117 protein-coding genes and 2 pseudogenes (2 of these 119 cut by a window edge) are annotated in these 115343 nt (G+C 37.0%); 39 read left to right on the forward strand and 80 right to left on the reverse strand.

Annotated elements, in window-relative coordinates; genetic code table 11:
- Both ABFY81_RS01925 and ABFY81_RS01930 read right to left on the reverse strand, forming a co-directional pair.
- On the reverse strand, nucleotides 1-93 hold the 5' portion of the coding sequence (locus ABFY81_RS01925) for an alpha-ketoacid dehydrogenase subunit beta (protein ID WP_001133053.1). 927 nt of this gene lie to the left of the window's left edge; 93 of the gene's 1020 nt are visible here — the first part of the coding sequence; its start codon is at nucleotides 91-93; its stop codon lies beyond the left edge, outside the window.
- 13 nt (nucleotides 94-106) lie between these two features.
- On the reverse strand, nucleotides 107-1069 hold the full coding sequence (locus tag ABFY81_RS01930; protein ID WP_001177517.1) for a thiamine pyrophosphate-dependent dehydrogenase E1 component subunit alpha: 963 nt from the start codon (nucleotides 1067-1069) through the stop codon (nucleotides 107-109).
- A 364-nt stretch (nucleotides 1070-1433) separates the two neighbouring features.
- Between ABFY81_RS01930 and lipA the strand changes: the two genes are divergently transcribed.
- Nucleotides 1434-2420, forward strand: coding sequence for a lipoyl synthase (lipA, locus tag ABFY81_RS01935; RefSeq protein ID WP_347912918.1), 987 nt, complete (start codon nucleotides 1434-1436; stop codon nucleotides 2418-2420).
- A 156-nt stretch (nucleotides 2421-2576) separates the two neighbouring features.
- The gene (locus ABFY81_RS01940) at nucleotides 2577-3716 is read left to right on the forward strand and encodes a helix-turn-helix domain-containing protein (RefSeq protein ID WP_019459077.1); all 1140 of its coding nucleotides are present in this window, start codon (nucleotides 2577-2579) and stop codon (nucleotides 3714-3716) included.
- A gap of 48 nt (nucleotides 3717-3764) precedes the next feature.
- On the opposite strand, the gene ABFY81_RS01945 is transcribed toward ABFY81_RS01940, so the two are convergent.
- Nucleotides 3765-4517, reverse strand: a complete 753-nt coding sequence (locus tag ABFY81_RS01945) for an iron-containing redox enzyme family protein (protein ID WP_019459076.1) — start codon at nucleotides 4515-4517, stop codon at nucleotides 3765-3767.
- Nucleotides 4518-4838: 321 nt separating this feature from the next.
- Here ABFY81_RS01945 and ABFY81_RS01950 point away from each other — a divergent pair, with 321 nt between their 5' ends.
- Nucleotides 4839-6068 (forward strand): GGDEF domain-containing protein, encoded by a 1230-nt coding sequence (locus ABFY81_RS01950; protein ID WP_347912919.1) that lies wholly within the window; start codon nucleotides 4839-4841, stop codon nucleotides 6066-6068.
- A 99-nt stretch (nucleotides 6069-6167) separates the two neighbouring features.
- On the opposite strand, the gene aroC is transcribed toward ABFY81_RS01950, so the two are convergent.
- The 7 genes from aroC to ABFY81_RS01985 form a co-directional block, all read right to left on the reverse strand.
- Nucleotides 6168-7259: a chorismate synthase gene (gene aroC / locus ABFY81_RS01955; protein WP_004701801.1), complete on the reverse strand. Its 1092-nt coding sequence runs from the start codon at nucleotides 7257-7259 to the stop codon at nucleotides 6168-6170.
- A gap of 12 nt (nucleotides 7260-7271) precedes the next feature.
- A complete protein-coding gene (gene prmB / locus ABFY81_RS01960; protein WP_019459074.1) occupies nucleotides 7272-8276 on the reverse strand; it encodes a 50S ribosomal protein L3 N(5)-glutamine methyltransferase in 1005 nt (334 codons plus the stop codon).
- A gap of 238 nt (nucleotides 8277-8514) precedes the next feature.
- Nucleotides 8515-9720 carry a tryptophan synthase subunit beta gene (gene trpB, locus ABFY81_RS01965; protein ID WP_077163971.1) on the reverse strand — a complete coding sequence of 402 codons (1206 nt, stop codon included), beginning with the start codon at nucleotides 9718-9720 and terminating at the stop codon, nucleotides 8515-8517.
- A gap of 36 nt (nucleotides 9721-9756) precedes the next feature.
- Nucleotides 9757-10944 (reverse strand): VWA domain-containing protein, encoded by a 1188-nt coding sequence (locus tag ABFY81_RS01970; RefSeq protein ID WP_347912920.1) that lies wholly within the window; start codon nucleotides 10942-10944, stop codon nucleotides 9757-9759.
- A gap of 15 nt (nucleotides 10945-10959) precedes the next feature.
- Entirely contained in the window at nucleotides 10960-11811 is an 852-nt protein-coding gene (locus ABFY81_RS01975) for a MoxR family ATPase (protein ID WP_004701808.1), read from the reverse strand.
- 29 nt (nucleotides 11812-11840) lie between these two features.
- A complete protein-coding gene (locus tag ABFY81_RS01980; protein ID WP_019459071.1) occupies nucleotides 11841-12227 on the reverse strand; it encodes a hypothetical protein in 387 nt (128 codons plus the stop codon).
- Nucleotides 12220-12525 carry a YcgL domain-containing protein gene (locus tag ABFY81_RS01985; RefSeq protein WP_100191556.1) on the reverse strand — a complete coding sequence of 102 codons (306 nt, stop codon included), beginning with the start codon at nucleotides 12523-12525 and terminating at the stop codon, nucleotides 12220-12222. The genes ABFY81_RS01980 and ABFY81_RS01985 overlap by 8 nt, the downstream gene beginning before the upstream one ends.
- 435 nt (nucleotides 12526-12960) lie before the next feature.
- On the opposite strand from ABFY81_RS01985, the gene ABFY81_RS01990 reads away from it, so the two are divergent.
- A complete protein-coding gene (locus ABFY81_RS01990) occupies nucleotides 12961-13125 on the forward strand; it encodes a hypothetical protein (RefSeq protein ID WP_000086293.1) in 165 nt (54 codons plus the stop codon).
- A gap of 73 nt (nucleotides 13126-13198) precedes the next feature.
- On the opposite strand, the gene ABFY81_RS01995 is transcribed toward ABFY81_RS01990, so the two are convergent.
- The 7 genes and pseudogenes from ABFY81_RS01995 to ABFY81_RS02025 all read right to left on the reverse strand — a co-directional run bounded on the left by ABFY81_RS01995 (nucleotide 13199) and on the right by ABFY81_RS02025 (nucleotide 18651).
- Nucleotides 13199-13534, reverse strand: coding sequence for a hypothetical protein (locus ABFY81_RS01995; protein ID WP_100191576.1), 336 nt, complete (start codon nucleotides 13532-13534; stop codon nucleotides 13199-13201).
- A gap of 131 nt (nucleotides 13535-13665) precedes the next feature.
- Entirely contained in the window at nucleotides 13666-13932 is a 267-nt protein-coding gene (locus ABFY81_RS02000) for a hypothetical protein (RefSeq protein ID WP_004701816.1), read from the reverse strand.
- A 498-nt stretch (nucleotides 13933-14430) separates the two neighbouring features.
- Nucleotides 14431-15554, reverse strand: a pseudogene (locus ABFY81_RS02005) (HRDC domain-containing protein).
- A 303-nt stretch (nucleotides 15555-15857) separates the two neighbouring features.
- A complete protein-coding gene (recR, locus tag ABFY81_RS02010; RefSeq protein WP_004701819.1) occupies nucleotides 15858-16454 on the reverse strand; it encodes a recombination mediator RecR in 597 nt (198 codons plus the stop codon).
- Between the two features lie 9 nt (nucleotides 16455-16463).
- Nucleotides 16464-16793 carry a YbaB/EbfC family nucleoid-associated protein gene (locus tag ABFY81_RS02015; RefSeq protein ID WP_002113538.1) on the reverse strand — a complete coding sequence of 110 codons (330 nt, stop codon included), beginning with the start codon at nucleotides 16791-16793 and terminating at the stop codon, nucleotides 16464-16466.
- A gap of 257 nt (nucleotides 16794-17050) precedes the next feature.
- Nucleotides 17051-17287 carry a hypothetical protein gene (locus ABFY81_RS02020; RefSeq protein ID WP_004701821.1) on the reverse strand — a complete coding sequence of 79 codons (237 nt, stop codon included), beginning with the start codon at nucleotides 17285-17287 and terminating at the stop codon, nucleotides 17051-17053.
- Nucleotides 17288-17463: 176 nt separating this feature from the next.
- Nucleotides 17464-18651, reverse strand: a complete 1188-nt coding sequence (locus ABFY81_RS02025; RefSeq protein WP_347912921.1) for an O-succinylhomoserine sulfhydrylase — start codon at nucleotides 18649-18651, stop codon at nucleotides 17464-17466.
- A 133-nt stretch (nucleotides 18652-18784) separates the two neighbouring features.
- Between ABFY81_RS02025 and ABFY81_RS02030 the strand changes: the two genes are divergently transcribed.
- The gene (locus ABFY81_RS02030) at nucleotides 18785-19870 is read left to right on the forward strand and encodes an alpha/beta fold hydrolase (protein WP_200029083.1); all 1086 of its coding nucleotides are present in this window, start codon (nucleotides 18785-18787) and stop codon (nucleotides 19868-19870) included.
- Between the two features lie 117 nt (nucleotides 19871-19987).
- On the opposite strand, the gene ABFY81_RS02035 is transcribed toward ABFY81_RS02030, so the two are convergent.
- From ABFY81_RS02035 to ABFY81_RS02055, 5 genes and pseudogenes are all read right to left on the reverse strand, one after another.
- On the reverse strand, nucleotides 19988-20755 hold the full coding sequence (locus ABFY81_RS02035) for a class I SAM-dependent methyltransferase (protein WP_174742323.1): 768 nt from the start codon (nucleotides 20753-20755) through the stop codon (nucleotides 19988-19990).
- Between the two features lie 179 nt (nucleotides 20756-20934).
- Complete coding sequence (locus ABFY81_RS02040) at nucleotides 20935-21309, reverse strand: cell envelope integrity protein TolA (RefSeq protein ID WP_086496259.1); 375 nt, start codon at nucleotides 21307-21309, stop codon at nucleotides 20935-20937.
- Nucleotides 21310-21486: 177 nt separating this feature from the next.
- Nucleotides 21487-21711 carry a hypothetical protein gene (locus ABFY81_RS02045; protein WP_077165366.1) on the reverse strand — a complete coding sequence of 75 codons (225 nt, stop codon included), beginning with the start codon at nucleotides 21709-21711 and terminating at the stop codon, nucleotides 21487-21489.
- Nucleotides 21712-22212: 501 nt separating this feature from the next.
- Complete coding sequence (locus ABFY81_RS02050) at nucleotides 22213-22413, reverse strand: hypothetical protein (protein WP_019459061.1); 201 nt, start codon at nucleotides 22411-22413, stop codon at nucleotides 22213-22215.
- Nucleotides 22414-22541: 128 nt separating this feature from the next.
- Nucleotides 22542-22784 (reverse strand): annotated as a pseudogene (locus ABFY81_RS02055) (hypothetical protein).
- Between the two features lie 262 nt (nucleotides 22785-23046).
- Here ABFY81_RS02055 and ABFY81_RS02060 point away from each other — a divergent pair.
- The 3 genes from ABFY81_RS02060 to ABFY81_RS02070 all read left to right on the forward strand — a co-directional run bounded on the left by ABFY81_RS02060 (nucleotide 23047) and on the right by ABFY81_RS02070 (nucleotide 25064).
- A complete protein-coding gene (locus ABFY81_RS02060) occupies nucleotides 23047-23316 on the forward strand; it encodes a YARHG domain-containing protein (protein WP_004701840.1) in 270 nt (89 codons plus the stop codon).
- Nucleotides 23317-23334: 18 nt separating this feature from the next.
- Nucleotides 23335-23748, forward strand: coding sequence for an HIT family protein (locus ABFY81_RS02065; protein WP_000312749.1), 414 nt, complete (start codon nucleotides 23335-23337; stop codon nucleotides 23746-23748).
- 254 nt (nucleotides 23749-24002) lie between these two features.
- Nucleotides 24003-25064, forward strand: coding sequence for a porin (locus tag ABFY81_RS02070; RefSeq protein WP_347912922.1), 1062 nt, complete (start codon nucleotides 24003-24005; stop codon nucleotides 25062-25064).
- Nucleotides 25065-25171: 107 nt separating this feature from the next.
- Here ABFY81_RS02070 and ABFY81_RS02075 read toward each other — a convergent pair whose 3' ends face one another.
- Nucleotides 25172-25762 (reverse strand): YidB family protein, encoded by a 591-nt coding sequence (locus tag ABFY81_RS02075; RefSeq protein ID WP_347912923.1) that lies wholly within the window; start codon nucleotides 25760-25762, stop codon nucleotides 25172-25174.
- A gap of 99 nt (nucleotides 25763-25861) precedes the next feature.
- On the reverse strand, nucleotides 25862-26323 hold the full coding sequence (locus tag ABFY81_RS02080; RefSeq protein WP_019459058.1) for a DUF6231 family protein: 462 nt from the start codon (nucleotides 26321-26323) through the stop codon (nucleotides 25862-25864).
- Nucleotides 26324-26362: 39 nt separating this feature from the next.
- Between ABFY81_RS02080 and ABFY81_RS02085 the strand changes: the two genes are divergently transcribed.
- On the forward strand, nucleotides 26363-27232 hold the full coding sequence (locus ABFY81_RS02085) for a DUF2797 domain-containing protein (RefSeq protein ID WP_347912924.1): 870 nt from the start codon (nucleotides 26363-26365) through the stop codon (nucleotides 27230-27232).
- A 44-nt stretch (nucleotides 27233-27276) separates the two neighbouring features.
- Here the strand turns inward: ABFY81_RS02085 and ABFY81_RS02090 are convergent, their stop codons facing one another.
- The 4 genes from ABFY81_RS02090 to ABFY81_RS02105 are packed head-to-tail and all read right to left on the reverse strand — an operon-like array spanning nucleotide 27277 to nucleotide 32310.
- Nucleotides 27277-28395 carry an ABC transporter permease gene (locus ABFY81_RS02090; RefSeq protein ID WP_347912925.1) on the reverse strand — a complete coding sequence of 373 codons (1119 nt, stop codon included), beginning with the start codon at nucleotides 28393-28395 and terminating at the stop codon, nucleotides 27277-27279.
- 4 nt (nucleotides 28396-28399) lie between these two features.
- The gene (locus tag ABFY81_RS02095) at nucleotides 28400-29524 is read right to left on the reverse strand and encodes an ABC transporter permease (protein WP_347912926.1); all 1125 of its coding nucleotides are present in this window, start codon (nucleotides 29522-29524) and stop codon (nucleotides 28400-28402) included.
- Between the two features lie 10 nt (nucleotides 29525-29534).
- Entirely contained in the window at nucleotides 29535-31298 is a 1764-nt protein-coding gene (locus tag ABFY81_RS02100) for an ATP-binding cassette domain-containing protein (RefSeq protein ID WP_347912927.1), read from the reverse strand.
- Nucleotides 31291-32310, reverse strand: coding sequence for an HlyD family efflux transporter periplasmic adaptor subunit (locus ABFY81_RS02105; RefSeq protein WP_347912928.1), 1020 nt, complete (start codon nucleotides 32308-32310; stop codon nucleotides 31291-31293). Before ABFY81_RS02105 ends, ABFY81_RS02100 begins: the two co-directional genes overlap by 8 nt.
- A gap of 118 nt (nucleotides 32311-32428) precedes the next feature.
- On the opposite strand from ABFY81_RS02105, the gene ABFY81_RS02110 reads away from it, so the two are divergent.
- Nucleotides 32429-33076 carry a CerR family C-terminal domain-containing protein gene (locus ABFY81_RS02110; RefSeq protein WP_068934525.1) on the forward strand — a complete coding sequence of 216 codons (648 nt, stop codon included), beginning with the start codon at nucleotides 32429-32431 and terminating at the stop codon, nucleotides 33074-33076.
- Here the strand turns inward: ABFY81_RS02110 and lpxB are convergent.
- Nucleotides 33073-34248 (reverse strand): lipid-A-disaccharide synthase, encoded by a 1176-nt coding sequence (gene lpxB, locus ABFY81_RS02115; RefSeq protein ID WP_347912929.1) that lies wholly within the window; start codon nucleotides 34246-34248, stop codon nucleotides 33073-33075. The two genes, ABFY81_RS02110 and lpxB, sit on opposite strands and share 4 nt — an antisense overlap.
- A gap of 221 nt (nucleotides 34249-34469) precedes the next feature.
- On the opposite strand from lpxB, the gene ABFY81_RS02120 reads away from it, so the two are divergent.
- The 6 genes from ABFY81_RS02120 to ABFY81_RS02145 all read left to right on the forward strand — a co-directional run bounded on the left by ABFY81_RS02120 (nucleotide 34470) and on the right by ABFY81_RS02145 (nucleotide 41040).
- Nucleotides 34470-36605, forward strand: a complete 2136-nt coding sequence (locus tag ABFY81_RS02120) for a TonB-dependent siderophore receptor (protein ID WP_347913406.1) — start codon at nucleotides 34470-34472, stop codon at nucleotides 36603-36605.
- Nucleotides 36606-36666: 61 nt separating this feature from the next.
- Entirely contained in the window at nucleotides 36667-36966 is a 300-nt protein-coding gene (locus ABFY81_RS02125; RefSeq protein ID WP_347912930.1) for a hypothetical protein, read from the forward strand.
- The gene (locus ABFY81_RS02130; RefSeq protein WP_347912931.1) at nucleotides 36959-38515 is read left to right on the forward strand and encodes a PepSY-associated TM helix domain-containing protein; all 1557 of its coding nucleotides are present in this window, start codon (nucleotides 36959-36961) and stop codon (nucleotides 38513-38515) included. Before ABFY81_RS02125 ends, ABFY81_RS02130 begins: the two co-directional genes overlap by 8 nt.
- Nucleotides 38512-38793: a DUF1634 domain-containing protein gene (locus ABFY81_RS02135; RefSeq protein ID WP_347912932.1), complete on the forward strand. Its 282-nt coding sequence runs from the start codon at nucleotides 38512-38514 to the stop codon at nucleotides 38791-38793. Before ABFY81_RS02130 ends, ABFY81_RS02135 begins: the two co-directional genes overlap by 4 nt.
- 153 nt (nucleotides 38794-38946) lie before the next feature.
- On the forward strand, nucleotides 38947-39834 hold the full coding sequence (locus ABFY81_RS02140) for a sulfite exporter TauE/SafE family protein (RefSeq protein WP_004701873.1): 888 nt from the start codon (nucleotides 38947-38949) through the stop codon (nucleotides 39832-39834).
- Nucleotides 39835-39930: 96 nt separating this feature from the next.
- Nucleotides 39931-41040: a 3-deoxy-7-phosphoheptulonate synthase gene (locus tag ABFY81_RS02145; protein ID WP_346790626.1), complete on the forward strand. Its 1110-nt coding sequence runs from the start codon at nucleotides 39931-39933 to the stop codon at nucleotides 41038-41040.
- Between the two features lie 74 nt (nucleotides 41041-41114).
- On the opposite strand, the gene ABFY81_RS02150 is transcribed toward ABFY81_RS02145, so the two are convergent.
- From ABFY81_RS02150 to ybaK, 8 genes are all read right to left on the reverse strand, one after another.
- The gene (locus ABFY81_RS02150; RefSeq protein ID WP_347912933.1) at nucleotides 41115-41858 is read right to left on the reverse strand and encodes an adenosylcobinamide-GDP ribazoletransferase; all 744 of its coding nucleotides are present in this window, start codon (nucleotides 41856-41858) and stop codon (nucleotides 41115-41117) included.
- Nucleotides 41859-41964: 106 nt separating this feature from the next.
- Nucleotides 41965-43533 carry a histidine-type phosphatase gene (locus ABFY81_RS02155; RefSeq protein WP_347912934.1) on the reverse strand — a complete coding sequence of 523 codons (1569 nt, stop codon included), beginning with the start codon at nucleotides 43531-43533 and terminating at the stop codon, nucleotides 41965-41967.
- 124 nt (nucleotides 43534-43657) lie between these two features.
- Nucleotides 43658-44254 (reverse strand): histidine phosphatase family protein, encoded by a 597-nt coding sequence (locus ABFY81_RS02160; protein WP_347912935.1) that lies wholly within the window; start codon nucleotides 44252-44254, stop codon nucleotides 43658-43660.
- Nucleotides 44247-45302, reverse strand: coding sequence for a nicotinate-nucleotide--dimethylbenzimidazole phosphoribosyltransferase (cobT, locus tag ABFY81_RS02165; protein ID WP_347912936.1), 1056 nt, complete (start codon nucleotides 45300-45302; stop codon nucleotides 44247-44249). Before cobT ends, ABFY81_RS02160 begins: the two co-directional genes overlap by 8 nt.
- 1 nt (nucleotide 45303) lies before the next feature.
- A complete protein-coding gene (gene cobU, locus ABFY81_RS02170; protein WP_347912937.1) occupies nucleotides 45304-45822 on the reverse strand; it encodes a bifunctional adenosylcobinamide kinase/adenosylcobinamide-phosphate guanylyltransferase in 519 nt (172 codons plus the stop codon).
- Complete coding sequence (locus ABFY81_RS02175) at nucleotides 45810-46436, reverse strand: 2'-5' RNA ligase family protein (RefSeq protein ID WP_347913407.1); 627 nt, start codon at nucleotides 46434-46436, stop codon at nucleotides 45810-45812. Before ABFY81_RS02175 ends, cobU begins: the two co-directional genes overlap by 13 nt.
- Before the next feature lie 105 nt (nucleotides 46437-46541).
- Nucleotides 46542-48689 carry an HAD-IA family hydrolase gene (locus ABFY81_RS02180; RefSeq protein ID WP_347912938.1) on the reverse strand — a complete coding sequence of 716 codons (2148 nt, stop codon included), beginning with the start codon at nucleotides 48687-48689 and terminating at the stop codon, nucleotides 46542-46544.
- Between the two features lie 431 nt (nucleotides 48690-49120).
- Entirely contained in the window at nucleotides 49121-49585 is a 465-nt protein-coding gene (gene ybaK, locus ABFY81_RS02185) for a Cys-tRNA(Pro) deacylase (RefSeq protein WP_347912939.1), read from the reverse strand.
- 191 nt (nucleotides 49586-49776) lie between these two features.
- Between ybaK and ABFY81_RS02190 the strand changes: the two genes are divergently transcribed.
- From ABFY81_RS02190 to ABFY81_RS02205, 4 genes are all read left to right on the forward strand, one after another.
- A complete protein-coding gene (locus ABFY81_RS02190; protein ID WP_039251345.1) occupies nucleotides 49777-50079 on the forward strand; it encodes a hypothetical protein in 303 nt (100 codons plus the stop codon).
- A 234-nt stretch (nucleotides 50080-50313) separates the two neighbouring features.
- The gene (locus tag ABFY81_RS02195) at nucleotides 50314-51687 is read left to right on the forward strand and encodes an AarF/ABC1/UbiB kinase family protein (protein WP_077163992.1); all 1374 of its coding nucleotides are present in this window, start codon (nucleotides 50314-50316) and stop codon (nucleotides 51685-51687) included.
- A 229-nt stretch (nucleotides 51688-51916) separates the two neighbouring features.
- A complete protein-coding gene (locus ABFY81_RS02200; RefSeq protein ID WP_347913408.1) occupies nucleotides 51917-53200 on the forward strand; it encodes an acyl-CoA dehydrogenase family protein in 1284 nt (427 codons plus the stop codon).
- A 21-nt stretch (nucleotides 53201-53221) separates the two neighbouring features.
- Nucleotides 53222-54427, forward strand: a complete 1206-nt coding sequence (locus ABFY81_RS02205; protein WP_347912940.1) for an acyl-CoA dehydrogenase family protein — start codon at nucleotides 53222-53224, stop codon at nucleotides 54425-54427.
- A 115-nt stretch (nucleotides 54428-54542) separates the two neighbouring features.
- Here the strand turns inward: ABFY81_RS02205 and ABFY81_RS02210 are convergent, their stop codons facing one another.
- Nucleotides 54543-55766, reverse strand: coding sequence for an alkane 1-monooxygenase (locus tag ABFY81_RS02210; RefSeq protein WP_019459032.1), 1224 nt, complete (start codon nucleotides 55764-55766; stop codon nucleotides 54543-54545).
- A 171-nt stretch (nucleotides 55767-55937) separates the two neighbouring features.
- On the opposite strand from ABFY81_RS02210, the gene ABFY81_RS02215 reads away from it, so the two are divergent.
- Entirely contained in the window at nucleotides 55938-56903 is a 966-nt protein-coding gene (locus tag ABFY81_RS02215; RefSeq protein WP_191011381.1) for an AraC family transcriptional regulator, read from the forward strand.
- Between the two features lie 39 nt (nucleotides 56904-56942).
- On the opposite strand, the gene ABFY81_RS02220 is transcribed toward ABFY81_RS02215, so the two are convergent.
- The 3 genes from ABFY81_RS02220 to ABFY81_RS02230 all read right to left on the reverse strand — a co-directional run bounded on the left by ABFY81_RS02220 (nucleotide 56943) and on the right by ABFY81_RS02230 (nucleotide 59837).
- Complete coding sequence (locus tag ABFY81_RS02220) at nucleotides 56943-58808, reverse strand: SurA N-terminal domain-containing protein (RefSeq protein WP_347912941.1); 1866 nt, start codon at nucleotides 58806-58808, stop codon at nucleotides 56943-56945.
- Between the two features lie 131 nt (nucleotides 58809-58939).
- Nucleotides 58940-59212, reverse strand: coding sequence for an HU family DNA-binding protein (locus tag ABFY81_RS02225; RefSeq protein WP_001043034.1), 273 nt, complete (start codon nucleotides 59210-59212; stop codon nucleotides 58940-58942).
- Nucleotides 59213-59381: 169 nt separating this feature from the next.
- Nucleotides 59382-59837 (reverse strand): phasin family protein, encoded by a 456-nt coding sequence (locus ABFY81_RS02230; protein WP_004701909.1) that lies wholly within the window; start codon nucleotides 59835-59837, stop codon nucleotides 59382-59384.
- 210 nt (nucleotides 59838-60047) lie between these two features.
- On the opposite strand from ABFY81_RS02230, the gene ABFY81_RS02235 reads away from it, so the two are divergent.
- The 8 genes from ABFY81_RS02235 to fdx all read left to right on the forward strand — a co-directional run bounded on the left by ABFY81_RS02235 (nucleotide 60048) and on the right by fdx (nucleotide 66160).
- A complete protein-coding gene (locus ABFY81_RS02235; protein WP_004701910.1) occupies nucleotides 60048-60695 on the forward strand; it encodes a hypothetical protein in 648 nt (215 codons plus the stop codon).
- Nucleotides 60696-60806: 111 nt separating this feature from the next.
- Nucleotides 60807-61280, forward strand: a complete 474-nt coding sequence (locus ABFY81_RS02240; protein ID WP_004701912.1) for an Rrf2 family transcriptional regulator — start codon at nucleotides 60807-60809, stop codon at nucleotides 61278-61280.
- Between the two features lies 1 nt (nucleotide 61281).
- On the forward strand, nucleotides 61282-62499 hold the full coding sequence (locus tag ABFY81_RS02245; RefSeq protein ID WP_004701914.1) for an IscS subfamily cysteine desulfurase: 1218 nt from the start codon (nucleotides 61282-61284) through the stop codon (nucleotides 62497-62499).
- Nucleotides 62500-62565: 66 nt separating this feature from the next.
- A complete protein-coding gene (gene iscU / locus ABFY81_RS02250; RefSeq protein ID WP_002049835.1) occupies nucleotides 62566-62952 on the forward strand; it encodes a Fe-S cluster assembly scaffold IscU in 387 nt (128 codons plus the stop codon).
- A 30-nt stretch (nucleotides 62953-62982) separates the two neighbouring features.
- The gene (gene iscA, locus ABFY81_RS02255) at nucleotides 62983-63303 is read left to right on the forward strand and encodes an iron-sulfur cluster assembly protein IscA (RefSeq protein WP_004701917.1); all 321 of its coding nucleotides are present in this window, start codon (nucleotides 62983-62985) and stop codon (nucleotides 63301-63303) included.
- A gap of 83 nt (nucleotides 63304-63386) precedes the next feature.
- Nucleotides 63387-63905, forward strand: a complete 519-nt coding sequence (gene hscB, locus ABFY81_RS02260) for a Fe-S protein assembly co-chaperone HscB (RefSeq protein WP_004701919.1) — start codon at nucleotides 63387-63389, stop codon at nucleotides 63903-63905.
- Nucleotides 63906-63943: 38 nt separating this feature from the next.
- Nucleotides 63944-65803 carry a Fe-S protein assembly chaperone HscA gene (gene hscA / locus ABFY81_RS02265; protein ID WP_347912942.1) on the forward strand — a complete coding sequence of 620 codons (1860 nt, stop codon included), beginning with the start codon at nucleotides 63944-63946 and terminating at the stop codon, nucleotides 65801-65803.
- Nucleotides 65804-65821: 18 nt separating this feature from the next.
- Entirely contained in the window at nucleotides 65822-66160 is a 339-nt protein-coding gene (gene fdx, locus ABFY81_RS02270) for an ISC system 2Fe-2S type ferredoxin (protein WP_002049779.1), read from the forward strand.
- Between the two features lie 50 nt (nucleotides 66161-66210).
- On the opposite strand, the gene ABFY81_RS02275 is transcribed toward fdx, so the two are convergent.
- From ABFY81_RS02275 to ABFY81_RS02310, 8 genes are all read right to left on the reverse strand, one after another.
- The gene (locus ABFY81_RS02275; protein ID WP_019459027.1) at nucleotides 66211-67680 is read right to left on the reverse strand and encodes an adenylate/guanylate cyclase domain-containing protein; all 1470 of its coding nucleotides are present in this window, start codon (nucleotides 67678-67680) and stop codon (nucleotides 66211-66213) included.
- A 51-nt stretch (nucleotides 67681-67731) separates the two neighbouring features.
- Nucleotides 67732-68166 (reverse strand): HIT domain-containing protein, encoded by a 435-nt coding sequence (locus ABFY81_RS02280; protein ID WP_004701924.1) that lies wholly within the window; start codon nucleotides 68164-68166, stop codon nucleotides 67732-67734.
- Between the two features lie 199 nt (nucleotides 68167-68365).
- A complete protein-coding gene (gene mfd / locus ABFY81_RS02285) occupies nucleotides 68366-71827 on the reverse strand; it encodes a transcription-repair coupling factor (protein WP_347912943.1) in 3462 nt (1153 codons plus the stop codon).
- A 135-nt stretch (nucleotides 71828-71962) separates the two neighbouring features.
- A complete protein-coding gene (locus ABFY81_RS02290; RefSeq protein ID WP_216133687.1) occupies nucleotides 71963-72319 on the reverse strand; it encodes a hypothetical protein in 357 nt (118 codons plus the stop codon).
- Between the two features lie 84 nt (nucleotides 72320-72403).
- Nucleotides 72404-73336 (reverse strand): Dyp-type peroxidase, encoded by a 933-nt coding sequence (locus ABFY81_RS02295; RefSeq protein ID WP_086497280.1) that lies wholly within the window; start codon nucleotides 73334-73336, stop codon nucleotides 72404-72406.
- A 145-nt stretch (nucleotides 73337-73481) separates the two neighbouring features.
- Complete coding sequence (locus tag ABFY81_RS02300) at nucleotides 73482-74261, reverse strand: glutathione S-transferase N-terminal domain-containing protein (RefSeq protein ID WP_086497279.1); 780 nt, start codon at nucleotides 74259-74261, stop codon at nucleotides 73482-73484.
- A 24-nt stretch (nucleotides 74262-74285) separates the two neighbouring features.
- On the reverse strand, nucleotides 74286-74792 hold the full coding sequence (gene rraA / locus ABFY81_RS02305) for a ribonuclease E activity regulator RraA (RefSeq protein ID WP_347912944.1): 507 nt from the start codon (nucleotides 74790-74792) through the stop codon (nucleotides 74286-74288).
- A 12-nt stretch (nucleotides 74793-74804) separates the two neighbouring features.
- Entirely contained in the window at nucleotides 74805-75470 is a 666-nt protein-coding gene (locus tag ABFY81_RS02310) for an NAD(P)H-binding protein (RefSeq protein ID WP_347912945.1), read from the reverse strand.
- A gap of 212 nt (nucleotides 75471-75682) precedes the next feature.
- Between ABFY81_RS02310 and rpsT the strand changes: the two genes are divergently transcribed.
- The gene (gene rpsT, locus ABFY81_RS02315) at nucleotides 75683-75949 is read left to right on the forward strand and encodes a 30S ribosomal protein S20 (RefSeq protein WP_002117906.1); all 267 of its coding nucleotides are present in this window, start codon (nucleotides 75683-75685) and stop codon (nucleotides 75947-75949) included.
- A gap of 58 nt (nucleotides 75950-76007) precedes the next feature.
- On the opposite strand, the gene ABFY81_RS02320 is transcribed toward rpsT, so the two are convergent.
- Together ABFY81_RS02320 and ABFY81_RS02325 are read right to left on the reverse strand one after the other, a co-directional pair.
- Complete coding sequence (locus ABFY81_RS02320) at nucleotides 76008-76742, reverse strand: phosphoglycerate mutase family protein (RefSeq protein ID WP_049065819.1); 735 nt, start codon at nucleotides 76740-76742, stop codon at nucleotides 76008-76010.
- A 56-nt stretch (nucleotides 76743-76798) separates the two neighbouring features.
- Nucleotides 76799-77656: a 3'(2'),5'-bisphosphate nucleotidase CysQ gene (locus ABFY81_RS02325; protein WP_347912947.1), complete on the reverse strand. Its 858-nt coding sequence runs from the start codon at nucleotides 77654-77656 to the stop codon at nucleotides 76799-76801.
- Nucleotides 77657-77961: 305 nt separating this feature from the next.
- On the opposite strand from ABFY81_RS02325, the gene ABFY81_RS02330 reads away from it, so the two are divergent.
- Entirely contained in the window at nucleotides 77962-78330 is a 369-nt protein-coding gene (locus ABFY81_RS02330; protein ID WP_039251368.1) for a hypothetical protein, read from the forward strand.
- Between the two features lie 53 nt (nucleotides 78331-78383).
- Here the strand turns inward: ABFY81_RS02330 and ABFY81_RS02335 are convergent, their stop codons facing one another.
- From ABFY81_RS02335 to ABFY81_RS02365, 7 genes are all read right to left on the reverse strand, one after another.
- Entirely contained in the window at nucleotides 78384-79043 is a 660-nt protein-coding gene (locus tag ABFY81_RS02335; protein ID WP_240287065.1) for an SOS response-associated peptidase family protein, read from the reverse strand.
- 107 nt (nucleotides 79044-79150) lie between these two features.
- On the reverse strand, nucleotides 79151-80881 hold the full coding sequence (locus ABFY81_RS02340; protein WP_347912948.1) for an ABC transporter ATP-binding protein: 1731 nt from the start codon (nucleotides 80879-80881) through the stop codon (nucleotides 79151-79153).
- Nucleotides 80882-80893: 12 nt separating this feature from the next.
- Nucleotides 80894-82036 carry an ABC transporter permease gene (locus ABFY81_RS02345; RefSeq protein ID WP_347912949.1) on the reverse strand — a complete coding sequence of 381 codons (1143 nt, stop codon included), beginning with the start codon at nucleotides 82034-82036 and terminating at the stop codon, nucleotides 80894-80896.
- A gap of 7 nt (nucleotides 82037-82043) precedes the next feature.
- Entirely contained in the window at nucleotides 82044-82982 is a 939-nt protein-coding gene (locus tag ABFY81_RS02350; protein WP_004709076.1) for an ABC transporter permease, read from the reverse strand.
- 12 nt (nucleotides 82983-82994) lie between these two features.
- The gene (locus ABFY81_RS02355; RefSeq protein WP_347912950.1) at nucleotides 82995-85028 is read right to left on the reverse strand and encodes a M3 family metallopeptidase; all 2034 of its coding nucleotides are present in this window, start codon (nucleotides 85026-85028) and stop codon (nucleotides 82995-82997) included.
- Complete coding sequence (locus tag ABFY81_RS02360) at nucleotides 85029-86852, reverse strand: ABC transporter substrate-binding protein (RefSeq protein ID WP_347913409.1); 1824 nt, start codon at nucleotides 86850-86852, stop codon at nucleotides 85029-85031.
- Between the two features lie 15 nt (nucleotides 86853-86867).
- On the reverse strand, nucleotides 86868-88658 hold the full coding sequence (locus ABFY81_RS02365; RefSeq protein ID WP_347913410.1) for an ABC transporter substrate-binding protein: 1791 nt from the start codon (nucleotides 88656-88658) through the stop codon (nucleotides 86868-86870).
- Nucleotides 88659-88818: 160 nt separating this feature from the next.
- Here ABFY81_RS02365 and ABFY81_RS02370 point away from each other — a divergent pair, with 160 nt between their 5' ends.
- The 6 genes from ABFY81_RS02370 to ABFY81_RS02395 all read left to right on the forward strand — a co-directional run bounded on the left by ABFY81_RS02370 (nucleotide 88819) and on the right by ABFY81_RS02395 (nucleotide 94762).
- Nucleotides 88819-88914: a hypothetical protein gene (locus ABFY81_RS02370; RefSeq protein ID WP_191000176.1), complete on the forward strand. Its 96-nt coding sequence runs from the start codon at nucleotides 88819-88821 to the stop codon at nucleotides 88912-88914.
- Nucleotides 88915-89434: 520 nt separating this feature from the next.
- A complete protein-coding gene (locus ABFY81_RS02375) occupies nucleotides 89435-92149 on the forward strand; it encodes a TonB-dependent receptor (protein WP_347912951.1) in 2715 nt (904 codons plus the stop codon).
- A 109-nt stretch (nucleotides 92150-92258) separates the two neighbouring features.
- Nucleotides 92259-92969, forward strand: a complete 711-nt coding sequence (locus ABFY81_RS02380; protein WP_347912952.1) for a TonB family protein — start codon at nucleotides 92259-92261, stop codon at nucleotides 92967-92969.
- A gap of 40 nt (nucleotides 92970-93009) precedes the next feature.
- Entirely contained in the window at nucleotides 93010-93891 is an 882-nt protein-coding gene (locus ABFY81_RS02385; protein ID WP_191013127.1) for a MotA/TolQ/ExbB proton channel family protein, read from the forward strand.
- Between the two features lie 15 nt (nucleotides 93892-93906).
- Complete coding sequence (locus tag ABFY81_RS02390) at nucleotides 93907-94329, forward strand: biopolymer transporter ExbD (protein WP_004701951.1); 423 nt, start codon at nucleotides 93907-93909, stop codon at nucleotides 94327-94329.
- A gap of 19 nt (nucleotides 94330-94348) precedes the next feature.
- The gene (locus ABFY81_RS02395; RefSeq protein ID WP_347912953.1) at nucleotides 94349-94762 is read left to right on the forward strand and encodes a biopolymer transporter ExbD; all 414 of its coding nucleotides are present in this window, start codon (nucleotides 94349-94351) and stop codon (nucleotides 94760-94762) included.
- Nucleotides 94763-94817: 55 nt separating this feature from the next.
- On the opposite strand, the gene ABFY81_RS02400 is transcribed toward ABFY81_RS02395, so the two are convergent.
- From ABFY81_RS02400 to ABFY81_RS02415, 4 genes are all read right to left on the reverse strand, one after another.
- Complete coding sequence (locus ABFY81_RS02400) at nucleotides 94818-95276, reverse strand: GNAT family N-acetyltransferase (RefSeq protein WP_347913411.1); 459 nt, start codon at nucleotides 95274-95276, stop codon at nucleotides 94818-94820.
- 101 nt (nucleotides 95277-95377) lie between these two features.
- Nucleotides 95378-97543, reverse strand: a complete 2166-nt coding sequence (locus ABFY81_RS02405; RefSeq protein WP_347912954.1) for a malate synthase G — start codon at nucleotides 97541-97543, stop codon at nucleotides 95378-95380.
- A gap of 370 nt (nucleotides 97544-97913) precedes the next feature.
- Nucleotides 97914-99056, reverse strand: a complete 1143-nt coding sequence (gene zapE, locus ABFY81_RS02410) for a cell division protein ZapE (RefSeq protein WP_347912955.1) — start codon at nucleotides 99054-99056, stop codon at nucleotides 97914-97916.
- 83 nt (nucleotides 99057-99139) lie between these two features.
- On the reverse strand, nucleotides 99140-100159 hold the full coding sequence (locus tag ABFY81_RS02415) for a helix-turn-helix domain-containing protein (RefSeq protein ID WP_347912956.1): 1020 nt from the start codon (nucleotides 100157-100159) through the stop codon (nucleotides 99140-99142).
- Nucleotides 100160-100280: 121 nt separating this feature from the next.
- Between ABFY81_RS02415 and ABFY81_RS02420 the strand changes: the two genes are divergently transcribed.
- Both ABFY81_RS02420 and ABFY81_RS02425 read left to right on the forward strand, forming a co-directional pair.
- On the forward strand, nucleotides 100281-101828 hold the full coding sequence (locus tag ABFY81_RS02420) for an NAD(P)/FAD-dependent oxidoreductase (RefSeq protein WP_347912957.1): 1548 nt from the start codon (nucleotides 100281-100283) through the stop codon (nucleotides 101826-101828).
- Between the two features lie 46 nt (nucleotides 101829-101874).
- Nucleotides 101875-102786 (forward strand): lysine exporter LysO family protein, encoded by a 912-nt coding sequence (locus tag ABFY81_RS02425; RefSeq protein WP_039251393.1) that lies wholly within the window; start codon nucleotides 101875-101877, stop codon nucleotides 102784-102786.
- Here ABFY81_RS02425 and pyrF read toward each other — a convergent pair.
- The 18 genes from pyrF to ABFY81_RS02515 form a co-directional block, all read right to left on the reverse strand.
- Nucleotides 102783-103481, reverse strand: coding sequence for an orotidine-5'-phosphate decarboxylase (pyrF, locus tag ABFY81_RS02430; RefSeq protein ID WP_004701959.1), 699 nt, complete (start codon nucleotides 103479-103481; stop codon nucleotides 102783-102785). The genes ABFY81_RS02425 and pyrF overlap by 4 nt on opposite strands.
- 169 nt (nucleotides 103482-103650) lie before the next feature.
- Nucleotides 103651-104016: a lipopolysaccharide assembly protein LapA domain-containing protein gene (locus ABFY81_RS02435; protein WP_004701960.1), complete on the reverse strand. Its 366-nt coding sequence runs from the start codon at nucleotides 104014-104016 to the stop codon at nucleotides 103651-103653.
- Between the two features lie 23 nt (nucleotides 104017-104039).
- On the reverse strand, nucleotides 104040-104342 hold the full coding sequence (locus tag ABFY81_RS02440) for an integration host factor subunit beta (protein ID WP_004701961.1): 303 nt from the start codon (nucleotides 104340-104342) through the stop codon (nucleotides 104040-104042).
- 156 nt (nucleotides 104343-104498) lie between these two features.
- A complete protein-coding gene (gene rpsA / locus ABFY81_RS02445) occupies nucleotides 104499-106172 on the reverse strand; it encodes a 30S ribosomal protein S1 (protein ID WP_002050239.1) in 1674 nt (557 codons plus the stop codon).
- 104 nt (nucleotides 106173-106276) lie between these two features.
- Nucleotides 106277-106963, reverse strand: coding sequence for a (d)CMP kinase (gene cmk / locus ABFY81_RS02450; RefSeq protein ID WP_304590855.1), 687 nt, complete (start codon nucleotides 106961-106963; stop codon nucleotides 106277-106279).
- Between the two features lie 10 nt (nucleotides 106964-106973).
- Nucleotides 106974-107414 (reverse strand): SRPBCC family protein, encoded by a 441-nt coding sequence (locus tag ABFY81_RS02455; RefSeq protein ID WP_107973453.1) that lies wholly within the window; start codon nucleotides 107412-107414, stop codon nucleotides 106974-106976.
- A gap of 69 nt (nucleotides 107415-107483) precedes the next feature.
- On the reverse strand, nucleotides 107484-107987 hold the full coding sequence (gene tadA, locus ABFY81_RS02460; RefSeq protein WP_031944487.1) for a tRNA adenosine(34) deaminase TadA: 504 nt from the start codon (nucleotides 107985-107987) through the stop codon (nucleotides 107484-107486).
- Nucleotides 107988-107994: 7 nt separating this feature from the next.
- Nucleotides 107995-109119, reverse strand: coding sequence for an enoyl-CoA hydratase/isomerase family protein (locus ABFY81_RS02465; protein ID WP_019458997.1), 1125 nt, complete (start codon nucleotides 109117-109119; stop codon nucleotides 107995-107997).
- Nucleotides 109116-109829 (reverse strand): uracil-DNA glycosylase, encoded by a 714-nt coding sequence (gene ung, locus ABFY81_RS02470; RefSeq protein ID WP_004701973.1) that lies wholly within the window; start codon nucleotides 109827-109829, stop codon nucleotides 109116-109118. The genes ABFY81_RS02465 and ung overlap by 4 nt, the downstream gene beginning before the upstream one ends.
- Nucleotides 109830-109879: 50 nt before the next feature.
- Complete coding sequence (locus tag ABFY81_RS02475; protein WP_019458996.1) at nucleotides 109880-110476, reverse strand: 6-carboxytetrahydropterin synthase; 597 nt, start codon at nucleotides 110474-110476, stop codon at nucleotides 109880-109882.
- Between the two features lie 229 nt (nucleotides 110477-110705).
- Nucleotides 110706-111665 (reverse strand): type II secretion system minor pseudopilin GspK, encoded by a 960-nt coding sequence (gene gspK / locus ABFY81_RS02480; RefSeq protein WP_347912958.1) that lies wholly within the window; start codon nucleotides 111663-111665, stop codon nucleotides 110706-110708.
- Nucleotides 111665-112480, reverse strand: coding sequence for a type II secretion system minor pseudopilin GspJ (gene gspJ / locus ABFY81_RS02485; RefSeq protein WP_347912959.1), 816 nt, complete (start codon nucleotides 112478-112480; stop codon nucleotides 111665-111667). The genes gspK and gspJ overlap by 1 nt, the downstream gene beginning before the upstream one ends.
- A complete protein-coding gene (gene gspI, locus ABFY81_RS02490) occupies nucleotides 112480-112860 on the reverse strand; it encodes a type II secretion system minor pseudopilin GspI (protein ID WP_347912960.1) in 381 nt (126 codons plus the stop codon). The genes gspJ and gspI overlap by 1 nt, the downstream gene beginning before the upstream one ends.
- Nucleotides 112850-113401, reverse strand: a complete 552-nt coding sequence (locus tag ABFY81_RS02495) for a type II secretion system protein (protein WP_004701984.1) — start codon at nucleotides 113399-113401, stop codon at nucleotides 112850-112852. Before ABFY81_RS02495 ends, gspI begins: the two co-directional genes overlap by 11 nt.
- Before the next feature lie 9 nt (nucleotides 113402-113410).
- On the reverse strand, nucleotides 113411-114019 hold the full coding sequence (locus ABFY81_RS02500; protein WP_000375838.1) for a TetR/AcrR family transcriptional regulator: 609 nt from the start codon (nucleotides 114017-114019) through the stop codon (nucleotides 113411-113413).
- A gap of 37 nt (nucleotides 114020-114056) precedes the next feature.
- A complete protein-coding gene (locus tag ABFY81_RS02505) occupies nucleotides 114057-114830 on the reverse strand; it encodes a TatD family hydrolase (RefSeq protein ID WP_077168509.1) in 774 nt (257 codons plus the stop codon).
- 17 nt (nucleotides 114831-114847) lie between these two features.
- On the reverse strand, nucleotides 114848-115189 hold the full coding sequence (locus ABFY81_RS02510) for a PilZ domain-containing protein (protein WP_001183024.1): 342 nt from the start codon (nucleotides 115187-115189) through the stop codon (nucleotides 114848-114850).
- A 12-nt stretch (nucleotides 115190-115201) separates the two neighbouring features.
- Nucleotides 115202-115343, reverse strand: the final stretch of a protein-coding gene (locus ABFY81_RS02515; protein ID WP_347912961.1) for a DNA polymerase III subunit delta'. The gene runs 839 nt beyond the window's last position; only the last 142 of its 981 coding nucleotides appear in the window; its start codon lies beyond the right edge, outside the window; the stop codon is at nucleotides 115202-115204.

Genomic DNA, 115343 nt, shown 5'->3' on the forward strand with positions numbered 1-115343 from the left:
AACATCTTCACCAACAACAAATACGGTTGGATCACGGCGCATTTCTGATTCAATGGCTTCTTTAATTGCATTACGAAAACTTTTATTTGGCATCTTTACTATTCCTTTAGTAAGAGACATAGACGTCAGTAAGGAGTTGTTCTGGTTTTGGGTATGCCGCAGCACGGGCTTTAGCAACGGCATCATCAACATTTGCCTTTGAAGCTGCATCAATCTCGTCTAGTTTGGCTTCATCAATTTTGCCTTTGACTTTCTCACGGAAAATTTTCAAAGGATCTTTATTTTCTTTAATGAACTCGACTTCTTCTTTAGAACGAATCAAGCCAGGGTCACCTTCAAAGTGGCCATAAAAACGGTTTGTAATGGTTTCAATCACGCTCGGACCTTCACCACGGCGTGCACGTTCAATGGCAGTTTGAGCGGCTTCATAGACAGCAAAGAAGTCTGTACCGTCAACTTTAACTGCTGGTAAACCAAAGCCTGCTGCACGACCAGCAATATCTTTGCTTCCTACTGCGTAATCATGACCAGTACCTTCACCAAAACCGTTATTTTCAAAAACGAAAATTACTGGAAGTTTAAGAACAACAGCCATGTTCATCGCTTCAAAAGTAAGGCCTTGGTTTGAGCCACCGTCACCTGTAAAAGACAGTCCGACGCCACCAGTCTTTAACGTTTTCGCTGTCAAAGCTGCACCAATTGCTAAAGGAGGTCCACCACCCACAATCCCGTTGGCACCGAGCATACCTTTATCTAAATCGGCAATATGCATAGAACCGCCTTTTCCGCGGCACAGCCCGTCATCTTTACCAAAAATTTCCAGCATCATGGCGTGAATGTCACAGCCTTTTGCAATACAGTGTCCATGTCCACGATGTGTTGAAGTGATATAGTCTTTGTCGGTTAAGTTCTCACAAATCCCGACTGCTACAGCTTCTTCTCCGCTATATAAGTGAATAAAGCCTGGAATATCACCATTGGTATTTTCTTCATGAAGTCGATCTTCAAATTCACGAATATCACGCATGCGCTTATATGCTGCGAGTAATTGCTCTTCCGTTAATTGCATATCCTTTTCCTTTATTATCTTGATTATTAAAAATCAACCAAGTTTCAGCGAGTCTTATATATTTCGCTATAAATAATAAAGCTCAATTTAATTTAATATGCTATTAGACTAAAAAGTTTTAAATAAGTTTTTTAGCTATTATTTTTTATTTTTCACAAACTTAACCAGCAAAAATAAAATTAAAATATTTTAATAAATTTCATATGATTGCAAAACAAACCTTTAACCAACCTTTATTAATTTATAATATTTGCTGTGCACTATACGCATTAATAAATTCTTTATTTTTTTGTTTACATAAATAAGGTTTTTATTATAAACAGTCTAGTTGCAAATTTATTTAATATAAAATGGAATTTTATATATGGACTTAAAAAGGCAAATAGAAACAGGTATTAAATTAAGAGGAATAGATAAAGTTTCTCGTATTCCTATTAAAATTTTACCTACCGAAGAATTACCTAAAAAACCTGAATGGATTCGAGCAAAAATAACTGATTTCGAAGAAATTCAACGTATCAAAAATTTATTACGCCAACAAAAGCTACATAGTGTTTGTGAAGAAGCCGCATGTCCAAATCTACCTGAATGTTTTGGTGGTGGTACGGCAACATTTATGATTATGGGAGATATTTGTACAAGACGATGCCCTTTCTGCGATGTAGCTCATGGTCGTCCAATGCCTTTAGATGAAAATGAACCTAAGCATCTGGCAGAAACAGTCGCCAACCTAAACTTAAAATATGTCGTGATTACCTCTGTAGACCGCGATGATCTACACGATGGTGGTGCAGCACATTTTGTGAAGTGTATTGAAGAAATCAGAAACCGTTGTCCAGACACGCTGATTGAAATTTTAGTTCCAGACTTTCGTGGTCGTTTAGAAACTGCACTTTCGACATTAAGTTTATCGCCACCCGACGTGTTTAATCATAATATTGAGACAGTACCGCGTTTATATAGAGCGATGCGCCCTGGTTCGGACTATCAGCATTCGTTAAATTTATTAAAACGTTTTAAGAAATACTGTCCAGATATTAAAACCAAATGCGGTCTGATGGTTGGATTAGGAGAAATTGAGGCTGAGGTGCTTGCTCTACTCAATGATTTAAAAGATCACGATGTAGATTTAATCACTATTGGGCAATATCTACAGCCCTCAAAGTCACATGCCCCTATTCATCGTTTTGTCCATTTAAAAGAATTTGAAAGATACACTCAGCATGGAAAGCGTTTAGGCTTTAAAAATATTTGGAGTGCACCAATGGTACGTTCTAGCTATTTTGCCGATCGGCAATACTTTGGAGAACCTGTACCGAAGCCATTTTCAAGAGAAGATGTTTTGTCTTAGCGCAATCCGAAATAACAAAACTTATCCAATTGGCTAATGGTCAAACCCATTAAAACTATTTAAGGTAAATGAAATAAGAGGAAATTGTCACAATAAGAAAGTTAAACCTGTTGAGCGGCTAAGGATACGCCATTTCAACGATAAAGGAATTTCGATATGGATATGTCAAAACAACTATTATTGCCTTCTACAGATAACCTTCCGTCTTTCTTTAGAACGGAAACAACTTCTGAAACAGCCTATTCAGTGAAAAAGCCGTCACTCGATTTAGATGCGGCCCCTATATTTGATCTTGATCAGGAATGGCAACATTCCTTATTTGGTCGTTCAATCCAAGAGTGTCATAGAAATTTGATGCATATTGCTGAAGATGCGGATATGGCAATTGGCGTGACAGATCCTCACGGTACTTTACTCTGGACATGGAGTAGTACACCTATGCGTTCATCTGCTGAACAAGTCCACTTTGTTGAAGGTGGGCAATGGTCTACTCAAGCGGTTGGTCAAAATGCAATTGGTCTTGCACTCAATACACATTCAGCAAGCTGTGTTTATTCACATGAAAACCAGATGAACAGCGTTAGAGACTGGGTCTGTTATGCAGCTCCAATCACCGATGCAAACACAGGCCAGTTTTATGGCATTATGAACTTATCAACTAAGTATCAAAAGCATAATTCACTTGGAATTTTAGCAGTTGAACGCTGTGCAGATCTTGTAAAACAAGCCATTCAACTTCATCAAAAAAACATTTTATATATTAAGGCTCTAGGCACACCTAAAGTTCAATACAATCAACATGGCTTAACACTCACGCAGCGTCAAATCGAAATATTATGTATTCTTGCCTTGTGTCCAGAAGGTATAAACTTAGAAGAACTACACTACGCTTTATATGGCGACCGCCCAGTGAGTACAACCACATTAAAATCTGAACTCTCTCAACTTCGAAACTTAATTCCAGATGTTATCGAGTCACGGCCATATAGACTCAACTGTGAAATTCAATGTGACTTTCTTATGGCTGAGCAGGCGTTAAACTTAGGGTTTACTGCAACCACTTTAACACTCTACAGAGGTAGTTTTTTAGCCAAATCAGAAAGCCCATTCTTATGCGCTTGGAGAGATTGTTTTGATGCTCGATTGAGCCATGTAATTTATCAAATTGATGATATAGATCAACTATTACGGGTAGTCAGTCGTGTGCCTGATCGAGTTGATGCCGTTGAACGCTTACTTGAATTATTACCTGAAGATACACCTTATAGAGTAAAGCTTTTAAAATTGCTTGAATAAAATAAAAGGGAGAATATTGTATAAATATTCTCCCTTTTCAAGATCAGCTTAAGCAGAAGCTTTAAGCTGTATCCTATAGCAATCATCTAAAGCCAGCTCATAATAACGCAATCCTTCTTCAGCAGCATGAAATGCTTTTTGCTGCCAATCGGGGCGGTCATTCGACAAACGTTTAATTAACTCCATGGCTTCATAAGGATGTAAATCATCATAATGCGCATGGGCACGCAACCAAGCTAAAGAGCGCTTATCAATCGTAACTTCAGGGTGATCTGTATAAGCATGAATACCTTTATAGACTTGAATAGACCAGTCACCTGTCGCCCATTCAATTGCTAAGTTGGTGGCAGCTAAACATTCAGCTAAATTACCACGATGACTCATGTTCCATAGAAAATGGTTCACCGCATTCATTGCAGCCGGCGGTCTCACGCTATCAAGCTGTTCTATAGTTAATCCAAAACCTTTAGCCCAATCACGATACCACCGCAAATGGCGTTCTTCGACTTTAATATTTTGAATTAACCAGTCTCGTGCTTCCGTTACACCTGGTTCAGCAAAAGCAGTCGCTTTAGCTAATGCACCAGCCATATATGATGGAAAGTGCGCTACTAATGGATAGAAATTAAGTAATGCATAACGGAAACTCTCTAGGCTCAATCCCCCATTGGCCATTTCAGTAAAAAACGGATGTTTACTGACTCGCTCCTTAACTGGTAAAAGATCATCCCAAAATCGCTGAGACCATTCATTATGCGCTGTAATTTCTAAATTCATTCCATATTGATTTAAAGCAGTCATTGCTAATTTTCCTATTTATATGACAGCAATCATCTGTACTTCACGGCTATAAGTCTATCCGAAAATGATAAAGATACAATCTTTAATCGACCATTTGTCATTTTTTCTCAAAGGTTTGGGGTCTTTAGATAATTGTGACGCTAATCATTGAAATGTCGTGATTTTTATCACAATTAGAGAGTATAAAAATCATTACTTTTTTAAAAAATCTGTATTATTATTTTTAAATAATCCACACATTATATAACCAATACTTTTAGATGGAACTTTAATAAACCAAGTCTCATTTTATGCCAACTTCCAATATAGAGAGCATTAATTATGAAGTTGCAAGGTTCCAATATATTGGGACAGGAACAAATAGATTTATTAACCACACGCGGATTAAATTTCCTCAGGTTTCCAAAGCAACTTGAAACGATTTATCGTTTTCAATATCAAGAAGGTGCGGCCTATGAGTTTCGCTATAGAGCACCTATTATTTTAATATTATATTTATTTTTAAGCTTTGGTATATACCAAGTTTTACCGACTGAACAAGTTTTATCCTGGTTAAACTATTATTCTTGGGTGGGTATAATAGTTTTAATTGCATGGATTTTATCATTTATTAAAAAATTAAATCAGTGGTTTGATTATTATGTCGGAATTGGCTCTGCTTCCGCCGTTGCTATCACCTTTATTTTAATTAACGTTTTAGAAAATGGCCAAGATAATGTTCTTTTTCATGCAGCGATGATGTATGCAATTGTGATTATCTACGGTGCTGTAGGTATGCGCTTTTATACTGCCATTATTGCCGGATGGGTTGGTGGTTTTATTGGTATTTTAGTCAGTACTTATGTAAAAGGTGACATTGATTGGACCTTTTTAAACCGTACATATACGTTTAGTAGTTTCTTAGGGATGACCCTTGCTTACGCAACAGACCGTCAACACCGAGAAAACTATTTACAAAACTGTATGATTGAGCTCAACCGTATTGAACTTATGCAACAAGCGCAGCAGCTATCTTTGCTTTCACAACAAGATGCTTTAACTGGGCTTGCTAACCGACGTTATCTTGATGAAACACTAGATAATGAATGGCGACGTGCACTACGCCATGAGACATCACTTACTATTATGATGGTTGATATCGACTTCTTTAAGTCATATAACGACACCTTGGGCCATCTTAAGGGTGATCAGTGCTTAAGAGATATTGCTACTGCAATTTCATCTATTGCCGCTCGCAGTGGAGATTTGGTTGCTCGTTATGGTGGTGAAGAGTTTTTACTTCTTTTCCCTATGACAAACCCGCAACAGGCTCAAATTCAAGTTGAAAGATTAATGAATGCAATTAAAAAAATTGCAATTGTTCATCCATGTAGTAGCGTTTCACCATACGTAACCATTAGTGTGGGTGTGGCAACTACTGTTCCGCGTTTAAATGATTCAATTTCTGCCTTTGTTAGCCGCGCAGACCATGCACTCTATCAAGCAAAAACAAATGGTCGTAATCAATATCAAATTGCTGTAAATGAAGAACAAATTGTAGACTTAACTTAATTATCCATAATTCTATATAATTAAAAAAATTGCTATCAATAAATAAAAAGCCACATACTTTAAATTATGTGGCTTTTCTTAATTCAACCAGAGATATGACTAAGGTTCAATCGGAGCAAATGGAGGAACAACATCTGCATTTTGAGCACGATGGCGTAGGAAATGATCCATTAAAACAATAGCCAACATTGCTTCCGCAATTGGAGTTGCTCGAACGCCGACGCACGGATCATGACGGCCTTTAGTTAATACATCAGTATCTTCACGATTTAAATTAATCGTTTTCCCTGGAGTAGTAATACTTGCTGTTGGTTTTAGGGCAATCGCTACACGAATGGTTTGACCACTTGAAATACCACCCAAAATTCCACCAGCATGATTTGCTAAGAAGCCATGACTCGTCAATTCGTCACGTGTTTCATGACCAAACTGTCCAGCAACTGCAAAACCATCACCAATTTCCACACCTTTCACCGCATTAATACTCATCATTGCATGTGCAATGTCAGCATCTAAACGGTCAAAAACAGGTTCGCCCCAACCCACAGGAACTTTCTCAGCTAAAATTTCTAGTTTAGCGCCACAGCTTGTGCCTTGTTCACGTAAAGAAGTAACCAATGCTTCAAAGCGAGAAACAGCATCTACATCGCCACAGAAAAACGGATTATTTGGAACTTCATTCCAATCTAGTTTCTCGGTAACTTCATTACCAATTTGAGTGACGTGACCACGAATCAAGACACCAAATTTTTCTGCTAAATATTTCTTCGCAATAGCACCTGCTGCAACACGCATAGCAGTTTCACGAGCACTTGAACGACCGCCACCACGATAATCACGGAAACCATACTTTTGTGTATAGGTATAATCCGCATGACCCGGTCTAAAGGTTTGCGCAATATTTCCATAATCTTTCGATTTTTGGTCAGTATTACGAATGAGTAAACCAATTGGAGTACCTGTGGTTTTCCCTTCAAATACACCTGAAATAATTTCAACCTGATCAGGTTCTTTGCGTTGAGTTGCAAATTTCGATGTACCAGGCTTACGGCGGTCCAAATCTATTTGCAGATCTTCTTCAGTCAATGCAAGGCCCGGTGGCACGCCATCAACAATTGCCATTAAGCCAACACCATGTGATTCACCACATGTAGTTACACGAAAGAGTTGTCCAATAGTGTTCCCTGCCATACGTACAACTCCTTAAGATTGTTCTGCAAATAATTTTCTATAACGACGACATTGCTCAGCAGTCAAAGCAAAAATACCTGAACCGCCTTTTTGGAAAGTAAGCCAGTTGAAGTCAATTGTATTGAAGTTCTGACGCATTGCCCATTCAGAGTTACCCACTTCAATGACAATTAAACCATCTTCTGTCAAATAATCTGCTGCTTGAGCAAGCATTTTACGAACTAAGTCTAAACCATCTTGACCCGCTGCCAATGCAAGTTCAGGCTCATGTAAAAACTCTTCTGGTAGGTCAGCCATATCTTCGGCATCAACATATGGCGGGTTACTTACAATTAAATCGTACTGATTTTCAGCTGGAATCTTGGCGAATAAATCAGATTCAAGTAACGCAACTTGATATTGCTTATTGTGGTGTTCAACATTAATTGAGGCTACTTCTAAAGCTTCTTTAGAAATATCTGTTGCATCCACTTCAGCATCTGGATAAGCATAAGCTAAAGCCACAGCAATACAACCAGAACCTGTACACATGTCTAAAATACGTTGCGGAGTCTTAGGTTTGGTATTTTCTGGTAAGTTGTTGAGCGCTTCACGCATTTGACCATTTTCATCTAAGCAATATGGTGCAAAACGTTGCTCAATTAACTCTGCAATTGGTGAACGAGGAATAAGTACGCGTTCATCAACATAAAATGGCTTATTGAAGAAGTAAGCTAAATTTAATAAATAAGAAGTTGGAATACGGTCATTAATACGACGCTCCAGCAAGCTTAAGAATTCTGCTTTTTCACTTGGTAAAAGCTTAGCATCTAGAATTTCTGCATCTGCTGACCATTCAAGAGATAAGGTTTGTAAAACTAATGCAGAGCTTTCTGCAAAATAATCTTCAGTACCTTGTCCTAAATGTGCATCATGTTGACGTAATGCTGATACCCCAAAACGAATAAAGTCTCGAATTGTTGATAAATTTTCAGCAGCTTCCTGTAAATGTTCAGGGCTAATCGTCGGTCGCTCCACTTAGGCGTCTCCAAAGGCAAATTTTGCAAAGTGACTATTCTACTGAGTGAGACAAAGCAACGCAACGCTTTGCCTTATGAACCAGTGTTTTACATCTCAATCTAAAGAAATCACGGCTTTAAATTAGAATACTTTGTTTTAATTAAGAAATAATGAACTTTATAAGTAGCGCAATATGTAGTCTCTGAAACAAAAAAAGCGGCCTTTAAATACTGACCGCTTATGAACTCTAGTTGGCTTAAAGCTTAAGCTTTTCTGCAACATAATCGGAGTCTTTATCTCCACGTCCAGAAAGATTCACCACAATCATGGTTTCTTTCGGCAGCTTTGGTGCTTCACGAATTGCCCAAGCCACCGCATGTGAGCTTTCAAGCGCTGGAACAATTCCTTCTACACGAGAAAGTGTCATAAAAGCATCTAAACATTCTTCGTCGGTTGCAGTGCTATATTCAACACGACCTAAATCTTTTAAAAAACTGTGTTGTGGCCCAACACCCGGATAGTCTAGTCCTGAAGCAATAGAATGCACTGGTAAAGGTTCACCAGCCTCATTTTCAAGCACATAACACGCCATACCATGAATTTGGCTTGGTTTACCTAAAGTTAAGGTTGCCGAGTGCATATTGGTGTCTAACCCATGTCCAGCTGGTTCAACCCCAACGAGTTTTACATCCGAATCATTTAAAAATGCTGTAAACGCACCGATAGCATTTGAACCGCCACCAACACATGCCACCACATAATCTGGATTTTTACCAAAGCGATGGTGCGTTTGATCTTTAATTTCATTACCAATAATAGATTGAAAATCTCGAACCATTTTAGGAAATGGATGTGGTCCAACCACAGAACCAATGGCATAAATAAAGTTTTTAGGGTCTTTTAAATATTCTTCAAATGCGCTATCTACCGCATCTTTTAAGGTTGCTGTACCACGTGTAACTGCCACCAAATGTGCACCCAAAATTTTCATTTTGACAACATTTGGATGTTCTTTTTCAATATCAACTTGACCCATGTGAATTTCACACGGAATACCCACTAAAGCACACGCTGTTGCCAAAGCAACTCCATGTTGACCTGCTCCAGTTTCAGCAATGACTTTCTTTTTGCCCATATATTTAGCAAGTAAAGCTTCACCTAAGCAGTGATTAATTTTGTGGGCACCCGTATGATTTAAGTCTTCACGCTTTAAATAAATTTGTGCGCCGCCTAGCTGTTCTGAAAGACGTTTTGCATAAAATAAAGGACTAGGACGACCTACATAATTCGTAAAGAGGTCTGATAGTTCATTTTGAAATTCAGCTGTATGGCGAATTTCTTCATAAGCAACATTAATTTCATCCATTGCTTCTTTTAAATGTGGAGGAATAAATTGCCCTCCATACTCACCAAAAAATCCTTGTTCATTCGGTAAAGCAATACCATTAATTTGATGTTGCATATCATCCCTCTTTTTAAATTATTAAAGTTATCAAGTTTATCGAGAAAGGTAACGCGTTAAATCCTCAATGCCTTTTAGGGTCATTGGATACATATGGTTTTCAAAAATCTCTTTAATCCAACCAATTGTTTGTGTGTAATGCCAATACCCTTCTGTTTCAGGGTTTAACCATGCTGTTTTATCAAAATGCTGACGTAAGCGGCGTAACCAAATTTCACCTGCCTCATCATTCATATATTCAACCGAGCCACCTACCGATTTCAGCTCATACGGTGCCATACTGGCATCACCGACTACAATTACCCGATAGTCGCGTCCGTAAGTATGAAACAAATCCCATGTATTCATACGCGTAGCTGTTCTTCGATAGTTATCTTTCCAAACATAGTCATAGAGACAATTGTGGAAATAAAAGTATTCCAGTGTTTTGAATTCTGTTTTAGCTGCGCTGAATAACTTTTCACATTGGGCAATATGAGCATCCATTGAACCGCCCACATCAAACAACATCAATACTTTGATTCGATTACGGCGCTCTGGCACCATTTGAACATCTAAAATACCTTGCTTGGCTGTTTCCCGAATTGTTCCATCAACATCTAGCTCTTCAGCTGCACCTTGACGAGCAAATTTGCGTAAACGTCGTAACGCAATTTGCATCTGACGAGTTCCAAGGACTTGGTCGTCATCTAGGTTTTGGTATTTACGCTGTTCCCAGACTTTAACCGCCGAACGTTTACGCCCCGGCCCACCAATTCTGACGCCTTCTGGATGGTCACCAAAAGCGCCAAAAGGTGATGTTCCACCAGTGCCCACCATACGGTTACCACCTTGGTGTTTTTTATGCTGTTCGCGTAAGCGCTCTTCTAGCATTTTCATCAGTTCTTCTAAAGAACCTGCTTTTTGAAGCTCAGCTCTTTGCTCTGGTGTTAAATGCTTTTCGAAAAGTTCTAAATCGAACCAGTCTTTTGGTAGTTTATGGACTTGCTTGAGTAACTCATCGATATCAAAGGTTTCTATGCCATCAAAGTAATCTTTCATGGCACGGTCAAACTTATCAAAAAAGCGCTCATCTTTGACTAAAATGGTTTTAGCAAGCTGATAGAACTCTTCCTGATCGGCAAAAACTAAACCTTCACTTACTGCACGGTTTAAGTCAATGAGCTCACGTGTAGTAACTGGAACACCGTATTTACGTAAGGTGTAAAATAACCGCACAAACATGGGTTATTCCCTCCTTTAACGTCGTGACATGAAAGCCAAACGTTCAAGCAGTTGCACATCTTGCTCGTTTTTAATGAGTGCGCCATACAAAGGTGGAATCGCTTTTGATGTATCTCGATTACGTAATACATCTTCAGGCATATCATCTGCCATAAGCAGACTTAACCAATCGATTAATTCTGAAGTAGATGGTGGTTTCTTCAAATTAGGAATTTCACGGAGTTTGAAGAAAACTTGAAGTGCTTCATTTACTAAGGTTGCAGAGATACTTGGGAAATGTACCGAGATAATTTCACGCATAGTTGCTTCGTCTGGAAACTCAATGTAGTGGAAGAAGCAACGACGCAGGAACGCATCTGGTAATTCTTTTTCATTATTTGAAGTAATAATTACGATTGGACGTTGAGTAGCCGTAATCGTTTCGCCTGTTTCATAAACATAAAAAGACATCTTATCAAGTTCATGTAACAAATCATTTGGAAACTCGATGTCTGCTTTATCAATTTCATCAATTAAAAGCACACAACGCTCTTCACTGGTGAAAGCTTCCCACAGTTTACCGGGCTTAATATAGTTCTTAATATCGTAAACACGATCATCACCGAGTTGGCTATCACGCAAGCGGGACACAGCATCGTATTCATATAAGCCTTGCTGTGCTTTAGTCGTTGACTTGATGTGCCAAGTGATGAGTTTTAAACCTAGACTTTCTGCAACTTGCTCAGCAAGTAAAGTTTTACCTGTACCTGGCTCACCTTTAACCAATAAAGGCTTTTGCAAAGCACGAGCTGCTTTTACAGCAAGTTTAAGACTATCAGTCGCGATATATTGATCTGTACCGGTAAAATGTTGGGTATCAGCAGACATGTAGAGACCTTATTTTTCTATTTCAATGGTTAGATGGAACGCATGCTCTTGTTTGTTGAATATTTTGACCAACAATAGCCAATAACCAAACCTAGACCAACCACAAACAGAATTAAGGATAAATTTGACCAGATTAAAGGACTGTCTTTAGTTAACACACCAAACAGTAAACCAAAAATAGCTGGTGCTACAGATGCATTAGGCCCTTCCGAAACGGTTGGCGTCAATAAAATAGCAAACACAACTAACCAGCTTATTGCGCCAAAAGTAGTAGGTAAACGACGCATTAAACGCCACCAACACCACAAAGCAATAAGAGCGCCAACGCCATAAGCTGTTAAAGCAATGATTTCCTCAGGAATTGCATCGAGAGAAGAAAGTAATTGATTTAAAACTCCAGCTTGATCTTCACGCACCACGTAAGCCCTCTGGTTCAACTGCATTTGGGTTAATTAACCCTTCTGGCGGCATCTGAATAAAGAAACCTTTTGTTTGTAATGAGTCTAGAACATGTAAAACATTTACACGCGCTAATTTACGTGTTGGAGCCAATTCTAAATGCATGACAAACGTTGCACGACCAAATGCTTGTAAAACAGCTTCTGGAACTTTTTCAAACGGATCGGCTTGCTCCGTATCATCAGGATAGTTTGGACGAGCAATATAAATGTACATTTCATCTTTTTTGCTCGATCTATAAATATCACAGTGCATTTCAAATCAACTCTTGAACTAAGGACAGCATACATGAAAAAAAACAACAGACACACGCAGGTTTGTTTACGCATCAGTCGTTTTTTCTTTTCTTGCGAAATATTAACCCACAACAATCATTAAGGTCGACAAATAACTTTTAATTTTCTAAAGTTTTAAATTTTCTACCTTTAATAACCTATTAATTTTACATAAAAAATCCTTTGAACTACTTTTATAAAATGAAAAAATTACATTTTGAAAACAATCAAACTTTAATTTAACTGAAGTTAAACCAGTTTAATTTATTGAAAATTATAATTTTAATTTAAATTCTGCTTTAAATTAAACATTGGTAAGCTTTAACTTATGCATACAGGATAAGACATTATTTAACCGATTATAAATTCGGATGTGTTTCAATAACTATAGATCTATAAATAGGAGGTCTATGCTATGTCTCGTGGCGATAAATCATCTTATACAGCAAAGCAAAAGCGTCAGGCTAAACATATTGTTGAGAGTGAAGTAGATAGAGGTCATTCTCAAGAAGAAGCTGAACGTATTGCATGGTCTACCGTCAATAAACAAGATGGCGGTGGTAAGAAAAAATCACATTAAAATTACCACTAGATACTTCTTTGGTTAACTTGATGACTAAAGAAGTATCCTATTAATAAGCTAAACAAAGACTTTAAAAGACTCTTGAGCCTTGCATATAGTCATTACTCACCTGATTTAACGCACTCAAAATTAAGCTGTCATCTTGAGTAAGTAAGGCCTCATTTAAATGACTCATGTAATTCATTAATGTTTCTTTTGAAGCTTGCGCAAACTCGGTAGTGACTGCTTCATCTTCATATAAGATTACATAACTACGAGCAAATCCATAAATAAGATAAGTCGCTGATTTTTGGTTTAGATCTGGAGATTGTTTTAGATACTGCTCACACGCATTTTTTAAGTTTTTAAATGCATCCGTACCAGTAGATTGATTTTTGAAAGATGAAAGTATTGTTTGGAAGTTCATATCCATATTCCACTCAAAAAGTAAAGCTACAGAAGAAGTACAAGCCTGTCAAACAATATATTGATTTTTATAAATTTAGATTGTAAAAAATTATAAGAAACGCCCTAAAGTATGGGCGTCTGATAAAAAATTTAGAAACTAACTTCAATATTGACTGTTGTACCAGACTGTTCAATATTAGTTGAAACATTAAAACCTCGAGCTTTTAGCTCTTCTTCTACTTGGGTAATATGTTCAGGATGTAAGGCATCTATTGGAAATTGAAACACTGCTCGGCGTTTACCTTCTTTGGAAATTTCCTCAGTTCCAGATAAGATTTTTTCTAACAATATTGTTTGATCAATTTTTACATCTTTAGCATTTTTTCTTGCCTGTTCAGCATTAAAATTATTAGTCATGTTTATCTCTCTAGTTATTAGTAAGCTTTATTTATAGCATAAAAAATTAATTTCAATATTAACTTATTATTGATTTTAAAAACTTTTTAAGATTGCACAAATAAAATTAGAGGCCTCCTCTCCCCGAGAAGGCCTCTATATTTCTGCACCGAAACAAACTTATAGTTATATATTATTTATTTTGAAATTGTTTTTCTTGCTGCCAAGAATATACAGACCTGTATATATACGCAATTGAATTTTTCTCATGAATAAAGTTAATTTAATTCAGCATAGGTATATATAATTAAGATTAACTCATATTTATAGTAATTAAACTTTAAAAAAGTCCACTAATATAAAGCAAAGCTAAATAAAAAATTAAGTTCATAAAGCTGTGCTTATAAAAGAGTCTTATTTTAAAGTAATATTAACAAGTATTATTTGAATAAATATTAACCAAACAAACTATTTCTTAAATACAAAGAGTTTATTTGAACTAAAAACACCTTTATAAATTTAAAATAAGAGACTTGCCTTCTCTTCTGTAAATAGCTCAATAAGCGGTTTGGTGAGTAATTCGTAACGCCATCCCAACAAGTAATCAGGTAAATCTTGTTCGTCACCTTTAGAAAGCACATGCTGATGAATCGCATTTAACCATTTCTTACGAAGCAAAACTTCTTTTGGAATAGAGGTCTGCTCTATAGCATTAGCAATTAACGCATCCATTTTATCTAAAGTTTCTTTCGAAGTAATTTTAAAAGGTTTAGCAATTTTAGCTGGCCATTGCCCTTCTACTGGTAAGTCTTTTAAAAGATCCAGAATAATCTTGCCATATTCACGAACAACATTTGGACGAATATCTCTGACTTGAGATAATTGGAAATTATTACGCGGATTCTTTTCGACTAAATCAATCATTGTCGAGTTTCTAAGAACAAAACTACGTGGCTGGTTAGTTGCTTTAACTATATGTTCTCGCCATTCACTCAAATTCTGCAACTGCATTAATTGACGACGCGAATGTCGATAATTCCCTACATCTGTATAAAGCAATGAAGTTGGTGTTTCACTAATAATTTCTTTGGTGAGACTACTGCAATCTTCAACAACATAGTCGTAAAGCCCTTTTTGCTTAAGCTGCTCCTGAATATGGGTAGCCAATTGCATAAGATATAAAACATCATTTGCAGCGTAACATAGCTGTTGAGGAGATAAAGGTCTCGCCAACCAGTCTGAACGTGTTTGATCTTTTTCAATGTCAATGTCTAAACAAAGCTTTAAAGCACCTTGATAGCTGACTTGTAAACCATGTCCGAGAAAAGAAAGTCCAACTTGAGTATCAAAAACATTTAACAGGTTTTGTTCATCGGCATAGTGGTAAATTAAATCGATATCTTCACTACATGCGTGAAAAATATTTTTTTGAGCAACAAAGATTTTTTCCAAAACTCAGTTAAATCTAACGATACCCCATCCAACAAATATACGTTTTCGTTGACATTGACCTGACATACTCCAAGTTTAGGCCAAAGGGTGTCAACCTTAATAAATTCTGTATCAAGTCCATATATTGAACATTGATCCATTTGTTGAAGGACATCAACCAATTCGGTTTGCTGTTGGATAAACTGAAACATGCTTTCTCAAGTAAATGCAAAGAGTGCTTTAAACTCTGGTATATATAACATAGCAATAGAAAAATGCTACTGAATCTCGGATGAATAATCTATTTTTGAACAATTTCCCTAAAAAGAGATAATTTTTTGATCATTATTTTAAAGTTTTTCAATTTAACACCCTTATAAAATTTATTTTTCCACAACCGCTTCTTTTTAATTTATATATTCACTAAGTAATTTTTAAAAATATACTTTTGTCTTTTAAAACTATTTTTAATAATAGGATTGATTTTAAAAACTTTGAAATAAGCACCGAAGTACTTATTTCATACGCATGCGGTTATGAACAGCCTGACTTAATGTATGACTATCAACATATTCAAGTTCACCACCTTGTGGTACACCCTGAGCAATACGTGTCATATGAATAGGTAAATGTTTCGTGGCTTCGACCAAATAGTGTGCTGTCGCCTGACCTTCTACTGTAGCATTAGTTGCCAAAATAACTTCTTCAATAGTACCTTGGCTTAAGCGTTGAATTAGGTAAGGAATACCGATTTCCTCTGGCCCGATCCCATCTAAAGGAGAAAGATGACCACCTAATACATGGTATTTGCCACGGAAACTACCACTTTGCTCAATTGCCATCACATCTGCCGGAGACTCAACTACACAAAGCAGTTGATCTTCTCTTTCTGTTGAGGCGCAAATGTCACAAATTTCGTGCTCTGTTAAAGAGTGGCAAACACTACATTCATGAATATAACTTGATGCTTCATGTAGAGCATGCGCTAAAGCAAAGGCACCTTCACGATTTTTCATCAACAGATGTAAAGCCATACGTTGGGCCGACTTCGGTCCAACGCTAGGCAAAATACGTAAAGCTTGAACGAGTTGTTCAAATCTATCACTAAACACTGAATTTCCTTAGAACATGCCTGCTAAACCAGGAGGTAAACCCATACCTGAGTTAGCTTTTTGCATTTTCTCTTCAGAAATTACTTCTGCTTGACGCACAGCGTCATTAACCGCCGCAGCAATCAAATCTTCAATCATGTCTGGTTCATCTTGAAGTAATTCTGGATTAATTTCGATACGTTTTACGATATAACGACCAGTCATTGTTACTTTAACTAAACCGCCGCCAGCTTCAGCATGTACTTCAGTTTGAGCAAGCTCTTCTTTGGCCTTTTTTATATTTGATTCCATATCTTTTTGCATGCGCTGCGCTTGCTGCATGAGCATATTGATATTCATAAACCTAACTCCGTATCTCTATCAAATATGATTGATAGTCACATAACACTTCGGAACTTAAACTCTTTTATTACCCCTACCGATCATCAAGATCATTGAGGTCATTACGTTTAAATCAAAATTAATCCGCAATTCTGACACAATAAATTAATGTTTTCTATTGGTATCTATGAAACTATTTTCGTTAACTCATCCATTTAAAGTTTTCTATACAAAAGTTTTGAGACTTAGGAACCGGTTCTCTAATTTAACTGACGCTACTGTGAAGCTTGAAGATTTTTATTGTCAGGTTTGTATTCATTTAAAGGCATTTTTTGAAAAGAGGCATTTGCTTTTTCAATCGAATGATCGGCATCTTCAACTGATTTGTTCGCATCATTAATCAACAACACAGTTTCGCTGATTTGAGTTGGTTCATCTTTTTGGGCAAATACTCTATATCCAATTAAACCAATTGCCCCTATAGCGACTAAAAAAATTATAGGTTTAAGCATGGTTAAAACTCGCTTTGTTATTTTTATTAACTTTAGAACTTTTTTACGTTTCGATTTTAAAGTCATTTATAACAAAATGTAGTTTTTTTATTTCAATCGTTGATTAAAAGTAAAAATGAATTTAAAGAAAAGCCACACTAAAATAAGTATGGCTCAGTCTTAAATATCTAAATTATTTAGATTAAATCTAATCCGCGTGAGATATCACCAATAATATCGTTAATATCTTCTAAACCTACTGAAACACGGATTAAACCTTCTTGAATTCCCGCAGCTTGTTTTGCTTCAACAGAAAGTTTGCCGTGGGTTGTGGTCGCAGGGTGTGTGATTGTCGATTTAACATCACCCAAATTACCTGTAATAGAAATAAACTTGGTGTTATCAATCACTTTCCAAGCGCCTTCACGTTCACCTTTAACAACGAAAGAAACAATCCCACCAAAACCATTTTGCTGTTTTGCTGCAAGTTCATGTCCTTCGTGAGTTGGAAGGCCTGCGTAATAGACTTTCTCTACTTTTTCATGAGTAGACAACCATTCGGCAAGCTTTTGAGCACTTTCACAATGGGCTTTCATACGTAAACGTAAGGTTTCTAGACCTTTTAGGAATACCCATGCATTGAATGGACTCATAGATGGGCCCAAAGTACGGACAACACTAAAAACTTCTTCTAAAAGTTGATGTTTACCAACAACTGCGCCACCTAATGCACGCCCTTGTCCATCTAAATATTTAGTTGCCGAGTAAATGACAAGGTCTGCCCCAAATTTTAATGGTTGCTGTAAAACAGGTGTACAAAAACTATTATCAATCGCAAGCAATGCGCCATTTGCATGCGCAATATCTGCAAGTGCTTGAATATCAGCAATTTCAGCTAATGGATTTGATGGTGACTCAACAAATAAAAGTTTAGTTTCTGGACGTACTGCATTTTTCCATGCATCCAAGTCACGTAAATCAACAAATGTAATATCTACACCAAACTTGCCAATATATTTCTCAAATAGAGCGACAATTGAACCAAAAACAGCTCTTGAACATATGACATGATCACCCGCTTTTAGATAAGCCATAGCAATCGACAGAATTGCGCCCATACCAGAACTTGTCGCTACAGCACGTTCAGCGCCATCTAAAGCTGCTAAGCGTTTTTCGAACATCGATACAGTCGGATTGGTAAAACGAGAATAGATATTTCCTTGAACTTGACCAGAAAATTTTGCAGCCGCTTCAGCAGCATTTTCATATACAAAAGATGAAGTCAAAAAAATCGGTTCGCCATGCTCACCTTCAAAACTACGAGTATGTCCGGTACGAATGGCTAAAGTATCAAGTTGGTATTCTAAATCATCAGACTGGTTCATTAAATGTTCGCCTTTACTGGTCATGTACTAAAAACTATCATCATTTTGAGTGCCTAGGGTATTTAAGGTCAAGGTAAACCTGAAAATTATCGCTTAGACTTCAATCAATCTTTAGTATAGTTGGTAAAACAAGATGAAACGCTTAAAGTCCCTTGTCTCTGAACAAAGTCAAATCAAGCACCTCTCTACCCGACTATTCCACCCCAAAACACTGGTGTTGTCTCAAAGCACGCATTACGAAGTTATTGGTCAATTTAATGAAACTCGCATTCGTTACTATGCTGCTGCTCAAAAGCGCTTTAAAGAACCATTAGTATTTGTTGCACCTTTAGCGATTAATATGGCGATCTATGATTTATATCCTTATCGTTCTCTTATTAAACATTTCCAGAATGCAGGTTTCGACGTATACCTTGTCGATTGGGGACGTTTAGGATTTAAAGATAGACATCTAAACTTTTTATCATTTATTGAAGATTTTATTCCTAAAGCCATCGAGGTAATACGAACGCATTCAGGTAGCAATCAAATTTCACTACATGGATGGAGTATGGCAGGTATATTCGTTACTTTATATACAGCGCATAACCAACCTAATTATGTCAAAAACCTTATAGTGTTAGGCAGCCCTATCAATAGTTATGCATCTGGTTATATTGGGAAACTCTACAGAACCATAAATAATGCTATTAGTCATAATAAAAAACTTCAGCAACGTATTTATTCTGGTTTACCAAAGCGGTTGATTCATACTCCAGGTATTTTAAATTCTTTGGGTTTTAAAATTCTTGACCCTAAAGGCTGGTTCGACGGTCATATTCAATTACTCAAAAACCTTCATGACCTTCAATTTGTGCAAGAGCATGCCACATTAAGTAGTTTTTTAAACAATATGATTGATTATCCTGGTGGTATTAATCAGGACATGTTATTCAACGTATGGCTACAAAATCCGTTGAATCAAGGCTATATTCAATTAAAAGATAAAAAAATTGAATTAAAAAATATTGATTGTTCTCTTCTAGTCGGTGCAGGTCGTAGCGATCAATTGGTCACAGCAGATGCTGCTCAGCCATTAAGTCAATTAACCAGTAGCCAAGATGTGACATTTACCCTTATTCCTGGAGGTCATTTAGGACTGATGTCTAGCCAAGCAAGTGCACAAGAATTTTGGCCTAAACTGGCAGATTGGTTGACGGAACGTTCGACTAAAATTTAAAAACAACTACGAAAAAGCCCTGATATAAAGGGCTTTTTCATTTTTTATAAACCATAACTGTATATTTGATCAGTTTCGAAGATTGCTAATATTAGAAATCTTCAACATACAACCGAGTTAAAAAGATATCTTTTTAAATACAAAATACCCTACCTTACTTTCGAAACTCCCGTCTTTTTGAAGGTTGAAATATTTTCTGACGATATCTGATGCATTTTCTTGTAGATATTTAAGCGTTTTTATCTGATCTTCAGGTGTTTTCATACGCTGTACCCAACTATCAAAATCTAGCATGAGTGATTGTTTGTCTAAAGCAGTTAACTCAAAGCCAGCGTCCTCGATAAAGTAAACCCATTCTTTAATACTGTAATTTCTTACATGACTCGGGTCTCGAATCACTTCTATAGTTTGCAAAAAGGTATCTAATATGGGAAAACTTGAGCTAACAATATCAACAAAAATAACGGTACCATTAGGTTTTAAAACCCGGTTTATTTCTTTCATGGCCGTTGGTACATGTTGCCAGTGATGAGCAGAATATCGACTAATGACTACATCAAACTGTTCATCTGTAAAAGGCATATCTTCAGCTATACCTTGTTGTACAAAGATATTCTTTATTTTTCGGTCATTGGCAGCTTTTGAAACAGTATCGAGCATTTCATGAGATAAATCATAAGCAAAAACCAGATCAGCATGATGAGCAACGTTATAAGCCACATGACCACCACCACAACCTAAATCTAAAACAACCGCATTTGTGTATTTCTCAATTTCTTTAATAAATTTATCAAATTCAACCCCTTCAGAATGAGCGGTGCTATTCAAATAACTTAAAGATTTATTGTGGTACTGCTTTAAATTAATCTCATGTTGATTCAACATGGCTTATTCCTCTTTTTCGATAAACTAAACATAGAAGAAAAAACTGATAAAAAATAATGATTAGTTTTTAAATAATTAATAACCTAAAGTTATCAATAAATCGTAAAATTCACTATAAAAATAAGGAAACCACCTGCCGGTGGTTTCTTGAAGTAAAGAACAAGTTCATATTGAAAAATTTACTTAGATATAAATTTTATATTGAATTTTCTAGCTTGCTTACGAACCTCAGGATTAGTAGGTAAATTAAATGGACTTGAACGCCATATAGCTTTTTCAATACTTGATTTAAACTTTGGGTCTTCTTTATCAAGAAAAATAATTTGCTCAATTTGCCCTGTGTCAGTTAAAAAAACTTTAACACTAGCACTCATACCAGATGAAGATGATGGGACATCCCAAGTTCGAAAGATTTTTTTCTGATATTGTTGCTTATATTTTTCAGCTTCTAATATCGTTTTATCATCATTACTTTTTGGTGATGATAATGACTTAGTATTAATTGCGCACCCGCATAATAAAAATATAGAAGTAAAAATAATGATACTTTTCATTTATAAAACCAATTTTTTCAATGATTAAAATTTAACATTTTATCTTTTTAAAAACCACCAAACTGGTGGTTTTATACTTAGCAGCTTTTACTAAATAGAATGCTAGTAAATTTAATATTTCAGCTAATTGACCAGTTTATTTAGTTTAACTATTCAATTTCAAATTCTGTTCACTTATTAAAATGCTACCTCATAACGTGAATTGATATTTGAATGTTCAGGCATGTTAGCAATATCTTGCTCAGTAAAAATTCCATGCTCAGGTACTTTCGTTCCATTAAATGCGGTATTCACTGGAGTAACTGGTGACTTGCTAACATAATTTTCATCAGCTTTATGGGTGAGTGATGCACAACCATTCAGCGTCAGTACCACAGCAAAAGCGAATAACAATTTTTCCATACAGCCTACCCATTGTTGTAAAAAATAAAACAATCTATCAAATTAAACAAAAATTGTCATATATTTAAAACGATCAGATTTTAATCGTATTTTAACAAATCTTAATAAAATGCAAACCAATTTGCATAAAATGTTAAATTGTGTAAAATACCTAAATAATTTAACGATATGCTTTAACTTATGGCTTTTCTACTTTTTTTATTTTTATTATTTACATTCGTGCTTCTTTTAAATGCTCACTATAAATAAGTGGAGTATTTAGCTGTAAGCTATTATTTTGATGCATATTTTATTAGTTTAAAAACAAGAATATTTTCTTCTCATTCAGCCAACTTTTCAGTTTAAATTTATACAAAAAATAAAAAGCCCGCTTTGTAAGCAGGCTCTACCCTTTTGATTTTTTGCGCTGATCATTCAGGACTTTTGCTGTTTGTGACAGCGATCGGATATTACACTTATACTTAAATATTAAAAAGAATAATATTATTTAAATTGATGTTTTTACTCATCAAGTTCTATCGGATCACCATCTTCAGGGCGAATATGTCTTGTTCCGTCATCGGCAGGATCAACACTAGATCCATCCTTAGTGATCGAGTTATACATTTCATCCTCTTTTTTATCGTCTATAAATTCTTCATCTTCAAAATCAAGAGGCTCTTCATCATCTTCAAAGTTTAAAGGCTTTTCTTCATCTATCATGTGATTCATCCTTTTTAAGTTATGTCATCTCATGCTCAATTAAATACCGGATATATTCAACAGTGAACACACATCATTTATGTAACGAACACTTAAGAAATATTAAAAGATATAAAACTAAAAAGATGTTATTCGAAGTACTTTAAGAATTCCTCAATAACAGGCAAAGGGCCGAAACTTTGATGAGCCTTCGCTAACCTACCCATTCATGTTTTGACTTTATACAGAAAGCTTTCTTCGACCAAAGTCCCGCATTCGCTCCTGTACCCGTCTGTTTTAGCCATAAACTGCAATGACAGTAATAAATAGTTTTCATTTAAAGAAATATAGAAGTTTTCTTGATTACATAAACAAGAACCGATGTTACTCATATAGCGTATTTAATTCATCACTATGAAATTTTAATAATCGTTTTAAATATTTATTATGTATATATTTTTATTATTTAATCTAAAATAAAACATAACCAATTGATTTAATTTAAATTTTAAAAAAGATATTGATATGTAAAGCTTTTTTGTATTATAAGATAAAACATGATTTTAATAACACTTGAGTAATTAATAGTCATTGAAATATTGGGAATAAACCTTATATTGAGTACAGGTTCATACCTTAACTGAGGAAAAGCTCATGAATAAATTATTGGTTGCAGTATTCACTGGAATGGTATCTCTTGCCGGCTTCAGTGCTCAAGCTGCAACACCTGAGCAAGAATGTCAAAAATTGCAAGATGATTACAATTTGATTTATGCATCAAAAGGCTTTTGCTTTAAAGACCAAGATGCTAAAGAAAAATATGGTAATGAAAACTGTCATACGACTAAGCCAAAATTCTCTGATAAAGAGCAGCAACGTCTAGACGCAATTAAAGAACGTCAAAAAGAATTGAAGTGTAAATAGTACTTAAAGGAATAATTCATGGCATATGATGATCAAAATATCTTCGCAAAAATTTTACGTGGTGAACTTCCAGCGATAAAACTCTATGAAGATGATCAAGTTCTAGCTTTTATGGATATTATGCCCCAAGCCGATGGTCATGCATTAGTTATTCCAAAAACTCCTGCAGTAACTTTACTTGATTTACCCCCTGAGGCAGCAGCTTACACCATCCAGATTGTGCAAAAGATTGCGAAAGCAATGGAAACAGCACTAAACCTAGATGGTATTGTTCTCATGCAATTATCTGGGGCCGCTGCTGGACAAACTGTCCCTCACGTTCACTTTCACCTAATTCCAACAAATGTTCACCAGCTTGGTAAACATGCTGCGCAATTAGGAGATCAAGATAAAATCAAGGCCTTAGCCGAAAAAATTAAAGCAGCTCTTTGATTTAAAGAGTTAAAAGCGGAGCTTAGGCTCCGCTTTTTTTATTTAAAAAGTGTAATAAAATCAAAACAAAATAAAGTATTTCTAATTCTTATTTGTCATAAAACTGTCATTTCTTCTTCACTCCACTGTCACAAAGTTTACAGATACTTCTTAGCAAGTTGGTGAGCTTCTGTAACTTTTTGTACATAAGCCAACTACAAAATAAAAGTTAGCTAGGCATACGCCATTTAAAAATACCTTTTGGAGAAATCTCAATGAAGAAATTGCTTCTCGCTGCCGCAGTTGCAACTCTAAGCGTAAACGCGGTGCAAGCAGCGCCAACTTTGTACGGTAAACTCAATGTTACCATTGACCAAGTTGACAACAAAAATTTCGATGGTAAAAGTGACGTTACCGAAGTTAACTCTAACGCGTCTCGTATTGGGGTAAAAGGCGAAGAGAAATTGACTGATAACTTGTCAGCAGTTTATTTAGCTGAATGGCAAATTAATGCTGATGGTGATGGTACAGATCTTGGTCAACGTAACCGTTATATCGGTATCAAATCAAATAATGTTGGTACATTGAAAGTTGGTAAATTTGACTCTTACTTCAAAAATGCCGCTGGTAACTACCAAGACATCTATAACGACCACACTATTTTAGATATTACCAACACAATGTATGGTGAAGAACGTCTAAATAACGTTATTGGTTTTGAATCTGATCCTAAACTTCTTGCTGGTGTAACATTCAACGTAATGTTCCAACAAGGTGAAACGCCTGCTGATCCAACTCCAGGCGCATCTGGTAACGATGACAAACGTAATGGTTTTGGTGACTCAGTTTCAGGCTCTCTCGGCTACGAAAATAAAGATATTGGTTTAGCATTGGCTGCTGCTGCTAACTACAGCGTACAAGGTAAATACAATGCTTATGGCCTTAGCAATATTTTCTCTGATGCTTACCGCGTAACTGGTTCTTACGATTTTAGTAAACTTGGCGCAACTGGTCTTGTGTTGGGTGGTTTATGGCAACATGCTGAACCAACTGATGAGTTGACTAAATATAAAGGCTTACAAGAAGATGCATGGGTTGGTGCTATAACTTACAAAATTGGTGAAACACCTTTTGTTGTAAAAGGACAATACCAATCATCTAAAGCTTCTGTAGATGGTCAACAAGATCGTAAAATTGATCAATACGGCGTAGGCTTAGACTACAAAATCAATAAACAAGCACGTTTCTACGGTATTATTGCTCAACAAAAACGTGACTGGCTTGCTCAAGACGACAAACGTACTGTTGTAGGTGCTGGTATGGAATATAACTTCTAAGTTATTAACCATCCTTCATAAAGTAAAAGGGCGCAAGCCCTTTTATTTTATTGTACGTACTAAAAAAGCCGATATAAAAATGATCGGCTTTTTTTAAAGTATATCTCTTATTTTAAGAAACCACTTACCAGATTCATCACATTTTGAATGTCTTGATTTGCTTCTTGATGATCTGTACTGTCACCCTGAGGTGTTAAAGAGTCAATAACCTGAGGTAACACAGATGCGATCGCACCATAAACTTGTTCTTTTGGCGCTTGAGCCTGCTGGGCAACTTGCTCAATATCTGTTGGGTTAAATAGGCTTTGTAATTGCTGGGTAGGAACTTCACTATTACTTTGATTTGGGTCAACCCAACTTTGAACTTGGCTACCTAAGCCAGCGCCTTTTAACTTTTCTAAAGCAGCTTGTAATCCACCTTGTTGTTGAACCCAACCTAAAATTAAAGGTACAACCGCAATTAATAAACTTTGTACGCCACCACCTGTTTGAGGTACATTGTTGTTGCCTTTCACTTGTCCCAATACCGAACCTAATACACTACCTAAACCGCCTTGAGCACCAGAAGAAGTATTACCGCCCATTTGTCCCAATACAGAACCTAAAATTCCACCCAAACCACCTTGACCTGATGCTTGCTGGTTCCCACCTAAAGCTTGCTGAGCCAAAACTTCTACAATATTGCTTAAATTTGTCATGTGTATCTCTTATGCATGATTTATACATGAGCATACGCGGATTCTTATGAACACAGCAAAAGCCAAATTGTTAAATTTTGAAAGAGATTTGCTTGCCTTTTACCAGCGGAATTTATTCCAATTTTCCGGGTTTGCCCAAAACTTTGAGTTAAACCAGTCTGGAACATGTTTATAGGTCAAGATGTTAAATTGCCATAAAGCGAAATCACTATCATGTGAAGTTTTATCAATGAGTTGCGTAAAACCTAAAGAACGTAATAACTGTTCATCACTGCGTTTGCTTACTACAACAATTCGTTTTGCTAATAAATCTCTTAACTTTACTAATAATTGTGATTTTTGCACGTCGCCAATGTTTTGCATTTCATCTGTATCAAACAATACAAAACCCAAGTCATAACGCTGAGTAAAAGGCAGACTTAAAAGCTCAGTTACGGTAAAATAGTGCCATTGAATTGCGTTATTCTGGTCAATTTTCTGGCCAATACAAAGTGCAGTATGAATGGGCTGTTCGTTTGATAAATCGTCTAGCATAGAAGTGATGACATTTTGTTCAGCCATAACTGCAACCCTTAATTGAAAGATGTGAGTTTAAACTTTATGGAACTACAAGGCATTTGCCATAAAATGCATGCAGGCCTAAAAGATGCTAGTGTAACTGATCAACAGACAACCAAGGCAAATGTTGAATACAAATTTGTATTAGACCATTCAGAAATTGATCTTCCTTTTAATTTAGGACAAGAACTAGAAATCGAATGGACAGGTAATATCTATTGCACTTCATGTGGCACTAAAACACCGAAGTCTTATTCTCAAGGTCACTGCTTTAAATGTTTTAAAACAAAAGCTGAATGTGACCTTTGCATTATGAAACCTGAAACATGCCACTACCACTTAGGTACATGTCGTGAAGATGACTTTGCCCATAATGTGTGTTTCCAACCTCATATTGTATATTTGGCAAACTCAAGTGCTCTAAAAGTAGGTATTACTCGCGTTAGTCATATGCCTGGTCGTTGGTTAGATCAGGGTGCAACTCAAGCCTTACCTATTTTAAAGGTTGGATCACGCCGTTTATCTGGTCAGCTTGAAACCATGTTTGGTTCTTTAATTGCTGATAAAACTGACTGGCGTAAACTCCTTAAGGGTGAAGCTGAACCTTTAAATATGGTTGAACAACGTGATCAGTTAATCGAGGAGTTTGCACCTAAAATTCAAACGATTCGTGAAGAATTTAGTCAAAACCTTGAGTTTAACGAGACAGTTGAACTATTAGAAAATGAATTGCCACGTGAGTTTGTTTATCCAGTTGAACAATATCCTGAAAAAATTAAGTCTTTAAACCTAGATAAAACACCCAAAATTCGCGGTGTATTACAAGGCATTAAAGGCCAATATTTAATTTTTGATATTGGTGTTATCAATATCCGTAAATATACGGGTTACGAGCTGATCGTACGTGCATAAGTGAAATTTTAAAGCCCCTAAAATGGGGCTTTTTAACAATGTACCTAAGATAATCTGTTTCTAAATAGCCAAGCTGCCAAAGGTAAAGTGACCAGTCCAAGTATGATCATTGGAATAAAGTTGAATTTAACTTGTGCAAAGCTTGCACCTTCCAAATAAACTCGTTGTACCAAGTTAATTCCGAACCTTAAAGGATTCGCATAAGTTGCTATTTGTAGTGCTTCTGGCATGTTTTCTACTGGTGTAAGTAAGCCTGAAAGCAACATTAAAGGCATAATGAGTAAAAACGTAAACAACATAGCTTGTTGCATATTTAAAGATAATGCCGAAATTGATAAGCCCACACCAACTACAGCTACATTAAAACTCAATAAACCAAAATAAAGCAGCCCTATAGAGCCATTCATGGGAATTTTAAACCAGAACAAAATAATCAATAAAATAATGGTTGATTGCATCAGCCCTACAAAAATTGGCGGTAAGGCTTTACCAATCATAATTTGTAATGGTGTATACGGTGTCACTAATAACTGATCAAATGTACCTTGCTCACGTTCACGCGCGACCGATAAAGCGGATAAAAGTAATGTTTGCATCATACTTAAGGCCGCAATTAATGAAGGCATGAGGCTCCATCGCGACTCTTGATTTGGGTTGTACCATGTTCTTGTTTCAAGGCTAATCGGCAAAGCTGAGTTAAATTTTTGCTGATTAAACTGACCAACAATTTTATTTAGATATGAACCAGCTACAACCGCGGTTGATGAGTTCCTGCCATCAACAATCACTTGTATAGATGAACTTTGGTTGTTATTTAATTTGTCTTCAAAGTCGGATGGTATCGTAATTACAACCAGTGCCTGACGATCATCAATAACTTGTTTGATTTGATCGGTATATTCAAGTGTTGCAACACGCTTAAAAATACCAGAGCCATCTAATTTTGAGATTAGTTCATGAGAGATCTGCCCATTGCTCTGATCTAAAATTGCATAATCCACATGGTTAACATCATAAGTAGCAGCATAACCGAATAAAAGTGCCTGCATGAGGGCTGGTACAAATAGAATGACTCTATTTGCAGGGTCACTAAAAATGGTTAAGAATTCTTTTTTAACTAAAAAACTTAAATGTTTTAGCCAAGCGATTAGTTGCTGCCACATAACTTTATCTCAACCGTTTTTTCAGTGAAAAGTTCGCAGCACATATCAAAACAACGATATATCCCAACAGAAAACCGCACTCTTTGAACCATAACTTCCAATCATCACCTCCCATAAATAAGGTTTTAATTAAAATCATAAAATGCGTAGCTGGAAGCAACTGACTAATAATTTGCACAACCAAAGGCAAGTTGCGGGTATCAAAAACAAACCCAGAAAGCATCAGCGCGGGCATAAAACTTGCCAATAAGGCAATTTGACTCGCCTGAAACTGACTTTGAGCAAAGCCTGATATAGTTAAACCAAGTAATAAAGAAACAACTAAATAGAGAAATGAAGCAGACAAAATTGAGAATAATGAACCGCGCATAGGAACTTCAAAAATAAAATATGCAGCAACAAGACAGATTATGATATCAATCATGCCGACCACCACATAGGGAATGAGTTTTGCTAATACAATTTCAAATGGCCGTACAGGCGTAACAAATAAAGCTTCTAGAGTTCCCCGTTCTCTTTCACGGGCAATGAGCAGCCCTGTTAAAAATGCGCCAATTAAAGTTAAAATGAGCACCATTAAGCCAGGGACTAAAAACCACGTACTGTTACCAGATTCATTAAACCATATTCGTTGTTCAATATTAACGGCGCTTGACGTTGCTAATATTTGCCCACGGTCAACTTGTATAGACGGCGCGGTAGCTAAAGCACCTGCAACATAACCTTCTAATGCTGTTGCTATGGTGGTGGATGTACCATTTAATAATAGTTGAACCTTTGCATTACCTTGCTGTGCCTGAGTGGCGAAATCTGAAGGAAAATGCAAAATGGCATCAATTTCGCCATCTCGAATGGCCTGCTCTGCTTCAGGCAAATTATGAAACTCTTGACTGGTTAAATATCTTGAGCCATTTAAACCAGCTAATACCTGACTGATTTGTGGTGAGGACTGATCAACGACAACGCCGACTCGGGCCTGATTTAAGTCAAAAGAAAGTCCATAACCAAACAGTAGAATTAAAATAACAGGCAAAACCAGTCCAATCCCGAGGCTGCTTTTATCACGAATGAGCTGCTTAGTTTCTTTACGAACTAACGCTGTCAATCGATTCCAAAATCCTAAACTCATTGCAGACCTCCTAAACAGCGTGCCTTAAGGAACGTGCTTGTTCCACAATCGCTATAAAAGCCTCATTCATGTCAGTAATATGTTTATCTTTACTTGCTAAATTGCGTACTTGTTGGGGGGAACCTAAGGCTAATAACTTTCCGGCATCTTGTATGGCAATGCGGTCACAATATTCTGCCTCCTCCATAAAATGCGTGGTAATAATAATGGTAATCCCATGATTTGCCAGTTCACCAATGCTGTACCAAAATGATCGCCGTGCAAGCGGGTCAATTCCGCTCGTAGGTTCGTCTAAAAATAAAATTTCTGGTTCATGTAATAGTGCAGCAGCCATAGATAGTCGTTGTTTATACCCACCCGGTAAATCACCACTTTTATTATGAGGTTTTAAATCGTATTGCTGTAAGGCTTTATCAATTTGTTGATTTAGTTTTTTGCCAGATAACCCATAGGCGCCTCCAAAAAACTTCAAGTTTTCTAAGACAGTTAAATTGCTATACAGTGCAAATTTTTGAGAGACGTAACCTACTTTTGCTCTTGCCTCAGCACGAGCTGTCCGTAAGTTTTTACCAGCAACTTCCAAATACCCGCTACTTGCTGGTAATAATCCACACAACATTCGAAAAGTCGTAGTTTTACCCGCGCCATTTGGTCCAAGTAACCCAAATATTTCACCACGTTGTACAGTAAATGATGTATTGGCAACTGCAGTAAAATCTCCAAAAGTTCGGACTAAATCTTTAACAACAATGATAGGTTGCTCTGATTTTAAATTATTGTTTTGTTCTAATTGAAAAGCTTGCTCAGAAATAGGTATATGTTTTGGTTGCTTTTGAGTCTGCTGCAACAGCAGCATAAACGCATCTTCAAGTTCAGGTGGTCGTGTATTGGCTTTTAGCCCTTCAGGTAAAGTATCGGCTGATAGCTCTTTTTGACGACTAATAAAGTTGACTTGTTCACCCTTTGGAACAGCATCAATAATGTCAACAGAATTTCCAAGCAATTGAGCTTGTAAAGTCCGTGCCTTAATTTGCTCTGAAAGTTTTACTTGCCATGTTTGTCCATGCGCTATTTCTTTTAATTGCTCAGGTGAACCTTGCTTTAAAATTTTGCCCTCATACATGATATACACGTAGTCACACTTTTCTGCTTCATCCATATAAGCTGTACTTATAATAACGCTTAAGCTTTCCTCTTGAACAAGCTGTTCAATAATGATCCATAAATCTCGTCTTGATAAAGGGTCCACCCCAACACTAGGCTCATCAAGTAACAGTAACTCTGGGGAACGAACTAAAGTACATGCTAGCCCTAGTTTTTGTTTCATCCCGCCAGAAAGTTGGCCTGCTAGACGCTCAGTGAATTGAGCAAGATCCGTTATGTCCAATAACCGCTTAAACCTTTGCGCCCGTACATCCTTTGGAACGCCATGTAAGTCGGCATATAAATCTAAATTTTCCTGTACGCTTAAATCTTCATAGAGTCCAAAGCGTTGTGGCATATAACTAATGCGGTCTTGTACAGCTTGCGGATTTTTACTCACGTCAATTCCAAGTACATTTAATGAACCCGAAGTGGCTTTATATAGTCCTGCAATTAATCTTAATAAAGTTGTTTTCCCCGAACCATCTGGACCAACTAAAGCTGTAAGCTCTCCTTTGTTAATTTGCATATTCAAATCAACAATTGCACTAATATCGGCTGACTTTTTACTCTCAGCCTTAAAAGTCATGAATAAATTTTTAACTTGAACCACTACTTTTTCATCAGCCATGAGCTTTCTCACCTGAAGCAAGTAGTACTTTTACAGTCACAGGTTGGCCCATTTTTAATTGATCATTCGGATCATTTACATAGACCCTAACCTCATAAACCAGTGTTGTTCTAATCTCTTCGGTCTGTACTGTTTTAGGGGTGAACTCAGCCACTGAAGATATATAGCCAATTTTTCCATTGATAGGCTGATTTGGGTAAGAATCTCGAATGACCTGCGCCGTACCCCCCATATGAATGGAACTTAAATCTTTTTCATTTGCATATACACGAACCCATTTAGGGTCAGTCAAAGCCAATGTATAAACTGCCTTTTGCGCAGTGGTCATATCTCCAACTTCTTGTAGTCGTGCTCTCACCACTGCATTTACAGGAGACTTTAGTTCAGCTTGACTAAGGTTATAGTTGATTAGATCTAAATTAGCTTTGGTTGCGTCATATTGTGCTTTGGTTGCTTCCCGATCCTCTTGTCTAGCCCCTTTAATGATCAATTCTAAATTAGCTTGTCTTTCACGGACTGCTGCTTCAGCACTATGTTGATTGCTTTTGGCATAGTCGAGCTCTTGTTGGCTTATTGCCCGACCATCGGTACTGTTCACCAATATTTGCAACCTTTGCAAGTTTTTGCTGGCTTTATCTAAGTCAGCCTGTGTAGAAGCAAGTTGTGCTTTTGCTTGACTAATTTCTTCTGGCCGAGCTCCGACTTGTTGTTTAACAATTGCCTCTTGTTGAGCTTTAAGTTGTGCTTGAGCTTGCTTAGCCTGAATTTCTAAAGAATTGGTATTCAGGGTCGCCAGTACTTGACCTGCTTTAACTTTATCGCCTTCTTGAACTAAGAGTTTCTCTATACGGCCAGACTGTTCAAATGCGAGGGAAACTTGGCGAATATCCACGTTTCCATATAGAGTCAAATCATTATCTTTTTGATTCTTATTATTATATTTCCATACCCAGAAGCTGATGATAACCAGAGCTAAAATAACTAGGACTATGGCAATCACTTTTTTATTCATCTTATTATCCTTCTTATTAAATTCAAATTTTCTTAGTTTAAATTCAATTTAAATTTAAATTACTCCAATCTTTGAATAAAAGATATACTTTTATGGTGAATGAAAATTAGGTTTAAACATGTCCAGATCTAGACGAAGTGATGGTGACTTAACCAAGTCTAAAATTATTGAAGCAGCAGGACCACTAATTGCCCAATATGGTTTTGCAAAGACAGCGAACAAAATAATTGCTAGCGCTGCCAATGTCGATTTAGCTGCAATTAATTATCATTTTGATGGTCGAGATGGTTTATATCAAGCAGTTTTGGTGGAAGCGCATGCTCACTATCTTGATGAACAATACTTACTGGAACTTGTCGAGAGTACATGCTCTCCCGAAGAAAAATTAAGTTTACTACTTGAAACTTTATTGCATAAATTAACTGAAAAAGATATTTGGCATGGCAAAGTCTTTATTCGTGAACTCTTTTCACCTTCTGAGCATTTATTAAATTTTATTGAATTTGCAGGTATGAGAAAATTTTTTCTTATTCGTAAGCTCATTAGTCAAGTTGCAGGTTTAGATGAAAATGATCCAGCTGTTTTGCCTTGTATTTTAAGCGTGATGACACCTTGCATGATGCTCATTATCGCTGGACCAAATGCTCAAGCACCTGAGCCGCTTAAAAATATTGCTCAGATGCCATTGCATGATTTAGTTGAACATTTTAAAAAATTTTCATTGGCAGGATTAAAAGCAATTAGCCAATCAAATCTTAAAAATTAGCTATTTAAACATTGCAAAATGGCCTGTACCGGATCTTCTGTATTTCCAGAAATAAGCTGTTTATGCATAGTTAAATGTTGCATCACTTGAATTTGAGCTGTTTCAACATTCATCAGTTTTTCTATTTCAGCAGCTAAATTTTCCGGTGTTGCATCTGCCTGAATCAGCTCTTCAATGACTTTCTTACCCGCAATAATATTCGGTAAAGAATAATAAGGAATTTTCACCAAAAGCTTAGCAATTATATAGGTCAACCAATGCAACTTATAGAAAGTGACCATCGGTCTATGCATTAACATTGCTTCTAAAGTCGCCGTTCCAGAAGCTAACGCAATAATATCACTTGCATTCATGACCATACGGCCAATTTTAGATTCACTATCAGTATTTTCTAAAATATGAATAGAAGCCTTTAAATGAGGTGCTAGTTGTTGAACACCCTGCTCAATCTGTTGCTTACGGGCATCATTAATTGCCGGAATTAAAAACTGGATGTCTGGATATTTGGTATGCAAAATATTAGCAGCACCCAGCAACATAGGAAGAAGCCGCTCTACTTCACCTTTACGGCTACCTGGTAACAAAGCAATATGCTTTTGATTTTCATTAAGGCCTAATTGCTGTTTGGCAATTTGAATTGGATTTTCAAGTGGTAATTGTCTAGCTAATGGATGACCCACAAATGCCGCTGGAACTTCATATTGTTCATAAAAAACTTTTTCAAACGGAAATAAGCAAAGTACTAAATCGATACTTTGTTTAATGCCGTGAACACGTCCTTGGCGCCACGCCCAAACAGATGGACTGACATAATGAACTGTTTTTATTGGAAGATTCTTTTCTTTAATACTTTTTGAAAGTCTGAGGTTAAAATCAGGTGCATCAATACCAATAAAAATATCAACCGGATGCTGAGTCCATTGATTAATTAAACCATCTCGTACGGCGAACAATTTTTTTAAGTCTTTCAATACCTCAACAATCCCCATTACGGACAAAGTTTCCATTGGGTAATAACTGTTAAAACCTTCAGCAATCATTTGGGGTCCACCGATTCCCTCAAAGTCAGCATCAATTCCTTGCTCACGGAAATTACGCATAAGTTTGACACCTAGCGTATCTCCAGAAACTTCCCCAACTACAATGCCTATTTTAAGTTTTCGATTTGCCAAGTCGGTTTATCCAAGAATTTGAAATAATGCATTCTAGCATAGAGGTTTATTAATCTTGAACTTGCTAGATGCATACTCACAACAACAGATCACCACCTGCCCTAATCTAAAATTACACTCATTCACTATTTTTTAATCTAAATTAACAATGTTATTTGAATTGTAGCTTACATTTACAAACAATAGAATAAATGATAATTATTTACATTATCTTTACCATTATGACCTTCCCACCTCGACCATTTAAACTTTCTGTAATCGCTTGCGCGATTTGTTATGCAAATCTCACTTATGCTCAAGACACAGATGTACAATCTTTGCAGACGATTCAAGTTAAAGCATCCAATGCTGAGCAGTCTTCTGAACAAACAAAAGCATATAATGTTAAAAACTCGAGTAGTGCAACCAAGCTTAATATAGAAGCAAAAGAAACGCCTCAAACTATCAATGTCGTTACTCGTCAACAAATTGAGGACTTTGGCCTTACCAGCACCCGAGATGTTCTAAACAACACACCCGGAGTCACAGTTACCAATCAGGAAACCGAGCGAACTACTTATATGGCTCGTGGTTTCGAGATTTCAAATATATTGACTGACGGCGTAGGTTTTCCCCTCTCAGGTTATAACTACAACAACACCAATCCTGATACTTATTTTTATGATCGTGTAGAAGTCGTTAAAGGTGCTGACTCTTTAACGAATGCATTTGGTGACCCAAGTGCAACCATCAACAATATTCGAAAACGCCCAACTCAAGAATTTCAAGCAAGTGGCGGTGTAAGTTACGGGTCTTGGGACACTCAGCGTTATGAGGCTGACGTCTCTGGCTCAATTCTACCGAGTGGAAAAGTCCGTGGTCGCATTATGGGCTATGAACAAACTGGCGATTCTTACCTTGACCGATATTCTTCAGAAAAAAATGGTTTCGCTGGTATTGTTGAAGCTGATTTAACAGATACCACGTTACTTACCGTAGGTTATAGCCAAGAAAAAAATAAACCGAATGCAAACAATTGGGGTGCTCTACCCTTACTCGATGCCAATGGTAAACAAATTTCTTATGATCGCTCATATAACCCAAACCCTGACTGGGCACATTGGGATAATGAAACGCAAAATGCTTTTGTTGAATTAAAACAGAAAATTAATGATCAATGGGCAGCTAAGCTGACTTATAACTATCTTGATAGTAAACACAATAGTCGCCTTCTTTATTATTATGGTTATCCAAAAGCTGATGGTTCAGGAGTGTCTTTGACACCATGGGGTGGTCAAGAGCATCAAGAACAACATGCTGTAGATTTTAATCTTGAAGGAACTTATAAACTTTTTAATCGAGAGCATGAAGCAACTTTAGGCTATAACTATGTACGTAGTCGTCAGCATGATAATCAATCTACGGGAACAATTAACGACACCAATGTTATCAATTCGACCACTACAAATTGGGCAAGCTGGACACCTCAATCTATAACGTGGTCAGATTTCACTGAAGCAGCGAACTATACGCAAAATATAGATTCAATTTATGCAGCTACACGTTTACATCTCAATGAAGATTTAAAACTTTTGCTTGGCGCAAACTATGTGCGAGCCGAGAGTAAAGGCGAAAGCTATGGTTCACCCATGGAGTATAGTGAAAGTAAAGTTTCTCCCTATGCAGGCCTAACCTATAACTTTACGACTGAATATACAGGTTATATGAGCTATACCTCTATTTTCCGTCCTCAAACTGGTATCGACCAAAATACCAATCAAGCTTTGAAACCTGTTGAGGGTAAAAGTTATGAAATGGGGGTAAAAAGCTCATGGTTAGACGACCGTTTAACAGGTACTTTTTCAGTATTTAAAACTGAGCAAAATAATTATCCGCTACGCAACTCAGACGGAAATCCATTTAACCGAAAAGTACCAACCAGTGATTTAGAATCACAAGGTGTTGAAGTTGGCTTATCAGGTCAAATTAATGATAACGTCAATCTTGCTTTTGGCTATGCTCAATTTAGTATTAAAGATATTAAAAATGGTGGTGAAGCGAGAACGTATAATCCGAACCAAACCCTTAACTTGCTGACGACCTATACACCATCTGTTTTACCTAAACTGAAAGTTGGTGCAGGCTTACAATGGCAAGACACCGTGAAACTATATGACTCGATAGCAAACAGCACCATTAAACAAGATTCCTATGCCTTGGTGAATTTAATGGCAAGCTATGAGGTGAATAACCACATTACGCTTCAAGCCAATGGAAATAATATTTTCGATAAGAAATATTTGTATAGTTTCCCGAATGGTCAAGGTTTTTATGGACCCTCAGCTAACTATACAGTTGCTGTAAAATTTAAATATTAATCGTGTAGCCAACTCCAGTTTAGGTGTTGGCTTTCTTTTTATTTTTTATGTGCCAGTAAGAATGTCCAAAGCTTTAAATCTCCCTATGTCATCTCGCATAAAAGTTTTCTATCGATTCTTAGTCGTTTTCGGTATGGGTTATGCCTGTATGGCTTATTTAAGTCTTGGTCTTACTGGCATTTTCCATTTGACCCTAGACAAACCTGAAGCCATTTATTTGGCAGCATTTATCTCTATTTTGTTTTATGTACTTTTCGTGATTATAGGTTTCTGCATTCAATCACTTTTGAAACTCACTGGGTTATCAATCGCGTTATGTCTTCTTTTCTTTTTTGTGACACGGATGGTGAGTTATGCATAAAGGTATACGCCAATCTATGGCATGGCTACATTCATGGACTGGATTAATTTTTGGATGGCTCGTATTTGCTATTTTTTTAATGGGAAGTTTGTCGTATTACCGTCATGAAATTAATTTATGGATGCAACCAGCACTTGCACAGTACGAAATAAAACAAGATGTTGCAATTAAAACAGCATATCAATATTTACAAAAACACGCTCCAGATGCCAAGTCTTGGTATTTAACTGTTGCTACAGCAGAAAGTCCCGTTAACACCATGTATTGGGAAAAACCTGACGGTGGTTATGGCAATGCCACACTCGATGCAAACACAGGTCAAGAACTAAAACTTTCGGCAACCGAAGGTGGTGACTTCTTTTATCGTTTTCACTATCAACTTTTTGGCATTCCGATATTCATTGGACGGCTAGTTGTATCTTTAGCAGCTTTTATTATGTTGATCGCCTTAGTCTCAGGCATTATTACCCATAAAAAAATCTTTACCGACTTTTTTACCTTACGCACCTTTAAGTCTCAGCGGTCATGGCTAGATTTTCATAATGTATCATCTGTACTTGCATTACCCTTCTTTTTGACTATTACTTTTACAGGCTTAGCTATTTTCTTTTATTTATATCTACCTTGGGGAATGCAAAAGATTTACCCTGAAAACCCTTATCAATATTTTACCGAGATACGCACAAAGACTGTACTTGAGAATCAATCAATTCAGCCTGCTCAAAACTTAGCTATTGATAAGCTATTGAACCAAGTTCAACAAAGTTGGGGTAATCAACCTTTATCAACGATTAGTGTAAAAAATCCGAATACCAACCAGGCGCAAATTACATTTATTCAGCAAGAAGACCGCTCTATTACTCGTAATCAAGCTCAAATTACATTAAATGCCTTAACTGGCAAAGTCTTAGAAGACACACGTAATAATAGTCCTATTGCAACGTTAAATGCCGGTGTCTATGGGTTACATATGGCAACTTTTGCTCAACCTTTACTTCGCTTAGGATTGTTTTTCTCTGGCATTTTAGGTTGTGTGATGATTGCGTCTGGCTTGTTACTTTGGAGCCTTAAACGCCAACTTCAAAATAAAAATAGAAAGTTTCATGTCGGGCACTATTTAGTTGACCGTTTAAATGTTGCCACATTTGTAGGCTTGCCTTGTGCAACCATTGCTTATTTATACGCAAATCGATTATTTACCGCGACCACGGCTACAATCAATTATGAAATTTATAGCTTCTTTTTAGTCTGGCTCATGAGCCTAATTATTGCATTGATCACTAAAAAGCAGCATTTGTGGCGAACTCAATTGAGTATTTTTATTCTGCTTTGTATTGTACTTCCAATCTTAAATCTAAGTTATTTAATCAAATATGATTATATTCAAAGCCTCAGCGACTATTGGACGTTTGCACGTATAGACGTATTTTTATGGATATTTGCAGCTTTAGCACTTTTCATATTCTGCAAAATTAGGCCTATTCAGCATAAAGCTACACAAAAAATTCAAAAGAAACTGAATAAGTTAAATATTGAGGTGAATTCATGATGATTATTGTTTCTACTCTGACTGTGCTAGGCATGTATTTACTATTCATATCGAGCGAGAAATATCGCTCACCGAAATCAACTGGTTATTTCAAATCCTTAGCTCAGAAATCTCACTCATTGTTAAGAATATCCGCTTGTCTGTTGTTTGTTTTGAGCGGATTTATTCTTATCAGAAAAAATGGTTTATCTATTGGTTTTGTGAGCTGGTGGATATTTGCAACACCTTTAACTTTTGCTCTGATACTTTTAATTAATCCACTCAAGCCATCAAAGTAATCTCTTTATTAAAAATAATGATTAAAAATAAAACAAACTAAGTAATATTTGCATTGCTTAGCTTTTTTTTGCATAAGTAAATCATTATTCATGACAAAAGTTTATCTCTAAAAGGAATAAGATATCTGCGTTTCGTGATAAGTGGCGATAAAGATGTCTGGTGCTTTTGAATTTATCTTAGCGGGTATGTTAGTTGGTTTCTGTGTAGGGATTACAGGAGTTGGTGGTGGGTCATTAATGACACCAATTTTAATTGGTCTTTTTAGAATTGAACCTCATATCGCAATTGGTACCGATTTACTTTATGCCGCAATTTCAAAGTTCTGTGGATCAATGGTTCACGCAAAGAAATTGAATATCGTGTGGCCTATCGTTTTATGGCTCGCAGTCGGTAGTATTCCTGCTTCTTTCGTTACCACTTGGGTACTCGAGCATTATTTAAGTCAATCTACGCACTATAAAGCCGTATTAACAATGGTGTTAGGTTTTATGCTGACTTTGACGGGTGTTTCTATTATTTTCCGCTCTCGTATTGAGAAGTTTTTTAGTAAATTCCGCAACAAAGAAACTACTCATAGTGAAAATGAACAATTAGCTATTCAAAATAAGCGTACCTACATTGTGATTATGGGCATCATTTTAGGTGTATTCGTAACACTATCATCTGTTGGTGCTGGTGCCTTTGGAATTATGGCACTCGTGATTATGTTCCCGAACTTGCCAATGATTCGAATTATTGGATCAGATGTTGTACATGCCGTATTACTTACTCTAGTTGCTGGTCTTGGGCATATGAGTGCAGGTAATGTCGACTTTATGTTGCTTACATGGTTATTGGTAGGTTCAATTCCTGCAATTATTGTAGGAACATTAATTAGCTCTCGCATGCCTGAACGTTTAATCCGTAAAATTTTAGGTATCACTCTATTTGCCCTTGGTGTTAACTTTATGGTTCACCCAGTCAAAGCAAAACCGAAAGCACCTGTGGTACAACAACAAGCTCAAGTTGCTGAAAAAACAGGCAACTCGACTGAAAGATAGTAAAATCAATAGGATTTTTCCAAACTGAAATACCATGCGATGTAGTATTTTGATAATTATTTCATGGTATATTCAGTACACAAAACAACCTTTAGTATGATCGAACCAGTGACAGCAATGACTACACATTTAAATTCCGTTTCAAAGCCAGATATCGACGACGTTAATATTAAAAGCATCCAAACTCTTGTAACACCAGCTGAACTTAAGTCAGAACTTCCTTTATCTGATGTTGCTTCACAAACTGTTCTAAAAGGCCGTGAAACTATTCGCGATATTTTGGACGGTTCTGATAAGCGTTTGTTTGTCGTTATTGGTCCTTGCTCTATTCATGATCCTAAAGCTGCTCACGAATATGCTGATCGCTTAAAAGCACTAAGCGAAAAGGTTAAAGATACTCTCTATTTGGTTATGCGGGTTTATTTTGAAAAACCACGTACAACAATTGGTTGGAAAGGTCTAATCAATGACCCAGATATGAATGACTCATTTAACATCGAAAAAGGTTTACGTATTGGTCGTAAGCTTTTGCTTGAGTTAAATGAAAAAGGTTTACCTTGTGCAACTGAAGCACTTGATCCTAACTCGCCACAATACTACCAAGACTTAATTTCATGGTCTGCTATTGGTGCGCGTACAACCGAGAGCCAAACTCACCGTGAAATGTCTTCTGGTCTATCATCTCCAGTAGGTTTTAAAAATGGTACAGATGGCGGTTTAACTGTTGCAACCAATGCCATGCAGTCTGTTAAATATGGTCATAGCTTTTTAGGCTTGAACGAAGACGGTCAGGTTTCAATTATTAATACAAATGGTAACCCTTATGCGCACGTTGTATTACGTGGTGGTAATGGTAAGCCAAACTACGATGCTGGCTCTGTTGCAGAAGCAGAAACTGCTTTAGCGAAAGCAAAAGTTAGCAATAAGATCATGATTGATGCAAGTCATGCCAACTCTAATAAAGACCCGTACTTACAACCACTTGTTCTTAAAAATATTACTGAACAAATTTTAGATGGTAATAAGTCAATCGTAGGTATTATGGTTGAAAGTCACCTAAAAGGTGGCCGCCAAGATATTCCTGAAAACCTTTGTGACCTTGAATATGGTAAATCGGTAACTGATGGTTGTATCGATTGGGAAACTACGGAAAAGACATTGCTTGAAATGCATGAAGCTTTAAAAAATGTTTTACCAAACCGTTAATTCATCTTTTTAAGATTGAAAATTAAGTCCTCATTTTTGAGGGCTTTTTTATTTTGATTGAACAAAATTTAATATCAAAATAAGTAAAAATAACTCACCACAAAAGTAAAAAGCAGTACAGTTTCACTAATCTCAATTGCTGCGCCGACAGTATCGCCTGTAATACCACCTATTCGTTTTATAAATAAATGTCTTAAGTAAACAAGACTGCTTAAAAAGCCAATAATCGTAATAAGCCCTTGCAATTCCCAATACAAAGGCAATAGCAGAACAAACCCAGTTATTATCCATGAAGCAATTTTAGGTAAATGATCTGTCAAAGAACGACCTAAACCTTTTTCACGAACATATGAAGTAGTCAAAAATAAAATGGTCGGTACAACGCGTCCAACTATAGGTACAAGTATTAAAAATAGTGTCTGATGTTGTTCAATCAACACATAAATCAGTACAAATTTGAGCAAACATATGATAACTAAGCTCAGTACTCCAATTGGACCGCAACTTGGATCCTTCATGATTTGTAAAGTACGTTGTTTATCACCAAAACCACCTACCCACGCATCGGCAGTATCGGCTAACCCATCTAGATGCAATCCACCAGTCAACCAAATCCATAAAGTGAGTATGATTGAGGCAAGTAGAACAATCGGAAGTTTAGCTAAAAGACAAGCGGTAATAAAAAGTATGCCACCAATAACTAGCCCAACCAGCGGATAAAACAAAATAGCTCGACCATTTTGTTGCGCCGTTGGTATTGTTTTTAACTCAATAGGCAGAACAGTTAAAAATTGCAATGCAATCCAAAAAGGTGTCATATCCAACTCTCTAACTGAACTATATTTAAAAATAAACTGAATTATGAAGAAATAAAAATGAGAATAGCAATCCCTATTCCCATGAAAGACTATAAAAACTGAAAATCTATTGCATTTGATAGCACTGTTTCAACTTGATGTAGTCATAGTAAAAACTAGTTGGTGTGTAACGTGCATAATTACATGCAGACTTAAATAACGTCTCTTTTTCGTTATAAAGCATCTTCACTAAAGTATTACCTTGGTTATTTTGATAAATATCCCACTGTACATTGGCTGCCATAGGTGAAACTACTTCACCACGCCATGTGCTTGTTGAATAGGTATAAGTTTGGCGTAGTGGTAAAGGCTGCATCATATTATGCAGATCTAAGCTGGTCGCTAGAGGAATAATAATTTCAGCATGTGCAAAACGTAAAACTGCTTTATATGGCTGGGCTTTATTTACAACTGCATCAACTTGTTGAAATAAATCTTGTTTGAGTCCTTGTGCAATTTCACTCGTAACTTGATTTGACTCTGTGAAACTTGGGCCTTTTTCATAAAAATCATTGGCATCATTAAATTCAGCGTAGAATTTCGCAGCATCTAAAGGCATATATTTATCAAAATCAACACCTTTTAACTCATCTTTCATGCCACCAGAAATAGAATAAAGTTCATAAATATAAGCCGCAGCATCTACTGCACTAGCAATGGTATTTTTACCCTTACCCTTTTCTGTAATTTGTTCGCCTTTAGGTGAAGTTACTGTAAAAGCCCCATTATTGCTAAAACTATAACCTGTTGTACCAAGCTTTTTAATAAAGTCTGCTTTAAAAATTGGAGTGAGTACGGTCTGAGCAGTTTTTTCTGCCTGAGTATTCTTCGATAACTCATTCAACTTTTGAGCTAAATCTTTATTGTTTGCTTCAAAATCTTGATAAACCTGGCTTGCATCATAAATTTTCTGTTGGGTAGCACTTAATGGTTGAGTTAAGTCTTCAGCCGCATTTAAGCTATGAAAGTAAAGTTTAAAACGGTCAACACCACCATCTAAAATACTTGGAACACTTGTACTCGATAAACTGGTATAAGACATTGGCATAATCTTATCTTTCAAGAGGGGCTGTTGTTTAATCAATTCAGCAGTGAAGAATTTAGCACTATCCACCGCACGATCTACCCCAGAACTTTGTACCAATATAGATGCTTGAGAGTTTACAAGTGTTGGTAAACGTTGTAATAAGCGATCGGCAATGCCACGGTGTTCTAAAATACCAGTCATGGTTTCATTTCCGTAACCATACTGGCGAATACCTTCCACACCATAACCTAACAGGATATTGGCTTTCATCATTGCTTCTAAGTCAGTACCTAACTGCTCACCTAACGGCGTTAAAGCATTTTCTGCTTTTGCTTGTTTCCATAAATTATAAAGTGCTAAATCATATTTAAGACTTGAGAGTCCTCGTGAACCGTGACGTGCAACTAGCTCTGTAAAAACTGGTTGGAACCCATTGGGTGCTTGTTCATAGCTTTTTAGATCTTGTTGCGGTTTATAAGGTGTTTTGGTTTGATAATATTTCGATGAGTTTGTAGATGGTGTTGTTTGAACTTCTTGATCATCATTGTTATTGCAAGCCGCAAGCAATAATGAGGCGGTAAGTACAGTCGTTTTAAATAAAATATTCATAAGTCAGATGAGGTATTAATAAGAAATGTCCCTAGCTTAGTTTTCAGCAATTACAGTTCTATTAAACGGACTTAAATATCTTTATAAAAATAATAACTTACAATTGTATAAAAATATAAAACCACTATTTCAAGATAAAAGTTAATTGTTCTTCTTCAAAAAATTCGAATGAGTATAATTTTCCAAGTTCTGCCTGCATTTTTAGCAAGTCATCTAAAGGTTGTTGCTGTGCTAAGCAAGACAATAGCTTAATCACGCCTCCATGTGTAACGACCAATGCATGTTGCCAGTTTTGTTTTCGCATCTCTAAGAGTAAATCTTGAAAGCCTTTCAAAATCCTCGTTTGAAATTGCATTAAGGTTTCTGCCTGTGGTGGACAATATTGACTTGGTTTCTGCCAAAAATTTGCAAGTAGTTCGGGTGAAGTTTCGTAAATTTGCTTAGTTGATACACCCTCCCACTCACCAAAATACATTTCCTTTAAGTCATGATTTAGAAGTAAAGGCAGCTGAGTTGTCTTTGCAAGTTGTTCAGCAAAACAAGCACATCGTTTTAATGAAGAACTTACAATGACATCCCATGTCTGGTCTGTAACTTGCTCAATGGTTGACTGCATTTGCTGCCAACCTTTTGCGGTTAACTCATCATCCAAATGCCCACGTAGAGTATGGCTATACTGACTTTCGCCATGTCTGAGTAAATCGATTCTAAATTTACCCAATTTTATCCCCGCTTACAGCAGCTTGGGCAAAGGTAGCCATTTGATTATGTAATACACATGCCATTTTAACTAATGCCAATGCAGCACCAGCACCACTACCTTCACCTAAACGCAAGTTCATCTTTAAAATCGGGTCAACATTGAGTTCCTGTAAAATACGTTGGTGGCCGTATTCAGCCGATTGATGACCGAATAACATCCAGTCACGTACTTTAGGGTTCATCCGCACAGCGCATAAAGCGGCTACAGAACTAATAAAACCATCCACAATAATAGGTAAACCGACTTGTGCACATCGAATATAAGCACCGGTAATTGCGGCAATTTCCAAACCACCGACGGCGCATAATGTTTTGAAGACATCACCAACGACATGTTTATGATGAAGTTCTATGGCTTTCTCAATTACTTCTATTTTATGTCTTAACTGATCGGCACCTATTCCTGTCCCTACTCCAGTCAATTGCTCGGCAGTATCATTTAGTAAAAGACAAGCTAAGGCAGAAGCAGAACAGGTATTCCCGATTCCCATTTCACCTGCAATATAAATATCTGCGTCGTCGGCTTTAGCTGTATCTACACTCTTTTTTCCCAACTCTAAAGCAGCACGGCATTCATCAGCATTCATTGCGGCTTGTTTAGCAAAATTTGCAGTCCCAGCACGAATACAGTGACGTTCAACACCTGCGTATTCATATGCTTCGCCCACTGTGCCACAGTCAATCACTTGTAAATGAGCTTCATGATATTTAGCAAGTACACTAATTGCTGCGCCACCCGTCGTGAAGTTTTGCAACATTTGACGGGTAACAGCTTGAGGATATGCAGAGATATTTTCTTCAACTACGCCATGATCACCGGCAAAAATTGTAATCCATGGATGGTTAACATGAGGATGTGCATTTGATTGTAAACTAGCAAGTGTAATTGCAATCTGCTCTAAATCACCTAAAGCACCTGTAGGTTTAGTGAGCTGGAGTTGATGTTGTTCAGCTTGTTGCTTTGCGTCTAGATTAGGTTGCTTTACAGATTCTAACCACCAGTTCATTTTACTTCTCACCTTTTAAAATCATTGGAAAACCAGCCACACAAAACACAACTTTATCTGCAATTTGCCCTAAAGCTTGATGTAATCTTCCTGCTTCATCGACAAAACGGCGACTAATCTCGCCGAGTGGTACAACACCAAGCCCTGTTTCATTACTTACTAAAATAATTTCTGACTCAAGTGTAGGTAAAACTTTTAATAGTTGCTCACACTCAAATTGTTGAACACTTTGATCTTCTAAAAGTAACAAATTGGTTAACCAAAGCGTTAAACAATCTACCAAAATAATTTGATTAGGTTGATCAATTTTTTTCAGAGTATTTGCTAAAAATAATGGTTCTTCAATTAAGGACCAATGTGCAGGACGCTGATTTTGATGATGTGCAATTCGACTTTGCATTTCAGGATCAAGTGCTTGCGCCGTAGCCACATAAGTCACAGGTAATTGCGTAGATATTGCCGTTTGTTCAGCGAGTCGACTTTTGCCAGAGCGAGCACCACCCAAAATCAATTGCAACATGAATCACCTAAAAACAAATGCTGATACGAAAACAGCTTACCTTGTAAAGTTTGAGCTTCATAAAAACCAAACGTTAAATGCTCAACTTTCAGTTCAAATTCAGCGTTTTTGTATTGTACAGGTAATTGAGAAATTTTTTGCAAAATCAAATCACTACTATAGATGTTTTTATATAAGCCTAAGGTGATATGAGGATAGTAATCTAAAGCAGCAATTTCATTAGAAACTATGCCTAATTTTTGACGTATGTGGGATAAAACATTATCGGTATCTTGGATTTCTACAAATAAAGCACTACTAAAGCTATCAACTGAACCAATTTTTAAACGGAATGATGGAATATTTTCTTTTTTTAAAATTTCTCTTTGTTCTGAGAAATCATGGAAACTAAAGTCATCACCATAAATACTATGTTCATGGGTTAAAAATCCACATATAAATAATGTGACATGATATTGACGGTTATTCGGTTCTAATAAAAATTCTGAAAAATGTGTACGTAAGACATCTAGATAATCAACTAATTTCTGATCATTAATCTCTAGATACCATAAAGCATAATTTTGACGTCCTAGGTGCCATTCTGGATAATCCCGTATAGTCGTTGGCACCATGAACGTCGTAGGTTTTAGCAGCACAGTTTTAATTCAAAGTCACTTAAGTTTTGTATTAAAACATGTTTGCCTTTCAATTGTAGAGTGTTAAATCATTAAATACCTTCAGACATATTGGGTAGCTGTCGTTCTGGCTTTGTTAGTTTTCATATCCAAAAGCTGTTGGTCTTGTTCAGAAAACAAATATTGAATGTGTTGGACCAAATCAACTTCAAGCTGTCTTTTCTGAGTCATATTCAGATCTAATTTTAGAATTTGTTGCTGTAAATGCTGAATAGCAGCATTATCATCAATTTCTAAAAATTGAATCGCATACGCATAACCTAGAGCAGTACCTTTTAATAAATTTTTATAAGGTAAATCATGACCTATGTTCATTTCAATTGATGCCATGACACGTTCATTATAGTTGAGTTTGCGTAATGGATCTCGAGCTACTCTTTGACACGGATCTTTAAATGCGTATTCACATGAGTCTAGAAAACTTTGAGCCATTCGGTTCAGATCTTTTGCATAGTTAGGCAATACAATTGCAAGCCCCTGTTTTACTTCTGTAATTAAGTTTTCTGCAAATGCTTTTACTGAATGATCACCCATAGCAATCCCAATAGATTCATAACCCATTAAAGATGCATACCAAGCAAGCATCGCATGCACGCCGTTCCATAGACGGTTTTTAATGAGTTGAATATCTGTAATTTGTTCAACCAATACAACCTGACGTAGCTTTTCAAGTAAAGGACTACCTTTTTCAACATAAATTGGTATATCCGTTTCACTATGGAATAAGATTAAATCCATACTTTGTAAGATATGACCAGGTTGGAAATTACGACGCATATTTTCAACATAAACCGAGGCGTTGTTTTGCTGATCTTGAGTCAGTTTATTGCAGTCTTCAATTTCGGTTTGTTCTTCTTGCTCCACATCTTCTAAATGCTGTTCAAGAAAATTATGCTTAATACGGAGCTGACGATATAAACTCTGATTAGAAAGTTTTGAAACCATACGATTAACTACGGTGTCGCAAAAGTAATGCTCTTTTAAAATATGCTCCGTTACATCTTCATCGTTGGTTAACTCTAGTAGAGCTTCTCTCAGATGCTTCATCACTAAATATTTCGCACCGACTTTATTTAAAATAATTAGAAAGGTTAGCGGTTCTATACATGTTTCAAGTGGTGAGTTAAAACGTGCATATAATCCTTTTGCAATTATTTTTGCTTCAGCTTCGATAGCTTGTTCGGGTAAACAAAGTGCAATTAAGCTTGAATGAGTATACATTTCTAACATTTGTTGTTCATTGTCAGAATCAACAATGGTCATATTCTCAATACGCTCATCATAAGAAAATTGCCCATAGCGAATACTATAGGTTCCAAACGCATTTACAGCTTCGCGGAAAAGACTATTACGAGTTGAAGCAATTATTTTTCTCGGTTTTGTATATCCATCCCAATGTGACAATATTTGAGCTATATATCCCCCACCAATAGCACCGAAGCCATGTATTCCAACCGTAAGTTGATTCAGACTCTGTGGAAAAGGTTCTTGTATTTCCGGCATATCCATAATAGGAATGAACTGGTCAAGATCGATTAAAAAGTCATACATCTGATCATAATAAAAATCTGCTTTTTCAAGCATTTCATCATTTGGCTCTTTAATATCCTTTAATAAAATCGTTAGACCCTCAGATGTGTAAGCTGAGGTTAAACCATTTTCAGAATCTTCAAACATTAAACATTGCTTAGTGTTTAAATTAAGTTGGCTTGCTGCTTTTAAAAATATTTCGGGATGTGGCTTCCCTTGTTCTACTTCATCACCACAAGTAATCACATCAAAGAACTTATAAACGTTGGCATTTATTAAATATTCTTCGGCAATTGCTCTACGACTTGAAGTGGCTACGGCCATTCTTAAACCAGATTTTCTTAAACGTTCAAGAACTTGAACTAATCCCTTTTTAATAGGCACGCCGTGTTTACGAATATGCTCAAGTTCCATCTCATCAGCTCTTTTCCTTATTTCTTTATACGGAACATCTACCCCATATAAACGTTGTGCTAGTTTTTCTGCCGTAGTCGCACTTAAACCCAAACATTGCATTAAATATTCGTGTGAAAACTCCTGCCCAATCAGCTCTTGAGATGCTTGTTGCAATGTTTGAAACCGTAAGCGCTCAGTGTCAAACATTGTCCCATCCATATCAAAAATAGCTCCATGAACAGGTTTTCCATGAAAAATAAGCACGTTTTTACCTCTTTTTTTGATCATGTTTTATTCAGGGTATACAAAAAATTGATTAAAAAGGCAGGATGATAATAAATGAAACATTACTGGTTATTTTTTAATCAAAAAAATAAGTAATCTGTTACTGAGAGAACTTAAAAACTCTAAAAGGTTGAATAATGAAAATAATTCTGAAACCAAGTTCTAATGTAAAGATAGCAAGCTATCCTTGCTTGCTATCTTTACTTGTTCTTTTTATTGCGCTGATAATGTTTATTTTTCTTAGGTCCATTTACTGCTAAATAAACCTGCATTATTTTTATTATGTCTTGCAGGTCTACCAATACCAGAAATTTATCTAACTCTTGTTATCTTCTGGTAGAACCAAACTCCATACAATAATGATAATCATTTTCATTTAATAAGTCAAATTGATGTTGCCCTTATTTTAATCAATCAAGGATATCTACAAATTGCGCCGTCAATATTTGCCCCAGATCATTCGGATTTAGACCAATATCTAATCCTCTTTTTCCACCACTCACATAAATTTTGCCAAGTTCTTGTGCGGAAGCATCTATCACAGTTTTCAAACGTTTCTTTTGTCCTAATGGACTAATCCCACCCACTAAGTACCCTGTTAAACGTTCTGCATCTTTTGGATTTGCCATTTGTAGTTTTTTACACCCAACCGCCGTAGCAACCTTTTTTAAATTGAGTTGATGATTAACAGGTATAATTGCGACAAAATAATTTTTTTCATCAGTTACCAGTAGCGTTTTAAAAACTTCATTTACATCAAGATTTAATTTTTCGGCAGCTTCTAAACCGAAACTTTTAGCATTTGCATCATGCTCATATTCATGAATAGAAAATTCGATTTTATTACTTTTTAACAGTCTACATGCAGGTGTCATAGGATTTTAGATTTTAATGAAATGGTATTGATTATATTTATTTTAGAGAAAAGTTTAAAATTTGCTTAGGCTATTTACATCATTTACATGAAAAATCAAACAGACACTGAACAAAAAACAATCTGAACTTGATATTGGGTGGATGACTCCAATATATTTAATTGAGATTTAAAGTCTGAACTGGCAAATTTATGAGTTATAAACACAATAATCTGATGGCAATGCGTCACCGTTTTTGGGATGAATCTTCAGATCATGTATTAAATGAAAAGCAATTTTTACAGCAGACCTTAATCGAACAAGGCATTTTTAATAATGCCACTTTTGAGGATGTTAAGTATTTTTTCTATACACTACCGAGCATCATTATTGTAAAGGCCCATGCACTTGGTTTTATGCATGATTCTGTCAAGCAAATGGTTATTCAACATATTCAAGCTAATCGTATCCACTTAATGCAAAAAGCTGAATTAAAAATTCAGTTTAAAATGTAAGTTAATTATTAATATTTAATGGCTTTTTAATCTAGTTCCTCTTTCTGGAGAGATTGTATTTTAATTTTCATTATATTGCTTAGGCTATTTTAGAAAATTAAGATATAAAAATGATACTTTCAACTCACCATTCAGTCTGAGGGAACTATTTTAATACGTTCAAAACATGTAATATTCGTTACAATTTTAGATCACCAGCGTTTGGCTGCATGATGCGCATAGGATTCTATTTTCATGTCAAATCAGAACGATAAGCTTAAGAGTTTAAAAACTTCTTCCATGGATCGACGCTTATCAATCGCGAAAGCTTCTTTACTGGCAGGAACACGTTGGGCTACTGCAAGCGCCTCTACCCTCTTTTCTAGTGAAGAAGAAAAAGAGAAGAAGCGTAAAAAGGCAATGAGCGAACAAGCTAATTATCTTGTTTCTGAAATTGGCAAACTTAAAGGTTCTATTGTTAAGATTGGCCAAATGATGGCTCTTTATGGTGAACATTTTTTACCAGAAGAAATTACTCAGGCGTTAAATACCTTAAACAACCAAACGGTTGCTTTAGACTGGCCTGCGATTAAGCCACATTTACAAGAACAACTTGGTTCTAAGTTAAACGATTTAACCATTGATCATGAACCTATCGGTACAGCGTCTCTTGCACAAGTTCATCGCGCAATCCGCAAATCAGATGGATTAGAGTTAGTTTTAAAAATTCAATACCCTGGTGTAGCGAGTGCAATTGACTCAGACATGAGTCTATTTAAAAACATGCTTAAGCTTACACGTATGGTTCCTCAGACACGTGAGTTTGATCAGTGGTTTGATGAAGTACGTGAAATGATGCATCGTGAAGTCAATTATGATGTAGAAGCAGCAACAACTCGCCGCTTTGGTGAGCGCTTAAAAGATGATGAACGCTATATTGTCCCTACAATTGTAGATGACTACTGCACAGATCAAGTCCTGTGCATGACATTCGAACGCGGTGTACCTATTAATAGTCCTGTTATGCTTTCTCTTCCGCAAGAACGTCGTAATCAACTTGGTGAAGCATCATTAGAGATTGCAGTTCGTGAGATTTTTGAATGGGGTGAAATGCAAACTGACCCTAACTTTGGTAACTACCTAGTTCGTTTAGGTAATGGTCAAGATGTTCAAGATAAAATCGTACTATTAGATTTTGGTGCGATCCGTCAGTTCGATGAACACTTACTCTCAGTTGCACGTAATCTCATACAAGCGGGTTATCAGCATGATAAACATGCAATGGTCCAAGCAATGACTGGATATGAGTTTTTCGATGCGATGCCTGAAAGTATTAAACCGGGCATGGCAGATGTCTTTTTACTTGCGACCGAAGCATTCAGCACCCCTGCAAATAATCCAGATATGCCAGCCGGCCTGATGGATGAACATGAACGTTATGACTGGAAAAAAAGCCAGTTACATAGTCGTGTTATGCAGCAGGCAAGTAAATCAATGGCATCCCGATATTTCTCTGTTCCTCCAAAAGAATTTATGTTTATTAGCCGTAAGTTTATTGGTGCATATACATTCATGACTGTTATTGATGCCAAAACAAATGTACGTCGTATGATTCGTAACTTTGCATAATTTGATCAAGACTAGAATGGCTCAATGTCATTCTAGTCAATGCAAACAAAATTATTATTTTTAAGATCTAATTTTTATTTATAAAATCAAAAACATAAAATCAAGTCTATTTTATTTTTACCATTTATCTACTCTTTTTTTGAATGTCAGTAACGACATAGTTTTTTCTTATACTGCGTGTCAGCATAAAACAATAACAATGTGTTAGGACACCATAATCATGACAAATATGATCAATAAAGCCCAAGGGTTGGGTTTATCGCTGATCACAAAATTGGCTGGAAGCGATGTACTTGATCAACTCAAACTACGTAAATTTCTTGAAAAGTCTCTTTATCAAGGTTCAAAAGCTGGCTTTAGAGCACTAAGCCAAACTCAAAAAGCATTTAAACCTAAACAAATTCCACAACAACGCCTACCTCAGCAAAAGAAAAACCTATTTGATTTAAGCCTAACTGAAGAACAACAAATGACTTCTGAAGCAATGTCTCAATTTGCTAAAGAAATTTTACTAGCATTAGCTCATGATGCCGATCAAGCAGCACAATTCCCAGAAAGTCTTTGGCAATATATTGAAGATTTAGGGCTAAATTATTACGCCCTACCAGAAGCACTAGGTGGCGTTGCTGCTGAACAAAATATTGTAAGCAACTTACTCATCGCTGAAAAACTAGCTGAAGGTGATTTTAGTCTTACAGCGGGATTACTCAGTACCTTTAGCGTTATTAATGCAATCACACGTTGGGGATCTGTCGAGGTGCAGTCAATGTATCTGCCATGTTTTGATGAAGATTCAGACATTACAGCAACCTTTGCAGTACAAGAAGCAACTCCAGCATTCAACCCTTATGTTTTAAAAACAAAAGCTTCTCTTGAAAATGATCAATTTTACATTGATGGTGAAAAAACCTTAGTCATTTTAGGTGATTTGGCTGATGTGTTATTGGTGAGTGCTGACTTTAATGGCAAGCCAGATGTATTTGTAGTGCAAGTGGGTGACACTATTTCTATTAAGAACACTCCGGCAATGGGCCTCAAAGCAACAGAGACAGCTACTTTAAAATTTAGCCACGCACCTGCTCTACGACTAGGCACAACAGATTTTGATTACACAGCCTTTGTAGATTTGGGCAACTTGATGTGGTGTGCAATGGCTGTAGGTACATGTGAAGCTGTAAAAGCCTATTGTATTAAATATGCCAATGAGCGAACTGCTTTCGGAGAACCAATTTCACATCGTCAAAGTGTCGCATTCATGATTGCAGACATGGCAATTGAGATTGATGCTATGCGTATGCTGATTTTAAATGCAGCAAGTCTTGCTGAAGCAGGTAAATCTTTCCATCGTGAAGCATATTTAGCTCGTCTTCTTTGCGCAGAAAAATCCATGAAAATAGGAACAGATGGCGTACAAATTTTGGGTGGTCATGGCTTCACAAAAGAACACCCAGTTGAACGTTGGTACCGTGATTTACGTGCGACCGCAATTTTACATTCTGGCTTACATGCTTAAGATCAATCAGAGGACATTTTCATGAATTTACAAAATCCAAAAAAATTCAAAATGATGATTGATCAAGCACATGATGTTGCGATCAATGTATTACGCCCTATTTCCCGTAAATACGATAAAGCAGAACATGCTTATCCCAAAGAGCTTGATATGCTTGCTTCACTCATCGACGGTATGAACGAAGGTGGCGAAGGAATTAATGCAGGTGCGGCTGGTGCAAGCAAACGAGGTGAAACAGATGATGAAGGTGTCCGTAACGGCACCAACATGTCGACAGCACTAGGTATCATTGAAATGTGTTATGGCGATACTGGGCTATTACTCAGTATGCCACGCCAAGGTTTAGGAAATTCTGCCATCGCAGCAGTTGCAAATGATGAGCAATTAGAACGTTTTAAAGGTACTTGGGCTGCAATGGCGATTACTGAACCCGGCTGTGGTTCAGACTCTGCTGCTATCCGTACTACAGCAACTAAAGATGGTAATGACTACATTTTAAATGGTGAAAAGATTTTCGTAACCTCTGGTGAACGTGCAGACTCTGTGGTTGTCTGGGCTACCCTCGACCGAAAACTTGGACGTGCTGCCATCAAATCATTTGTAGTGCCTAAAGGCACGCCTGGAATGAAGGTGGAGCGCCTTGAACATAAATTGGGAATTAAAGCTTCTGATACGGCAGTTATTAGTTTTACTGACTGCCGTGTGCCAGCCGAAAATCTTTTAGGTAATGCCGAAGTGGACGTTGCTAAAGGTTTCGCAGGTGTAATGGAAACTTTTGATAATACACGCCCGTTAGTCGCTGCTATGGCCATTGGCTGTGCTAAAGCTTCATTAGAACGTATTAAAGAAATTTTTAAAGATCAGTTGGACCCAAATTACTCAACGCCATATTTGCAAACATCCAATCTTGCGGCACAAATTTACCGTATGGAGGCCGAATGGGAAGCAGCACGGTTACTCATGTTGAAAGCAACATGGATGGCTGACAACAAGAAACCAAACTCAAAAGAAGCTTCCATCGCCAAGGCAAAAGCAGGCCGTGTAGGTAATGAAATTACTTTGAAGTGTGTCGAGTTAGCAGCAAGTGTTGGCTATAACGAAGATGAATTACTTGAGAAATGGGCACGTGATTCAAAAATTCTTGATATTTTTGAAGGAACTCAACAAATTCAGCAGCTTATTATTGCTCGACGTGAGCTTGGTAAATCGTCAAGCGAATTAAAATAAGAGCGTTGCAAGTAAGTTAAAACTTCCTTACTGCTTAGTACTACTCTATCTACAAAATAAAAACCCTCTAATCATATGATTAGAGGGTTAGGTATTTCAGGTATATATTTTTTATTTATTTAACTGGCGTAACTTCTAATGACTTATCAACTACACCGAATTTTTTAAAGATTTTTGCACGACGTTTTGGTGAAATATTTGCTTTATTTAAATCACCTTTGTAGTGATCAAATACACGCTTGTCCATCATTTTAAACCACAGTGAAGGAATTAATGCTGGTAGCAACATACTTGCATAACCACTTGGTAACTCAGGTGCTTCATCAAAATGACGCAGTGCTTGGAATGGACGAGTCGGATAAGCATGGTGATCTGAATGGCGCTGTAACTGATATAAGAACAAGTTTGTCACTACGTTGTTATTATTCCAGCTGTGCTCTGGCATTGTGCGTTCATACTGACCATTTTCTTTTTTCTGGCGCAATAAACCATAATGCTCGATATAGTTAATAATTTCAAATAAGCTAATACCGTAAAACGCTTGCGTCGCTAAATACGGAATCGTACCTTTACCAAAAAGTCCAATCATCGAACTATGAAAAGCAGCAGTCATACCCCAGCCTTGCAGTAATTCATTATCGAGTGACCAGAACTCTTTACCTTTACGTTTTAATCGGTTTTTCTCAATTTCAATTGCTGACTTGAAAGAACCAATAACTGTACGCGGCCAGAATTCATAGAATGTTTCACCCATCCGTGAAGATGCAGGGTCTTCAGGCGTTGCCGCACGCTTATGATGGCCATATGGATGCTCAATACGGAAATGGTTGTAACCTGTAGGCACCAAAGCAAGATGAGATAAAATATGGTCAATACGATCATGTTTATGGCTTAGTTCATGAGCAGTATTAATCGCAATACCATTGATTGCACCCATTGAAATACCAAGTAAAATTTTATCTATAAAAGAAGTAGTTTTACGGCTTGTTAAATAACATGCATAAACGTTTGCTGCATATTGTAATGGGATAAAGCTCTTCACCAAACGTGAATAATACGGATCTTTTTCTAGAAGTTTAATTTCTTCATCAGTTGGATTACGTGCATCTTTACCAATAATCGTATCAATTGCAGGAATCACAACATGTAATAAAAGTGGACCACCTAAAGCAAATACTTTCTTTAATGGGCGTGGACCAAAATGGTAACCAGCTAAAATACCTAAACCAATTACAGGTAAAGCCGGACTAATCATCCATAAATAGCGCTTACGATCTATCTCACGCATAGACGCTGGCACTGGCATAAGTTCTTGCTGAACATTTACTGGTGCATTCATAGTCATATTTCCTTTTTCTATATATCTATATAGTTAAAGAAATACCATTTGCTTAACAGTTGTAACCGTCCAAAAAACCTATTTCAAAGTCTTTGGCATTTTCTTCCACTTTTTTGTCCTAAAAACACATGTTGATCTATTCTTACAGCTCACTATAATTTTATTAAAATAATGATTGATCGCGTAAACATGGATGCACTAAGTAAATTTTTTGATGATATCCACTTAAATAAGTCAGAATATATCTATATCAAAGCACAAAATGAATGGGCTTTTAAAACACAAGATCAATCTGCTTTACTTGCTTATATCGTTTTAACCGGTTCTGTATATATTCAAATAAATGCTTCAGAAAAAATAACAGCTAAGGCTGGAGATATTATTTTAATTCCCTCTGGAAAAGCTCACCATGCTACAGACTCAAAAGCGACTGCAAGTAAACTTGTAGATCCTGTCGATATTACTCCGTTATTTAACGGACATCGACAAGACCCGATTGAGCTCGGTTCAGCAACATCTGAAAATACATTACTGCTCTGTTTACGCTGTCAAGTTGATACGCATATGGCAGGACCACTTATTAATGCATTACCACCTATCATGCATATTCAACGAGAGAATCAAACCACTCCTCCTGAATGGTTGCAAATAGGACTGTATTTTTTAGCAGTCGAAACACAAAAAATTCAACCTGGGCATGACAAGATTATCGATCATTTAGTGAGCATTCTTTTAATTGAATGTATTCGTGATCATATTCAACAAATGTCAGATCAGCAAAACTGGTTAGGTGCCTTAACTCACCCTGAGCTGAGTAATGCTCTATCAGCAATTCATAGTCAACCTGAAGCAAGCTGGACTGTTGAATCATTAGCTGAACAATGTTGCATGTCACGATCTAAGTTTGCCAACCTTTTTAATAGCATTATTGGTGAACCTCCTCTTACATATTTACAGCATTATCGCTTTCGTTTAGCGAGCCAATATCTGCGTACAAGCAATTTATCAATTCAACAAATTTCAAATAAAGTCGGTTATTCTTCAGAAACAGCCTTTAGTCAGGCATTTAAAAGAGTATTTGATTTATCGCCTAAACAATATAGACAAAACTATGTTGGGAGCAGTCTAGATCAGTAATAAAAAAAGCGCCGAAGCGCTTTTTTTATTACATAAATTTTATTTGATTTTAGCGTGTGACTTTAAGTATTCGCTGTAATCTTCAAGTATTTGCTGCCCACGAGACTGGCGATAAAGCTGCTGTAATTGCTTTAACTGGTCGGCTGGCATAGCATTTACCGCAGCTGAATTTACATTAGATACAGCAACAACGACTAACTCATTTGGTAAGTTCGCTGTTGTAACAGACCACATACCAGGTTTTGGCGTAGGAACACTAAATGCTGCACGCTCAATTGCACGTTTCAAACCTTGTGAACGAGTAAATACACCTGCAGATTCAAAAGGTACCTTATTTTTTGCAACAACCTGTTCAGCTGGCTGAGTTTTGAATTCAGTCAACATTGTTGCAATTTTTGCTTGAGCCGCTTTACGTGCTTTTTCATCGATTACTTTAGCTTTCGCTTCATTCATCGCTTGAGCAATTGGTTTAACGCCAGCTGCATGATAGTCACGTACTTTAATCCAGACAGTATCGCCATTCGCTAATTGAATATTTGATGAAGCATTACGATCACCATTTTTCACATCATCGTTAAACAATTTAATTTTTACGTTTGGATCACTTAATTGCGGATTTTGAGTAGCTAAAGTTACACCATTTAAAGATTCAATTTTTGTACCTTTGACTTGCTGTACAACTGCATCTAAAGAATCATTACCAACAATCGTTTCATTCAAACTATTAACGGTATCTGAATAAACAGTAGCAACTTTATTCTTTTCAACTTCTGCAGTTAAGCGTGCCTTCTCAGCATCAAATGAAGGAATTTGAGTCGCTGGGGTTTCTGCTTCAATAATGTGGTAACCATATTGTGTTTTTACTGGCTGTGAAACTTGACCATTTTTCAAACTTAAAACAGTTTTATCAAATGCATCAGAGAAAATACCAGGTGCATATGCCTCAACTAAGCCGCCTTTCGCTTTCGAAGTTGGATCTTCTGAAAACTGGGCTGCTGCTTGAGCAAATGAAAGACCACCTTGGATTTTTGCGTATACATCTTTAGCAAGCTTTTGGGCTGCTGCATCATCACGACCATCAGTCGTAATAAGAATATGTTTAACAACACGTTTAGCATCTTTTTGCTGAGTTTCTACAAACTTCGAATAGGCTTGCTTAAGTTCAGCATCTGTTGCTGGTACAGGCTTAGCCATTAAAGATGGAGATAAAACAACATAATCCACATCAACTGAAGCAGGCTGTTTAAACTCATTCTGATGTTTGTTGTAATAGTCAGTAGCTTCTTGATTCGATGCAGTTAAGCCAGTTTTATAACTGTCTAACTTGATACTAGCCAAATGTAATGTACGTTGTTCTGTTTGCAAATTAGCAATTTGCATTAAATCAACTTTACTTACTAAAGAATAATCTGAAAAAGTTGAAGTCAACATTTTTAAAGCGTGATCTTGACGCAAGCTCGCAATTAAAGCTTGGCTTGTCATACCAATCGAACGCAAATAATTTTCATATAATTTTTGTGAAAACTGGCCATTTTCTTGCAAACTTGGCTGTTGAGCCAACATTTGCTCGATTTGAGCATCACTTAAAGAGATACCGAGTTTTTCAGCTTGCTGAATAAGTAAATTACGAGATACCAATATATCAAGTGCTTTCGCTTGAATTACCGGTAAATTAAGTAAACTTTCATCACCCTTTACAGCAGCTAAATATTGTTCTTTATACCTTTGCGTTAAAGTTTCAAGGTCTTTTTTTGATATGTCCTGTCCATTGACAGTTTTTGCGACATCTGCCTTGTTTCCCCTATTAAAATATCCATTAATACCTACAAGCGCTAAAGGGGTCAAAAACAAAATTAAAAGGACTTTGCCTAGCCAACCCTTAATGACTGTACGAAAAGATTCCATAAGTATTCCAATATTTTATTTCGAGGAGAATTTTAACTGAAAAACCACAATGAATGAATGAGCAATATTGGTCAATTCAGATTTTTAATAAAAAACGCGCCTATATTGGCGCGTTTAATCATCTTAAAAGATTAAGCAACTGAATCTTTAAGACCTTTACCAGCTTTAAAGCTAGGTACTTTTGTTGCTTTAATTTGAAGCTCTTCACCAGTTTTAGGGTTACGGCCAGTACGTGCAGCACGTTCTTTAACACTGAAAGTACCGAAACCAACTAAAGTTACTGTGTCACCTTTTTTTAGTGCTTCAGTAATTGACGCAATTGTCGCATCGAGTGCCTTGCCTGCATCAGTCTTAGATACTCCCCCTTTTTCAGCAATTGCATCGATTAATTCTGATTTATTCATGAATAAAACATCCTCTTAATATCGTTTGTTTAAGGTCCAAGGCTATAGTTTAAAAGGCCATGACGCCTTTATAGCAATGCTTTGGGGGAAAACGCAATACTAGAGCAGAGCTTTTAGCAAAAATAAATGCTAAAAAACTGTTATATATTTGCTAAATCCCTACATTTTTTTACTTTTCATTCAATTTTGCCTTCAATTTTTGATTTTCTTCAATTAAAGCATCAACCTTTATATGCAGTTGAACCAGGAGTTGTTCTATGTGCTGTAAGTCCTTAGGAGTAACTAAGCCAATTCTATTTAAAGAATGATTCACACTGGTATCTAAGATTTTTTCAACTTTATCTTTGGTGTCAGAAACAGACTCTTTGGCTTTTTCGGTTACTTTACCAACAGTTGTATCTGCTAAATCACCTGTTTTGGACTCAAGCTCTTCACCTACTTTGACTAGCGAGTCAAATAGTTTATTGCCTTCTTCTTCAGCACGAGAAAAAGCACCTAGACCTGCTAACCAGATCTGTTTAGTATACTTTCTAAAATCTAATGCAGACTTCCTAGAACTTTTTGATTTTAATTTATTTTTTTCTCCTTGCTCTTCTACTTGTGTTTCTATATTTGCATTATCCATTGATCTAAGCTCCTGATCGGATGAGACAGACGAAGTCTTATTTAACCACAAAATATTCTTATAATATCAAAGTCAAGACTTGATACATTTATGAAACTGTTCTACAAAACAATCATGTCATGTAAATATATTTAACAGGACATTATGCTAAGTTTGAGATAGGATGTCTCATTCCCTCAATTAATCTCTAATATTTAAGGATAAACTTTTATGAGTGAAACGCAACAAAGACAAAAACATCCACGTCTGTTGCTGAATATTGTTCTAATTATTTTAGAAACTTTTTTCTCATTTATTCTCACCCACGATGGTGTTCTTCGCTTGCAAGCGAAAAAGTTTATCGCTAATAAAATCACAATCCGCATTAATAGCTATTTGCCATTTTTCGACTTCTATGTGCAATTTACTGAAAAAGGCTTGCTATTCGATATTCACTCATATGACCGTCGTATTGACTTAGAAATAAATAGTACACTTATTGATCTTATCAAGATTTTCGCTTTCTCAAATCAACGCAGTTTAAACAACATGCGAATTGATGGAGATTCAGAAACTAAAAAAGAACTCATCGATTTAATTTCACATCTCACATTACCTAAACTTCTAGCAGACTGGAAACAATGGTTCAACACGCCAGATGACGAAGCTGAGACACTTGCTTCACGCAAAAGAATTGCCCCATTACTTGAAAAAATCGATCAACAACGTTCAGAGATCAATTCATTAAATGTAGAAATTAAACAATATCAGAATCGAATTGCACGTTTACAGCAACGCCAACGCAATATTAACTTGTGCTTTGGTATAATTAGCCTAATATTTTTTGCTTATTTGATATATAATTTATGGGCAGCATAACTCATTTTTTTCTATCTTGATCCTACACTTGAATTAAAAATAAAAAAACTTGACTATTTTAGTCGGGATTCATAAAATCCTATTATCTAGTCTTAACATGTGTATCGAATCATGCGCCTTACAACTCGCGGTCGCTACGCAGTGACTGCTCTTCTTGATTTAGCTTTGCAGCCAACTGAACAAACGATCACGCTCGCCGAAATTGCCGCACGTCAATCTATTTCAGTTGCTTACTTAGAGCAGTTATTCGCTAAACTTAAGCGTCATGGGTTAGTTTCTAGTGTTCGCGGTGCAAATGGTGGTTACCATTTGGCTCGAAACGCTGATGAAATTACTGTGTTAGAAATCATTGAAGCCGTAAATGAAACCGTTGATGCAACGCGTTGCGACCATAAAGGTAACTGCCAAAATGGTGCAATGTGTCTGACTCACGATTTATGGCAAGAACTCTCTCATCATATTGCCGACTATTTAGCCAAAATCACTCTTGCCGACCTCATTAGCCGAGACAACGTTCAAACTGTTGCACTACGCCAAAATGTGACTGGCATAGATTCAGCTCTTTTATCGGGTACAGGTATTTGATATGAAACGTCCAATTTATCTTGATTACGCAGCAACCACTCCAGTAGATCCGCAAGTTGCAGAACGTATGATGGAGTGTTTAACTTTCGACGGTACCTTTGGTAATGCTGCATCTCGTTCCCACGCTTATGGCTGGCAAGCAGAAGAAAAAGTTGAATATGCACGTGAGCAAGTCGCAAATTTAATTAAAGCCGACCCACGTGAAATCGTTTGGACTTCTGGTGCAACCGAATCAGATAACCTTGCTCTTAAAGGTGTAGCTCAATTCTACGCATCTAAAGGCAAACATATCATTACAAGTAAAATTGAACACAAAGCTGTTCTAGATCCTTGTCGTGAATTAGAAGAACAAGGTTTTGAAATTACTTACCTAGAGCCACAGCCACAAACAGGTTTAATCACTCCTGAGATGGTGAAGGCTGCCCTTCGCCCAGATACTATTCTTGTTTCTCTTATGATGGTAAACAATGAAATTGGTACAGTTACAGATGTAGCGGCGATTGGTGAATTAACACGTGCCAATAAAACATTTTTCCATGTAGATGCAGCACAAGCAGCTGGTAAAGTTGATATCGACTTATCTACTATGAAAATTGACCTTATGAGTTTCTCTGCTCATAAAATTTATGGTCCAAAAGGTATTGGCGCATTATATGTACGTCGTAGCCCACGTGTTCGCTTAAAAGCACAAATTCATGGTGGTGGTCATGAGCGCGGTATGCGTTCTGGTACTTTGGCTACTCACCAAATCGTAGGTATGGGTGAGGCTTTTGAAATCGCAGGCAAAACCATGCATGCAGAACAAGAGCGTCTTCGTAAACTTCGTGACAAACTTTGGAACGGTTTACAAGATCTTGAACAAGTGTTCTTAAATGGTCATCCAACTCAAAACGTTGCAAACTATTTAAATGTCAGCTTTAACTTTGTTGAAGGTGAATCTTTAATGATGTCGCTTAAAGATGCTGCCGTATCAAGTGGTTCAGCTTGTACTTCTGCAACTTTAGAGCCTTCATATGTTCTTCGCGCATTAGGTTTATCTGATGAGCTTGCACACAGCTCAATTCGCTTTAGTTTTGGTAAATACACGACTGAAGAAGACATTGACCACGTGCTTACAATTACCAAAGCTGCTGTTGAGAAATTACGTGAACTTTCTCCGCTTTGGGATATGTACAAAGAAGGTATCGATCTTTCTACAGTTGAATGGGCAGAACACTAATTATTGAAATTAGTGTTTTAACCCTCATATTAATATTAGGCTGACCCCGAGGTTTGGAGAAGCGAAATGGCTTATAGCGAAAAGGTAATTGATCATTACGAAAATCCACGTAATGTTGGTGTTTTAGACAAAAACTCTGAAAATGTTGGTACAGGTATGGTGGGTGCACCTGCATGTGGCGACGTGATGCGTTTACAGATCCAAGTAAATGACAGTGGCGTAATCGAAGAAGCACGTTTTAAAACTTACGGTTGTGGTTCTGCAATCGCATCAAGTTCTCTTGTAACTGAATGGTTAAAAGGCAAAACTCTTGATGAAGCTCAAGCAATCAAAAATATTGATATTGCGACTGAGTTAGCTCTTCCGCCAGTAAAAGTTCACTGCTCTGTTTTAGCTGAAGATGCGATTAAAGCTGCGATTGAAGATTATCGTAGTAAAAAGTCAAAAGCTTAATTTGTTACCATTATAAACGTTGGAGTTTTCATGATTCATTTAACTGAAAATGCTGCGACTCATATTAGCAATTACCTTAAAAACCGAGGTAAGGGTGAAGGCATTCGCGTTGGTGTGAAAACTTCTGGTTGTTCTGGGTTGGCTTATGTTCTCGAGTTTGTAGATGAAATCGATGAACATGATCAAACTTTCGAACAGTTCGGCGTTAAGGTTTTTGTAGATCCGAAAAGCCTAGTTTATTTAGAAGGCTTAGAAATGGACTATGTTAAAAATGGCCTTAATGAAGGGTTCGAATTTAACAATCCTAATAAAAAGGGTGAATGTGGTTGTGGTGAATCTTTCACTGTTTAATCCTCTCCTTTCCTTTTTCTCATTAAAACAGTGTCTATTAAGCACTGTTTTAATGTATTTAATTAACGCGGATCCCATTTCTAATGAATCATTTTGAGTTGTTCAATTTACCTGTGGCACTCGATATCGATTTGGCAAGCTTAAAATCAAATTTCTTGAGTTTGCAGCAACAATATCATCCAGATAAAGCCTCAGATAAAGATCAAGCATTGATCAAATCAAGTGAAATCAATCAAGCTTTTAAAACACTATCACAAGTAGATAGTCGTGCTGCTTATCTTTTAGCTCTTAAGAAGCAAGATCATCATCTTGATCAATCTATTAGTGATTTTGAATTTCTACAATCTGCTTTAGAACTTCGTGAACAACTTGACGAAGCGACAACAACTGAACATTTACGTACTTTAAAGCTAGAAGTACAACAATGGATTGATGGCCTGGTTCGTGAATTCAAAATTGATTACAGCGAAGAAGATTGGGCTGAAGCACGTGATACCGTACGTAAGTTACGTTTCTTTCAACGTGTTTTGAACGATATTGATAAAGCAGAAGATCAACTGTTAGATGAAGAAGACAGCTTTGATTTAGACGATGATTTTTAATTTTGCTTTTTCTACTTTATTTTCAAGGGATTTAACTCATGGCACTTTTGCAAATTGCTGAACCGGGTCAATCCAGTGCCCCACACCAACATCGCATTGCGATTGGTATTGACCTAGGAACAACACACTCACTAGTTGCGACAGTGTTATCAGGCAAACCTAAAGTACTCAATGATGTTCAAAATAGAAGATTACTTCCTTCTATCGTTCATTATGGGGACAATACAACTCATTATGGTGAAGAAGCTAAACCATTTATCATTGCAGATCCAAAAAATACAATTGTATCTGTTAAACGATTTATGGGTCGCTCAAAAGCAGATATTAAGTTTCAGCATCCATATGAATTAGTAGGCTCAGAAAACGAGATGCCTGCTTTTGAAACTCGTGCTGGACGTAAAACACCTGTAGAAATTTCAGCTGAAATTTTAAAACAATTAAAAGATCGTGCTGAAGACAGTCTACAAAATCCTGTTAATGGTGCTGTGATTACAGTTCCTGCTTACTTTGATGAAGCTCAACGTCAAGCAACTCGTGACGCCGCTCAACTTGCTGGTTTAAATGTATTACGTTTATTAAATGAACCTACAGCTGCCGCAGTTGCTTATGGATTGGATCAAGAAAGTAACTTAGAGACCGACCGTAACTATGTAATTTACGATTTGGGCGGTGGTACTTTTGATGTATCAATCTTGCGTTTTTCACAAGGCGTATTTGAAGTCTTAGCGACTGGTGGTCATACAGCTTTAGGTGGTGATGACTTAGACCGTCTAATTGTGAAATGGGCAAAAAAACAGCTTAGTATTGATGTATTAAGTAATGAAGACTATGCCGTATTTATAGTTGCAGCGCGTCAAGCTAAAGAACAATTATCTACTCAAGATTCAGTTGAATTAAAGCTGATTGATACAACTCTTACACTAGATCGCCCTACATTTGAAAGCATTATTCAAGTGGCTCTAGATAAAACCATTAGTGTTTGTAAGCGTGTATTACGCGATGCCAAGATTGAGTTAACTGACATTCAAAATGTTGTTTTGGTAGGTGGTTCTACCCGTTCTTATGCGGTTCAGAAAGCAGTCCGTGACGTTTTTAATCAAGAGCCTCTCTGCACAATCAACCCGGATGAAGTTGTGGCTATTGGTGCCTCGATTACGGCAAATCAGTTAATCGGCAATAGTCAAGATGGTTCACTTCTTTTAGATGTGACTCCTCTTTCTCTTGGATTAGAAACAATGGGTGGTTTAGTTGAACGCCTAATTTCTCGTAATACAGCTATTCCTGTAGCCCGTCGTCAAGAGTTTACAACTTATCAAGACGGTCAAACTGCCATGTTAATTCATGTAGTTCAGGGTGAACGTGATTTAGTTGAACATTGCCGCTCATTAGGCAGATTTGTGCTTCATGGTATTCCACCAATGACAGCAGGCCAAGCTCGTATTGAGGTCACTTTCCAAGTTGATGCAGATGGCTTACTCACTGTTTCTGCTCGTGAAACAACTTCTGGTGTACAAGCCTATATTGATATTAAGCCATCTTATGGTTTATCTGAAGCAGATACGGAACGCTTATTAATTGAAGGTTTTCAACATGCCGAAGAAGACAAAAATCTTCGTCACTTAAAGGAAACCAAAGTTGAAGCAGAACGTGAACTTGAGGCTCTAGAGCAAGCATTAAAAGTAGATGCAGATTTACTTGATGAAAACCAGCGTGAAGCTCTTAACTCTGCAAAAGAATCCTTGAAAGCTCAGCTTGAAGGCAGCGATATCCAAGCGATTGAGCAAGCAGTTCAACAGCTTAAAGTACATAGTGATGCGTTTGCAGCACTACGAATGAATCGACATATTGACCATGCCTTAAAAGGCACAAAACTCGACGATTGGTCAAAATCAAACTAAAAGGTATAGGTGATCAATATGCCACGTATTAAAGTACTTCCTCATGCTCAGATTTGTCCCGAAGGCGCAGAATTTGAGGTTGAACAAAATGCAAATCTTTGCCAGAGCCTGCTCAACAAAGGTATCAAAATCGAACACGCTTGTGACATGTCATGCGCATGTACAACTTGCCATGTCATTGTTCGCAAAGGTTTTGATAGCTTAGAAGAAATGAATGATGTTGAAGCCGATCTTTTAGACCGTGCTTGGGGCTTAGAGCCAGACTCTCGTCTTTCATGCCAAGTTAAAATCGTAGATGAAGATCTTGAAATCGAGATTCCGAAATACACAATTAACCATGCTTCAGAAAATCATTAAAATATAATAGTGAAAAAGCTGCTTCGGCAGCTTTTTTTTATTAATAAAATTTATATTTGGTTTTGCTTTTGATCAATATTTATCTGCTTAACTTCATCTTCAAGTTTAAGCTGGGCAACACCTTGAGTATTAATCAAAGTTTGTTGAACTTTAATACGCTGAATCATTTTTTCAAGCACTTCAACCAATTCTGGATATTCATAGTTCTGTACTTCCTCTAAGTTCAGGACTAAATGGAAACCTTTATATTCATAATCAAACCATTGCTGATGATCTGACTTGTTACCTGTATATTTTTCCATGACTTGCCATGTTTTTACTGCACCTTGAATACCTTTTAAATAAATAGGTGTTTTAGGTGCACATAGAAAATCACTTTTAATAAGTTGATAAGTATCATCAGAAATGAGTATCTCATCGATTTCAGCAGCATATTGTAAACGTGCCGCCAAATTTACATCACGACCCACAATCGTATAAGCCATACGATGTGTTGCCCCGTAGTTCCCAACGTGGCAATAACCCGTACTAATCCCCATACGGATATGCAAGGCTGAATATCCCATTTTCTTCCAGCGTTCACGCAACAACTTCATTTGCTGACGCATAGCAATTGCCATTTCTACACATGATTTGGCATCTTGCTCAACACCTTGGGAGTTCGGATCTCCAAAAAATATGAGAATCGCATCTCCCATAAATTTATCGACAGTCGCCTCGTATTGCTTGGCAATTTCAGTCATATGACTTAAATAGTCATTAAGCAAGAAAGCCAAATCATCTGGAATTAAGGTTTCGGATAACTCAGTAAAACCCTGAATATCAGAAAAGAATACTGTCATTTTCTTACGTTTATATTCAATTTTTGCCTCAGCCTCACCGCGCATAATAGATTGCCATAGCTGTAATGGAGCATAGCGGCTTAACTGATTAGCAAAAGCGATATAACGTGTCATTTGATCATAATAATGCTGACGTTGCTGACTAATTTTTTTGACCCAGCGATGTTGGTAGTAATTTCCAATGGTTATAAACATAACCAGACCAAGCAAAGTAATTACTGTAAGTTCTTGGCTAGTAGCTTCAAAATATGGATGGAAACCGAATAGGAAAAAAGTACTTAAATAAAAAATAATCGCACCAAGTAAGCTCGTTAAACAAATCACTGCAAACGAAATACGACTATTAATAGCTGAGTAAAATAAGGCAAAAACTGCAATAAATGTTGGAACAAGATTAAGGTGTACTCCCGCAAGAGTAACTGCCACCACAATCGTGTCTATCGCAAAAAAAACACTTTTTTGTGTTTTCTTATCAAATTGATACTGTAACCAATGTTCTAATTTAGAACTGATAAAAAGTAAAAAAAGAAAAAAAGGAGGAATATAGATTTGATAATTAGTATTTGGTGAGGTAAAAGCATAGATCACTAAAATCAATGACAGAATTGAATACCCCATCAAACGATGAAAATATGCAAACTGTTTAGGTTCTCGATCTATAAACCTCTCTAATTGCACCCTATCCTCCACATTTCAATGTAGCCACACTGAGATGTGGCATTACATTGATTAATCCATGCGCCAATCAAAAGGCATATCACCTTGACCACGTAAAGCAAGCATAAGGGTCTGACGCATGTGAGCTAAAACATCACTTGTGTATGGAACCGCTGGTGTACCCCACACAGGTTTAGGCCAAGCTACGTCATTTTGATAGCGGACAACATGGTGGAAATGTAATTGAGGTACCATATTACCTAGAGCTGCAACATTCATTTTGTCAGCACGAAAAACGCGAGCTAACTGGCTAGATAACCAGCTTGATTCACGTAAGAATTGTTCTTGGTCAGCTTGGCTCAATTCGTATAATTCCGTGATTCCTGGTACACGTGGTACTAAAATCAACCAAGGAAATTGCATATCATTCATTAAACGACATGTTGAAAGCGGAAAATCGCCTACAAAAAAAGTATCTTGAGCAAGTTGTGGATGCAAACTAAACATATCTTTTATAAATGACAATAAACAATAATGGCTAATACTATCACATCAGTTTTGATGTGAATATTATTAGTAGCCTGTTTGCTTACAAATAATAATGATTTTATGCACTTATTCATATCTCAAGGTATAAATAGCGCATAAGTTTCAATTGTAGCAATACAAATGTCTTACTCAGTTATCGTTTATAAAAAAACATATCTCAGACATGTAGTTCACTCATCAATTTTTGTAGTAGATCATTGATAAATTGAATCCGTTTTTCATACTCTTCGAGTTGAACCATTACCTTTAAACGTTGGCCCCCTTCCATACGATAATAGGTCGGATTCTTTTGCATCAATTGAATAATACTAATGGCTTGAACTGGGGTATCAGGTGAAAATTCAACATGTCCACCCTGAGTATTAATATCAATTTTTGTAATACCCAAATGTTCTGCTTTTAAGCGGATCTGATGCACACTAAACAAGTGTTTAACTGACTGTGGAGGTACACCAAAACGGTCTATCAGCTCCATTCGGATATTATCTAATTTTTCCTGAGTATCTGTACTACTAATACGCTTATAGAATAATAATCTTTGATGAACATCGCCTAAGTAATCATCAGGGATAAGCGCAGGAATATGTAAATTAATTTCAGCAGTTAACGACAATGGTGCATCAAAATTCGGCGTTTTACCTTGTTGAATTGCTTTGGTCGCTTTCTCAAGCATTTCCATATACAAGCTATATCCTATCGCTTGCATTGAACCACTTTGTTGCTCACCCAATAACTCACCAGCACCACGAATTTCTAAATCTTCAGTAGCAAGCATGAAACCTGCACCCAATGTAGAAGCTCGTTGAATTGCATCAAGGCGTTTTTCAGCATCACCTTTCAAATGTTTGATTGAAGGTACCAATAAATAAGCATAAGCCTGATGATGTGAACGACCCACGCGCCCACGTAGTTGGTGTAATTGTGCTAAACCAAGCTTATCTGCACGTTCAATTATGATTGTATTGGCATTTGGAACATCAATACCCGTTTCAATAATAGTTGAACATACCAGTACATTATATTCTTTGTGATAGAACTGCTGCATGACTTGCTCAAGCTCACGTTCACGCATTTGTCCATGTGCCACAGCTACGCGTGCTTCAGGTACAAGAACACGGATATTTTCAGCAGCTCGTTCAATGGTATCTACTTCATTATGCAAGAAGTAAACTTGTCCACCACGTAATAACTCACGCAAAACTGCTTCTTTAATCGAGGCATCTGTATGCTCTTGTACGAAGGTTTTCACTGCTAAACGACGTGCAGGCGGAGTTGCAATAATTGACAAATCACGCATACCAGAGAAAGCCATATTAAGCGTACGAGGAATTGGTGTTGCTGTAAGAGTCAACATATCAACATCGGCACGTAAAGCTTTAATTCGCTCTTTATCGCGTACACCAAAGCGATGTTCTTCGTCTACAACCATTAGACCTAAATCTTTAAACTGAACATTTTCTTGTAATAGCTTATGTGTACCTATCACAATATCGACTTTACCATCAGCCAAGTCTTCAATATTTTTCACATGAGTTTTGTTTGAGCCAAATCGTGATAATACTTCAATACGAACAGGCCAATCAGCAAAACGATCTTTAAAAGACTCATAATGCTGTTGGGCAAGCAAAGTTGTAGGAACTAAAACTGCAACTTGTTTACCATTTTGCACTGCAACAAACGCTGCACGCATGGCAACTTCGGTTTTACCAAAACCTACATCACCACACACCAATCTATCCATTGGTTTTGCTTGTTGCATATCGTACAGTGTGGCTTCAATTGCATTGGCCTGATCAAGCGTTTCTTCGTACGCAAAGCCGCTTGCAAATTGCATATAAAGCGACTGATCTAATTCAAAAGCAAAGCCAGGTTTTGATTGACGACGTGCCTGTATATGTAAAAGTTCGGCTGCAACATCATGAATTTGTTCTAAAGCCTTACGTTTTGCCTTACTCCAAGCATCTGTACCAATTTTATGTAGTGGTGCTAAATCTGGGTCACCACCACTATAACGGCTAATCAGATGCAAGTTGGTTACTGGAACATAAACTTTGGCATCTTCAGCATAATCGAGTTGCAAGAACTCATAGTCTTGCCCTTCGATAGCAAGTGTAATTAAACCAGCATAACGCCCTACACCATGATCAATATGTACAACAGGTGCACCAACACTAAGCTCAGTTAAGCTTCGAATCAGAAATTCTTCAGAAACTTCCTGTTGTCGCTTACGACGACGCTGTACAACTCGGTGTTCGTAAAGCTGATTTTCTGAAATAACTGTTAATTGATCAGTTATAAGTAAGCCACGGTCTAAAGGTGCATTGGTAATCGCAATTGCAAATTGGCTGGTTTTGAATTGCTCAAAATTTTCTACATTCGGAATTTCACCTAAACTTGAACGCAATGCATCTTTTAAACTTTCTCGGCGTCCCGCACTTTCCGCAACTAATAGAACAGGATGGTTTGCTTCATCAATATATTTTTTTACAGCTGCAAATGGTTTTTCTTTTTTTGGATCGACCGGTAATTTAGGTGGTTGTTCAGTTTTAAGGTTAAGTGCACCAGCTTTTTCTTCAATAGTTTCTGCACTCACAAGCATGCGCGGAAACTGATTTAAAGCACTCAACAAATGATTTGGAGAAATAAATAACTCTTCAGGAGCAAGAATAGGTTGATCAATATTATGACGTCGATCTTCATAACGACGCATAACTTCTTTCCAGAAGTTAGTTAAATCGGTATCAACATCATTGGTTGTAATTACAATGCAATTCTTTGGCAAGTACGTTGTAAACATACTTTGCGATTGCATTTGTTCTTTATCAAAAAATAAAGGTAAATAAAACTCAATCCCAGGAGATGCTATACCATCTAAAACATCTTGATAAATTGGATTTTTCTTAGGGTTTGCTGTCGGGAAAAACTCAGAATAACGATCTCTAAAAACTGACCGTGCTTCTTTTAATGGAAATTCCTTAGCAGGTAAAACTGTAAAACTTTTTAGCGTTGTAGTTGTTCTTTGGGTTTCAGGATCAAAGAATTTTAAAGAATCAATTTCATCATCAAATAGGTCTATACGAATAGGAGCTTCTTGCCCAGATGCAAAAATATCCATAATACTGCCACGTACCGCAAATTCCCCATGATCATATACTGTATCTACTAAGTGGTAGCCAGCCTGAACCAATCTTAATTTTTGCTGTTCTAAATCAAATTTTTGTCCCACTTTTATATCAAAGTGTTTACCTAAAACCCATGAATAAGGTGCAACGCGTTGAGCCAAAGTACTTGCTGAGATGAGTAATACGCCTTGATGCGGCATATTCGATAAAATCGCAAGACGTTCTGAGACAATATCCTGATGCGGTGATAAACGATCATAAGGCAAAATTTCCCAATCAGGGAAAATTGTCGGTTTTATCCCATAAAACTCAAGTTCACTTTCTAATTGTGCAACATGTTGGTTATTTCGAGCGACTAAAACTAATAAAGAAGAATGCTGAGTCGCAATTTCTTTAAGCAATAAAGCGGCTGATGAACCTAATAATGACCCCACCCAACGCTTTTCACCGGCCTTGAGCTGTTGCAAATTCAATTGAGAGATTTCTTGTTGAAACATGTATATGGCTTTTATGAGCTAAAAAGATATGAGGTTAATAGTAGCATGATGTTTTTATTGAATTGAGTTATTTTTCTGAAATCAGGCTACTACTTTACGATACTTTTTTATAGTTCTTAAAACAAATGTTTGAACTTATTTATCACGTAGAAACATCACATAATATTGGTTCAATATTTGTATGATTGCTTTAAGTTCAAGTAACTTTTCTTGAGTATTACCCAATCTTTCAACATAGCGTTGGCTTGCAATCTCTAAGTCGATTTTCTCATTAATTTGTGGCGTAATTTGAAATAACTTACGTAAATCATCAAAGTTCTGTAATTTACGATTTGAAAAATATTCAAGATGCTCTGACCATTTCTCGTTAATGACAATATTTTTAATTAAGGGTCCACGCTCAGAATCAAAACTAAGTTGATTCTCTTGTAAATATTTTTGCTCTGGTGACTCTTTCGAGCCTTGAAAAAGCTGGCTTAACTTTTTAAACATTTCATCACATCATATTAGTTTCAATGTAAATAATGGAGGCCACCTATTCACCTCCATCACTTATGCTTAATTAATTTCTAGCGACTATTCGTCACCCAAATCATCTAGGAAATCTACAGTCGGTACAAAAAATAAAGTACCAGTTTGCGCAGTACTAAAGTCAAGTAAACGGTCAAGATGACCTTGTTCATTTCCTAGGAACATATTTTCAAGCATTTGGCGTGTTGTACTAAATTTACGCGAATAACCAATAAAAAAAGTACCGTATTCATTTTTTGAAGGATTCGAGAAAGGCATATTGGCACGCATAATTTTTAGTTCATTGCCCTCTGCATCATGCGCTTTACTTACCACATTATGAGCTGTTAAAGGCTTTTCATCATCACCAAGTTCAACATCATTAAACTTCTTGCGTCCAATCACTTTTTCTTGTTCTGCATCGCTTAAAGCACGCCATTTTTCCATGTCATGAGTATATTTTTGAATAAATGCATAACTTCCCCCGATAAACTCAGGATCTTCACTACCCACTAGCGCCCACTGCGCAGCAATGACAGGTTCAGGGTTTTCTGTCCCATCTACAAAGCCAATAATCGCTCGACCATCGAAATAACGGAAACCATGTACTTCATCGATTGGGTAAGTCACTTTTCCCAACTGTTCATTGATTATGCTTCCCAATTCATAGCAGAGAGCTTGTCGATCAGCACGAATATGAAAGAATAAATCACCTGGTGTTGAAACAGCTGTGTACTTTGGGCCTTTTATTTCTTGGAATGTTTCTAATTCTTGAGGCTTTGCTTGCTCTGGAAATAAAACATCCCATGCATTTGAGCTAAAACCGAATGTGGCATTAAATTTACTTTCTGGATAACGATTAGACAAACTTCGAGTTAACGCTGAAAAATTAGCAGCAAAATCTTTTACTTTTTCTACAACAGAATCACCTTGAGCTAACCCCAATACAATAAATAATGCATTTTCCCCAGGATGACTTGTTACTGGCTGAATTCTCATACATTCCATAAAAACAGGCCTTATTTTTCACAATTTACGGTAGTAATTTAGCATACTCATTTTTTTATCGTACGATTTCTTATTCTTTTTATGTCTTGAAAGAGACTGAATTTCTCCAATCTCTTTTAAATTTTTTTAATTTATCTTAACTACCATATTGTTGTTTTAAATATTTTACAATTTGAGCAGATTCAAACATTTTAACCCCTGTATTTGGGTCAACCAGATAAGGTACTTGCATTTTACCTTGCATAATCGGCAACAACTTTTCTCTTTTCCCATCTTTTAAAGGTACATATTTACCCGGTTTTAAGCGAAGAATAGCAGGTCCCATATCTTGCCATCTTTCTTTTGCAACATTATGCAAAATATAAGGAATTTCAAGTTCACATAACAAACCTCTTACTACTCTTGAATATGGGCTTGCTTCAAAACTCCATAGTTCAAGTTTTTGCTCAGGTGCAACTCTATTTACTATTTTTTTATTAATCCAGACTCCACGTGCACCATTCAATAACGTTCCTGCAAATGCCAGATATGGCATTTTGGGATAATTTGAAAATTTCTGAGGTGTTTGTCCTGTCTTTCCATAATGTTTAAATAAGTGATGAATAATATCTTGTGATTCGTATAGCTTATCGCCTGTATTTTCATCAATAAAAAAAGGAAACTGTAATTTACCGCCTATTTGTTTTACAACTGAACGATACTTTGTTCCCCCTTTAGGGCACGGATAAATTTCAACATCCAAATTCAAAAGTGTAATCACTTCACGAACACGACGACAAAATGGTGAACCCTCAAATTCATAGAGTTTTAACGCTTTAACAGGTTGATTAGGAAATGCTGTACCTGTAACCCCTCTACCACCCTCAGCAATTGCAGATGCTACTGCTTGCAGTACTTTAATTTGATGATTCACCATGTCATGTTCCTTTATATTGTGGAGCTAAACTAATTTTTCCTTAGCAATCACAATTCCATTGTTATCTGCATAAATGAAATCTCCAGATTGAATTGTGACTCCACCAAAATACAAAGGAATACCTACTTCACCAATGCCCTTACGATTACTTTTTTGTGGAATTGCTGCCAATGCATGTACACCTAAATCCAGAGTTGCAAGTGCATCAACATCTCGGACGCAGCCGTAAATAATCACGCCATTCCAGTTATTTTTAACTGCCGACTCAGCAATCATATCTCCCATAAGTGCACAGCGCATTGAAGCACCACCATCCACAACCAACACCTTCCCTGTACCATCTGTTGCTAATAACTCTTTTACACGTGAGTTATCTTCAAAGCACTTTACAGTTACAACTTGTCCACCAAAGGTTTGACGCGCACCATAACTTTTAAAGAACTTACCATCCATTGAGGGTATGACCACTTGTAAATCTTTTTCTGGGTTATCATCCAATAAATCACATGTCACAAATGGTACTGTAGACACTTTTATTCTCCCTTATCGAGTTTGCTGTATGCTCAGATTATCATATCGCTTAAATGCTTCAATTTGCGCTAGCGCCGCTACGACCATGGTATGAGCCAATTGCTCAGCAGTAACGGGTTTATATTTGAATGGTTTATGCCATTTATTTTCAATGAATTTAAATAGGCTTTGTCCTAAATCTTCAATAAAACGCACATCGCTACGTTTACCAATTAATAAAGATGGTTGGAAAATCGATAATTTTTCAATATCTAAACTTTGAATATAGTCTTCGAGTTGTCCTTTTACTTTATTGTAAAAAACTGGTGAATTAGCATTTGCTCCAAGCGCACTCACAATTAAGAAATGAATATGTTTATCTTGGATCAAGTCGGCAAAATGAGCATTTATTTCATAGTCAACAGCATAAAAGGCTTTCTTTGAACCTGCTATTTTTAGAGTTGTACCTAAGCAGCTAAATGCATGAGTATGATCATTTACGTCTTCGTCATTAAGTAATAAAAAATCCTCTATGACTAGTTGAGTAACTTTTTTATATGTATTAAGTAGTTGCGATTCTTTTCTAACAACAACCGTAATTGCTTCAAATTCTGGTGTTTGCTCAAGCTGCTCTACAAGAGCTAAACCAACAAGTCCTGTAGCACCTACTACAATTGCTTTTTTCTTGCTTATAGTCATTTTTTATCCAACCTTCTTTAAGTTTGTTTCAAATTTAACCTTTTCTTACGCTTTTAGCAGCCCCTAAAACGGCTTAAAATGCTCGCAAGGCTTGACTTCACGGTGTTGATTCATCACAATATGGCACTTGTTTACGGGCTGGTGATGGTTACACCAGTTTACTGGATTGACCACAGCCCGCCCAGACCAACTTATTTTCAAGGAGTGCAAGAGTGGCAAACTCTGCTCAAGCTAAAAAACGTGCGCGTCAAAACGTTACAGCGCGTAAACACAACGCAAGCTTGCGTTCTATGGTTCGTACTTACATCAAACGTACTTTAAGTGCAATCGCTGGTGGTGATTATGCAGTTGCTACAGAAGCTTACAAAAAAGCTGTTCCTGTAATCGACCGCATGGCTGATAAAGGCATCATCCACAAAAATAAAGCTGCTCGTCATAAGAGCCGTTTAAATGCTCAAGTTAAAGCGTTAGCTAACTAATTTGAAGCATGTAAAAAAAGCCCAATAGGGCTTTTTTTATTATCTATATTTTTTGCTTTTACTGTTCATTATGAAATTTTGATACGTCCAACTCGTAAGCCTTGCCTCTCCAAATCCACTTTAATTTACAGTTGGGAAATTCATCCCCTTCAAACCATACAAACAAACCTTCCATCATTGCAGGCCAATCTGCCTTTTGTATCTGATTATTACCCGAAATTACAGCAACAATCGCAGCAATGATTGTGTCATGACTAACAGCTAAACTTAACCCACTTTTCGTTTTAGGATGAGTCTGATAAATCAGCTCCAACACGTCTAAAACACCCGTAATGGGATGTTTCATACCAGGTAATGCGTTATTCACAAAACTATTAATAAAGCCTAAAGCCCCTTGTTTACGAAAATAAGGGGCGGCTTGTTGAATATCGAGTACAAAGCTTCCCGGTTCTACCAATAGACCTTGTTCAACTATTTCAATTGTATGCGTATTAGGTTCAGGGCTTACACCATCTGCACCTTCAATCATAAGCGCAGCAGTATCTACACAACGTTGGATTGGACTAGATATACAATGTTGAATCACTCGGTCCGTATTTTTAATTAAATAGCTTCCCCATGCTTGCGCTAGCTCACGCCCTTGAGGAGTAAGTTGCAAATCGTATCCTGCTAAACCTTGCCCATCGACCAACTCTCTTAGCGAGTGCCGTGTAAAAAGGGTTACAGGGGTTGAAGCATCTGGCAATAAATCAATTGCTTCAAACATGCTTTTAGGCAATAAATCGAGTGCCATTTTATCGTGTCATCTTTTTTCAATACTTTGTCACTATAACATGTCTGGCATAACTCTCAATCCAAAACACCCGATTGAGCCAAAGCTTCAAATGCTATTTTTTTGCTTTCCTGATCACGAAATGCGATAAAGCCCCCGTTTAATACAGTATCACGCTGGTTATATTCAAAGGGTTTACCTTTTAAGGTGAGTAACCCCCCACCTATACTCTCTAATAATCCCTGACCTGAGCTGGTATCCCATTCAGAGGTAGGATGAAATCTAGGGTAAATATCAATCTCACCTTCTAACATCATGCAAAACTTATAAGCACTGCCCGCTTCACGTCGAATTACGGTACGGTTTTTTTCAATCGGTTCAATAAATTTATGATATTTCGGATTTTTACTACTGTGGCTTAAACCAATTTGTACAGGTGCTTGAGTTGAATACGGCTCTTTTTGATATTGGTACCATTGTTGTTGGCTAAAGCTATATTTAAAAGGCAACTCTTTTAAATAACCCAAATAAACAACCTGCTCACAAGGTACAACGATTACAGAGAAGATAGTTTCACGCCCTTCAATCAAACTCAAGTTTATCGTGAACTCATCCCGCTCGTGTATGAACTCTTTGGTACCATCAAGCGGATCTAACATCCAGCAAGAAAACCAGTCATGGCGAGCGCTATAGTCACTTTCTTCTGATAAGACAGGTAACTCTGGTGTAATTTCTGCAAGATGTTTTAATAAAAATTGATTTACTTTTAAATCTGCTTGAGTCACGGGTGAATCATCATGTTTTTCTTGAATATTAAACTCACATCCTGCTGAATAGTTTTGATATTCTTGTAATAAAATCTGACTAGCCTCTTCCAAGATTGGTAGCAGCTGTTCAATTAAGGCATCATTGGGGCGTGTTGTTGTTATAAACATAAATAAACTCTATTTTCTTTCCTTTTTATTATAAGTGAATTATGACAAATTCAGTATTCAACAAGAGTCTAGTATCCTTAAAAATACATTCTTTTTAATTGAATCATTACAATTTTTTCATAAGCTTTGCTTCAAATTTTGAATCAGTAAAGTACTTATATACAAAAGAAAACAACATTAATTTTTGTATATAAATACTATTGTAACTTATGAAAAATAAACAACTTAACATAAATTCAAACATTTCATTTTCAAGCATTTCTTGTTATGTTCAATAGCACAATAACAAAACGGAAGACTAAAATATGATGCTATATGGATATCATTTCTCAACAATTGAAAATAACTGGGAAGACTTAACCCCATTAAACGAGTTTTTACAAACATTTGCAGACGATGATGGTGATGTGTCTCAAAGAGACAAAGAATCACTTAAAGAAATTATTGCTAAGTCAGATACCGCTTTGGCTTTGGCTAAAGAAATGGGTTGGGACGGTAGCTATACAGGTTGCCCTTATTTATTTTGGTTACCAAGTAAAAATACGCAATCATTTGAATATGGCTTTGTATTTAAACAAACCTCAGATAACTCAACTTTTGTAATTTCACCAATTGAATTGGCTTATCTAGCACATGATGATCAGGTACAAACTTTAAGTAAGAATATTGACTAACTATAAAGGGTTATTGACTTAACAATTAAGCCAATAACCTAGCCCCACTATTGCTATTCAAACATACTTAATTGAGGTGTAGGTTTTATAATTTTCTCTTTGGGAACATGTAAACATTCAAACTCCTCAACAGGAAAACCTTCAACAAAACTCGAAATATCTGGTGTTTCTAAACTTAACCATTCATCTAAACGGTCATGTGGAATCACAATGACTGATCTTTTGACATCGCCCGGTTCGTGAAAGTCTTTCATCATAGGATGGTCTATGGCGTCCATGGTTAACATACTTGCAGAACGGACAATCGTTTCATTTATTTTGCAAATTTCATAAATTGCTGCAATGAAAAAAGCCTGCCCATCTTTACGGCGTACAGCCCATCGTTCAGGTTTATCATTTATATATTTACTTTCATAAAACTCGGTTACAGGGATCACACCAAACTTACATTTAAGAGCAGCTTCTTGAAAACTCGGTTTTTGGAAAATTGTTTCGTGACGCGCATTATAAGTATGTTTTGCTATGTTTGTATCTTCCGCCCATTTGGGAACTAATCCAAACATGACTTCACGCCATTCAAGACCTTGCGGTGATTTGAATAATAGCGGCGTTGTGCCAGCAGGATAAACCTCATCGACATAGCTAAAGCTGACTACAGGCAACTGAAGTTGCTGTAATTGGGCAAGTGTTAAAGGTTTAAAGTTGGCACACATAGCAAGAATAAAACACTATACTGTTACTTCTCTTATTTTATAAGCATTTACCACGTAAACCAAATGAAAAGGCACTCGAAAGTGCCCTTAACGACATAACTTTACGCTTATGAAACGTGTTGAATGCCTTGTGGAATCGCCTGCAATAATCGCTTAGTGTAATCATGTTGAGGATGTGCATAGAGCTGATCCGAATTGGCAATTTCAACAACCTCCCCATGATTCATGACCATGACTTGATCCGAGATATATTTCACAACCGATAAATCATGTGAAATAAAGATATAACTTAGTCCAAACTCATCTTGTAAGTCCTGTAATAAGTTAAGTACTTGGGCCTGAACTGAAACATCTAGTGCCGAAACAGACTCATCACAAATTAAAATTTCAGGCTTTAGCGTTAAACAACGTGCAATAGCAATACGTTGGCGTTGCCCACCCGAGAACTCATGTGGATAACGATAGTAAGCTTGTTCAGGTAAATTAACTCGTTCAAGTAACCCAAGTGCAATTTGTTTACGCTCCGCATCATCTTTACCAATGTTATGAATTTGCATAGGCTCTAATAAAATCTGCCCGATGGTAAAGCGTGGGTTAAGCGAAGCATATGGGTTCTGAAAGATGATCTGAATCTTTCGTTGATATTTGGCAAACTCTTTTTCAGTTAATGAAAGAATATCTTTACCCTCAATGAAAGCTTCACCACCTGTTGCTTCATGTAAACGCATGAGCAAAAGTCCCACTGTAGTTTTACCTGAGCCTGACTCTCCCACTAGACCAAGCGTTTTCCCTTTAGCCAGTTTGAAAGAAACACCTTTTACTGCTTGAAATTCTTCTTTTCCAAATAATCCTTTACGACTATAAAAGCTTTTTTTCAGATCTTTTACTTCTAAAATAATTTGCTCTTCGCCATTTAAACCGCGTTTACGCTGTGGAATTTCTGAAACATCAAAGCTTTGCTCTACCAATACATTGTCTTCTTGACGCATAAAGTCGCTGGTCACAGGCAAACGATAAGGTCGCTGTGACATTTGAGGACGACAGTAAAGTAAAGCTCTCGTATATACATCTTTAGGTTGCTCTAGAACTTGTTCTGCAAGTCCCTGCTCTCTAATTTCACCATGACGCATTACAATGACTTGGTCTGCAATTTCACCCACTAAAGCCAAATCATGCGTAATAAAAAGCATCGACATTTGACGACGCTGACGCAACGATTCGAGTAAATCAATAATTTGTTTTTGAATGGTGACATCAAGTGCCGTTGTCGGTTCATCGGCTATCAGTAACTTAGGTTCACAAGCAATCGCCATTGCAATCATGACACGTTGCTGTTGACCACCAGACAGCTGGTTAGGATAAGCATCAATTTTCGTTTCTGGTGAAGGTATCCCAACCTCTTTGAGTAACTCTAAAACACGCTGACGGGCCTGTTTACGACTCATACCCATGTGTAAACACAACACTTCTGCGATTTGATTACCTACCGTAAAAACGGGATTTAATGATGACATTGGTTCCTGAAAAATCATGGCAATATCTTTACCACAGATTTTTCGCATATCTTTACGGGATAAGCTGAGTAAGTCTTGACCTTCAAAAGCAATCTTACTTTTTTCATCAATTTTACTTTGGCCTACAGGTAGTAAGCCCATAGTTGCCAAAGAAGTAACTGACTTGCCGCTACCCGACTCACCAACTAAAGCGACAGTGGTATTTGCTGGAATATCAAAGGAGATTCCTTTAACAGTTTCGATATACTGCTTGTCTTCACCTTTAAAACTTACACGTAAGTTTTCAATGTGGAGTAAAGGGACACTTTTTTGTTGTTCTGACATTAGGTTTTCCTCTTATTTTAGTTTTGGATCTAATGCATCACGCAGTGCATCAGTAAACATTGAAAATGCAGTAACCAAAACAGCCATTGCGACAGAGGCTGCGACAAGCTGCCACCACTTACCTAAAAGAAGTTCACTTTGCGCCTCATTTAACATGCTGCCCCAAGACACTACGCCGACAGGTACACCGAAGCCTAAGAAACTCAAAATAACTTCCGATTTAATAAAAGAAACCACCAAAATTGACATTTGAACCAAAGCAATATGGCTGACATTAGGAAAAATATGAATAAACATACGGCGGAAATGTCCAACACCAATTGCCTTAGCAGCCAGAACATATTCACGTGAGGTATGTTTCATATACTCAGCACGAATTAAACGGTAAACACCTGTCCAGCCCGTTAAACCTAAAATCAAAACAATAGATAAAATGCCTTTTTGTTGCAGTACGGCAGCAATAGCAAGAACTAATAATAAATATGGAATGGAAGTAAAAATGTTATAAAACCAGTTAAGGATGTCATCTACCCAACCACCAAAGTACCCTGAAATCGCCCCTAGCAGTGTGCCTAAGGTTACTGCGAGCAATGCTGAAACTAGCCCTACAATAATTGAGGTTTCGGCACCTTTAATGGTCTTTTTAAGGACATCTTGTCCCCATTTGTCAGCTCCAAATATAAGCGTACTTTTAAGTTCACTTTGCTGATCGAGTAAATGTCCACCTAGTTGCCGATCAATTGCTTTCATATCATCTGCTAACGGATCAACTACACCATAATAATCAATTGCACTTCCAGAGCTCTTTTCTTGTTTAATTTCAGCCTTCAGTTGGTGAATGACATCTTTTAAGGGATCGACTGGATTTTCCGGTAATTCCTCATCTATAGCAGCTGTCTTTTGCAAAGCTTCCGTCGTTTTATCTGCACCTATAAATGTAGGAGGTGCATAACTGACAGCAACTTCTTTATTCCAGTCCGATGCAATCACTCCCGTAAATGATAGTAGCAATACGACCAAATAGAACAGCACAACAATGAGTGATGCGATTGCAATTTTGTCAGCCCGAAGGCGACGCATTGCAAGCCGCCATAAACCAGCTGAAGCAGGTCCTGTCTGGGTTTGTAATTTTCTTTTTGATAGAACACTTAGCATAACCCACCTACTTCAACTGTACACGTGGATCAACCACTTTGTAGACTAAATCGGCAATCAAGTTAAAAATCATGGTTGCAGCTGCAATGTAGACTGTAATTGCTTTAATCACAGGAAAATCACTTCGCTCAACTGCGATAATTACTTCTCGACCAATACCGGGAATACCAAAAAAACGCTCAATTAAAAATGCCCCTATGAGCAACGCAGGCAAAGTCGCCATCACATCGGTAATAATAGGAATTGAAGCATTACGTAAAACATGCACACCTAAAATTCGGCTTTCCCCTACACCTTTAGCTCGTGCCGTTCTAACGTAATCTTGGTTAATCTCATCAAGCACAAAACTACGGTATAAACGTAAAGTAGGTGCAATACTCACCACCAACATAATTAAAATTGGAAGTAAGGCGAACTTAAATAAATTATCGGTAAAATTATCGCTCCAGCCCTGTACTGGGAACCAACTTAACTGATAAGCCAGAACATATTGAAAAACAATAATATAAACCAAGATACTAATCGACATGCCAATGGTACATAACATCATGACCATACGATCTGTTAAAGAGCCACGTACAGCCGATACAGCTAAGGCTAAGCCAATTGAAATAACAGTTTGTAAAATAGTGAGTGGAATTAAAAGCGTTAGTGAAGGCCCCAAGCGGGTTAAAATAATTTGTGAAACCGGTTCCCCCGTACTCCAACTTGCACCATAATCAAAAGTGAGAATCTGCTTAATAAAAATCCAGAGCTGAACGTAATAAGGTTGGTCTACCCCTAGCTGTTTACGAATGTTTTCAATCTGCTCAGGATTAGACATCTTACCTGCCAAAATATAAGCTGGATCTCCACCTACCCAGTTAAAAAGAATAAAGATAAACAGTACTACTCCCAACATGGTTGGAATCATCTGCCATAACCGCCGAATAACATATGCCAGCATAGTGATAATTCCTTATTTAACCCGTTGTCCGGTAATTTCATTAAAGAATGCTTTATTGTCAGGATCACGACCAAGGAAATCTTTAACCAACTCAGCTGCCGGTTTTTGGCTACCTTGTGACAAAATGGTTTGACGGTAACGTTGCCCGACTTGTGGGTTATTTAGGTTGTCACCATAAGCAGAAAGCATATCGAGAGCTAAAACCTCAGACCACATATAACCGTAATAACCCGCTTGATACCCACCCATTAAGTGTCCAAACTGTCCAGGAAACTCTGTTGTTGGTACATATCCCAAGGCCGTAGCTGCTTCCATTTTTTGCCAAGTTTCTAAAGGTTTTACTTTTAAAGCATCAGCCGTATGAAGTGCCATATCGTACTGCGCATAAAGTGTCTGACGTGCATAACGTAAACCGCGCCCATAGTTATGTACTGCTTTTAAACGGGCAATTAATTCATCATCAACTCGTGGACATGCTGGATCACAGTAATCAGCCACTTTAGACAAAGTTTCCTTACGGCGTGCCCACTCTTCATACATTTGAGATGGTGCTTCTACGAAATCACGCTCTACAGAAGTTCCAGACTGACTTGCATAACGGGTATTAGATAAAATGCCATGTAAGGCATGACCAAATTCATGAACAAAAGTTTCTAACTCGTCACTATTTAAACCTTTACGGTTAAAGTTTGTGACAAGTACTGACACGGGTAAGCGGTTAGTTAAAGTACTGCCACCATATACTCCCCAAACGGCAGCATGGCCATATTTCCCTTCGCGAGGGAATTTATCCATATATAGAGCACCCAGAAGCTTTCCTGTCTTTTTATCGACCACATCGTAATACTCAACTTCGCTTTGCCATGCTTTAACTTTGACAGGTTTAAAATCAATACCATAAAGGTCAGATGAAATTGCAAATAACCATTTTTGTGCCGCTAAAGTCGGGAAATAATCACGAAGCTTTTCCTGATCAATTTGATATTTGCTCTTACGCAGTTTCTCACTCCAGTAAGCTTCACTCCAACGTGTGATCTCGGTTTTATCTAATGGTGTTTTTAAAGTTTGTGCTTTAAATGCTCGGAGCTCTTCTACTTCTTTGCGCTCAAGTGGTGCGACCGTTTTCTGTACTTCTGCCAAAAACTGATTTACAGCTTCGGGCGTTTTTGCCATACGGTCTTTTAACACCCAATCTGCATAACTTGCTTTTCCAAATAACTGCGCAAGCTCATAACGTAAATCTACTGCCTGTTTGAGTAGTTTTAAGTTTTGTTCAGTACCACGTCGTGTAAAGGCAATCTGGTATCTTTTTCTGGCATCATCATTATCAGCCAATTCCATAAATGGACGATATTCCGGATACTCAAAACCTAATAGATAGTTACCTTTGGTATTTTTCTTTAACCCTGAAATATAACTTTCTGGCAGCCCTTTCATTTCTTCAGGAGTAAATTCAAGTTTTTCAGGGTTATCACGAATATTGCGGTTATATTCTTGTTCGAGTTTAGTCAACTCATCCAGAATGGCTTTCATTCTTGCACGTTTTGCTGGTTCTAATTGAACCCCCGTGTCTTCAAACTGATCCAGAATATCCTGACGGTATTTTTTATCTATCGGATCATTCGCTTTTGTATTTTTAATTACGTTATATAATTTTGAATTTTGGAATATATCAGTATGAAACTGATTAATTTTAATTTCGCAGTCTTCGGCTGCCTTACGTAATTTCGCATCTGGGTCTACATTACTATATAGACCTATGGGTCCTGAAAAATCTTCAAGATGAGCAAAAATTTTATCCCACTTTGCTAATATCGGAGCGGCAGCAGCATCGGTTTTAACAGGTATTTTTTCAAAACTTGAAATCTCTTGCTGGATTTTTTTTAAATTAGAATCGCACCATGTGGGAAGTTGCTCTGCTTTAAGTAATGGTAACGTCGCACGTGTCGTCTCTGCCGATGCAAACTGACTTATACCTATGGTCAACATACATAAACTAGTCATTTTCAGCGTGTTATTTTTCATCATATCTCCAATTTTTTTCATTTAATGATTAGATTTCGTATTTGTATCAATATCGAAGTACATCCATTCAGCATGTAAAATCGGATGCTTCTTATATCCAATGATTCTTGGTTGAGCCAACATATTTCTATAACGTGCATACAACACTTGAACTGGCATATACACTTCTAACAAACGTGTCATTTTTCGATAAATCACGTCGCGTTCTGGGCCTGGCTTAACCTGTTGAGACTGACGGTATAATTGATCAAACTCTGGTATTGAACCGCAAGACCAGTTGGTCATATGAGTGTTCGGGCCATAAAAATTCTGCATAAAATTATCGCCATCTGGATAATCGGCAATCCATGCAGAGGAACCAAACATTCCATCACACTGTTTTTGCGCCCGAATGAGATCTGAAAAGAGCATTGGTTTGTAAACCATACGAATATTCAAACTGTCAAAGTTCTTTTTCCAAAGCTCAGCGCTTTGCTGACCAATACTGTCATTGCGCGCCATATATTCAATAACAAGGGGCTTACCATTTGGTTGTGTACGCCAACCTGATGCATCTTTTTTATAGTTATATTTATCTAATAATAAATTTGCTGCTTTGACCGAATATGGGGTACTGCTTCTATATTGAGGTTCAACCCCTACTACACCTGGTGGAACTGGAAAATGTAGACGCTCAGCATCACTATTACGTACTAATTTAATTTCTTGATCTATTGAACGAGACATTGCAATTGCACGGCGTAAAGCAATTTTTTCTTTACTCATCCCTCCAACAACGGGATTTTTAAGGTTCCAATAGTTATAACTAATTTCCGGATCAACAATACGAGATAAATGCACACCCTCTTTTGCAAGCTCAGGACTTAATTTACCGTCTTTAATCGCTTTCGAGACTAATTGCCCTTCAAGTTGAATAATATCAACTTCACCACGCTGGAATGCCAACCATCGTGACTGGTTTTCTTCCATTACCTGAATATCAATTGTGCCGATTTGAGGCATTTGTTTACCTTTGAGACGTTTTACAATTGCTTGGTCCTCAGCGCTACTGGCTACAAAGTTCCAAGTAAAACCGCGATAATCAGGATTCGCTTTTAAAACAATACGCGAAGCAGGCACCCACTTACTGAGCATATAAGGTCCTGTCCCTACTGGATGCCCCATAACAAAGCCAGATTTATCTTTATATTTTTCGATAACTTCACGTGCTACAGCCCCTGTAGGGTCATGTGCTAGTAATAAAGGAAAGTTATAATCAGGCTTCACTAACCGAATAACCAAAGTGTACTTATCAGGTGTTTGTAAACCACTCGCACTTTGATCATAGTTAAACTTTCCTGTTTTACTGGCTGATTGTACTAAAGCATCCATACCTTCAATTTTGTTCTCCAACAACCAACTATTTGGCGAACGTAAATTTGGGTCCAATAACCGCTTAAAAGAGTACGCATAATCGTAAGCCGTTAACTCTCTAGGTTTACCTTTAAAAACAGGGTCCGGTGTAAAATAAATACCTTTTTTAATGTGAATCGTATAAGTCAGACCATCTACACTCACTTCTGGCATAGCGGTTGCGATTTGGGGAATAAGCTTTGCTGGCCTTGCTAAATAATCGTAGGTATATAAAGTTTCAAATATCGACGTGGTTACATGTGCCGAATATAAGTCATGGATATACGCTGGGTCGAAACCTGTTTCAGCTGTCGGAAACGTATAATGGAGAACTTTATTTGGATCGGCTGGGCTTTTTGCAAAAATAGTCGTGTTACCCGTTAATGCCATACTGACAAATAATAGACCTACACTACAGTGCTTGAGCTTTTGTTTTAAATTTTCAGTCATGATGATCTTTATCTAAAATTATTTTTTAATAGGGGTAATATCAAGATATTGCCAGTTTGTATTCATCATCGGGTGAGGTTTAAAACCCTGAACTTGTGGGTGTATCAACCAATTACGAATTCGAGTTACATGAATAATCCAAGGATTATCAGCTTCTATCTGGCGATTAAGCTTTTCATAATATGGTAGACGTTGTTGCGGTGGTAAATGAATGGCCTGAGTGTAAAGAGCATCATATGTTTTAGACTGATAACACGCATGGTTCCCTTGCCCAGCATTTGGTCCATATAGTAATTGTGCAAAATTATCTCCTTCGGGATAGTCAGCAATCCATGCCCCACTCCACATCATATATTTACATTGAGTTGCGGCTTTTAAGTTATCTGCAAAATTACTTACTTTAAAATCAGCACGAATGCCTATCGCATCTAGATTTTTTTTCCAAAGCTCTGAATGAATAACGGATGCTGAGCTATTTTCATTGTTAATTTTTAAAACTAAAGGCTTGCCATTTGGTAAGGTCCGATAGCCATCAGCCCCTTTTTTATAACCATAATAATCAAGTAATTTATTTGCTAGAACTGGATTGTACCCAACACTACTTTTATATTTTGGGTTATATCCATTTACACCTTCAGGTATAAACATTTCTGCTCTGACAGCCTGACCTTTATATGCCTGTTTTATGCTTTCTTTTTGATCATAAGCTAAAGTAATTGCTCGACGAAGCGCTATTTTTTCAGGACTAAAACCACCAATGACAGGGTCTCGCATATTCATCATGGTATAAGTAATTTCAGGTTCTTTATATGGGAAATGTTTAATGCCTCTTTTCTGAAAAGAAGCTTTAAGTTGATTGCCATCTAAAGCTTGCGGAACTGCATCTGCTGTAAGTCTATCAAAATCTAATTGACCAGACTGGAAAGCTAACCATCGTGACTGTTGCTCTTCAATAATACTAACCACCACCTTGCCAATTTGTGGCATTTTCTTTCCAGACATTTCCTTAACAAGTTGGTTATCCCAAGGCGTTCCTGTTGACTTAAAATTCCAGACAAAACCACGATAATCAGGATTGGCAACCAACTCGACCTTACTTCTTGGAACATATTTACTTAGCATGTAAGGTCCGGTACCTACAGGGTGCATACCAATACGGTCACCATAATAATCAACAACCTCTTTCGCAACGCCGCTAAATGTAATATAGGCAAGAATATAAGGAAAATTAAAGTCTTGGCGAGTTAAAGTAAATTGTAGAGTATATCGATCAGTCGCTTTAAGCCCTGCAATTGGCGCAGCATAATCAAATTTTCCTGTTTTTTTTGCTTGAGCTACCACTGCATCGGCACCCACCAACTTTCCATCCAGAAAAGAAACGGAAGGCGCTCTGTTTTTAGGGTCTAAAATACGTTTAATTGCATAGACGTAGTCTTCAGCTACCAACTCGCGGCGTTTACCTTTAAATGCGGGATCATCTGTAAAATAAATACCTGGCTTAATTTTAAATATATAAACTTTACCGTCTTGTTCAACCTTAGGCATAGTTTCTGCCGTATAAGGAACCAGTTGTACCGGACGTGCCAAATAATCGTATTTAAGTAGAGGTTCAAAAATGGCTTCTGCAATACTTGCACTATAAAAATTAGTGGTTTTAACCATGTCAAAACCATCATCTGGTGCTTCATAGGCAACATGCAAAATCTTGTTGGGTTGTGCTGGCGTAATTGCATAAGCACATGGAATTGATGTAATAGCCAAACTTAAAACGGCGAGCTTAAAAAATTTTAATTTCAAGTTCATATCCACATAACTAATTTTTTTAAAAGACATTAACCTTTTGAGTAACATCTAAATCCGCATAAGAAAAGTTCTTTTTCAGCAGATAGGCCTATTTGGGATTTGTAATTTACTTTCCTTTATCATCTTTTTTATTTGATCAAATGGAAAAAATAAACTTAAGCACCCAGTGTTTGTAACTACTGAATATAAAGCGAATTTCATGCCATCTATTGGCACTCATCATAAAATATTTGAGATTATTAGAAATTCATATTTTTATTAGGTACTTAAATTCATTTGAACTATATAAATAAAAGTCACTTTTTGCCAAATATTATATTTGCATAAGTTAATCATTGAACACCTTAAATGCACAATAAAAACACACAAATGTATCATTATGAATCACAAAAAAGCATTCATATAAAATTATTAATTTCAAATTAAAATACTAATATTATTAGTAATATTAAAAATAAATAATTATTAAAAATAGTATAACATTACATACAAGAAAGTTCTAAAACAGCACATTTTTCTGTATTAAGCATGTGAAGAATCTAGCAATGTATATTTTTTATACAAATTTATTTGGAACTTTTAGCCACCATTAAAAAAATTACCAAATGGAAAACTTTTTATCCCTATAAAAAATCAAAAGCACTGTTCGCAACCATAATAAAATCAATATTTATCAATATTTTGCATAAACTAAAAAAAGAAAAATATATAGTTGGCACTTGCTTTGCTTAAAAACTTTCCAGCAATATCGCTAACTACAACAAAAAGGGATCAAATCCACGATGAAAAAAAAATACAATGTTCGATCTCAGGTAACCCCCAAGATCGGCAAGACAATACTTAAATTAAGTACCCTTAGTTTAAGCATGATGTGTCTTACCATGGCACAAGCAGCAGAAACAGAACAATCAAGCAATGATGATAAACCAACAAAAGTCGTAAAAGTTGCCGTTACAGGTTCTTCAATCAAAGGAGTTGCGGCACAAAGTGCTTCACCCATTACCATAGTAAAAGTTGACGAAATCTTAAAACAAGGGGTAACAACAACAGAGGAAGCATTAGCAAAGATCAGTGCAAACCAATCGAGTTTTGTTACTGCTCAAAATGTAGGTGCTAGTGGAACGGTAGGTTCAGCAGCTGACCTCCGAGGAATTGGTGCCAATAAAACCTTAATCTTACTTAATGGTCGTCGTTTAGCTGCAAATGCTTATGATAGTGGTGTCACTAATTTAAATATTATTCCGTTAGCTATGTTAGACCGTATTGAGGTCTTACGAGATGGCGCATCAGCAATTTATGGTACAGATGCAATTGGTGGCGTAATCAACTTCATTACTAAAAAACAATTTACTGGTTTAAACATCAGTGGTGGTTTAACACAACCAGAGCACAGTGGAGGTGATACACAAGATCTAAGCGTATTTGGTGGTTATGGTGATCTTGATGAAAATGGATTTAATATTTTTGGTGTCATCGATTACCGACATGGTAACGACGTTATGGCAAAAGATCGTAAAGTTAGTAAACGTGGAGGATTAATACCAGAACTAGGTATTACAAAAGGGAGTAGTGGTAGTTTTCCCGCTAACTTTTATGACAAAGAAACTGGTGTCGAAGGAAACCCATATGCAGCTACAGGCTGTGGAAGTAATCCGCTCGTTTACGCACAAGGTGAATTCTGCCGTTATAACAGTCAGGCAGTGATTGGAATTGTTCCAAAAACTGAAGATATCTCAGCACTAGGGCGTGCTACTTTTAAACTCAATGATAATTTAAATGCTGTAGCAGAATACGTCTACGCACGTAATGAAATTACTACCTCAGTGGCCCCAGACGTTTTCTTCGATTTAACATTGAATCCTGACAGCAAATATTATCCAGGTAATGGCATTACACCTGGAATGAATAATGTGACCGGTCCACTTGAGCTTTATATTCGTTCTCAAGCTGGTAATCGTGTTAGTTCTAGTATTAATGAGTCACATCGTGTATTCGGTGGTCTAGAGGGTGAAGCATTCGGTTGGGATATTAATACTGGTGTTACTTATGCTCATAGCGAAGCGGAAGATCGATTAAACAGTGGGTATCTTAACTACAACAGAACTCAAGAAGCTTTAAATAATGGTATTTTAAACCCATTCGGTCCACAAGCACCAGAAGACGCAGGCTTATGGGATACACTAGGAGTAACTGGTGCTTATTTAAAAGCGGACGTTGACTCAACAACTGTTGATTTCACCGCCAGTCGACCTATATTTAAATTACCTGCAGGTGACGTTGGTTTTGCAATTGGAACTAGCTACCGCCACGATGAATGGACCTCAAACGTAGTATCTGAAGTGGCTAGTCAAGCACCAAGTACAGGAGTTGATCCGAATGAACCTACGAATAAAGGAAAAAGAGATATCAAAGCAGTCTTTACTGAACTGCATATTCCTTTACATAAAACTTTAGAAGCTCAACTTGCGGCTCGTTACGATGATTATAGTGACTTCGGCGATACGTTTAACCCTAAATTCGCACTCCGTTGGGAACCAATTAAACAATTAATGTTCCGTACTTCTTATAGCACAGGATTCCGAGCACCAACTTTATGGGAAGTAAATGCTCCTAACTCTATAACAAATACTTCAGCTTACTATAATGACCCTGTACTTTGTCCAAATGGCCCTCCTAAAAAACCGGGAGATACTCTTCCACCGGGTGGTGTTGCCAGTCGTGATTGCGAAACCCAATTTGATCGCAAAAATGGAGGAAATAAAGATCTTGACCCTGAAGAATCAAAATCATTTACTGCTGGCCTAGTTCTTGAACCAATTAAGAATTTAGTTCTAACCTTAGATTATTTTAATATTGAAGTTGAAAATCAAATTGCTGCATTACCTGAGAGTGATATTTTTAACAATCCAACAAAATATGCCGACAAGTTCGTACGCAACCCAGATGGAACACTTAACCATATCATTACTACTCAAGACAATATGGGTGATTTAAAAACTTCTGGTGTCGATGTAAGTCTAAATTATATAACCCCAATGACAGCAACAGGTCGATTTGGTTTTGGAATGGATGGGACTTATGTCATTAAATATAAATATCAAAATGAAAAAGATGGAGAATGGATTAGTAGTTTAGGTACATATGTTGGAGATGCCCCAATTATTCGTTGGAAACATACTGCTAATTTATACTGGAATTATCAAAACTGGGGAGTAAATTTCCAACAACAATTCACTCGTGGTTATGATGACCAAAATTCAAGTTCCACAGTCAAGTCAGGTTATGAAAATCACAAAGTGAGCGACTATACAATTTATAACATTTCAGGCACTTATAAAGGCTTTAAAAATCTTGAAGTTACAGCGGGGATTAAGAATATCTTTGATGAAGACCCTCCTGCTTCAAATGTTGGTGACAACTTCCAAATGGGATATGACCCACGTTACGCAGATCCTTTAGGACGTACTTACTTTGTACGAGGTACATATAAGTTCTAAATGGTTGTTCTGCAAACATGACTTTAAACATTGTGTTTGCAGAACAAATACTCATTCTTAGCCAAACAGTCATTTTAAAAATTGTTTGTCTACAGTTTCAGGAGTAACTATGGGCATGACTTTTACAGACATAGAAAATAAATCTGCCAAACGCCTAATTGGTATTGCTGCAGTCATTTTTCTGCATCTTCTTGTTGCCTATATTCTGATGTCAGGTTTAGCAAACAATATTCAAAAACCAGCGGAAAAACCTGTGGAATTACAAATTATTCAGGATATTAAGCCGCCTCCTCCACCAAAGCCGGAAGAGCCGAAACCAAAGGAAAAACCACCTGAACCACCAAAAATGGTAGAAAAAGTTGCCAAGGTTCCAGAGCCTCCTAAACATGTCGAAAAATTTACACCTGTACAAAAAACGACGCCAGTCACTCAACCAACGAATGTGGCTACCCCGGCTCCTGCTGCACCTAGTACCCCATCACCAAGCCCTGTTGCCGCACCTGCTCCAGTGGCTGCTGCGCCGGCACCAAAACCAGCTGGTGTGAGTCGTGGTGTTTCAGAGGGTTCTGCCGGCTGTGAAAAACCAGAATATCCACGCGAAGCACTTATGAATGAAGAACAAGGGACAGTGCGCATACGTGTTTTAGTTGATACTTCCGGCAAGGTTATTGATGCCAAAGTAAAAAAATCGAGTGGCAGCAAAACCTTAGATAAAGCAGCAACTAAAGCTTACAGCTTATGTACGTTCAAACCAGCAATGAAAGATGGTGTACCTCAGCAAGATTGGTATGAGATTGAATATCCATTTGTAATTGAATAAACAATTGAATTAGCAAGAAATTAAAAAAAATTGGAGATATATGATGAAAAAATCAACTCAACCGTTAGTTCGTTTCGCTTCTGCAAGTCTAATCGCAGCTTGCTCATTACTTCCATTAAGTACAGTTTTTGCAGAAGAAACGAGTAATACTCCTGTTGCAACAGCAACGACTGAAGCGACATCAAACTCAAGCACACCGACTCCACCGCCAAAGCCTGCAACGAGTGAAACTGTTAAAAACCCTTATGGTTTAGAAGCACTTTGGCGTGAAGGTGATTTAGTTGCAAAATCAACCCTATTCATATTAGTACTTATGTCTATCGGTACATGGTACATCATCGTTTCTAAACTATTACAACAAGGAAAAGTTAAACGACAAGGAAAAGAAGCTGAAAGACATTTCTGGGAAGCTACTTCTCTTGATAATGCTGCTGAAGGTTTAGAACAAAGTAGCGCTTATCGATTTATTGCAGAAAAAGGAATTAACTCAACTAAGTCACACGGCGGTTCGTTACTTGAACGCATTGACTTCAATACTTGGGTAAGCATTTCAATACAACGTTCAATTGAAAAAGTACAAAACCACTTAAGTGGAGGTTTAGCCTTTTTAGCAACGGTTGGATCTACAGCCCCTTTCGTAGGTCTATTCGGAACAGTATGGGGAATCTATCACGCATTAACAGCTATCGGGATTTCAGGACAAGCATCTATTGATAAAGTTGCAGGTCCAGTTGGTGAAGCACTGATTATGACAGCTATTGGTCTTGCAGTCGCAGTACCGGCTGTACTTGGTTATAACTGGTTGACTCGTCGCAATAAAGCAGTGATGGAAAACGTACGTTCATTTGGTTCAGATTTACATGCAGTTTTATTAAGCGGAGAAATTAATACTAATAATTCAGTTAACCGCAGCATTAAATAATCAGGAGCAAACATTATGGGTATGAGTGTTGGTTCTGAAGATGAAGACGAAATGATTGGAACAATTAACACGACGCCTCTGGTAGACGTCATGTTGGTTTTACTTATTATTTTCCTAATTACGATTCCAGTAGTTACACATACAGTACCAGTGAAACTACCTGAAGAAAAAAATACGCCGTACGCAACTACGCCTGAAAATATTCAACTCTCAGTCAATAAGAAAGGAGATATTTTCTGGAATGAAAGTTATGTACCAAATAAAGAAATTTTATTAGCGAAATTACAGGCTGTGGCGCAAAAAAGACCGCAGCCAGAGGTACATATTCGAGGAGATCAGCTTACCCATTTTGAAGCGATAGATCAGGTCATTAGTACGACCAAACAAGCTGGTATTGGCAAAATTGCCTTTGTTACTACCCCTCCAGCCTCCCCATAACTATTTTAAGGAGAATCTTATGGGTATGAATGTCGGTTCAAATAATGATGACGATGTGATGTTAGAAGTCAACATGACACCGCTTATTGATGTCATGTTGGTACTCATTATCATGTTTATTATTACCATACCTGCACCCAACAACGCGATTAATATTAATTTGCCAAATGGCACACCGCCACCAACAAATGAAAAGCCACCCGAAGTGATTGATGTGAGAATTGATTCAACTGGTCAAGTATTTTGGAATAATCAACAGGTTTCTGACCGCAAAGCACTAGAGACTTTATTTCAAGGTGTTGTTGCCAAAAAAGATCAAGACCAAGTCAAACTCAAACCAGACCAGATGGCTGAATATAAAAATGTAGCGATGGTGATGGCTACAGCACAGCGTTTAGGTGTCACTAAAATTGGAATTGTAAGCAGTAACTAATATTACTTTTAATCTATTTAACTCTATTAACTCCTGCGCTAACTTGAATTTTCAGTTAGCGTTTTTTTTGAACTGAAATATTCAACTCTAAAATAATATCTCCACACTCATCATATTCTCCAGTTTCTATAAAACCCATTTTCTTATAAAGTTTTCCAGCAATGTTATTAGAAGATTTATACATCGTTCTAATTCGTTTAGCTCCTTTTGCAGCCATTTCATCAATTGCCATTTGCAATCCCTTGGTACCATAATCTTTAGCTTGATGATCTTTGCTAATCATAAAACGAAATAGCCAAAATAATGTCTCATCAGGTGGATCAATTTCGACGCAATACATTAGGAACCCAACGACTTCATCATTAAAACAGATGACTCTTGGACAGTAATGTTCTTCTACTTTAGACTCAGCAATAGAATATACATTTGGTGCAACATAATCTTTTTGAGATTCATGCAATGACAACTTTGCACATAAAATCCAATTTTCACGATTAAGATCTTTTAGACTAATCTAATGCAAAACCTTTTAGTTATAAATTCCCTTTCTATAAGCAAAAAATATATCGAGAACAAAAAAGCCTCCGAAGAGGCTTTTTTTATGACAGGTTAAAATTAGTCACCTGTATAACCTTTTAACTTTAAACGAGCAGCATGAAGTAACGGCTCAGTATAACCAGAAGGCTGTTCACAACCTTTAAAGATAAGGTCAGAAGCTGCTTGGAAAGCAATATTCGTTTCAAAGTTAGCTGCCATTGGTTTATACAATGGGTCATTCGCATTTTGCTCATCAACAATTTTTGCCATGCGTTTAAGCACTTCTTCAACTTGTTCACGAGTCACAATACCGTGACGTAACCAGTTCGCGACGTGTTGAGAAGAAATACGTAATGTTGCACGGTCTTCCATTAAACCTACGTTGTTAATATCAGGAACTTTCGAACAACCCACGCCTAAGTCAACCCAACGAACAACGTAACCTAAAATACCTTGGCAGTTATTTTCAAGTTCATTGTTGATCTCTTCTGCTGACCAGTTTGTTTCTGGGGCAAATGGAGGAGTTAACAAGTCATCTAATGACAACATTTCTTCAGCTTTTAACTGATCTTGACGTGCTTTTACATTTACTTGATGGTAATGCATTGCATGAAGTACAGCACCAGTTGGTGATGGAACCCAAGCACATGAAGCACCAGCATTTGGATGCGCAGCTTTAGTTGCCAACATATCTTTCATGCTATCTGGTTTTGGCCACATGCCTTTACCAATTTGAGCTTTACCTTGTAAACCACATTTCAAGCCAATGGCAACGTTACGATTTTCGTAAGCAGCAATCCATTTTTGTGTTTTAACCGCTTCTTTACGAACAACTGGTGCAGCTTCCATAGAAGTATGGATTTCATCACCTGTACGGTCCATGAAACCAGTGTTAATAAAGATAGTACGGTCTTTAGCAGCAGCAATACAGTTTTTCAAGTTTACAGATGTACGGCGTTCTTCATCCATAATACCGATTTTTAAAGATTTCGCGGGTAAACCTAATGCTTGCTCAGCACGTTCAAATAATTCAACAGCAAAAGCAACTTCTTCTGGACCATGCATTTTTGGCTTAACAATATACATAGATCCTTTACGAGAGTTTTTATTTTCGTTCGTACTACGGATATCAGCAACTGATAACAATGGAGTTACCAATGCATCCATAATACCTTCGAAAATTTCTTCACCATCTACCAAAATAGCTGGATTCGTCATTAAGTGACCTACGTTACGAAGTAACATAAGTGAACGACCATGAAGTTTTGTTGTTCCACCAATTAAGTTTTTAATTTCGCGGTCTTTGCTTAACGCACGGACAATTGTTTTACCATTCTTTTCGATAGATTCTTGAAGTGTACCCTTCATTAAACCTAACCAGTTACGGTAACCTTCAACTTTTTCTTCAGCATCTACAGCTGCAACAGAGTCTTCAAGATCTTGAATCGTCGTAAGCGCAGCTTCAAGTGTTAAATCTTTAACACCCGCTAAATCAGTTTGACCAATTGGGCTATTTGCATCGATTTCAATAATGACATGCAAACCATTACTTAAAAGTACAACTTCTGAAGGATTTGTCTCTTCACCATTAAAACCAACGAACTGAGCTTCATGAGCTAAACCTGTTTGAGTACCATCTTTTAAAGTCACAACAAGTTTATTTTGCTCAATTGCATATTTAGTTGCATCTGCGTGTGAGCCTTGTGCAAGTGGGAAAACTTCATTTAAGAAGTTTTTAGCAAACTCAATTACCTTGGCACCACGTACAGGGTTATATCCTTTCCCTTTTTCAGCACCACCTTCTTCTGAAATTACGTCAAAGCCGTAAAGTGCATCATATAAAGAACCCCAACGTGCGTTTGCTGCATTTAAGCAATAACGTGCATTACGTACAGGTACTACTAACTGCGGCCCTGCTAATAATGCAATTTCTTCATCTACGTTTTCCGTAGTAATCTGAAAATCTTCAACTTCTGGTAGTAAATATCCAATTTCAGTTAAAAACGCCTTATAAGCACCTAATTCAAATTTGTTATTACGGTGCCATTCATCAATTTTTGCTTGTAATTCATCACGCTTAGCCAATAACGCTTTATTTTTTGGGCTAAGATCGACAACAACTTGCTCAAAGTTCTTCCAGTAAGTTTCACTATCTAAACCAGAACCTGGTAAAGCTTCATTTTCGATAAAATCGTAAAGTTCTTTAGCAATCGCTAACTTGCCTTTTTGAATACGTGCAGTCATTGTCTTTCCTGAAGTTGCTACTTTTTATACCAAGAGAAACCTAGTATACCGATTTAAATTAAGCTGAATACTAATATCACATTCCTAAATAGTAAGCATTTTCTCTTGCGAAACTATTGACAAAGATAAATTTTTCTATACAGGAAAATATTAAAATTCTAACTAGGTTTCTCAACAATTTATTCAATATTTTAAAATACTGAAACTAGACTTTTTGTTAACAAACAAAAAAATTTCAGTATCTGATTTTTCTAAAGCGTATTTAGTTATATCAAACTTTAAGCTGTGAAAAAGCACTATTTAATTAAATTTATCAATTTTTTGTTATAAAAAAAGCGCTCTATCTAGAGCGCTTTTCACAACTATCGTCTTAAGAATTTTTAGCTTCATCAATTTGTCGGTGTTCTGAATGCAAATAATCATCTGACTGCATTTCCAACAAACGAGAACGCGTACGCTCAATTTCAAAAGCTAATTTCTCGCCTTGATAGATATCAATGATACTATCTTGAGAAGTTAAGAGTAATTTCACGCCACGGTCATAAAACTCATCGACTAGATAAATAAATCGACGCGTTCCTTCTGATAAGAAGTCAGTTAAGTGCGGAACATTGCTGACCAGAACTGTATTATAAATATTAGCAATTTCAATAAAATCTGCTGGGCTACGCGGCTTTAAACAAAGTTCAGAAAACTCACACCATAAAACATCTTCGGTGTGACCTAGCGTTTCAACAACACGGTTATTGATCACAATTGGTTCTTGAGAATTTGCTTGCGTATGCGTTAAGGCAGTATAACGCTCAGATATCCAACTTTGCGCTTCATTACCTAAAGGCGATTTGAACAATTGAGCTTGTTTCAAAACACGTAAACGGTAATCTACGCCCGCATCTACATTTAAAATAGCACAATTCTTTTTAACCATTTCAATGGTAGGTATAAAACGGTCGCGATGAATGCCATTTTTATATAAACCGTCTGGTGCAATGTTCGAAGTAGCAATCAGTGTTACTCCACGAACAAATAACTTCTGGAATAAATCACTCAAGATCATTGCATCTGTTACGTTTGAAACGAAAAACTCATCAAAACAAATAACAACCGCATCTTTATAAATTTGATCAGCTACGATATCAAGTGGATTACGTTGACCAGAAAGTTTATTTAATTCTTTATGAACGTGTTGCATAAAGTGATGGAAATGCATCCGTGTTTTACGACGAAATGGCACAGACTCATAAAATTGGTCCATTAACCAAGTTTTTCCTCGACCTACACCACCCCACATATACACGCCTTTTGGAGAGGTTTGGCGGCGGAAGCGACGGAAAGCTTTCTTAGAAGCTTTATAGCGGTTTAAAAGTTCCTTCCAAACACGATCTAATTCTTGCACTGCCTGTGCTTGTGCTTCATCTGCCATAAACTGGCCTGAAGCCAATGCCTCAGCATAGCGCTCTGCTGGGGAAGAAGGAGTAAAAGCAGTACTATGAGAAGATTTTAAATTTAACATATCATTTTATTTCAATTTTAACTGAAGAGAGTATAGCGAACATTTTGTCCGACCACATTAGCTTTTAGCATCAAGAGTTATGCTCAGTAAAACTCTTTTCCATATTGCCGAGGACTCTGCCCAAACCATCTTTTAAACGCATGATTAAAAGCTGCAGGTTCAGAATAGCCAAGCGACTCAGCAATAACTTCTATTGAATATTCTTTATATTCCATAAGTTTAAGCGCCTTATTCTTAATAATCTGTTCACGAATTTGTTTATAACTCGTATTAAGCTGCTGCAATTGATGCCTTAATGTCCTTTCAGGCATTTTTAAAGCGAAAGCGGTTTCCGCCATGCTCGGGATAATTCCTTGTTGTAGCTCTAGATAATCTTGCACATATTGAATAATGGGTGGTATTTGATGATCTTGCTCATTTAACCGTTTTATTTCTTTAATACATTTCGCTTCATAGATACGATGAGTAATGATATCCGCTGAAGGAACTTTTATTCCAAGCACATTCTTACTTAGGCTAAATGCTGCATGTGTAGAATTAAAATGCAGATCATCTCCATAATATGAGAAATATTGAGCAACGGTATCTGTATTATTTGGTTTGGGAAATGGCAAATCTATACGCATAAGAGGCATTGTTAAGCCCATCATGGTGTAAATATCTTGAATAAATTTATAAGTCCCTGAAATTTCACACTGGGCACGAAGCAAACCAATCTCTGTTTTTAGGTCGACAGGTAAATAGTTCAGAAGGATGTGATTTTCAGTTTCTTGTAAACTTAAGGTGCCAAATAAATGAGTGAGTTTTTGATACTGTATGCCTTTTTCCAATGCAGTTTGTATATCTTGGCTTGTTACAAGTAGCATTAATAACGGACCATAACCTGCTAATGCATAGTGCTGCCCGATGAACAAACCTTTTTCAGGATCAACATTTTCACTAATAATTTGTTGAATATCCCACTCTAAACTATCGTGAATTGTTGAACTTGGGTCCAAACAATCTACTTTAATGCCTATATTAGCCAAACGTGAGTCGACATCAATGCCCGCATTGCGCATTCCTTGAATTAAATAGATTAAACCAAGTGCCGATCGTTTCATTCTTCTATCAATTTCCCTAGACTGAAATGTTTTACTATAAAGAAGTAATAAAATTAATTGCCGAATATATCAATTTTCACGTCGGTACAATCATGTTTAAACAGATCAAAAAACGTTAGTCTTGCCTGCAATCCTCTTTACGGTATATGCAGGGTTTACAATGCACAGTGCAAAACAAAACGCTATTCAAAAAACTAAAATCGCAATTATTGGTGCTGGATTCGGTGGCCTTGCAATGGCTATTCGTCTATTACAGAACAAGCAAACAGATTTTCTTATTTTAGAAAAATCTAATGATGTGGGTGGAACTTGGCGCGAAAATCGCTACCCAGGAGCTGCATGTGACGTTCAGTCGCATATGTATTCTTTATCTTTTGCACCTAAAACTGACTGGTCAAAACGCTATGCAGAAGCACCGGAAATTTTTGATTATATTCAAGATATAACCCAAAAATATCAAATTAAAAACTACTGTAAGTTTAATCATGAAGTTACTCATGTTCAGTATGATGAAACTCGCCATGTATGGACGTTAGACTTTACAAACCAACCTTCTCTCGAAGCACAATTTGTAGTATTTGCTTCTGGCCCCTTACATATTCCACAAATCCCTCATATTCATGGTATCGAAAAGTTTAAAGGTAAGGTATTTCATTCATCACAATGGGAACATAACTACAACCTTATAGGTAAATCAGTTGCCTCTATTGGTACAGGTGGTAGTGCAATTCAATATATTCCAGAAATTGCAAAAGATGTTAAACAACTATATGTGTTTCAAAGAACAGCCGCATGGGTGATTCCACGAGATGAGCGCAAATACTCAAGCTTAAGTAAAGCCTTATTTAAAACATCTAATCTTTATAGACAAATTCATCGCAGTCGCCTTTATTGGAGTAACGAATCCCGCGTTGTGCCAATTGTCCAGCCTCAAATCATGAAATATGGACAAAAATTAGCTGAGGCTTTTATACGTTTCCAAGTCAAAGATAAAGAATTAGCTAAAAAACTTACACCAGACTTCGTGATGGGTTGTAAACGCATTCTTATTTCAAATAAATACTTTCCGACATTTAACCGTAAAAATGTTGAATTAGTGACAGATGGTATTCAAGAAATTAAAGAGCACAGCATTATCACAAAAGATGGAAAAGAAAGACCTATCGATTGCCTGATTTATGGGACTGGTTTTATTACCGACCCACGTATTTACTTAAAACATTTTACTTGTATTGGTCGTAACCAAATTGAATTAAAACAAGCTTGGAAAGATGGTGCAGAAAGTTATTATGGCATTATGACCAAAAATTTTCCTAATTTATTTCAACTCGTTGGGCCAAATACTGTTTTAGGTCATAACTCAGTTATTTTTATGATTGAGTCACAAGTTAATTATATTTTACAGCTGATTGAACTTGTCGATAAATCTGGTCAACACGCGATAGAAATTAAACCGGAAGTCCAAGATGCTTTCAATGAAAGAATACAGAAACAACTTCAAGGGACAGTATGGCAAGCTGGGGGATGTAATAGCTGGTATCAGGCTGCCGATGGAAAAAACTTTTCCTTATGGCCAACTTACACTTGGAAGTATTGGCTAGAAACTCGTAAAGTGAATACCAAAGATTATTTGCTGCTAAATAAATGCTCTAAAAGCTATGCAGCATAAAATGTTCAATACATAATAGATAGGTTGATAACAATCTATCTATTATATGCAATCTGTTAGCCTCATTATTCAAATTTTTATTGTCATAGCTTTTGGCTACTTTTTAGGTCCTAAACTTTCTTTAAATATTCGAAAATTTATTTTCAAAGTTTTGCCCTATTTTTCTTATATTTTACTCACAAGTGTTGCTTTAGAATTAACTCTTGCGCTTGATCAAATTAACAATCCTTCTACCATACTGCCACCTGCCCTATTAATTGCAGTCACGACATCACTCGGTTCCTTTTTTACATGTTTATTAGCGTATACAGTTTTTGATAAAGAAAGTGTAAAAGGAAAAATTTCACTTCAACTTTTTATAAATGCTTTAAAAAATATTGCGAAGGCATTTTTAGCTTTAGCTGTAGGTATCATTTTAGGTATTTTTTTAACTCGATTAAATGTACATATTCCATTTAATAGCTGGTATTTGTTATTAGTTTTTATTTTTCTGATTGGTATCGAATTAGCTTTTACTCATTTTAATCGAACATGGTTAAGCTGGAAGATCCTTATTGTGCCATTGGCTGCTTTTATAGGTTCATGTATAGCTGGGTTTCTCAACTATTTCTTACTAGGTAACCATTTTACACTCAACGAAATGCTAGCCTTGGCTCAAGGCTATGGCTGGTATTCAATGTCGGGTATTTTATTTACACAGTTACATTCAGCCGAGTTAGGCGGAATTGCTTTACTTACAGATCTATTTAGAGAAATAGTGGCAATTTTACTGATGTATACAATGGGATGGCGTTTTCCGCGTCCAGCAATCTCAAGCGCTGGCGCTACGTCAATGGATGTAACATTAGCTATGGTAAAACAGTCATGTGGCACACATTATGTACCACATGCCATGATGAGTGGCTTACTTTTAAGTCTACTCGCTCCACTTTTAATTACTGTGTTTTTAAACTTTTAAGCAATTGAAGCAAGAATTGATTTCAACATTTGAGTTGGATCTTCTGCTTTCGTAATTGGACGACCAATAACTAAATGAGTAGAACCATCAAGCATTGCTTGTTTTGGAGTAACAATACGTTTTTGGTCATCGGCATTGCTACCTTCTGGACGTATTCCCGGAGTAACTAAAGAAAAATCTTGTCCAATTAATTCACGGAGAATTTTAGCTTCCTGAGCAGAACAGACCACACCATCTAAACCACTGTCTTTGGTAAGTTTAGCCAATCTTTTAACTTGCTCTACAGGTTCGATATCTAAACCAATATCTTTTAAGTCCTCACGCCCCATTGAAGTTAAAACTGTTACTGCAATTAGCTGAGTTTGATAATTACCTGCCTTTAAACGCTCTACACAGGTCTCCATCATTTTACGACCACCTGATGCATGTACGTTCACCATCCATACCCCCAAATCTGCTGCAGCACATACAGCTTGAGCAGTCGTATTAGGAATATCATGGAATTTTAAATCGAGGAAAACTTCGAAATTTTCATCTTGAAGTTTTTTTACAACAGATGGGCCTTCATGAGTAAAGAGCTCTTTACCTACTTTTACACGGCATAACGTAGGATCGAGTTGTTCAACAATTTTTAAAGCGTCATATTGGCTTTTAGCATCCAACGCAACAATGATACTCAAGAGACTTTCTTCCATCACATAAAATCAGCGCTATTATAATAGACAAGTCAGCTACTAATAAAGAAATCTATTGAGACAAGTTTTTGAATAAGAAAATATTGATTTTGAATTTATTTAGTAATTGAAATATAGAAATGAAAAATACTACTCTTTATAACTGGATAAAGAGTAGTATCAAAAATAATTATAACGGAGTAGAGTTTTTATCTTGCGGATAAATATCTACAACAGTTTTTTCATGTCTTACATTTGCAGCTGCTTCTGCCGCTGCCAATTGAGCAGTTTGAATTTGTTCTTTTCTCAAATGATCAATATCTTTGCGAAGACGTTTGATTTCCCAGCCTTTTTGAAAGACTCGGAAAACTTGCACACCTAATAAAAGTCCAACCACAATTCCAAGCGCTAAGGTAAGCAACAATAATAGCCCTAAACGCATTGCTGGAACTTGAGTAAATAATAAATCAACAGGAAGTTCTGTTGGGTTCTGCAAAACGAGTGCTAAAGAATAGCCAAATAAAATAATGAGTAATGCAATTAGAATATAACGCATAGGCACCCCTTATGAGTTTTTATTTATTTTCCAGATTCATTCACTGCATCACGTAGTGCTTTACCTGGTTTAAAGTGCGGAACCGCCTTTGCTGCAACATCAACTGACTTACCAGTTTTAGGGTTGCGACCAACTCTAGGTTCACGGTGATGTAAAGCAAAGCTACCAAAACCACGGATTTCAATACGGTTGTCCGTCGAAAGAGCTTCAATCATTTGATCAATCATGATTTTAACCGCCTCTTCCACCAAAGGTTCAGCCAAGTGTGGATTTTTTAGCGAAATGCGTTCGATTAAATCAGACTTATTAAGAGCTTCAGTAGTCATCTACGACCTCGTTATTTATTACTACTCTAAGTCGTTTGATAATAACCTGTTTAAATACAAAACGGTAGCGCAGTATGTTGAATACTACGCTACCGTTTACAGTAATTTGTATAAAAAGTACAATTTCGTTACATGAAACTGTACTTTGTTAACTTATTACTTCATTTGTGCTTTGATCAAGTCACCAATAGTCTTAGGACCATTTTCTTGAGAAGCTGATGCTGTACGTAAGTTAGCAACTGCTTCTTTCTCTTCAGCTTCGTCTTTCGCTTTGATAGACAAGTTGATAGAGCGAGATTTACGATCAACGTTGATGATTTTCGCTTCAACTTCTTGACCAACTTCTAAGAATTTAGTCGCATCTTCAACGCGGTCACGGTTGATTTCAGAAGCTTTAAGAGTTGCTTCAACTTCGTCAGCTAACTTAACAGTTGCGCCACGAGCATCAACTGCAGTCACAGTACCTTTAACTAAAGCACCACGTTCGTTAGCAGCTAAGAAATCATTGAACGGATCGCTGTTCAATTGCTTGATACCAAGGCTGATACGGTTACCTTCAGCGTCTACAGACAAGATAACTGCTTCAACTGTGTCACCCTTCTTGTAACGACGGATAGCTTCTTCGCCTTGTTCGTTCCAAGAAATATCAGACAAGTGAACTAGACCGTCGATACCGCCATTTAAACCAATGAAGATACCAAAGTCAGTGATAGACTTGATTGTACCTGAAACTTTTTCGCCTTTCTCATGAGACTTAGCAAACTCTTCCCATGGGTTAGCACGAGTTTGTTTGATACCAAGGCTGATACGACGACGTTCTTCGTCAACTTCAAGAACCATAACATCAACTTCGTCACCGATCTGAACAACTTTAGATGGGTGGATGTTTTTGTTAGTGTGGTCCATTTCAGAAACGTGTACTAAACCTTCAACGCCTTCCGCAATTTCAGCGAAACAACCGTAGTCAGTTAAGTTAGTAACACGCGCTTTAACGATAGAACCTTTAGGGTAACGGCTCATGATCGCTAACCATGGATCTTCGCCTAATTGCTTAAGACCTAAAGATACGCGGTTACGTTCGCGGTCAAATTTAAGTACTTTAACAGTAACTTCTTGACCAACTTCAACAACTTCTGAAGGATGCTTGATACGCTTCCAAGCCATATCTGTGATATGAAGAAGACCATCAATACCGCCAAGATCAACGAATGCACCGTAATCAGTAAGGTTTTTGATAGTACCTGTAACTGTTTGACCTTCTTCAAGTTGAGCAAGTAATGCTTCACGGTCAGCAGAAGATTCAGCTTCCATAACAGCACGACGAGATACAACAACGTTGTTACGTTTAGCATCAAGTTTGATTACTTTAAACTCTAACTCTTTACCTTCAAGGTGAGTAGTGTCACGGATAGGACGAGTGTCAACTAATGAACCTGGTAAGAATGCACGAACAGGACCGATGTCAACAGTGAAACCGCCTTTAACTTTACCAGAGATAACACCAGTAACGATTTCGCCATCTTCAAAGATTTTTTCAAGTTTAGTCCAAGTTTCAGCACGTTTAGCTTTTTCACGTGATAAAACTGTTTGACCCATACCGTTGTCAAGAGCTTCAACAACTACGTCAACAGTATCGCCAACCTGAACTTCAAGTTCACGTTGTTCATTTAAAAATTCAGCACGATCAACAATGCCTTCTGATTTAAGGCCAGTGTCAACAGTAACCCAGTCACTATCGATGTTTACAACAACACCTTGGATGACTGCACCCTTTTCAACGTTGAGGTTTAATTCACTTTCTTCAAAGAGGGCTGCAAAAGATTCGGTCATGATATACCTGATAAATTCAGCGGTCTTGGATCAGACAAGGCCGGTTTAGTTAAGTATCAACATAGTCTTTATAGACTGATCAAGCTATGCGTCAACTGATAATCTTAGTTGCTAACAGTACGGCTATTGACATAATCAACCATTAACTTAAATACTTGATCGATCGTTAATTCCGAACTATCAATAATATAAGCATCTGCGGCTGGCTTGAGAGGAGCAACTTCTCGCTCCATATCTCTTTTGTCACGCGCTTGTATATTAGCTAAAATGTCGTTTATTTTAGCATCTAGCCCCATGCCCTGCAACTGTTTTACTCTTCGCTCAGCACGCGACTCAGCCGAAGCTGTCAGATAAATTTTTGCATTAGCTTCCGGGAAAATTGATGTTGCCATATCTCGGCCATCTGCAACTAAACCTGGAGTTTGTGCAAAGGCTCTCTGACGATCAAAAAGTGCTTGTCTAAGTTCAGGAATTGCTGCAACTTTAGAAGCATATTCCCCAACTCGTTCCGTACGAATGGTTTGCGACACATCCTCATCGTCAAGGAAAACCAGCGTTCCCTCTGCTGAAGTTTCAAATTTGATATTAAGCTGACGAGCATAATTCACACACTCATCTAAATTGCTATCTAATTTTTCTAACAAATCATGTTTATGTAATGACAACCCTAACAAACGATACAAGGCACCAGAATCAAGTAAATGAAATTGATAATATGCAGCAAGTTTTGCCGCTAATGTTCCTTTACCCGAACCACTCGGACCATCAATAGTAATAATTTGAACTGTCATTGAACTCTCACTAAGAAGCAAATGCTTTAGCTAATCTCGAAAAGCCTAGTGTAATCGCTAGTTTTAGCTGTGCAAGAATTAATTTACTTACAACGGGGGCTTTTGCCGTTAATTCGATACGATAAGTAACCAAAGTAATATAAGGGGTAATTTCAGAAAACTCGATACGACCTAAATGGTGTTTAACTAAAGGATTATCAATCAATTTATATTCAATACGCTTGTTTTCTTCGAGATGAGTAATTTCTTCTTTAAGCGGTTTAATTGCACCAAATCCCATACGACGAATAGAACCAACCCCATCCGGTCTTTCAGGATCTGCTGAGTCTTTCACACGTACAACTTGTAGTGGAGCAAATGCCTTGTTGTAAGTTGCATGTTTAGAAAGCAGGTTAAATACATCACACAGCGGAGCATTAAATTCTTTTTGTATAGTAATTACATTACGCATGAAAGTTCCTTATTTAAATAAATCATGTCAATGAAACGGCGCTAGTTTGCCATAACCCCATGACATTTTTTAATCATTTAAGGACGTTTTTTGTTGTTTCTCTTTTTTCTTTTGTTCACGTCTTTGCTTAAAAAAAAGACTTAACTGTTGAGCACATTTTTCATGTAAACACCCTTGCTCAAAAGTAAATTTATGATTGTAATAACCATTTTCTAATAATTGACGCGCACTGACAAGTGAACCAGCTTTAGGTTCTGTTGTACCAAACACAACATGTTTAATCCTTGCATGTACTAAGGCCCCTACACACATCGTGCAAGGTTCAAGCGTAACATACAAAGTTGCATCTTCTGGTAAACGATAATTTTTCAATGAGTCACAAGCCGCACGAATAGCTTGAATTTCCGCATGGGCAGTAGGATCAGATAAACCAATTGGAGCATTAAAACCTGCTCCAATTAATTTATTTTGACTTACGATTACAGCACCTACAGGAATTTCACCCTGTTCAGCCGCTAACTCAGCTTGCTCGTAAGCAAGCTGCATCCAATACTCGTTACTAAATTTGGACATTTATTGACTATGAAACTACGCCATATTGTCTAAGTAAGGCATTCCAGCTATCAATAGACGTTATTGGTGGATCATCAGCCAAAATACCTCTTAAGCTAAGGTCTTCACATGCCTTCCATTCTGGCGATAAATCTTTATCAACCAAACGGGCACGAACACCTTCGACAAAATCAGGATGACGAATTTTCCATTCAGAGATTTGCGCTTCTAAATCAAAAACTTCGTCCCAAGAATGTACTTGTTTACCCCATTGCCATAATAACCAAGTAATGGCTGCTGTGCTCGGTGAACCCTTTTGCAAATTTTCGCTGGCTTGACGCAACCAATCACTGCTTGCATCTCGTAAGCTAACAATTGATTGATAGTCTTGTTCAAAACTTGAACCACGACAAACACTATGGATAACGTCTAACGAATTTTGTAATGGCCCTGCTGCAACCGGGCGATGCAAACTATTTAAAGTATCATCAATCGCGCGAAAATCACCTGCTGGATAGTGAGCCCAATTAATATTAAGTACTTTTTGCAGGACATTATCACGTTGTGCTTCACAAATATGTGTCGCCCAACCAATGCTAAATGCCCCAGCAGCAGTCATAATTGAACCAGTCAAACCAGTAAATAAACCAATTTGCCCACGGTCAGCAAGGAAACGGCTTGCTCCAACATCCGGATATAGGCCAATGTTAATTTCAGGCATTGCTAAACGTGAATATGGCGTAACAAGGCGGAAAGGTGCCGCCATGAACAAGCCTAGTCCACCACCCATTACATAACCTTCGCCCCACACCACAATAGGTTTGGCATAGTTATGCAACAGTAAATCCAAAGCATATTCTTGCTGGAAAAACTTATTTGCTGTTTCTACTTCTTGATTGATCACCAGCTGACGTAATTTGCGCACATCTCCGCCTGCACAAAAAGCTTTTGGTGTTGTCGAATCCAACCAAATTGCTTTTACTCGCTCATCATCACGGAAGTCTTCAAATACTCGTAATAAAGCCGTTACGATTGATTCATCTAAAGCATGTAATGATTTAGGCCGATTCAATCGTACAATACGCCAACCATTTTTCGCTTCTTCAACTACCAAATCCGGATGATAGCTATTTACATTGGGAGAGTTCATCATGCGTCCAATTGCCAGTCTATGGGCTCAATGCCATGTTGTTTCAAATATTGATTTGTTTTTGAAAACACTTTACACCCAAAGAAACCACCACGATTAGCCGCAAGTGGTGATGGATGTGCAGCTGTTAAAACCAAATGTTTTTCTCTATTTATACGTTGTCCTTTACGTTGTGCATAAGCACCCCATAAAATGAACACGATATGCTCACGTTGTTCATTTAAAACATCAATTACTGCGTCAGAAAACTCTTCCCAACCTTGTTTTTGATGTGATGTTGGTTGTCCTGCTTCTACAGTAAGTACACTATTTAATAAAAGTACACCTTGCTCGGCCCATTTAGTTAAATCACCATGACGCGAAACAGGTACACCTAAATCAGTGTTTAATTCATGAAAAATATTACGTAAAGAAGGAGGTAATGCAATCCCTTTTTGTACGGAGAAACTTAACCCATTCGCCTGATTAGGACCATGATATGGATCTTGCCCTAAAATAACGACCTTTACATGATCTAAAGGCGTAATATTTAAAGCACTAAAAATTTGTTTGCTTGGTGGATATATTGTTTTCTGAGCTTGCTTCTCTTGGAAGAGAAAGTCTCGCAAACTATCCATATAAGGGCTCAGCAAAAATGGAGTTAATGAGCTTTTCCAGCTTTCTTCTAATTGAACTTTACTGAGTTTGTCTTGCTGTTGCTCAGTTAATTGCATTAATGTCATCCTAGATCAATTTTCATTTCTAAAAACAAAGGGAAGTTAACTTACACTTCTACTTGTAAGTTAACATGCGGATTATGAAATTTAATCCCTTGTTTTAAATTTTCATACATTTGTAGATCAGTCCACTCAGATTGAACTTGTTCTGAAAAAACAATTCCTTCAAGGTTTAACAAACCCATTTGCTCATTTTGAATATCTTCAAGGAAACTTTGGGCATATCCCGTATCAGTTTCATGAACAATCACTGAATAAACTTCAACATCGCCTTCCCCATTTTGGGTAACGGTCGATTGTAATACCTGTTGAGCTAAGAAAAAGAAGATACGAGAAAATTGTTCGGCAGATGGAGACACTGGTAAAGAAATCCAACGTGCACTAAAAGTCTTACAAGCATCGATATATTGAGGGTCATCTTTTTCCCAGAAACAAATCGCATGATCAAAACTATCAAAAAGGTCTTTAATTACACCTTTTAATAGTCCAAAATCATATACCATTTGTCCATGATCTAATTTCGAAGCTTTAAGTAATAACTCGACTTTATAACTATGCCCATGAATCGATCGCTTACAACGATCCGATGTACAGTTACGTACAACATGTGCATTTTCAAACTTAAATAACTTACGAATTAACATGTGCCAAATCGATCATTCCTTCTAAGAACATTATTATAAAGCAAAAGACAAAAACTTCGCACCACTTTTCAAATAGAAACAATTAGCAAAAAGTATGATAAGAGATGTGAAGGAATTTTGAAGATATTGATTTTTACTTTAAATACTGTCTATGCAGAAATATGACCCCATCCCTTTTATTAATAAGTTTCAAGTATTACAGACTCAAAAAAAATATCAATAAATTTATTCAGTTAAATGGAGCCAAGCTTCTGGAATATACATATACTTGCTTGTCTTTTCGCATTAAAGCACTGGTAAACTGACGCTTTCTATTGTTTAGAACAACTTCAATTTGAGCTTGAAAGAAGTTAGATTTAACATCAATAAGACCACTCACCTGCTTTTTCTTCTCACTATCAACCGCTGAAAAAGCATTCAATTGCCAAAGTTCATCAACATTTTGAAAGAACTTTAAGTTTTGCTGTCGTGCTTGTAATTCTTTTTCTATAGTTCCCACATCTAGTTTTTCATCAATACTTGCTAAAACCAATGGTGAAGCAGTATTAATATTTAACTTCGTATTTTCAGGTAAGGCAGAAATATATGGAGAGATAAGGTCATATTTTTTACCTTCAAAGCCTCTGACCAGCTTTAACTCTTCAATACGATGAAATTTAGTATTTGCAGCCATATAGCTTGGATCTAAACCTTGATAATAACTACTTTCTGCTCCCATTGGTCCAGCTGGTTCATCATTTGGGTCTTGCCAATCAATCACAGCTTGACTTAACTCAGCGGGTAAACCTACTCGTACAAGCAAACGCTCGAACCAATTTTTAGCATCTTCATTGACAGCGCCTTCCCCATTGGTCAAATTATTTATATTAAATTTCCCCGACTCATCAAGTAAACGCCCTGAGACAGAACCATCTTCCACTGGGAACGGTGGCATAGGTTGCGCCCATGTTTCCTTTAAATAATCCACTCCACCAGCATTATTTGCATCTTGAATTAATAATTCCGAAAAAAATGCTTCTGCACTTTTTGCATAGAGCAAAGATTGATTTTGCCGCATTAAGTAAGCTGTATTTTCCATAGTATTATTTTGATGCTTGGCAATTGAAGCAGCTAAAATTGTAGCCAAGGCGACCATAATAAGTATTGTCAATAAAGCTACACCCTGTTGGTGCTTATAACGAATAACCATTATGAACCACCTTGCTGGGAAAGTGCTAAATTGCTTTGATTCAAGCTATAGATCCATTCATAACTTACTCCCGCTACTGTAATTTGGATTTTTATTCCTTTCGGTAATTTTTTTAACTCGTTAGGTTTTGTTGGATCAATATTAACTTCGGGCCATTTTGTTACTTCCTGCGGAGTCAAAACCATAACTTGATATTGGTCAACTTGGCTTAATAAGGTACTTGATAAAGGTTGCTCGTTATTCGAAGTATTTAAATTTGTATATTTAAGACGATATAGTTTTTTTTGGTCAGCATCATAACGATATTCAATTCGTTCAAATGGTGACAAACCCTGTTTTAAAGGATCAGTTACGCCTGCTTTGCTAAAACGTAAAATTTGATTATCGATTTCTAAAGCTGGATGAAGTTGCCCACCTTGATTTGCAGATAAAGGAATAATTTGCAGAGTATCACGAAGAATTTGTTGATAAGCATCTTGTAATTCAAATAAATGCACTTCATGTTCGGCGTTACGATCACGGACCTTGAGCAAATAATCGAATATTTTCCATCCCAATAAAGATAAGACCGCGAAAATAGTAATCGCAACCAATAACTCAACCAACGTAAATCCTGAGGCGCGAGCTAATCGAGCACTGCTCGATCGCGCCGCAAGATGAGAAACAGTGTTTCGAGTGTAAGAATCACTAAAACAGCGCTTTGTCTGAGCGTAAGACGAAGAGCTATGCTCTGAGCAGTCAGTCGTTACAACGTCTGATCCAGCTGCAAGACGTGAAACTTTGCTTCGGGTGCAAAAGTGCTTATTTTTTATCATTATTTTGCTTTCACTGGATAATTAAAAAAGACCATATGAGTAATACCGTTTTGTACTTTTCCCTTATCCGGATCATATAAGCTGATTTGTACATCAATTTTTTGAACATTAGGGCTAACAGTTGATTCAGCTGATTTATCAACCTGCCATGTCTCACCTTGAGAAGTTACCTGCTTACTTTGAGTGCCTTGCAACCACTCTTGGTTAATCTCCATCATAGCAATTTCATTCATTGCTACAAATTGAGCTTTGGTTCGTAAAATTGCATTAGAAGTAGACTGTGTGTACTGCATTGCTACTCTAGTTAAAGCGACAGCTGCTACTGCAAAGATTGCCAAAGCAACCATAACTTCTAAGAGGGTAAAGCCTTTAGATTTCATTTATTTTACCCAAATGATCTATTTGTATTTCTGAACCAATCGGTTTTTGTTCTAAATAAAATTGTATTTTTACAGTCTTGGCTTCACCATTGCCAAACCAAATGAGTTGAGGCGTTTGCCCTCCCACTAAATCGGTATTTTTAGCTTTAGAATAATTCTGCCCATCTATCGGTTGCACAGAAAAAGACACATGCGTAGGAAGTTGCCGTGTTTTAAACTCAGCATATTTCTGCCATTGGTTTTTTATATCTTGTACTTGCAAGGTACTTTGATCGTGATATTCGTATAATTCATAAGAAAATGGTGAGACATCTGTCTCACCATGAGTTTCTAAAGCTAATACACGCGATTGATCAAGTGATTCTTTATTAATTTTTTGCAAATCAAGTAGAAATAACTCTCTTGCCTGCATTGCCTTCTTTTGGTCTATACCACCGATATTCAAGACAACAAGTGAGGTCATAATTGTCATAATCACAATGACCACCATCACCTCTATAAGAGTAAAGCCTTTTTGTGATTGAAATGATTTCGATTTCATATCGACCTATTAAGCGTATTGCTCAACTGCTTGTTTAGGTAAGGCCAATGCCTGATCAATATAAGCTACTCTTAAAGTATCTCTTGAACCCAAATAACGTTGGTAAAAACTTGAGTTCAGAATTGCCGCAGCTCCATGAGTGAGCGACCAGATTGAAGCCAAGTAATCGCGCGTAGTCATATGACTTTGAATTGACTCCAAATAATGATCAGTCATACGAATAATGATACGTAAGCGTTGTTTTCTTACCTGATACAACTCATTAAAAAGATGGTGTACACCTTGAGCAGTAATCGAAAGCTTTTCTTCAATTTGATGAAACAATACAGTTCGTTCTGGATGGTGCAAATGGTGCAACATAAAGAAAGCCAAATGCTCTGGAAAAGCTTTTTCAGTGTCTTGAACCATTTCAAGTAGCATGCGCTCATTACGAATAATTAACAGCATGTACAATTCATCTTTACTTTGAAAATGTTTATACAAAGTACCTTTTGCCAAATCAAGCTCAGCAGCCAGCACATCAAGTGTCATTCCGGCTTCGCCATTTTCTAACAACAACTGTTCCGCAACTTGAAATATTAAAGCTTCTCTTGCTCGGAACTGAGCTTGACGGTCCATCTTCACGCAATTACTCTCTTTATATAGTTTCTATAAGTTAAATCGCTTTGAGTAAATTTTCAAAATTTTGAGAAGTGATTCTTGCAATTTCCTCAACCGACTTATCATATACATCACTAAGTGCTTTCGCTACATAGGGTACGTATTTTGGTTCATTTGTTTTACCACGATATGGTACTGGAGCCAAATAAGGACTATCTGTTTCAATTAAAAGTCGATCTAAAGGGACTTGCTTGGCAACATCTCGTAGATCTTGCGCATTTTTAAATGAAACAATCCCTGAAAAGGAAATATAGTAACCGCAGTCTAATACGGCTTTTGCTGTTTCCCAGTCTTCAGTAAAACAGTGCAAAATACCATGTGTAGATTGTTCAGCTCGAATAATATCCACCGTGTCATGTTTGGCTGAACGTGTATGAACAACTACTGGCTTTTTGACATTTTTAGAGGCTTGAATATGCCGAGCAAAACAAGCCTTTTGCTCATTAATAAAGTCAGTGCTGTGGTAATAATCTAAACCTGTTTCACCTAAAGCCCACACTTTTTCTGATTGGGCTAACTCAGTTAAATACTCAGTCGTTGCTCGGGCCATGGTATCTACATCCTCACAAGGATGTACACCCACAGTATACCCAACATCTTCATGACGCTTTGCGATTTCAGCTAAAGCAATATGATCATCAAGGTCAACTGAAATTGCCATAAACTTAGAGACACCTTCTGCTCGTGCAGCAGCAAGTGCAAGATCTAAATCACCGTTATAAGGTGTTAAATCCAACATTGTTAAATGGCAATGGGTATCAACAAACACTGTACTTTCCTATCTGCTTACATGGTATAACTTGGACGATCTAAAGACATACTACCAGCTAAAATCCGTTCAGCCTCAGCTTTATAGTAAATACCTTTATCTCCACTCAATTGAATTGCAAAGCCTTGAGGCTTAAAACCACTTTGCTTATGTGAAATCCACACTACTTTACCAGTTAAAGGAATTTTTTGTGATTGTTCTGGTAACGTAGCTAAAATAAAAATTTCTTGACCCATCTTCACTTTTTGCTTTGATGGCACAAATAAGCCCCCACCTTGCACATACCCCATATAGCTTGCTTGTAAGGTTGCTCTATCAGGAATATTGACCTGAATAATTCCACCCATTTGTGGCTGCATTATAGTTTCCCCTTAAACGTTCATTAATTTTATAAAAAGTTGATCTGTGATGAGTTGTGTTTGTACATTTTGTTCAACCAATCTTTTAGATTGCTGTAATTCCTCATAAAGACTGAATAAGCTTTCTAAATTATAGTTTTGTGCCAATTGATCA

It is taken from the genome of Acinetobacter sp. WA-87 (assembly GCF_039938935.1).
GTDB classification, from domain to species: domain Bacteria; phylum Pseudomonadota; class Gammaproteobacteria; order Pseudomonadales; family Moraxellaceae; genus Acinetobacter; species Acinetobacter seifertii.

What these genes read in the sequence shown, in the direction of transcription:
- ABFY81_RS01930 (WP_001177517.1), bottom strand. Translation starts at nt 1,069, where the DNA reads ATGCAATTAACGGAAGAGCAATTACTCGCAGCATATAAGCGCATGCGT.
- lipA (WP_347912918.1), top strand. Translation starts at nt 1,434, where the DNA reads ATGGACTTAAAAAGGCAAATAGAAACAGGTATTAAATTAAGAGGAATA.
- ABFY81_RS01940 (WP_019459077.1), top strand. Translation starts at nt 2,577, where the DNA reads ATGGATATGTCAAAACAACTATTATTGCCTTCTACAGATAACCTTCCG.
- ABFY81_RS01945 (WP_019459076.1), bottom strand. Translation starts at nt 4,517, where the DNA reads ATGACTGCTTTAAATCAATATGGAATGAATTTAGAAATTACAGCGCAT.
- ABFY81_RS01950 (WP_347912919.1), top strand. Translation starts at nt 4,839, where the DNA reads ATGAAGTTGCAAGGTTCCAATATATTGGGACAGGAACAAATAGATTTA.
- aroC (WP_004701801.1), bottom strand. Translation starts at nt 7,259, where the DNA reads ATGGCAGGGAACACTATTGGACAACTCTTTCGTGTAACTACATGTGGT.
- trpB (WP_077163971.1), bottom strand. Translation starts at nt 9,720, where the DNA reads ATGCAACATCAAATTAATGGTATTGCTTTACCGAATGAACAAGGATTT.
- ABFY81_RS01970 (WP_347912920.1), bottom strand. Translation starts at nt 10,944, where the DNA reads ATGTTTGTGCGGTTATTTTACACCTTACGTAAATACGGTGTTCCAGTT.
- ABFY81_RS01975 (WP_004701808.1), bottom strand. Translation starts at nt 11,811, where the DNA reads ATGTCTGCTGATACCCAACATTTTACCGGTACAGATCAATATATCGCG.
- ABFY81_RS01985 (WP_100191556.1), bottom strand. Translation starts at nt 12,525, where the DNA reads ATGCACTGTGATATTTATAGATCGAGCAAAAAAGATGAAATGTACATT.
- ABFY81_RS01990 (WP_000086293.1), top strand. Translation starts at nt 12,961, where the DNA reads ATGTCTCGTGGCGATAAATCATCTTATACAGCAAAGCAAAAGCGTCAG.
- ABFY81_RS01995 (WP_100191576.1), bottom strand. Translation starts at nt 13,534, where the DNA reads ATGAACTTCCAAACAATACTTTCATCTTTCAAAAATCAATCTACTGGT.
- ABFY81_RS02000 (WP_004701816.1), bottom strand. Translation starts at nt 13,932, where the DNA reads ATGACTAATAATTTTAATGCTGAACAGGCAAGAAAAAATGCTAAAGAT.
- ABFY81_RS02015 (WP_002113538.1), bottom strand. Translation starts at nt 16,793, where the DNA reads ATGAATATCAATATGCTCATGCAGCAAGCGCAGCGCATGCAAAAAGAT.
- ABFY81_RS02020 (WP_004701821.1), bottom strand. Translation starts at nt 17,287, where the DNA reads ATGCTTAAACCTATAATTTTTTTAGTCGCTATAGGGGCAATTGGTTTA.
- ABFY81_RS02025 (WP_347912921.1), bottom strand. Translation starts at nt 18,651, where the DNA reads ATGAACCAGTCTGATGATTTAGAATACCAACTTGATACTTTAGCCATT.
- ABFY81_RS02030 (WP_200029083.1), top strand. Translation starts at nt 18,785, where the DNA reads ATGAAACGCTTAAAGTCCCTTGTCTCTGAACAAAGTCAAATCAAGCAC.
- ABFY81_RS02035 (WP_174742323.1), bottom strand. Translation starts at nt 20,755, where the DNA reads ATGTTGAATCAACATGAGATTAATTTAAAGCAGTACCACAATAAATCT.
- ABFY81_RS02040 (WP_086496259.1), bottom strand. Translation starts at nt 21,309, where the DNA reads ATGAAAAGTATCATTATTTTTACTTCTATATTTTTATTATGCGGGTGC.
- ABFY81_RS02045 (WP_077165366.1), bottom strand. Translation starts at nt 21,711, where the DNA reads ATGGAAAAATTGTTATTCGCTTTTGCTGTGGTACTGACGCTGAATGGT.
- ABFY81_RS02050 (WP_019459061.1), bottom strand. Translation starts at nt 22,413, where the DNA reads ATGATAGATGAAGAAAAGCCTTTAAACTTTGAAGATGATGAAGAGCCT.
- ABFY81_RS02060 (WP_004701840.1), top strand. Translation starts at nt 23,047, where the DNA reads ATGAATAAATTATTGGTTGCAGTATTCACTGGAATGGTATCTCTTGCC.
- ABFY81_RS02065 (WP_000312749.1), top strand. Translation starts at nt 23,335, where the DNA reads ATGGCATATGATGATCAAAATATCTTCGCAAAAATTTTACGTGGTGAA.
- ABFY81_RS02070 (WP_347912922.1), top strand. Translation starts at nt 24,003, where the DNA reads ATGAAGAAATTGCTTCTCGCTGCCGCAGTTGCAACTCTAAGCGTAAAC.
- ABFY81_RS02075 (WP_347912923.1), bottom strand. Translation starts at nt 25,762, where the DNA reads ATGACAAATTTAAGCAATATTGTAGAAGTTTTGGCTCAGCAAGCTTTA.
- ABFY81_RS02080 (WP_019459058.1), bottom strand. Translation starts at nt 26,323, where the DNA reads ATGGCTGAACAAAATGTCATCACTTCTATGCTAGACGATTTATCAAAC.
- ABFY81_RS02085 (WP_347912924.1), top strand. Translation starts at nt 26,363, where the DNA reads ATGGAACTACAAGGCATTTGCCATAAAATGCATGCAGGCCTAAAAGAT.
- ABFY81_RS02090 (WP_347912925.1), bottom strand. Translation starts at nt 28,395, where the DNA reads ATGTGGCAGCAACTAATCGCTTGGCTAAAACATTTAAGTTTTTTAGTT.
- ABFY81_RS02095 (WP_347912926.1), bottom strand. Translation starts at nt 29,524, where the DNA reads ATGAGTTTAGGATTTTGGAATCGATTGACAGCGTTAGTTCGTAAAGAA.
- ABFY81_RS02100 (WP_347912927.1), bottom strand. Translation starts at nt 31,298, where the DNA reads ATGGCTGATGAAAAAGTAGTGGTTCAAGTTAAAAATTTATTCATGACT.
- ABFY81_RS02105 (WP_347912928.1), bottom strand. Translation starts at nt 32,310, where the DNA reads ATGAATAAAAAAGTGATTGCCATAGTCCTAGTTATTTTAGCTCTGGTT.
- ABFY81_RS02110 (WP_068934525.1), top strand. Translation starts at nt 32,429, where the DNA reads ATGTCCAGATCTAGACGAAGTGATGGTGACTTAACCAAGTCTAAAATT.
- ABFY81_RS02120 (WP_347913406.1), top strand. Translation starts at nt 34,470, where the DNA reads ATGACCTTCCCACCTCGACCATTTAAACTTTCTGTAATCGCTTGCGCG.
- ABFY81_RS02125 (WP_347912930.1), top strand. Translation starts at nt 36,667, where the DNA reads ATGTCCAAAGCTTTAAATCTCCCTATGTCATCTCGCATAAAAGTTTTC.
- ABFY81_RS02130 (WP_347912931.1), top strand. Translation starts at nt 36,959, where the DNA reads ATGCATAAAGGTATACGCCAATCTATGGCATGGCTACATTCATGGACT.
- ABFY81_RS02135 (WP_347912932.1), top strand. Translation starts at nt 38,512, where the DNA reads ATGATGATTATTGTTTCTACTCTGACTGTGCTAGGCATGTATTTACTA.
- ABFY81_RS02140 (WP_004701873.1), top strand. Translation starts at nt 38,947, where the DNA reads ATGTCTGGTGCTTTTGAATTTATCTTAGCGGGTATGTTAGTTGGTTTC.
- ABFY81_RS02145 (WP_346790626.1), top strand. Translation starts at nt 39,931, where the DNA reads ATGATCGAACCAGTGACAGCAATGACTACACATTTAAATTCCGTTTCA.
- ABFY81_RS02150 (WP_347912933.1), bottom strand. Translation starts at nt 41,858, where the DNA reads ATGACACCTTTTTGGATTGCATTGCAATTTTTAACTGTTCTGCCTATT.
- ABFY81_RS02155 (WP_347912934.1), bottom strand. Translation starts at nt 43,533, where the DNA reads ATGAATATTTTATTTAAAACGACTGTACTTACCGCCTCATTATTGCTT.
- cobT (WP_347912936.1), bottom strand. Translation starts at nt 45,302, where the DNA reads ATGAACTGGTGGTTAGAATCTGTAAAGCAACCTAATCTAGACGCAAAG.
- cobU (WP_347912937.1), bottom strand. Translation starts at nt 45,822, where the DNA reads ATGTTGCAATTGATTTTGGGTGGTGCTCGCTCTGGCAAAAGTCGACTC.
- ABFY81_RS02175 (WP_347913407.1), bottom strand. Translation starts at nt 46,436, where the DNA reads ATGGTGCCAACGACTATACGGGATTATCCAGAATGGCACCTAGGACGT.
- ybaK (WP_347912939.1), bottom strand. Translation starts at nt 49,585, where the DNA reads ATGACACCTGCATGTAGACTGTTAAAAAGTAATAAAATCGAATTTTCT.
- ABFY81_RS02190 (WP_039251345.1), top strand. Translation starts at nt 49,777, where the DNA reads ATGAGTTATAAACACAATAATCTGATGGCAATGCGTCACCGTTTTTGG.
- ABFY81_RS02195 (WP_077163992.1), top strand. Translation starts at nt 50,314, where the DNA reads ATGTCAAATCAGAACGATAAGCTTAAGAGTTTAAAAACTTCTTCCATG.
- ABFY81_RS02200 (WP_347913408.1), top strand. Translation starts at nt 51,917, where the DNA reads ATGATCAATAAAGCCCAAGGGTTGGGTTTATCGCTGATCACAAAATTG.
- ABFY81_RS02205 (WP_347912940.1), top strand. Translation starts at nt 53,222, where the DNA reads ATGAATTTACAAAATCCAAAAAAATTCAAAATGATGATTGATCAAGCA.
- ABFY81_RS02210 (WP_019459032.1), bottom strand. Translation starts at nt 55,766, where the DNA reads ATGAATGCACCAGTAAATGTTCAGCAAGAACTTATGCCAGTGCCAGCG.
- ABFY81_RS02215 (WP_191011381.1), top strand. Translation starts at nt 55,938, where the DNA reads ATGATTGATCGCGTAAACATGGATGCACTAAGTAAATTTTTTGATGAT.
- ABFY81_RS02220 (WP_347912941.1), bottom strand. Translation starts at nt 58,808, where the DNA reads ATGGAATCTTTTCGTACAGTCATTAAGGGTTGGCTAGGCAAAGTCCTT.
- ABFY81_RS02225 (WP_001043034.1), bottom strand. Translation starts at nt 59,212, where the DNA reads ATGAATAAATCAGAATTAATCGATGCAATTGCTGAAAAAGGGGGAGTA.
- ABFY81_RS02230 (WP_004701909.1), bottom strand. Translation starts at nt 59,837, where the DNA reads ATGGATAATGCAAATATAGAAACACAAGTAGAAGAGCAAGGAGAAAAA.
- ABFY81_RS02235 (WP_004701910.1), top strand. Translation starts at nt 60,048, where the DNA reads ATGAGTGAAACGCAACAAAGACAAAAACATCCACGTCTGTTGCTGAAT.
- ABFY81_RS02240 (WP_004701912.1), top strand. Translation starts at nt 60,807, where the DNA reads ATGCGCCTTACAACTCGCGGTCGCTACGCAGTGACTGCTCTTCTTGAT.
- ABFY81_RS02245 (WP_004701914.1), top strand. Translation starts at nt 61,282, where the DNA reads ATGAAACGTCCAATTTATCTTGATTACGCAGCAACCACTCCAGTAGAT.
- iscU (WP_002049835.1), top strand. Translation starts at nt 62,566, where the DNA reads ATGGCTTATAGCGAAAAGGTAATTGATCATTACGAAAATCCACGTAAT.
- iscA (WP_004701917.1), top strand. Translation starts at nt 62,983, where the DNA reads ATGATTCATTTAACTGAAAATGCTGCGACTCATATTAGCAATTACCTT.
- hscB (WP_004701919.1), top strand. Translation starts at nt 63,387, where the DNA reads ATGAATCATTTTGAGTTGTTCAATTTACCTGTGGCACTCGATATCGAT.
- hscA (WP_347912942.1), top strand. Translation starts at nt 63,944, where the DNA reads ATGGCACTTTTGCAAATTGCTGAACCGGGTCAATCCAGTGCCCCACAC.
- fdx (WP_002049779.1), top strand. Translation starts at nt 65,822, where the DNA reads ATGCCACGTATTAAAGTACTTCCTCATGCTCAGATTTGTCCCGAAGGC.
- ABFY81_RS02280 (WP_004701924.1), bottom strand. Translation starts at nt 68,166, where the DNA reads ATGTTTAGTTTGCATCCACAACTTGCTCAAGATACTTTTTTTGTAGGC.
- mfd (WP_347912943.1), bottom strand. Translation starts at nt 71,827, where the DNA reads ATGTTTCAACAAGAAATCTCTCAATTGAATTTGCAACAGCTCAAGGCC.
- ABFY81_RS02290 (WP_216133687.1), bottom strand. Translation starts at nt 72,319, where the DNA reads ATGTTTAAAAAGTTAAGCCAGCTTTTTCAAGGCTCGAAAGAGTCACCA.
- ABFY81_RS02295 (WP_086497280.1), bottom strand. Translation starts at nt 73,336, where the DNA reads ATGAGAATTCAGCCAGTAACAAGTCATCCTGGGGAAAATGCATTATTT.
- ABFY81_RS02300 (WP_086497279.1), bottom strand. Translation starts at nt 74,261, where the DNA reads ATGGTGAATCATCAAATTAAAGTACTGCAAGCAGTAGCATCTGCAATT.
- ABFY81_RS02310 (WP_347912945.1), bottom strand. Translation starts at nt 75,470, where the DNA reads ATGACTATAAGCAAGAAAAAAGCAATTGTAGTAGGTGCTACAGGACTT.
- ABFY81_RS02320 (WP_049065819.1), bottom strand. Translation starts at nt 76,742, where the DNA reads ATGGCACTCGATTTATTGCCTAAAAGCATGTTTGAAGCAATTGATTTA.
- ABFY81_RS02325 (WP_347912947.1), bottom strand. Translation starts at nt 77,656, where the DNA reads ATGTTTATAACAACAACACGCCCCAATGATGCCTTAATTGAACAGCTG.
- ABFY81_RS02330 (WP_039251368.1), top strand. Translation starts at nt 77,962, where the DNA reads ATGATGCTATATGGATATCATTTCTCAACAATTGAAAATAACTGGGAA.
- ABFY81_RS02335 (WP_240287065.1), bottom strand. Translation starts at nt 79,043, where the DNA reads ATGTGTGCCAACTTTAAACCTTTAACACTTGCCCAATTACAGCAACTT.
- ABFY81_RS02340 (WP_347912948.1), bottom strand. Translation starts at nt 80,881, where the DNA reads ATGTCAGAACAACAAAAAAGTGTCCCTTTACTCCACATTGAAAACTTA.
- ABFY81_RS02345 (WP_347912949.1), bottom strand. Translation starts at nt 82,036, where the DNA reads ATGCTAAGTGTTCTATCAAAAAGAAAATTACAAACCCAGACAGGACCT.
- ABFY81_RS02350 (WP_004709076.1), bottom strand. Translation starts at nt 82,982, where the DNA reads ATGCTGGCATATGTTATTCGGCGGTTATGGCAGATGATTCCAACCATG.
- ABFY81_RS02355 (WP_347912950.1), bottom strand. Translation starts at nt 85,028, where the DNA reads ATGAAAAAAATTGGAGATATGATGAAAAATAACACGCTGAAAATGACT.
- ABFY81_RS02375 (WP_347912951.1), top strand. Translation starts at nt 89,435, where the DNA reads ATGAAAAAAAAATACAATGTTCGATCTCAGGTAACCCCCAAGATCGGC.
- ABFY81_RS02380 (WP_347912952.1), top strand. Translation starts at nt 92,259, where the DNA reads ATGGGCATGACTTTTACAGACATAGAAAATAAATCTGCCAAACGCCTA.
- ABFY81_RS02385 (WP_191013127.1), top strand. Translation starts at nt 93,010, where the DNA reads ATGATGAAAAAATCAACTCAACCGTTAGTTCGTTTCGCTTCTGCAAGT.
- ABFY81_RS02390 (WP_004701951.1), top strand. Translation starts at nt 93,907, where the DNA reads ATGGGTATGAGTGTTGGTTCTGAAGATGAAGACGAAATGATTGGAACA.
- ABFY81_RS02395 (WP_347912953.1), top strand. Translation starts at nt 94,349, where the DNA reads ATGGGTATGAATGTCGGTTCAAATAATGATGACGATGTGATGTTAGAA.
- ABFY81_RS02405 (WP_347912954.1), bottom strand. Translation starts at nt 97,543, where the DNA reads ATGACTGCACGTATTCAAAAAGGCAAGTTAGCGATTGCTAAAGAACTT.
- zapE (WP_347912955.1), bottom strand. Translation starts at nt 99,056, where the DNA reads ATGTTAAATTTAAAATCTTCTCATAGTACTGCTTTTACTCCTTCTTCC.
- ABFY81_RS02415 (WP_347912956.1), bottom strand. Translation starts at nt 100,159, where the DNA reads ATGAAACGATCGGCACTTGGTTTAATCTATTTAATTCAAGGAATGCGC.
- ABFY81_RS02425 (WP_039251393.1), top strand. Translation starts at nt 101,875, where the DNA reads ATGCAATCTGTTAGCCTCATTATTCAAATTTTTATTGTCATAGCTTTT.
- pyrF (WP_004701959.1), bottom strand. Translation starts at nt 103,481, where the DNA reads ATGGAAGAAAGTCTCTTGAGTATCATTGTTGCGTTGGATGCTAAAAGC.
- ABFY81_RS02435 (WP_004701960.1), bottom strand. Translation starts at nt 104,016, where the DNA reads ATGCGTTATATTCTAATTGCATTACTCATTATTTTATTTGGCTATTCT.
- ABFY81_RS02440 (WP_004701961.1), bottom strand. Translation starts at nt 104,342, where the DNA reads ATGACTACTGAAGCTCTTAATAAGTCTGATTTAATCGAACGCATTTCG.
- rpsA (WP_002050239.1), bottom strand. Translation starts at nt 106,172, where the DNA reads ATGACCGAATCTTTTGCAGCCCTCTTTGAAGAAAGTGAATTAAACCTC.
- cmk (WP_304590855.1), bottom strand. Translation starts at nt 106,963, where the DNA reads ATGACAGTTCAAATTATTACTATTGATGGTCCGAGTGGTTCGGGTAAA.
- ABFY81_RS02455 (WP_107973453.1), bottom strand. Translation starts at nt 107,414, where the DNA reads ATGCGTAATGTAATTACTATACAAAAAGAATTTAATGCTCCGCTGTGT.
- tadA (WP_031944487.1), bottom strand. Translation starts at nt 107,987, where the DNA reads ATGTCCAAATTTAGTAACGAGTATTGGATGCAGCTTGCTTACGAGCAA.
- ABFY81_RS02465 (WP_019458997.1), bottom strand. Translation starts at nt 109,119, where the DNA reads ATGATGAACTCTCCCAATGTAAATAGCTATCATCCGGATTTGGTAGTT.
- ung (WP_004701973.1), bottom strand. Translation starts at nt 109,829, where the DNA reads ATGCAATTAACTGAGCAACAGCAAGACAAACTCAGTAAAGTTCAATTA.
- ABFY81_RS02475 (WP_019458996.1), bottom strand. Translation starts at nt 110,476, where the DNA reads ATGTTAATTCGTAAGTTATTTAAGTTTGAAAATGCACATGTTGTACGT.
- gspK (WP_347912958.1), bottom strand. Translation starts at nt 111,665, where the DNA reads ATGGTTATTCGTTATAAGCACCAACAGGGTGTAGCTTTATTGACAATA.
- gspJ (WP_347912959.1), bottom strand. Translation starts at nt 112,480, where the DNA reads ATGATAAAAAATAAGCACTTTTGCACCCGAAGCAAAGTTTCACGTCTT.
- gspI (WP_347912960.1), bottom strand. Translation starts at nt 112,860, where the DNA reads ATGAAATCTAAAGGCTTTACCCTCTTAGAAGTTATGGTTGCTTTGGCA.
- ABFY81_RS02495 (WP_004701984.1), bottom strand. Translation starts at nt 113,401, where the DNA reads ATGAAATCGAAATCATTTCAATCACAAAAAGGCTTTACTCTTATAGAG.
- ABFY81_RS02500 (WP_000375838.1), bottom strand. Translation starts at nt 114,019, where the DNA reads ATGGACCGTCAAGCTCAGTTCCGAGCAAGAGAAGCTTTAATATTTCAA.
- ABFY81_RS02510 (WP_001183024.1), bottom strand. Translation starts at nt 115,189, where the DNA reads ATGCAGCCACAAATGGGTGGAATTATTCAGGTCAATATTCCTGATAGA.